Origin of the sequence: Salipiger sp. IMCC34102 (genome assembly GCF_004145405.1) — a bacterium.
In the GTDB taxonomy this organism is placed as follows: domain Bacteria; phylum Pseudomonadota; class Alphaproteobacteria; order Rhodobacterales; family Rhodobacteraceae; genus Loktanella.
Map to the genome: position 1 here is coordinate 1 of NZ_SELQ01000009.1, position 107,162 is coordinate 107,162.

At 65.4% G+C, this 107,162-nt stretch carries 93 protein-coding genes, 1 tRNA gene and 2 pseudogenes; 41 read left to right on the forward strand and 55 right to left on the reverse strand.

Annotated elements, in window-relative coordinates; genetic code table 11:
* Positions 1-424 (forward strand): integrase core domain-containing protein (locus tag EU805_RS15040; RefSeq protein WP_129764807.1); only part of this gene is annotated, 424 nt, incomplete at its 5' end.
* An 877-nt stretch (positions 425-1,301) separates the two neighbouring features.
* Here EU805_RS15040 and EU805_RS17515 read toward each other — a convergent pair.
* From EU805_RS17515 to EU805_RS15055, 4 genes are all read right to left on the reverse strand, one after another.
* On the reverse strand, positions 1,302-2,708 hold the full coding sequence (locus EU805_RS17515) for a site-specific integrase (protein ID WP_165351979.1): 1,407 nt from the start codon (positions 2,706-2,708) through the stop codon (positions 1,302-1,304).
* A 181-nt stretch (positions 2,709-2,889) separates the two neighbouring features.
* A complete protein-coding gene (locus EU805_RS15045; RefSeq protein WP_129764808.1) occupies positions 2,890-4,983 on the reverse strand; it encodes a site-specific integrase in 2,094 nt (697 codons plus the stop codon).
* A gap of 27 nt (positions 4,984-5,010) precedes the next feature.
* On the reverse strand, positions 5,011-5,268 hold the full coding sequence (locus tag EU805_RS15050; protein ID WP_242494194.1) for a helix-turn-helix domain-containing protein: 258 nt from the start codon (positions 5,266-5,268) through the stop codon (positions 5,011-5,013).
* A gap of 211 nt (positions 5,269-5,479) precedes the next feature.
* Positions 5,480-5,920: a very short patch repair endonuclease gene (locus EU805_RS15055; RefSeq protein ID WP_129764809.1), complete on the reverse strand. Its 441-nt coding sequence runs from the start codon at positions 5,918-5,920 to the stop codon at positions 5,480-5,482.
* 86 nt (positions 5,921-6,006) lie between these two features.
* Here EU805_RS15055 and EU805_RS15060 point away from each other — a divergent pair, with 86 nt between their 5' ends.
* Positions 6,007-7,500: a DNA cytosine methyltransferase gene (locus EU805_RS15060; RefSeq protein WP_129764810.1), complete on the forward strand. Its 1,494-nt coding sequence runs from the start codon at positions 6,007-6,009 to the stop codon at positions 7,498-7,500.
* A gap of 27 nt (positions 7,501-7,527) precedes the next feature.
* Here the strand turns inward: EU805_RS15060 and EU805_RS15065 are convergent, their stop codons facing one another.
* Genes EU805_RS15065 through EU805_RS15085 form a run of 5 tightly spaced genes read right to left on the reverse strand, consistent with a single transcriptional unit; the run spans position 7,528 to position 14,674 of the window.
* Entirely contained in the window at positions 7,528-8,325 is a 798-nt protein-coding gene (locus EU805_RS15065) for a hypothetical protein (protein WP_129764811.1), read from the reverse strand.
* Positions 8,322-9,233, reverse strand: a complete 912-nt coding sequence (locus tag EU805_RS15070; RefSeq protein WP_129764812.1) for a hypothetical protein — start codon at positions 9,231-9,233, stop codon at positions 8,322-8,324. Before EU805_RS15070 ends, EU805_RS15065 begins: the two co-directional genes overlap by 4 nt.
* Entirely contained in the window at positions 9,230-11,062 is a 1,833-nt protein-coding gene (locus tag EU805_RS15075) for a hypothetical protein (RefSeq protein ID WP_129764813.1), read from the reverse strand. The genes EU805_RS15070 and EU805_RS15075 overlap by 4 nt, the downstream gene beginning before the upstream one ends.
* The gene (locus tag EU805_RS15080; RefSeq protein WP_165351980.1) at positions 11,059-12,057 is read right to left on the reverse strand and encodes a PD-(D/E)XK motif protein; all 999 of its coding nucleotides are present in this window, start codon (positions 12,055-12,057) and stop codon (positions 11,059-11,061) included. Before EU805_RS15080 ends, EU805_RS15075 begins: the two co-directional genes overlap by 4 nt.
* A complete protein-coding gene (locus EU805_RS15085) occupies positions 12,050-14,674 on the reverse strand; it encodes a Z1 domain-containing protein (RefSeq protein WP_129764815.1) in 2,625 nt (874 codons plus the stop codon). Before EU805_RS15085 ends, EU805_RS15080 begins: the two co-directional genes overlap by 8 nt.
* A gap of 1,245 nt (positions 14,675-15,919) precedes the next feature.
* On the opposite strand from EU805_RS15085, the gene EU805_RS15090 reads away from it, so the two are divergent.
* From EU805_RS15090 to EU805_RS15105, 4 genes are all read left to right on the forward strand, one after another.
* On the forward strand, positions 15,920-16,717 hold the full coding sequence (locus EU805_RS15090) for an enoyl-CoA hydratase (protein WP_129764890.1): 798 nt from the start codon (positions 15,920-15,922) through the stop codon (positions 16,715-16,717).
* Positions 16,714-18,324 carry an AMP-binding protein gene (locus tag EU805_RS15095; RefSeq protein ID WP_129764816.1) on the forward strand — a complete coding sequence of 537 codons (1,611 nt, stop codon included), beginning with the start codon at positions 16,714-16,716 and terminating at the stop codon, positions 18,322-18,324. Before EU805_RS15090 ends, EU805_RS15095 begins: the two co-directional genes overlap by 4 nt.
* Positions 18,325-18,348: 24 nt before the next feature.
* The gene (locus EU805_RS15100) at positions 18,349-19,503 is read left to right on the forward strand and encodes a glycine cleavage T C-terminal barrel domain-containing protein (RefSeq protein WP_129764817.1); all 1,155 of its coding nucleotides are present in this window, start codon (positions 18,349-18,351) and stop codon (positions 19,501-19,503) included.
* Between the two features lie 166 nt (positions 19,504-19,669).
* Positions 19,670-20,755, forward strand: a complete 1,086-nt coding sequence (locus EU805_RS15105; protein ID WP_129764818.1) for a TRAP transporter substrate-binding protein — start codon at positions 19,670-19,672, stop codon at positions 20,753-20,755.
* A 121-nt stretch (positions 20,756-20,876) separates the two neighbouring features.
* Here EU805_RS15105 and EU805_RS15110 read toward each other — a convergent pair whose 3' ends face one another.
* The 3 genes from EU805_RS15110 to EU805_RS15120 form a co-directional block, all read right to left on the reverse strand.
* The gene (locus tag EU805_RS15110; RefSeq protein ID WP_129764819.1) at positions 20,877-22,268 is read right to left on the reverse strand and encodes a TRAP transporter large permease subunit; all 1,392 of its coding nucleotides are present in this window, start codon (positions 22,266-22,268) and stop codon (positions 20,877-20,879) included.
* Positions 22,268-22,852, reverse strand: a complete 585-nt coding sequence (locus EU805_RS15115; RefSeq protein ID WP_129764820.1) for a TRAP transporter small permease subunit — start codon at positions 22,850-22,852, stop codon at positions 22,268-22,270. Before EU805_RS15115 ends, EU805_RS15110 begins: the two co-directional genes overlap by 1 nt.
* Before the next feature lie 223 nt (positions 22,853-23,075).
* Positions 23,076-23,927, reverse strand: coding sequence for an alpha/beta fold hydrolase (locus EU805_RS15120; protein WP_129764821.1), 852 nt, complete (start codon positions 23,925-23,927; stop codon positions 23,076-23,078).
* Between the two features lie 160 nt (positions 23,928-24,087).
* Here EU805_RS15120 and EU805_RS15125 point away from each other — a divergent pair, with 160 nt between their 5' ends.
* The 4 genes from EU805_RS15125 (at position 24,088) to ptsP (ending at position 28,805) form a co-directional block, all read left to right on the forward strand.
* Positions 24,088-24,480, forward strand: a complete 393-nt coding sequence (locus EU805_RS15125) for a DUF1178 family protein (RefSeq protein ID WP_129764822.1) — start codon at positions 24,088-24,090, stop codon at positions 24,478-24,480.
* Positions 24,481-24,507: 27 nt separating this feature from the next.
* Positions 24,508-25,155, forward strand: coding sequence for an SDR family oxidoreductase (locus EU805_RS15130; RefSeq protein WP_129764823.1), 648 nt, complete (start codon positions 24,508-24,510; stop codon positions 25,153-25,155).
* Between the two features lie 69 nt (positions 25,156-25,224).
* A complete protein-coding gene (locus EU805_RS15135; RefSeq protein ID WP_129764824.1) occupies positions 25,225-26,463 on the forward strand; it encodes an aspartate kinase in 1,239 nt (412 codons plus the stop codon).
* Between the two features lie 98 nt (positions 26,464-26,561).
* Positions 26,562-28,805 (forward strand): phosphoenolpyruvate--protein phosphotransferase, encoded by a 2,244-nt coding sequence (ptsP, locus tag EU805_RS15140; protein WP_129764825.1) that lies wholly within the window; start codon positions 26,562-26,564, stop codon positions 28,803-28,805.
* Positions 28,806-28,820: 15 nt separating this feature from the next.
* On the opposite strand, the gene EU805_RS15145 is transcribed toward ptsP, so the two are convergent.
* Both EU805_RS15145 and EU805_RS15150 read right to left on the reverse strand, forming a co-directional pair.
* Positions 28,821-29,609 (reverse strand): EcsC family protein, encoded by a 789-nt coding sequence (locus EU805_RS15145; RefSeq protein ID WP_129764826.1) that lies wholly within the window; start codon positions 29,607-29,609, stop codon positions 28,821-28,823.
* 28 nt (positions 29,610-29,637) lie between these two features.
* Positions 29,638-30,159 (reverse strand): GNAT family N-acetyltransferase, encoded by a 522-nt coding sequence (locus EU805_RS15150; protein WP_129764891.1) that lies wholly within the window; start codon positions 30,157-30,159, stop codon positions 29,638-29,640.
* Between the two features lie 65 nt (positions 30,160-30,224).
* Between EU805_RS15150 and EU805_RS15155 the strand changes: the two genes are divergently transcribed.
* Positions 30,225-30,830, forward strand: coding sequence for a flavin reductase family protein (locus EU805_RS15155; protein WP_129764827.1), 606 nt, complete (start codon positions 30,225-30,227; stop codon positions 30,828-30,830).
* 61 nt (positions 30,831-30,891) lie between these two features.
* Here EU805_RS15155 and EU805_RS15160 read toward each other — a convergent pair whose 3' ends face one another.
* Positions 30,892-32,514, reverse strand: a complete 1,623-nt coding sequence (locus EU805_RS15160) for a SulP family inorganic anion transporter (RefSeq protein WP_129764828.1) — start codon at positions 32,512-32,514, stop codon at positions 30,892-30,894.
* Between the two features lie 202 nt (positions 32,515-32,716).
* Between EU805_RS15160 and EU805_RS15165 the strand changes: the two genes are divergently transcribed.
* A complete protein-coding gene (locus EU805_RS15165) occupies positions 32,717-33,247 on the forward strand; it encodes an adenine phosphoribosyltransferase (protein WP_129764829.1) in 531 nt (176 codons plus the stop codon).
* Between the two features lie 122 nt (positions 33,248-33,369).
* Here the strand turns inward: EU805_RS15165 and EU805_RS15170 are convergent, their stop codons facing one another.
* The 10 genes from EU805_RS15170 to coxB all read right to left on the reverse strand — a co-directional run bounded on the left by EU805_RS15170 (position 33,370) and on the right by coxB (position 42,352).
* Entirely contained in the window at positions 33,370-34,779 is a 1,410-nt protein-coding gene (locus EU805_RS15170; RefSeq protein WP_129764830.1) for an FAD-binding oxidoreductase, read from the reverse strand.
* A gap of 13 nt (positions 34,780-34,792) precedes the next feature.
* Positions 34,793-35,377, reverse strand: a complete 585-nt coding sequence (locus EU805_RS15175) for a GNAT family N-acetyltransferase (protein ID WP_129764831.1) — start codon at positions 35,375-35,377, stop codon at positions 34,793-34,795.
* Entirely contained in the window at positions 35,377-36,639 is a 1,263-nt protein-coding gene (locus EU805_RS15180; protein WP_129764832.1) for a pitrilysin family protein, read from the reverse strand. Before EU805_RS15180 ends, EU805_RS15175 begins: the two co-directional genes overlap by 1 nt.
* Positions 36,636-38,018, reverse strand: coding sequence for a threonine synthase (thrC, locus tag EU805_RS15185; RefSeq protein ID WP_129764833.1), 1,383 nt, complete (start codon positions 38,016-38,018; stop codon positions 36,636-36,638). The genes EU805_RS15180 and thrC overlap by 4 nt, the downstream gene beginning before the upstream one ends.
* 3 nt (positions 38,019-38,021) lie before the next feature.
* Positions 38,022-38,681, reverse strand: a complete 660-nt coding sequence (locus EU805_RS15190) for an SURF1 family protein (RefSeq protein ID WP_165351981.1) — start codon at positions 38,679-38,681, stop codon at positions 38,022-38,024.
* A 171-nt stretch (positions 38,682-38,852) separates the two neighbouring features.
* On the reverse strand, positions 38,853-39,659 hold the full coding sequence (locus tag EU805_RS15195) for a cytochrome c oxidase subunit 3 (protein ID WP_129764835.1): 807 nt from the start codon (positions 39,657-39,659) through the stop codon (positions 38,853-38,855).
* Between the two features lie 26 nt (positions 39,660-39,685).
* Positions 39,686-40,294: a cytochrome c oxidase assembly protein gene (locus tag EU805_RS15200; RefSeq protein ID WP_129764836.1), complete on the reverse strand. Its 609-nt coding sequence runs from the start codon at positions 40,292-40,294 to the stop codon at positions 39,686-39,688.
* Positions 40,291-40,491 carry a hypothetical protein gene (locus EU805_RS15205; RefSeq protein WP_129764837.1) on the reverse strand — a complete coding sequence of 67 codons (201 nt, stop codon included), beginning with the start codon at positions 40,489-40,491 and terminating at the stop codon, positions 40,291-40,293. The genes EU805_RS15200 and EU805_RS15205 overlap by 4 nt, the downstream gene beginning before the upstream one ends.
* Positions 40,492-41,427: a heme o synthase gene (cyoE, locus tag EU805_RS15210; protein ID WP_129764838.1), complete on the reverse strand. Its 936-nt coding sequence runs from the start codon at positions 41,425-41,427 to the stop codon at positions 40,492-40,494. It abuts the gene before it with no gap.
* A 94-nt stretch (positions 41,428-41,521) separates the two neighbouring features.
* Positions 41,522-42,352 (reverse strand): cytochrome c oxidase subunit II, encoded by an 831-nt coding sequence (coxB, locus tag EU805_RS15215; protein ID WP_129764839.1) that lies wholly within the window; start codon positions 42,350-42,352, stop codon positions 41,522-41,524.
* 171 nt (positions 42,353-42,523) lie between these two features.
* Between coxB and tldD the strand changes: the two genes are divergently transcribed.
* From tldD to EU805_RS15240, 5 genes and pseudogenes are all read left to right on the forward strand, one after another.
* The gene (tldD, locus tag EU805_RS15220; RefSeq protein WP_129764840.1) at positions 42,524-43,942 is read left to right on the forward strand and encodes a metalloprotease TldD; all 1,419 of its coding nucleotides are present in this window, start codon (positions 42,524-42,526) and stop codon (positions 43,940-43,942) included.
* Positions 43,943-44,074: 132 nt separating this feature from the next.
* Positions 44,075-45,259 (forward strand): annotated as a pseudogene (dprA, locus tag EU805_RS15225) (DNA-processing protein DprA).
* 128 nt (positions 45,260-45,387) lie between these two features.
* Positions 45,388-48,087, forward strand: a complete 2,700-nt coding sequence (topA, locus tag EU805_RS15230) for a type I DNA topoisomerase (protein WP_129764841.1) — start codon at positions 45,388-45,390, stop codon at positions 48,085-48,087.
* An 83-nt stretch (positions 48,088-48,170) separates the two neighbouring features.
* Positions 48,171-48,875 (forward strand): CoA transferase subunit A, encoded by a 705-nt coding sequence (locus tag EU805_RS15235; protein ID WP_129764842.1) that lies wholly within the window; start codon positions 48,171-48,173, stop codon positions 48,873-48,875.
* Entirely contained in the window at positions 48,875-49,501 is a 627-nt protein-coding gene (locus tag EU805_RS15240) for a 3-oxoacid CoA-transferase subunit B (protein WP_129764843.1), read from the forward strand. The genes EU805_RS15235 and EU805_RS15240 overlap by 1 nt, the downstream gene beginning before the upstream one ends.
* Positions 49,502-49,534: 33 nt before the next feature.
* Here EU805_RS15240 and EU805_RS15245 read toward each other — a convergent pair whose 3' ends face one another.
* Entirely contained in the window at positions 49,535-50,371 is an 837-nt protein-coding gene (locus EU805_RS15245; protein WP_129764844.1) for a lytic transglycosylase domain-containing protein, read from the reverse strand.
* A 348-nt stretch (positions 50,372-50,719) separates the two neighbouring features.
* Between EU805_RS15245 and EU805_RS15250 the strand changes: the two genes are divergently transcribed.
* The 15 genes from EU805_RS15250 to pdeM all read left to right on the forward strand — a co-directional run bounded on the left by EU805_RS15250 (position 50,720) and on the right by pdeM (position 66,115).
* Positions 50,720-50,917, forward strand: a complete 198-nt coding sequence (locus tag EU805_RS15250) for a hypothetical protein (protein WP_129764845.1) — start codon at positions 50,720-50,722, stop codon at positions 50,915-50,917.
* A 98-nt stretch (positions 50,918-51,015) separates the two neighbouring features.
* On the forward strand, positions 51,016-51,207 hold the full coding sequence (locus EU805_RS15255) for a hypothetical protein (protein WP_129764846.1): 192 nt from the start codon (positions 51,016-51,018) through the stop codon (positions 51,205-51,207).
* Positions 51,208-51,517: 310 nt separating this feature from the next.
* Positions 51,518-52,390, forward strand: coding sequence for a Flp pilus assembly protein CpaB (gene cpaB, locus EU805_RS15260; RefSeq protein WP_129764847.1), 873 nt, complete (start codon positions 51,518-51,520; stop codon positions 52,388-52,390).
* A gap of 244 nt (positions 52,391-52,634) precedes the next feature.
* Complete coding sequence (locus EU805_RS15265) at positions 52,635-54,059, forward strand: type II and III secretion system protein family protein (protein WP_129764848.1); 1,425 nt, start codon at positions 52,635-52,637, stop codon at positions 54,057-54,059.
* Positions 54,060-54,073: 14 nt separating this feature from the next.
* Entirely contained in the window at positions 54,074-54,721 is a 648-nt protein-coding gene (locus EU805_RS15270) for an OmpA family protein (protein WP_165351982.1), read from the forward strand.
* Between the two features lie 224 nt (positions 54,722-54,945).
* On the forward strand, positions 54,946-56,202 hold the full coding sequence (locus tag EU805_RS15275) for an AAA family ATPase (RefSeq protein ID WP_129764849.1): 1,257 nt from the start codon (positions 54,946-54,948) through the stop codon (positions 56,200-56,202).
* Positions 56,203-56,214: 12 nt separating this feature from the next.
* Positions 56,215-57,675 carry a CpaF family protein gene (locus EU805_RS15280; protein WP_129764850.1) on the forward strand — a complete coding sequence of 487 codons (1,461 nt, stop codon included), beginning with the start codon at positions 56,215-56,217 and terminating at the stop codon, positions 57,673-57,675.
* Positions 57,676-57,679: 4 nt separating this feature from the next.
* Entirely contained in the window at positions 57,680-58,648 is a 969-nt protein-coding gene (locus EU805_RS15285; protein ID WP_129764851.1) for a type II secretion system F family protein, read from the forward strand.
* Between the two features lie 11 nt (positions 58,649-58,659).
* Entirely contained in the window at positions 58,660-59,625 is a 966-nt protein-coding gene (locus tag EU805_RS15290) for a type II secretion system F family protein (RefSeq protein WP_129764852.1), read from the forward strand.
* 19 nt (positions 59,626-59,644) lie between these two features.
* Entirely contained in the window at positions 59,645-60,187 is a 543-nt protein-coding gene (locus EU805_RS15295; RefSeq protein ID WP_129764853.1) for a tetratricopeptide repeat protein, read from the forward strand.
* A gap of 26 nt (positions 60,188-60,213) precedes the next feature.
* On the forward strand, positions 60,214-61,053 hold the full coding sequence (locus tag EU805_RS15300; protein WP_129764854.1) for a lipopolysaccharide assembly protein LapB: 840 nt from the start codon (positions 60,214-60,216) through the stop codon (positions 61,051-61,053).
* Between the two features lie 4 nt (positions 61,054-61,057).
* Positions 61,058-61,549: a prepilin peptidase gene (locus EU805_RS15305; RefSeq protein WP_242494195.1), complete on the forward strand. Its 492-nt coding sequence runs from the start codon at positions 61,058-61,060 to the stop codon at positions 61,547-61,549.
* Between the two features lie 85 nt (positions 61,550-61,634).
* Positions 61,635-62,945 carry an ATPase gene (locus EU805_RS15310; protein ID WP_129764855.1) on the forward strand — a complete coding sequence of 437 codons (1,311 nt, stop codon included), beginning with the start codon at positions 61,635-61,637 and terminating at the stop codon, positions 62,943-62,945.
* Positions 62,946-62,981: 36 nt separating this feature from the next.
* On the forward strand, positions 62,982-65,381 hold the full coding sequence (locus EU805_RS15315) for a ligase-associated DNA damage response DEXH box helicase (RefSeq protein WP_129764856.1): 2,400 nt from the start codon (positions 62,982-62,984) through the stop codon (positions 65,379-65,381).
* Positions 65,382-65,419: 38 nt separating this feature from the next.
* Positions 65,420-66,115 (forward strand): ligase-associated DNA damage response endonuclease PdeM, encoded by a 696-nt coding sequence (gene pdeM / locus EU805_RS15320; protein WP_129764857.1) that lies wholly within the window; start codon positions 65,420-65,422, stop codon positions 66,113-66,115.
* Here the strand turns inward: pdeM and folD are convergent.
* The 15 genes from folD to ruvC all read right to left on the reverse strand — a co-directional run bounded on the left by folD (position 66,060) and on the right by ruvC (position 80,183).
* A complete protein-coding gene (folD, locus tag EU805_RS15325) occupies positions 66,060-66,938 on the reverse strand; it encodes a bifunctional methylenetetrahydrofolate dehydrogenase/methenyltetrahydrofolate cyclohydrolase FolD (RefSeq protein WP_129764858.1) in 879 nt (292 codons plus the stop codon). The genes pdeM and folD overlap by 56 nt on opposite strands.
* Positions 66,939-67,541: 603 nt before the next feature.
* Positions 67,542-68,123 carry an MOSC domain-containing protein gene (locus EU805_RS15330; protein WP_129764859.1) on the reverse strand — a complete coding sequence of 194 codons (582 nt, stop codon included), beginning with the start codon at positions 68,121-68,123 and terminating at the stop codon, positions 67,542-67,544.
* Between the two features lie 57 nt (positions 68,124-68,180).
* Positions 68,181-70,088 (reverse strand): ATP-dependent zinc metalloprotease FtsH, encoded by a 1,908-nt coding sequence (gene ftsH, locus EU805_RS15335; protein WP_129764860.1) that lies wholly within the window; start codon positions 70,086-70,088, stop codon positions 68,181-68,183.
* A gap of 81 nt (positions 70,089-70,169) precedes the next feature.
* Positions 70,170-71,408, reverse strand: coding sequence for a tRNA lysidine(34) synthetase TilS (gene tilS / locus EU805_RS15340; RefSeq protein WP_129764861.1), 1,239 nt, complete (start codon positions 71,406-71,408; stop codon positions 70,170-70,172).
* On the reverse strand, positions 71,399-72,205 hold the full coding sequence (locus EU805_RS15345) for a tetratricopeptide repeat protein (protein ID WP_129764862.1): 807 nt from the start codon (positions 72,203-72,205) through the stop codon (positions 71,399-71,401). The genes tilS and EU805_RS15345 overlap by 10 nt, the downstream gene beginning before the upstream one ends.
* Complete coding sequence (pal, locus tag EU805_RS15350; RefSeq protein WP_129764863.1) at positions 72,205-72,732, reverse strand: peptidoglycan-associated lipoprotein Pal; 528 nt, start codon at positions 72,730-72,732, stop codon at positions 72,205-72,207. Before pal ends, EU805_RS15345 begins: the two co-directional genes overlap by 1 nt.
* Before the next feature lie 63 nt (positions 72,733-72,795).
* Positions 72,796-74,124: a Tol-Pal system beta propeller repeat protein TolB gene (tolB, locus tag EU805_RS15355; protein ID WP_129764864.1), complete on the reverse strand. Its 1,329-nt coding sequence runs from the start codon at positions 74,122-74,124 to the stop codon at positions 72,796-72,798.
* A gap of 101 nt (positions 74,125-74,225) precedes the next feature.
* Entirely contained in the window at positions 74,226-75,404 is a 1,179-nt protein-coding gene (locus EU805_RS15360) for a hypothetical protein (RefSeq protein ID WP_129764865.1), read from the reverse strand.
* Between the two features lie 4 nt (positions 75,405-75,408).
* Positions 75,409-75,882 (reverse strand): protein TolR, encoded by a 474-nt coding sequence (gene tolR, locus EU805_RS15365; RefSeq protein WP_129764866.1) that lies wholly within the window; start codon positions 75,880-75,882, stop codon positions 75,409-75,411.
* 1 nt (position 75,883) lies between these two features.
* Positions 75,884-76,558 carry a protein TolQ gene (gene tolQ / locus EU805_RS15370; RefSeq protein WP_207208124.1) on the reverse strand — a complete coding sequence of 225 codons (675 nt, stop codon included), beginning with the start codon at positions 76,556-76,558 and terminating at the stop codon, positions 75,884-75,886.
* A 403-nt stretch (positions 76,559-76,961) separates the two neighbouring features.
* The gene (gene ybgC, locus EU805_RS15375; protein ID WP_129764867.1) at positions 76,962-77,339 is read right to left on the reverse strand and encodes a tol-pal system-associated acyl-CoA thioesterase; all 378 of its coding nucleotides are present in this window, start codon (positions 77,337-77,339) and stop codon (positions 76,962-76,964) included.
* Entirely contained in the window at positions 77,336-77,953 is a 618-nt protein-coding gene (locus tag EU805_RS15380) for a hypothetical protein (protein WP_129764868.1), read from the reverse strand. The genes ybgC and EU805_RS15380 overlap by 4 nt, the downstream gene beginning before the upstream one ends.
* Before the next feature lie 50 nt (positions 77,954-78,003).
* The gene (ruvB, locus tag EU805_RS15385) at positions 78,004-79,017 is read right to left on the reverse strand and encodes a Holliday junction branch migration DNA helicase RuvB (protein WP_129764869.1); all 1,014 of its coding nucleotides are present in this window, start codon (positions 79,015-79,017) and stop codon (positions 78,004-78,006) included.
* Positions 79,018-79,026: 9 nt separating this feature from the next.
* Positions 79,027-79,680: a Holliday junction branch migration protein RuvA gene (ruvA, locus tag EU805_RS15390; RefSeq protein WP_129764870.1), complete on the reverse strand. Its 654-nt coding sequence runs from the start codon at positions 79,678-79,680 to the stop codon at positions 79,027-79,029.
* A complete protein-coding gene (ruvC, locus tag EU805_RS15395; RefSeq protein ID WP_129764871.1) occupies positions 79,677-80,183 on the reverse strand; it encodes a crossover junction endodeoxyribonuclease RuvC in 507 nt (168 codons plus the stop codon). Before ruvC ends, ruvA begins: the two co-directional genes overlap by 4 nt.
* Before the next feature lie 265 nt (positions 80,184-80,448).
* Here ruvC and EU805_RS15400 point away from each other — a divergent pair, with 265 nt between their 5' ends.
* Positions 80,449-80,652, forward strand: a complete 204-nt coding sequence (locus EU805_RS15400; RefSeq protein WP_370318222.1) for a DUF1127 domain-containing protein — start codon at positions 80,449-80,451, stop codon at positions 80,650-80,652.
* Between the two features lie 34 nt (positions 80,653-80,686).
* On the opposite strand, the gene EU805_RS15405 is transcribed toward EU805_RS15400, so the two are convergent.
* From EU805_RS15405 to EU805_RS15420, 4 genes are all read right to left on the reverse strand, one after another.
* Entirely contained in the window at positions 80,687-80,962 is a 276-nt protein-coding gene (locus EU805_RS15405; RefSeq protein WP_129764872.1) for a hypothetical protein, read from the reverse strand.
* Between the two features lie 120 nt (positions 80,963-81,082).
* A complete protein-coding gene (locus tag EU805_RS15410; RefSeq protein WP_129764873.1) occupies positions 81,083-81,952 on the reverse strand; it encodes a 50S ribosomal protein L11 methyltransferase in 870 nt (289 codons plus the stop codon).
* A 94-nt stretch (positions 81,953-82,046) separates the two neighbouring features.
* Positions 82,047-82,694 (reverse strand): peptide-methionine (S)-S-oxide reductase MsrA, encoded by a 648-nt coding sequence (msrA, locus tag EU805_RS15415; protein WP_129764874.1) that lies wholly within the window; start codon positions 82,692-82,694, stop codon positions 82,047-82,049.
* Between the two features lie 54 nt (positions 82,695-82,748).
* Positions 82,749-83,972, reverse strand: coding sequence for an MFS transporter (locus EU805_RS15420; RefSeq protein ID WP_129764875.1), 1,224 nt, complete (start codon positions 83,970-83,972; stop codon positions 82,749-82,751).
* A 170-nt stretch (positions 83,973-84,142) separates the two neighbouring features.
* Here EU805_RS15420 and EU805_RS15425 point away from each other — a divergent pair, with 170 nt between their 5' ends.
* On the forward strand, positions 84,143-84,757 hold the full coding sequence (locus EU805_RS15425) for a hypothetical protein (RefSeq protein WP_129764876.1): 615 nt from the start codon (positions 84,143-84,145) through the stop codon (positions 84,755-84,757).
* Between the two features lie 98 nt (positions 84,758-84,855).
* On the opposite strand, the gene EU805_RS15430 is transcribed toward EU805_RS15425, so the two are convergent.
* Positions 84,856-87,048 carry a primosomal protein N' gene (locus EU805_RS15430; RefSeq protein WP_129764877.1) on the reverse strand — a complete coding sequence of 731 codons (2,193 nt, stop codon included), beginning with the start codon at positions 87,046-87,048 and terminating at the stop codon, positions 84,856-84,858.
* Between the two features lie 482 nt (positions 87,049-87,530).
* Here EU805_RS15430 and EU805_RS15435 point away from each other — a divergent pair, with 482 nt between their 5' ends.
* The 4 genes from EU805_RS15435 to EU805_RS15450 all read left to right on the forward strand — a co-directional run bounded on the left by EU805_RS15435 (position 87,531) and on the right by EU805_RS15450 (position 90,422).
* Positions 87,531-88,250, forward strand: coding sequence for a DUF484 family protein (locus tag EU805_RS15435; RefSeq protein WP_129764878.1), 720 nt, complete (start codon positions 87,531-87,533; stop codon positions 88,248-88,250).
* Positions 88,247-89,161, forward strand: a complete 915-nt coding sequence (locus EU805_RS15440) for a tyrosine recombinase XerC (RefSeq protein ID WP_129764879.1) — start codon at positions 88,247-88,249, stop codon at positions 89,159-89,161. Before EU805_RS15435 ends, EU805_RS15440 begins: the two co-directional genes overlap by 4 nt.
* Positions 89,162-89,244: 83 nt before the next feature.
* Positions 89,245-89,940: a phosphatidylcholine/phosphatidylserine synthase gene (locus EU805_RS15445; protein WP_129764880.1), complete on the forward strand. Its 696-nt coding sequence runs from the start codon at positions 89,245-89,247 to the stop codon at positions 89,938-89,940.
* Positions 89,941-90,332: 392 nt separating this feature from the next.
* Positions 90,333-90,422: transfer RNA gene (locus EU805_RS15450), tRNA-Ser, on the forward strand.
* Between the two features lie 264 nt (positions 90,423-90,686).
* Here the strand turns inward: EU805_RS15450 and katG are convergent.
* Positions 90,687-92,885: a catalase/peroxidase HPI gene (gene katG / locus EU805_RS15455; protein ID WP_129764896.1), complete on the reverse strand. Its 2,199-nt coding sequence runs from the start codon at positions 92,883-92,885 to the stop codon at positions 90,687-90,689.
* 126 nt (positions 92,886-93,011) lie between these two features.
* Between katG and EU805_RS15460 the strand changes: the two genes are divergently transcribed.
* Both EU805_RS15460 and EU805_RS15465 read left to right on the forward strand, forming a co-directional pair.
* Positions 93,012-93,968, forward strand: coding sequence for a hydrogen peroxide-inducible genes activator (locus EU805_RS15460; protein ID WP_129764881.1), 957 nt, complete (start codon positions 93,012-93,014; stop codon positions 93,966-93,968).
* A gap of 236 nt (positions 93,969-94,204) precedes the next feature.
* Positions 94,205-95,512: a mechanosensitive ion channel family protein gene (locus EU805_RS15465; RefSeq protein WP_129764882.1), complete on the forward strand. Its 1,308-nt coding sequence runs from the start codon at positions 94,205-94,207 to the stop codon at positions 95,510-95,512.
* Positions 95,513-95,574: 62 nt separating this feature from the next.
* Here EU805_RS15465 and EU805_RS15470 read toward each other — a convergent pair whose 3' ends face one another.
* The 6 genes from EU805_RS15470 to EU805_RS15495 form a co-directional block, all read right to left on the reverse strand.
* Positions 95,575-97,341: a histidine kinase N-terminal 7TM domain-containing protein gene (locus EU805_RS15470; RefSeq protein WP_129764883.1), complete on the reverse strand. Its 1,767-nt coding sequence runs from the start codon at positions 97,339-97,341 to the stop codon at positions 95,575-95,577.
* 240 nt (positions 97,342-97,581) lie between these two features.
* Positions 97,582-98,883: a TRAP transporter large permease gene (locus EU805_RS15475; protein WP_129764884.1), complete on the reverse strand. Its 1,302-nt coding sequence runs from the start codon at positions 98,881-98,883 to the stop codon at positions 97,582-97,584.
* Positions 98,876-99,346, reverse strand: a complete 471-nt coding sequence (locus tag EU805_RS15480; RefSeq protein WP_207208125.1) for a TRAP transporter small permease — start codon at positions 99,344-99,346, stop codon at positions 98,876-98,878. Before EU805_RS15480 ends, EU805_RS15475 begins: the two co-directional genes overlap by 8 nt.
* Before the next feature lie 60 nt (positions 99,347-99,406).
* A complete protein-coding gene (locus EU805_RS15485) occupies positions 99,407-100,435 on the reverse strand; it encodes a TRAP transporter substrate-binding protein (protein WP_129764885.1) in 1,029 nt (342 codons plus the stop codon).
* Positions 100,436-100,788: 353 nt separating this feature from the next.
* The gene (locus EU805_RS15490) at positions 100,789-101,712 is read right to left on the reverse strand and encodes a glycosyltransferase family 2 protein (RefSeq protein WP_129764886.1); all 924 of its coding nucleotides are present in this window, start codon (positions 101,710-101,712) and stop codon (positions 100,789-100,791) included.
* A 4-nt stretch (positions 101,713-101,716) separates the two neighbouring features.
* On the reverse strand, positions 101,717-102,952 hold the full coding sequence (locus EU805_RS15495) for an oligosaccharide flippase family protein (protein WP_129764887.1): 1,236 nt from the start codon (positions 102,950-102,952) through the stop codon (positions 101,717-101,719).
* Between the two features lie 200 nt (positions 102,953-103,152).
* Between EU805_RS15495 and EU805_RS15500 the strand changes: the two genes are divergently transcribed.
* On the forward strand, positions 103,153-104,382 hold the full coding sequence (locus EU805_RS15500) for a polysaccharide biosynthesis/export family protein (protein WP_129764888.1): 1,230 nt from the start codon (positions 103,153-103,155) through the stop codon (positions 104,380-104,382).
* Here EU805_RS15500 and EU805_RS15505 read toward each other — a convergent pair.
* Complete coding sequence (locus tag EU805_RS15505; RefSeq protein ID WP_242494196.1) at positions 104,372-107,014, reverse strand: PAS domain-containing hybrid sensor histidine kinase/response regulator; 2,643 nt, start codon at positions 107,012-107,014, stop codon at positions 104,372-104,374. The genes EU805_RS15500 and EU805_RS15505 overlap by 11 nt on opposite strands.
* 21 nt (positions 107,015-107,035) lie before the next feature.
* Positions 107,036-107,162: pseudogene (locus tag EU805_RS17770) on the reverse strand (oxidoreductase); the annotation flags it as partial.

Consider the following 107,162-nt stretch of genomic DNA (forward strand, 5'->3'; position numbering starts at 1 on the left):
GATCGAGCGCCGCGGCAAGCCCGGCATGATTGTCAGCGATAATGGGACGGAGCTGACCAGTAACGCGATCCTGCGGTGGTGTTCCGAGCACCGGGTCGAATGGCACTACATCGCGCCGGGCAAGCCGGTGCAGAACGGTTTCGTCGAAAGCTTCAACGGCCGGATGCGCGACGAGCTGCTCAACGAGACCATGTTCCGCAATCTGGCCCATGCGCGGATCGTGATCGCAGCCTGGGCTACGGACTACAACACCGAGCGCCCCCATTCGGCCTTGGATTACCAGACCCCGGCTGCCTACGCGCGGACCCTGACCACCGCAATCGCCCGCCCCGCTGCGCGAGATGAAAGCTCCGCGCGCCGGGCGATTGCTCAACCTGCGCCAACCGGCGTAAACACTAACCGGGCTCCGGTCGTGGCTGGATGAAAGTTCAGTGGCAGGTCACGGGGAGCGCGGCCAACGGAATGACGGCGCCCATTCCCTCACTTCACCCTCGGCTGGACGGTTCCGGGCCTGAAATTGTAGAATTGGCAATCTCGGTCCGGATGTTGCGGCACGTTGCGGCAGAAGACGGAAAAAATTGAGAAGGGGCCCTTCCTACCCCGTGCGGGTGAAAGGGACCCGTTTTCAATTAAACCGGAAAAATGCAGATATTACGGTATTCTGCGGCGGTGAGCGGCAGCCCTGCTACAACCGCCGGTCAGGGACCGGCATCATCATGTCCGCATGTCGATGGCCACTCAGTAGCTCCGATCGAGGCGGCATTCATGGCGTCTTCGACCCTCGAAATTGCCGCGAGGCGTTGGTGGCCGGAGAGCACGCGCCCTGCGCCACGAAGGAATATCGAACGGACATCCCGCCCTTCCGGCTTCAGAGTCCATCCCAATGCTTGCAGGGCTTTTTCGGCCGTCGCCCGCAGTTTTCGGCGTGTCTCACGCTCCGCAACGTGCGGCAATACATATGCGATCTCATGGTCCTCGCAGCCATGATGCCGCTGGATCTCGAGGCGGACGAGACTTCCGGGAGCGCGGGCCTCAAGCCATATGGCAACGTCGCGGGCGTCCGTTTCGAGCCGCCTCGCCGCCGCGCGGGTCCTCTCCATGGCAGCAAGAGTTTCGGGAGACCTGGTAGGGTAGTCGTGCATGGGTTCCTTCCGATCGTTCATGTCTGGTGCCAGGTGTCCGATCTGCCGAGGTGGGCACCGGCAGCACTCGCCGTCCGCCTCGATGTCCATGCCAGGCTCTCCCTTGCCGGCGGCACTTTCGGCGTCTCGTTAACAGACCGCCCTGCGGACCAACTGAGGCTACACGCGCAAGGTCGTGGGAGATGACCTCAGGCCGGCAATGCGTGCCCCATGATCGCGTGCGGCCCTCATCCCTTGGGCGTGATCGTAGCTGTCCATGGTCGTGGCGGCGCTCTTGTTGCCGATGAGCGCTGGCGCCAGGTATCCGCCGCTCTGAATTTCTTCTGAGGCCTCGGTCGCGGCATTGTCCCTGACCCGATGAATGCTCACGCGCACGCCGAGGTGCTTGCAGGTGAGATCGCCGACCAGACGGCCAAGTTGCGCCGAGGTGATGGCCGCGCCCATATCGATCACGCTCGGAAAGAGCGCCGGCCCGTCATCGAAGAGTGGCCGGAAACCCCGCTGGTAGTCGTCAAGAGCCGACCACAGCACGGGGTTGATCAAGACTTTGTCATAGCCGGCGAACCGCTTCTTCGCCTCACGCATTTTCAGCACGCGCCCGGGCAGCACGACATGGACGTGGGGCTTTTCGAGGAGAAATACGGTCGTCCCCATAGCCAGGTGCGACAGTGCCCTTGCCCGCTGCGGCAGGGCCGCAGCAAAGGACAGCAGCAGGCCGTTACGGAAGTCACGTGCGACATGCAGACCTCGAAGGCCATTCTCCCGTGCCGCGGCCATGAGATCGACGCCGAGATCGAAAATCGTCGATGCGCCGACGATCTGCGCGCCGGTCTTCGTCGGCCGGCCCGCGACCTTGGCGAGGGCATCATGTCGCGCGATGACATGATCGCATCCTGCGCTCTGGAAGCCGGGATCCGCCACGACGCGAAAGCCGGAGAGGATGCGCGACAGATAGTCGGAGACGCTCCGATCCGAGACACCGTCGGCCCTCAGGTCCGTCGCGTAGACGTTGAACGAGGTACCCGAGGGGGGCACCTCTCGACCGAAAATGGCCGACGCGCGACGCCATCGCGTCAGGGCATGCGCCACGGCCTGAACATGGTTCGCGCTCCATTTCTCGGAATGAGGTCCAGGCTCACTGATCAGTTTCGCTATGAGCTTGCCCTGCCACTCCTCTGGGAGTGACGAGATTGCTGACCGAGCGCGCTCGTCGATCGACTTTGCCCCCACCTTCGGAGTGCACCGGCTCTGGCGCAGGACCTGGCCAATCATGCCCGCGACCGGGACGCCCCACAGGACGGGCGCACCGAGTTGCACGTATGCGAGCTCGGAAGCAGCATATTCTGTCCCGAGGCGCGCGGAGAGCGCACCGAGATAGCCGGATATTTCCGTGCGGTCCGGCACGGGCATGGGCCAGCGCACATCGCCGCGCCACTCCGAAAAGCCACGCACCGAGCGGAGAACGGGCCCGGGATCGACGCCTGGTCGATCCCGGCCGAAGGCCTCGCGGAATTCCTCTGAGGAGCACAGTGCGGCCCGCCCGGACTGAGATTTCGTGACCCGCATCAGGAGATCTCCCGCCTTTTTGCATTGGCCGGTCGTTCCGATCGCGTCGCCTGATGGGCTTGGCAGGTGCACCCGGGTCCCGGCTCAGGGTCGACGACGAGACGGGAATGTTGGTCGAAGATCGCGTCCACGCGGGTGCGGAGCAGCTTTCCGTGATCCGATCGCTTCTGAAGTGGGGTCTTCATCCTCTGTTCCTTTTCTTCTTTGTTTTTTCGGGCTTCCGGGACTTCTGATCGGCGAGGTATTTGCTCCACCTGTCGAGGGCGAGGTCCTCGTCGATCTCGGCATAGTGCGCGAGCGTCGTCTCCAGTCGCTTGTGACCGAGCAGACGCTGGACATCGGGCAGCCGATCCGGGTCTTCCCTGAGCCAGAGCCAGCCAAGGAAATGCCGGTAGAGATGCGGGTTCATCTTGAACCCCACGATCCGTTTCGTGTGCCGGACGAGACGCTCGAGCAAGCCGGCATAGGGTTGCCCCGGTTCGCCCCCTTCCCCCTGTGACGGGAAAAGGAATGGATTTTCGTCGTCTCCTGCTCGCAGAGCCTTCGGCCGGACCTTCTCGACAAACAGCTTCAACCGGGCTGAAGCATGCTCATCAAGCGGTATATGCAGGTCCGGATCGTCGCTGTCGCGCCCTTTCACCTGCACATTCGGAACGACGATACGTGCCGTATTTCCGATCCACGAAATCCAGGACATGCGGATGCCAGTGATGTTGGCCCGCCGTGGTGCCCGCGCCAGTAGAATGTCGCTGGCGATGGCGCACATGATGTCCCGGGCCTCTTCAGGTCCGAGCAGGTCCATCCTGGTCTTGCCGCGGCACTTCCGTTTCCGATTGTCGATGATCGAGTTGACCTCGTCGGTCAGGATGTCGCTCAGATCGATCAGCCGCTGCTGGCGATCACCGATGATCTGCCGCAGCCGTGCCTTGTTACGACGCGAGATGCCAGTCTCGCCGATCGCATGTTCGTTGATATGCCCGGCGATGGCATTCACGTCGTCGGCGCTTCGACCGATGTAGTCCCGCGCCAGCTTCTTCAGCGTCTTCCCGACCGACTCGGCATAACTGCTGGGAAACTCGTCGTCGGAGTTTCCGGAACTCAGAACGTCGAGGACGCTCTCGATGACATCCGGATCAGTATATTCTGTCAGGTCCTCAATAAGATATCCTGTCGAGGCGTAGAGCGCCTTCGCTCCCGCGATCAGCTGGTAGCGCCGGTTTTCGAGAGTCCTCTCGCTCCATGTCTGTCCGGGCAGGAGGAAACCAGCCGACTGCCGCTCTTCCTCGGTGCGCTTTCGGCCCCCGTTCTTCTTTTTCAGAAGGGCTTTCTTCGGGTTCACCGGGAGCGTGGACTCGTCGGCGTCCAACTGCGCGAGGAACGCTTCTTCCGACAGCCCATCACGAGATGCCTCGCCCCTCAGCCACCGGCTGACAGGCCCGTCGAACTCGGAGAGCAACTCGGAAAAGACCGAGGCATCGACGCCATACTTGTTCCTCCCGTCCGGGAACGGGTGCTCCACCACGCTGAACCCATAGGAGCTGAAGTCTGCATCGGCCGCGAGGCGTGTGCAGAGCGCCGAGATGCGCTGCACGTGCTTCTTGCAAGTCGCCTCACCCTTCGGGCTGACCGCGAGCCGGTGCAGATAGTATTCGTGCAGGACCTCTGTGGAGATTTCACAAGGTGAAATTTTCCGCTGGTAGAGGAAATGGAAGAACGTCCCCGAGATCAGCTTCAGGTCATCTGGGCAATCGGACTCCGACAGCACATCGTGGATTTCGCGATAGATGCCAGCCACGTCCCGAATTCCGGACGGCCGGTTTCGACCGCCATGAGAGTGAATAGCCGCCAGGATGTCGGATTTGTAGGTGGCGAAGCTGTTTTCCGTAAGGTCGAGGGTTGCAGCCGACCAACTCGACAATTTCTCGATCGCGCGCCGGCGATCCACGATTTCGATCTCGGCCACCCAACCCGCGGCCTTCAGAAATGCCTTGAGACGGGAGATGAGCACACGGTTGCGGCTGTCGGATTTCTCATCCCCTGTCGGGCGGGCCAGGTCGCTCATCAGGCGCGAATAGGTCATCTGACCCGCCGGCATCGGCAAGTGGATACCCATAACCTCGCCGAGCGCATCGAGCGTTTTCCTGTCCGACCGGATGCCGGGGATCTCGAGAATATCCTGCACAGCCCGCGGGTTCAGACCCGCCTGCAGGGCGAGCGCTCGCTTGCTGCTCCCGGACGCCCCGAGATAATCCCGAATTTGATCTTGAACCGTCATGTCTTCACTCCCGTGCTTGGCTGGCGCTCACTCGAGATCGAGAGCCGCCCTCCGTACGGGGCGGATCCGATGCTCGAAGAGCGCCAGCCAATCGGGGTGCACGAGCCAGCTCTTGCCAGGCTTTGTCCCGTCCAGGAACACCCTGCCCCTTTCGGTCACGGTCCCTTTCACGATCCAGTCGCGGATCGTCCGAGGGTGTCGCCGCAGTTTCTTGGCGACGTCTGCTGTTGTCAGGTATCCGGCGTGGTTTTCATCTTCGGTGGTCTGCGTTTTATCCTCGGACATCTTGGTCTCCTCTTTGCTACAAGAGGGACCTACGCCCCGGCGGGGCGGCTCCAAAACGCGGGCGCAATCTTTTTTGGAGGCTCGGCGAAAACCCGGCGATGAGCGGCGAACAGGGATCTGCTAATTTTGCGATTTCCGCCGCAGGTTAGCCCGATTAGCAGCAATAACCATGCGTCGGTGCGTGCGCTTGGCGAGCACCGTTCAATGGCTTTCAACCGAACTCGCGATGCCGACTGCCACTTCGAATGAAATCGATGACTTCTTCGATCAATGCTTGGTCCGCTTGCTTTCCGATTGCGCATTCCCAGACGATCGCAGTTCTCCAGCCCAATTGGTGAAGCTCCTCCAGAGCACGAGCATCCCGAGCCACATTCGCGGAGAACTTCCCCCTCCAAAACTCCACATTGCTGGAAGGCATCGTGGCTTTGGGGCATCCTGCATGTCTATGCCAGTAGCATCCATGTACCTGAACCGCGACATTCCACTTGCGGAGAACTATGTCCGGCGACCCCGGCAATGATCGAACGTTCACACGATAGCGATATCCGGCGGCATGGAGCGCCTTCCTGAGAAGCATCTCGGGCTTGGTGTTCTTGCCGCGGATGCCAGACATCATCCGCGAGCGCGTCTTCTTGTCGACGATGTCTGTCATGACAATGATTTGGCTCCAACTGGCAGATTTTCGACCTGGTTCCTGACGGCAAACCTAGTAGAACACCTCGAATCCGGAGGTGTGGTTTGGCGAAGGAATATGCAATCATCGACCTTTTTGCCGGGCCTGGCGGGCTGGGAGAAGGCTTTTCGCGCGCTGGCCAGGAAGCCGAGGCGAAAGCGCGCATCCACTTGTCGGTCGAGATGGAGCCCCATGCGGTCCAGACGTTGCGCCTTCGGTCGTTCCTTCGCAGTTTCGAGAATTTCCCTCGAGAGTATCATGATGCGCTCAATGCGGGTCGTGGTCTGCCCGACTGGACAGAGCTGTATCCGTCAAACTGGCAGCAAGCCAACGCTGAGGTGAGACAACGGGTGCTCGGCCAAGAGGGCGTTTTCGAGGAGCTTGCCGTCGAGTTGGACAGAGCGCGCGAGATCCATCACGGCGATACGATCCTGATCGGAGGACCCCCATGCCAAGCCTATTCCCTCGCCGGGCGTTCCAGAAACAAGGGCAAGCAGGGTTACGTGCCGGAAGATGATGACCGGCACTATCTCTATCGTGAATACGTGCGGATCCTGAACCGCCTCGAACCAAGCGTGTTCATCATGGAGAACGTCAAGGGAATGCTGTCGTCCAGGGTCGATGGCGGCGGCATCTTCAGTCGCGTGCTCGATGATCTCGAAGCCGCCGGCGAACATGGGTATCGCCTTCTGCCTCTTGCAACGACGCCGCCTGCCGACGGTGAAAGAGCGGATGGCCGCGATTTCCTGATCCGGGCAGAGCAACATGGCGTCCCGCAGGCTCGGCATCGCGTGATCGTGCTTGGGATCCGCAATGACATTCCGATTCCCGCAATCGATGCTCCACTGCTCGGGGAACCCCAGCCCTCTGTCACTGTTTCGGAAGCGATCGATGACCTCTGGCGCCTTCGCAGCGGCCTGAGTCGCAAGGACAGCGCGTCGGCCTGGCACGAGGCTGTGCGCGAACAAGCCGAGCGGATCGCGCGCGACAAGGGCATAGAGCCTGATGTCCGCCACATCGCGCGTGATGTCGCAAAGGCAAACTCCCGGCCTGAGCTTCGGACAGCGCGCATGAGAGGTAACGGCGAATTCCTTCCGAACCACCTTCGCGACTGGCTACTGGACGACACGCTCGCCGTGTCGCTTCACCACGAGACCCGGGGGCACATCCCCGCGGACTTGGGCCGATATCTGTTCTCGGCGGCGTACTCCCGCGTCCATGACCAGGCGCCGAAGCTCTCGCAGTTTCCAGAATTTCTGCAGCCCGAGCATCGAAACCGCGGCTCGGGAGACTTCGCGGACCGCTTCCGGACCCAGGTCGCTACGCGTCCATCGACGACGGTGACGAGCCATATATCCAAGGACGGACACTATTTCATCCATCCTGACCCTAACCAATGCCGCTCTCTCACCGTGCGAGAGGCTGCTCGGCTTCAGACCTTTCCCGACAACTACTTCTTCTGCGGTCCGAGGACCATGCAGTATCATCAGGTTGGAAATGCGGTTCCCCCCTACCTTGCCTATCAGATCGCGAAGGCAGTCCTGCGGCTTGTCGGTTGAACCCTCCGCTACGCTTTAGGTTGCGGCTCAGCTTTCCGCGGTTGCGAACGGGCGCGACGCGGGAAGGTCGTCCGTGACGCCTGCCACGCGAAAGAAGATCTTCTCGATCTCCCGTGTCAGGACCGACTGCTCCAACTCCCCGAGATCGATGATCTCGTTGCGCAGCCTGACCATCTTCGTGGCGGCACGCATCACTTCCTCCATGCGCCCGCGGCCGATACGCCCGGATGTCACCATCCAGGCGGACGCAATGGCCCGGGCCAGCTTGCGGTCCCCTGCAAGTGATGCGCGCTCGAAGATCTGAACCATCGCGTCTTCACTCAGGGCGTGCACCAACTGCCACCTGTCGACCGAGCCGGGGCCGAGATCGAGGGTGACCCCACGGATCCAGAGTCTCTGGAACGCATTGCGCACGCCGCCCCGAAAGCGCTCCAGATTGCGATCCGGGAACCGCCACGAGACGACATCGGCCAAAAGCGCCGACGACAGGAATGCCCAGACGTCGTCCCTCAAGGCCTCGCCCGTCGAAAGGATGTCCTGATCGCCGAGCCAAGTGGTCACTTCCGCGTCGAATGCAGAGCGCGACTTCTGGTCCGAGCTTTCCGGAAACCCGTGCCTTTCCGCGATCTGCCTGATCTCCCGGGCGATATCGACAGCGGATTCGGCACTGACCGATCCCCCGCTGGGGGCGAACCAGAGGAAGGAGGAATGCTCGTCGAGGATGTCGAGCACTTCCTTCACGGTCGGCACCTCGCTCCCGACGTCGTCGATGATCTGCATCACGCCCAGCTCGTTCAGGCGAGGCAACAGCAGGACACGTGTCATTCGCCTTCTCCGACCTGTGCAGCAGCCATGATTGTTGCGCGGAAACGTCCCGGAGCGCCGGCCATCTCCGCCCTGATTTTGTTGAGGGATTGCCCGGGGAACGCCATGTCCAGCCAGTTCCTGACCTGATCCCCCACCGAGCCCTCGACACAGTCAGCGAGCGCCTCGTCGCAATCGGGCATGGCGACAACGTTCTCGATCATCTGGGACATCACATCCCCCAGCACCGCCTGGACCGTCGCCGGATCACCCGCGACGAAGCGCTCGCAGAGTTCGGTGTTGTCGGCGTTCACGTAGACCCGCACGGCACCGCCGAAGTCGGCGTCAAGCAAGCCGCTGCGCCAATGCACATACCAAGGTGCCGAGGCATGCGGCTGGCCGGTGAATGCCGACGCGAAACTGATGGTCTCGAGTGGGAAGCGTGCTGCTCCGCCATCCTCGAGCAGGATGTCCTTGCGGTCTGTCCAGAGTCTGGCGCCCGTCATTGCCGGCGAAAGCACACCGGGACTGACAGGCTCTGCATCCAGCACGATCCCTGCCTCCAGCAGAAGGCGCCCGGACAAGCGCGATCCCGTCACGACAGCACGGGCCTCGAATTCGGGGGCGGAAGGCACAAGCTTTCTCGTCTGGATTCGGTCCATTCTTCTGGGCATCTTCCCTGAGCCGGTTCCGGCTTTCAGGACAAGGGCCATCGAAAGCTGGTCGAGCGGAATGTCGAGCTGCGCCGCCGCCCGCTCGAAATCGATCTCGAAACCGACACTGACCTCCAGGTCCCGTTCATAATCCCAGCCTTCGAAGATATCGGTGGCCGGCACCAGCGGTTCACCCGGATCGCCGAGCCGCCACCCCATGAACCCCACTGAGGCCGGATCAAGACGACTGAAGGGAAATGCAACACGCTGATTCATGTGCCCGCCTCCTCAAGCGACAGCCGCAACCCGATGGCCGCCTCTTCGGGCACGGGCACCCTGCAGACGACCCTGCCCGCCATGGTGCCGATTGCCATGCTCTCGCCCGGCTCCGTAGCGTCCGCGACGGTGAGGTCGAGGACCTGCCCGGTAAAGCCGACGTCCACATCATCCGGAGATGCGATACCCCCGTCCATGACCAGGTGCGGCACGGCCTTCAGGACAAGGTCTGTTGATCGTCCATCGTTCGACAGATCCGCTTCGAAGACGGCGATCTTCCGCCCGGCATCGATTTCCAGATGTGAGAAGCGGGGCGAAGACACTCTTGTCCGTTTCGTCGTTCCACCTCCGCCGCCTCCGGTTCGGCGGCCGGGGCCCTTGGCCGATCCCCCCTCCAGCAACCGGCCCATGAGCGTCGCTGTGGCCGCGAGGGACTGTCCCTTTTCTTCCGACTGTCCTGAAGCGGACAGCGGATTGGCGAAGGTGCGCGCGGCCTCGTTGATCCGCTTCAGTCCGACATTCACGAAGGTCTTCGAGCGTCCTTTGGGAAGGTTGTCAGGAATCCAGTCGTCGTGCGCCGGTGGTTCGGCGTCGGCGAATGCCGCTTCGACCTCGTCGTCATCCGAGCAGACGAAAACGCCCCCCCATTCGAACCGTGCATCCGAGAACGCCTCGCCTTCGACATACTTGACGACCAGCTCGACCGGCCGCATCAGCGCGATGTGGCTGGCCTGTTTCGGGAACGGGCTATGGGCACGCAGTGCGGCCGGATTCCGATCGGAGCGCAACCCCTTGACCATGGCAATCCGGCCCAGATCCATGGCCGGACGCTGGCTGCGGACGATCTGGCCGCCACCTGACCTGATGTCCGAAAGCGCCCGGGCGAAATGATCGAGCGGCGGATAGTCTTCCGGATCGGGAACGTGGATATTCTGTCCCTCCACGTCGATGGACACCGAGAGCTTCCGATGACCCGGCGTGTCCCTGCACATCCTCGGCCAGAAATTCCAAAGGACGGTCTCGAGCAGATGCGGACCGACTGGGAGCCGCTCATCCTCTTCGTCTTCCTCATCGAGGCGGGGCGAGACGATCATGATCGTCGTCCCTGTCGCTTCGGCGCTTCGTTCGGGCAGACCGAGCAAGCCTGCCAGACGAATAGCCTCATCCCCTGAGAACGGCTCCACTCCGCTCGTACCGTCGAGACTTCCCCACCAGTGTCGCCCAGTAAATCGCTTCCGCACATCACCTTCGATCGCCGCGAAGGTTCCGCCAAGGCGGCATGCCATGAGCCTGCGAACCGGAAGGCCGTCGCAGGTCGTCTGGCTGTCGACGAGAATTGTCGAGTGGCGGCTCAACGCATAAAGCGACGTCTTTCCGTAACCATATGTTCCACCGCCATGATGGGTGTCGCGGGCGGCGCCGACATTCCGCATGAAATTCACGAAATCCGGATCTTCCGGCCCATCTGCCACAAGGTCCGCTCGGGTTGGCCCCGAAAGCCCGCTTGTCCCGAAATCAGCGATCTCGAAGACTTCGAGGCTTTCTCCCATCAGCTCCTCCTGAAGAAGAGCAGCGTCGGCGTCCTTCGGAATTTCCGCGAACACGCGACCGCGGAGCGCAGCGAATTCCTCGCCCCGAAGAACCCGGCTTCGCAGCATAACCTTCGGTCCTTGGTCCGGCAGCGTGGCGTCCATCGAGTTCTGCAACGCTTCGCGGATAACCGTCTGCAGAAGGCCGAGCGCCGGCCGCCCGAGAAGGCGTCTGAAGCCCTCGCCGGTAATATTTCCCGTCGTGGCGAAAGGTTCGCTGTAGAGCTCCATCGACTTCATTCCGCAAATCCTTTCAACACGCTTTCCATATCCTCGTGGGGAACAAGAAAGTCGCGAGCATGCGAAAGATCAATTTCATAGGAAAGCCTCGCGACACCTGCCGGCAAGACACCGGCCGAGAAATCACCGGGCGTCAGTCGCGGAAACCCCGGCTCTACGCGATAGATGTCCAAGCCTTCGAAAGAGAAACGCGTACGGTTCCACCTGTCGTCATCAGGCGCGTCGCACCCCAGCTTGCCCAGAGCCTCGGTCAGACGGTGGGAGTCGGCACCAGCCTCGATGATCGACTTGCACAGACCGGATACAGACAGGTTACCCTCCTCAGCCCTTTCCAGGCGAACGTGCGTCAGAAGAAGTGTGCCCCCCCCCGGCGGATCGAGCTGCAGTATCCCATTGATGCCCAGACGCCCGGCATCCGCACGTCCCGACGTCTTCACCTCCAGCGCACGGTCACCGCTCCGGAAGTCGTGTCGCTGGCCGAAGGGCCCGGTCCACGATGAAATGGCGCCAGGCTTCAGATCCACAATCCGTTTCAGGATCAGCAACTCGCCGACCAACCCCATGACCTCTGCCGACGACGGATCCTTGCGGCCACGGCCCATCAGAAGTGCCCTGAAATCCGATATCGTTCCCGACACGGCCTTGGCAGGCGCCTGCCCGTCGCGAAGTCTGATCAGGATTTCACCTGCCAGCTCCGCAAAGACGTTGTCGAGCTTTCGGTCGGAAACCATCACGTCGATGAAGGACACAGAGCTTCCGTCCATAGTGAACGTGCTAACGTCGGCGAACAGGTTCGGCCCTGATCCCAGATCCTTCGGCGGTGATCTTCTGCCGAAAGGAACAAGCAAGCGCGGCTCGCCCTCCGGCCCCACGGCATACAGGGCCGGACCGTATCCCGTCTCGACGCGGCTGTTCAGGGTCGGCACCTCGAGCCGTCCGTCACCTCCACCGGTCGACCTCAAACGGCTCCAGAACTCCCGTGCGCCGTCAGGCATCCTGAGGCTCCCGTGGTTCGCCGATTTCCTCCAACTCGTCCTCTTCGAACTGATCCGCGGCCGGTGCATCCAGTTCCACAGCGAAGTAGCCGCCCGAGCGATCCTTCTGCCCCGGAAAGACGATACCGAACCCCATGACATCCTCGACTGCGTCGAGAGGAACACGCGTCTTCGTTGGCCCCTTTGGTGGAGATTTGCCATCGATCGGGTAAAGCAGCAGTAAGGGCACCTTGGGCCGAAGGGATTTCAGGTTCGTCCAGTCTTCCTTTCCGTCGAATTCGGCTATGCGTTCGGGCTCTGCATCGACAAGAATGTCCCGTTTGGACATAAGCGCCTTGATGTCCGCATAGTGATCGGGCGACGCCTCCAGCCGCGAACGGCGTATCGTCCGGACCTGTCCAAGTTCACCGAGTTCCCGCGTTGAGCTCGTGTCGCTCCGCGGTTGCATGACGGCGACGTTCCAAGGTCCGAATGTCTCTCCCATCTCGTCAAGATATCCGAGAAGATGCGGCTTCTTCAGATCCATGTGCTCATTGCAGATGTCGGTTGCCACGATGAAGCTTCGGATCGCTTCGAAAGGCACCTGTCTGAAAAGCACGTGGCTCCCCTCGTCCGCTCTCGTCGCGGCCACCTCGGCGCACGCGTCGACGAGGTTTGCTGCAGCGCGCCAGTTGCCCCGCAGAATATCCGCTTTCCGGTGATCAAAGCGGATCGTCTGAACATGCTGGCCGTCGTAGCTCATGCTGGTCCGATGAACGTGTTTCATCTTTGCGGCCGACGTGATGGCCATGCCGGGAATCGACCGGACCTTAACGGCGAACTGCATCGGCGTCAGATTGCGGGTGTTGTATTCGGCGATGTCGTCCCTGATCTCCTCTTCAATTCGCGCCAAGGCCCGAAAATTCGCGATCAGGTCCGCAGTGGTCCACAGCCGCGGAAGGTCGTCGTAACCAGGCCGGTATCCGAACCAGCGCCCCATCTGGAGAAGCGTATCGTATTGCTTCGAGGTCCTCAGGAAATAGGACACTGTCAGACCCTCGAGAGTCAGGCCGCGCGCCAGGACCGTGCCTCCGACCACGATGCAAGTGACGGGACCGTTCTCGTAGTCGAGCCGCCGATCGCTTTTTCCGTTTTCGACCGGGAAGGTCAGCGCGGCCAGAACATCCGGCAGATAGTCACGGACGGTCTCGAGACTCTCCGGAATCCGGTCCGCGCCCGGAGGCGCCGTGCGCTCGACCTCGTCAAGGAAAAGCGCGTCGAACCGTGCGCCCGTCTCTCCGGAACCGGAAACGATGTCGGGGCCATGCGTTTCGATCCAGTTTCTGATCAGGTCGGACATGTAATCGTGCTGGGCAACATACTGCGACGAGTGAACCAGCATCGACATGTGCTTGTCCTGATGCCCACGTGACCGCCGGATCGCGCAACTGGCGAGGAACCACATGATCGCATTCTCGAGGCTTGCCGTCATGATCGGACGGAAGCTTTCCTTCTCGTCGTTTCTGGTTGGTCGGATCAGGTCCGGGTCTTCCTTGGCAAGCAGCCGCACCATGTCGCGACCGTCGTCTTCCTCTTCGGCCGAGTCGCTTCCGAATACTTCTGCCGCCCCGAAGTAACCGATCGGTTTCTCGAGCGCCGTGATAAAGTCGGCAGGATACAGATCATCCAGATCCTCCTGATTGAACGGGAACGGATCGATGAAAACATTCGCGAACGGTGTCGCGGTATACCCGACATACGAGACTGCCGGTAGCTCGGCCAAGACTTGCCGGATCGCCTCGTTGATCCGGGTCATGTCGAAATCCCCCCTCGATGAATTGACGGATGCCTGATCGCATTCGTCATCGATCAGCAGAACCTTTAGCTTGTCCATGACGATCTTCGGGGTCTTCCTGATCGTCTTACGTAGGGCACGGAGGCGGCTGACCTCTTTCTTCATCACGATGAGCTGCGCATGACCCTCATGCGGCATCGTGAAGGCGCCGTTGGCAGGATGGCTGAAGTCACCATTTTCGTCGCTGGTGGTATACAGCTCCCACAGGTGCCTGTGCCTTCCGACAACGTCCTTGGCAAAGCGATCCTGGGTCTGCTTCCTGAGCTTGTTCGTCACGCCGCCCAGTACGATGATCAGGTTGTAGCCAGCATCGACGGCCTTCGCTATCACGGCCGTCATGTTGGCCGTCTTTCCGGATTGGACATAGCCAACGACAAGCCCACGGCATCGAAACTGATCCTTCGCGGGGTTGTCGAGGAGTGAAACCACTTCATTGGACGCTTCATCCAGCGACCGGATCGTCTCTTCGGCCCAGCCTTTCGTGTTCAGAAGATAGGCGTGAAGTGCAGGCCAATGACGATCGTTGCCTCGAGGACCGTCATACCACTTTTCCCGATCCGCGATTATGGAGTTCTTCCGGAGGATCACGACATCCTGCTCCGTTGCTCGCACCCGCTGCACTGCCTCATCGAGGTCCGAGATCATTTGCTCGGTGAAACTCATGCCCCAGCTCTCGAGGTTCTCTCTCACTGCCGCTGCAACCTGTTCCAAGTTGTCGTAGTTCGACTTGCGGTCTCGAATTTCCTTTTCGAACTTGAGAACCTGTGGTGACGCGTTTGTCATGATACTGCCCTTCTCAAATCTTTTTTTAATTACTTCTGCTTGATCCCCGCGGACGAATCAAGCGACGGGGATTGCCAGTCCTGATTTCATCCCAGTGATGTGCCGATAATGAAGCCGAATTGGCCGAGTTCTATTAAAGACGTTATATCCTTTGTATCCTGCTCTGACGATCAAGCTCATGCAACCGTAGCTGCCCCGCCCGCCTGATAAGGAAAGCATCGAAGAAGCGCTGTTGTATCGACGACTACACCATTCCAATTCCACCGCATGCAAGTTCCGAATGACCTCGCCCCTGAAGTCGACGAGGCGGCGGTTTTGGGTAAACATGTTCGCGTGTCCGGCTCGCCCCATCTCGGCGATCAGTGACAGGGCCTCTGCCGAGCGGGCGTGATCGAAGGTCTCCTGGATGTCATCGGTCAGGAAGGCCGCGAAGCAACAGACAGAGGCACTGCTTGCCCACGCTGCGGCCGTTCTCGTCGGCCAGCGAGCCCTGCCTCTGCCCCCTCTACGCACTTGGTGTCACCACGAGGTACTTGCCCGGGCGACTCTTCTGTGGCACTCCTCCGAACATACGCAGAGAAGTCGCTCTCCAACACGTTGATTTCGTTAATGGTCTCCCGCCCCTACCGCCGGAGCCAAATTTCCCTCGATTGACTGTCTATCGGATCGAGCATCTGGTACGTAAAAGTCATGGGGCCGCCCTAACCGCAAGCTGCGCCTTGCGCCCCGGCCAAGGCGGCACGTTCGGGTGGTGATCTCGATCGAAAAGCAAGCGCGTCATGCCCCGCGGGTGGTGTCATGGATATCGGCCTTGCGAGACCCGTAAACCTGATGCTCCGGAAAACTGAGCGAAGCGGCACTGGCGGTCTAGCCTTCCGGAGATTTCACCGTGGTCCTGCGACAAGATGACTTGCGCGCAAGGCTAAAAACGTGATCGACGCGGCCCGTTGCGCCTTGCACCATGTGCGCAACGCCGTGAGCGGCGGGATCGGGCTCCGAAATACTGGACAGGCGTGCGCCATGTATGCTCCACCGGGTATCAGAGCTTGATCGAATCTCGAGATGGGCGACATTTTCGCAAGGGAGGGGTGCGATGATGGGTCTTGCGCAAGGCGAGCCGGACGATGCGCTTGCTGCCGTGGTCAATCCAGACCTCAAGAAACCTGCTTCTGCCTTCGGGAACTGCTCAACGGGCGGCTCTATCAGACGTCGGAGGAAGACACGATGACACCTGACGCCACCGCGATGACGGATGACCTCCTCCAGCGGCACGATACGGGCGGCGTCTGCGTTCTGACCTTGAACGCGCCCGGCTCGATTAATGCTCTGTCCGAGGCCATGCTGTCCGCCCTGTCCGCGGCATTCGACGCCATCGCCGCCGATGCCGACGTCAAGGCCGTCGTCCTGCGCTCGGGCGGCAGGCATTTCTGCGCGGGCCACAATCTCAAGGAGATGACCGCAAGGCGCTCGGACCCCGACGGGGGCTACCAGTATTTCCAGGATCTCTTCGCGCTCTGCTCGGCGATGATGCTGCGGGTTGTGCGCCTGCCGCAGCCCGTGATCGCGGAGGTGCGCGGGATCGCGACCGCCGCCGGCTGCCAACTGGTCGCCTCCTGCGATCTTGCCGTGGCGGCCGAGGACGCGACCTTTGCCACCTCGGGTGTGAACATCGGCCTGTTCTGCTCCACCCCCATGGTGGCGCTGGGACGCAACGTGGCCGCCAAGCACGCGATGGAGATGCTGCTTCTAGGCGACTTCCTGCCCGCCGCCCGCGTGGCCGAGATGGGCCTGGTGAACCGCGTGGTCCCGCTGGCCGAGCTCGAGGACACCGCGATGGAACTGGCCCGCAGGATCGCCGAGAAGTCCCCCGCCGCCGTCAAGATCGGCAAGCGTGCCTTCTACGAACAGCGCGAGATGCCGCTGGAGGACGCCTATGCCTACGCCGGCCGTGTCATGGCCGAGAACATGATGGCCCGGGACGCCGAGGCGGGGATCGGTGCCTTCACCCGCAAGGAGCCCATGCCCGACTGGACGGGCGAATGATCTTCGACGGACCCGAACTGGCGCGCACCGACGCCAACCATACCGCCCTGTCACCGGTATCGATCCTGAAACGGGTCGAACGGGTCCATCCCGAACTGCCCGCTCAGATCCACGGAAGGATCCGCCGCACCTGGGGCGAGGTTGCCGTGCGGTGCAAGCGGCTGGCCTCGGCCCTCGCCGCGCGCGGCGTGGGCAAGGGCGACACCGTGGCGCTGCTCGCACCGAACATCCCCGAAGCGCTGGAATGCGCGCTGGCCGTGCCGATGCTGGGCGCGGTGCTGAACGCCAACAATACCCGGCTCGACGCGGGCACCATCGCCTACATCCTGTCGCACGGCGAGGCGAAGGTGCTTCTGGTCGACACCGAACTGTCAGGCCTGGCGCGCGATGCCATCGCCGCGTCCGGTCGCGATCTTCTGGTCATCGACATCGAGGACAGCGAAGGCCCCGGAGGAGAGCGCATCGGCGCGCTCACCTACGCGGCGCTGCTGGACGAAGGCGATCCCGATTTCGGCTACACCCTGCCGGACGACGAATGGGACGCGATCGCGCTCAACTACACGTCGGGCACGACGGGCCGGCCCAAGGGGGTCGTCTATTCCCACCGTGGGGCCTGGACCAACGCGGTCAACAATGTCGTCACCTGGGAGATGCCGCATCATCCCGTCTATTTGTGGACGCTGCCGCTGTTCCACTGCAACGGGTGGTGCTTTCCCTGGACGATCACGCTTCTGGCCGGCTGCCACGTCTTCCTGCGCGCGCCCCGCGCCGAGGCGATCTACGACGCCTTCGCCGACCACAATGTCACGCATCTATGCGGTGCACCCATCATCATGTCGATGATCGCGGGTGCCGCCGAGAAGCGCGCGTTTTCCCAGAAGGTCAAGATGATGACGGCCGCGTCACCGCCCCCGGCCTCGGTCATCGGCAAGATGGAGGAGATGGGTATCTCGATCACCCATGTCTACGGGCTGACGGAAGTCTACGGCCCCGCCGTCGTCTGTGCCGAAAAACCGGCGTGGTCGGACCGGCCCATGGGCGAACGCGCCCTCTTGAAATCGCGGCAAGGCGTGGCCTACGAGCTGGAGGAAGACGTGCTCGTGCTGAACCCCGAGACCGGTCTGCCGGTGCCCTGGGACGGCGAAACCCAGGGCGAGATCGTGTTCCGCGGCAACATCGTGATGAAAGGCTACCTCAAGGCCCCCGAGGAAACCGCCAAGGCGTTCAAGGACGGCTGGTTCTGGTCGGGCGACATCGCGGTGCAGCACGCCGACGGCTACATCGAGATCCGCGACCGCGCGAAGGACATCATCATCTCGGGCGGCGAGAACATCTCCTCGATCGAGGTGGAGAAGGCGCTCTATTCCCACCCCGCCGTAGGCCTCGTCGCCGTCGTCGCCATGCCCGACGAGACCTGGGGGGAAGTGCCCTGCGCCTTCGTCGAGCTGGCCGGTGCCGCCACCGAGACGGAGCTTCTCGATCATGCGCGGGAGAGGCTGGCGGGATACCAGCGCCCCAAGAAGATCGTTTTCGGCGATCTTCCGAAGACCACGACCGGAAAGATCAAGAAGAACGAACTGCGGGATCGGCTTCGCCCATCCGGCTAACACCCCTCAAGATGGAGAGAGACCATGGCGCACGAACTCGAATTTGCCCAGTTCAGCTTCGGCACGCAGGTGCGCAAGTCCCCCTATTCCGACGCGGCCCTGCGATGGGGGGCGAAGGGCTTTTCCGTCTACAACCACATGTACATTCCGCGCGACTTCGGCGATCCGGCGCAGAACTTCTGGAACCTCGTGAACGAGGCGATCCTGTGCGACGTGTCCGTCGAACGGCAGGTCGAGATCACGGGACCGGACGCGGCGCGCTTTGCCCAGTTCATGAGCTGCCGCGATCTGTCGAAGACGCAGATCGGCCAGTGCAAGTACGTCCTGCTGACCGACCAGCATGGCGGGATCATCAACGATCCGATCATGCTAAAACTGGCCGAGGATCGCTTCTGGTTCTCCATCGCCGACAGTGACGTGATCCTGTGGGCGCGTGGCCTTGCGGTGCATTCCGGCATGGACGTGCAGATCTCGGAACCCGATGTCTCGCCCTTGCAGCTTCAGGGTCCGAAATCACGCGAGATCCTGCGCGCGGCCTTCGGCGACGCCCCGTCCGAGCTGAAATACTACCGTTTCATGGAACACGACTGGGACGGCGTCCCGCTCATCATCTCTCGCACCGGCTGGTCGAGCGAACTGGGCTACGAGATCTTCCTGCGGGACGGGTCCGCGGGCGACCGTCTGTGGGAACATCTGATGGCCGTGGGCGAACCGCTGGGACTGCATCCCGGCCATACCTCCAGCATTCGGCGGATCGAGGCGGGTATGCTGTCCTACCATGCGGACATGACCCTTGCGAACAATCCCTACGAACTGGGCCTGGGCCGACTCGTCGATCTGGACATGTCGGCCGATTTCGTGAGCAAGGACGCCCTGACCCGGATCCACGCGCAAGGCGTCTCGCAGAAACTCGTCGGCGTCGAGGTGGAGGGGGATCCATTCGTCGGGTCCAACGACTACTTCTGGCCCGTCCTCAAGGATGGCGCGCAGGTCGGAACGGTGACTTCGGCCATCTACTCCCCGCGCCTCGAGAAGAATATCGCCCTTGCCATGATCGCCTCCGCCCATGCCGAGATCGGCACGCGGCTCGAGGTGAACAAGCTGAGCGAGACCCGCGCCTGCGTGGTGGTGCCCATCCCGTTTTTCGACCCCAAGAAATCGCTTGCCGCGCAAAGCTGAACCCTGGCGGCGTTCACGGCCCGCCCTTCGGGCGCAATGGCACGACCGCCGTCCGTCCGGCACTGCAAGAACGCGGTGGACATTTAGCCCGCGTATCGGTTCGATGCCCGCACCACGCCGACCTCGACCGTCGGTTGCCACGTTCCATGTAACAGGAGGATACATGATGGATCGTCGTTCATTCGTGCGCGCAGGCGTACTCGGTGCCACAGCGACGGCGCTCGCCGCACCGGCCGTCGCACAGGGCAATATCACCTGGCGCATGGTCACCACCTGGCCCAAAAACTTCCCCGGTCTGGGCGTCGGCGCGCAGCGCCTGGCCGATCGCATCACGGCCGCCTCGGGCGGACGCCTGACGGTGCAGGTCTTCTCCGCCGGTGAACTGGTCCCGCCGCTGCAATCGCTCGACGCCGTGATCGACGGCACCGCCGAGATGAGCCACGGCGCCGCCTACTACTGGCAGAACAAGTCCCCGGCCCTGGCGTTCTTCACCGGCGTGCCCTACGGCATGACGGCTCAGGAATTGGGCGCTTGGGTCCGCTTCATGGGCGGTCAGGAGATCTGGGACGAGGTCTACGACCAGTTCGGCGTCCAGGGCTTCCTGTCCGGCAACACCGGCACCCAGGCGGGCGGCTGGTTCAAGAACGAGCTGATGGGCGTCGAAGACGTTAGCGGCCTGCGCTTCCGCACCCCCGGCCTGGGCGGCCAGGTCTGGGAGAAACTGGGCGCGACGGTCACCAACATGGCCGCGGGCGAAATCTTCCAGGCGCTGCAATCCGGCACGCTGGACGCCGCCGAATTCGTGGGGCCCTACAACGACCTCGCCTTGGGCTTCTACCAGGTCTGCAAGAACTACTACTTCCCCAGCTTCGTGGAGCCGGGCCTCGCGACCGAGCTGGTCGTCGACAAGGCCAAGTACCAGGAACTGCCAGAAGACCTTCAGGCAATCGTCCGCGACTGCTCCCAGGCGGAATACGACATGGTCTCGGCCGACTTCGCGGCCAACGATCCCCGCGCGCTGCAGACCCTCATCAACGATCACGAGGTGAACGTGCTGCAATTCCCCGAGAGCATTCTCGAAGCGGGGGCGGAAGCGTCGATGGAGGTTCTGACCGAACTGCGCGACAGCGGCGATGCGCTTGTCCAGAGAACGGCCGAAAGCTTCGTCGAGTCGCTCAACGTGCTGCGGTCCCGGACCCAGGACATCGACAGCCCCTTCGTTCAGGCGCGCCAGAAGTACCTGACGCTCTGATCCGGCGGATCGCCCAAGACGAAAGGCCCGGACAGCAGTGTCCGGGCCTTTTCGCGTTCGGGGCGCAGCACCTGCCGCCTTGCCATTTTGCTCGACGGGGTCCGCTGGCGGGACAGCGCCCCTACCCTGCGATCAATCTCGGCAACCAGGTCACGATACCCGGAAATGCGAAGAGCAGCGCGATCGCGACGACCTGCAGGATCACGAAGGGGATGATCCCCTTGTAGATCGCCGAGGTCGGCATCTCGGCCGGGGCCACGCCGCGCAGGTAGAAAAGCGCAAAGCCGAAGGGCGGCGTCAAGAAGGACGTCTGCAGGTTCACCCCCACCAGCACGCCCAGCCAGACCGGGTCCACGTCCAGCGCCAGCAGAACGGGGGCGGTGATCGGGATCACGATGAAGATGATCTCGAACGTGTCCAGGATGAAGCCCAGCAGGAACATGATGCCCATGACCACCGCGACCGCGGCCAGCGTGCCGCCCGGCAGGTTCGACAGGAACTCGTGCACCAGGTTGTCGCCGCCCATCAGGCGGAACACGACCGAGAACACCGACGCCCCCAGCAGGATGATGAAGACCATCGACGTGATCGTGGCCGTGCTGATCACGGTCTGCCGCAGGATCGAGAACGACAGCCGCCAGCGCAGGGCGGCCAGGATCATCGCGCCCACGGCCCCGACCGAGGCCGCCTCCGTCGGGGTGGCGATACCGCCCAGGATCGAGCCCAGGACCGCCATGATCAGCAGCAGGGGCGGTACCAATGCCACCATGATGTCGCGTCCCAGCGTCGCCCGCTCCGCCGGATCCAGCGGGGTCGCGGGCATGGCCTCGGGGTCGGTGATCGCCTTGAAGATCGTGTAGGCCAGATACAGCCCGACCAGCAGAAGCCCCGGCAGAAGCGCACCCGCGAAGAGGTCCCCGACCGAAACCGGCACCGGTGCGAAGTTGCCCTGCGCCATCTGCACCTGGCTGTTGATGCCCGACAGCATGTCGCCCATGAAGATCAGCACGGTCGAGGGCGGAATGATCTGCCCCAACGTGCCCGAAGCGCAGATCACGCCCGTGGATATCTTCGGATCATAGCCCGCCCGCAGCATCGCGGGCAGCGAGATCAATCCCATCGTCACCACCGTCGCCCCCACCACACCGGTGGAGGCCGCGAGCATCGCACCCACGATGATGACCGACATGCCAAGGCCGCCGCGGAGGTTGCCGAACAGCTTGCCCATGGTCAGCAGAAGCTGCTCGGCGATCTGGGATCGTTCCAGCATCACGCCCATGAAGATGAAGAGCGGCACCGCCACCAGCACCTCGTTGGTCATGAAGCCGATGTAGCGGTTGGGCAGCGAGCCGAAGTTCGACGGATCGAACACGCCCAGCGCCCAGCCCAGCGCCCCGAAGCCAAGGCTGACCCCCGCCAGCGAGAAGGCGACGGGAAATCCCAGCAGAAGAAAGCCGATGATCCCGAAGAACATCAGGCCCGAAAGCAGCTCGCCCAGCGTGACCGGATCCATCAGTGAAGTCCCTCGATTGCAGCCGCTTCGGCATCCTGCGTGCCGACCGGGTAGGCCATGAGCGCCGGCACCAGATCGCGGCGGTTCGCCAGCACCAGGATAGAGCGGCAGATCATCGCGACCCCCTGCAGCGCCAGCAGTGCCGCGAAGCCGATGATGAACGTCTTGAGGATATAGAGGCCCGGCATCCCGCCGACATTGGCGGAGGCCTCCTGGTAGGACCAGGACCGCTGCACGAAGGGCAGCGAATAGACGGCGACGATATAGCAAAACGGCAGCAGGAACAGCAGCACCCCGACCAGATCGACCGCGGCCCGGGTCTTCAGCCGGGCCGGACGATAGAAGATGTCGACGCGCACGTGATCGTCCCGCAGCAGCGCGAAGCCCGCCACGGCCATGAACATCGCACCGTTGAGCCAGATGTAGAGATCCTGCAGCCACAGGTAGCTGGTGGAGAAGACGTAGCGCAGCACCACGACGGTAAAGCAGACGAGGACGATCCCCAGCGACAGCCAGGAGAATGTCTGACCGACGATCCAGTTCAACCGGCTGATCGCCGCCGCCAGATAACCAAGAAGTCTCAAATCATCCTCCCCCGAAGTGGCAGACCGCGTTTGCCCGATCGAAATGGCGGGAATTACGGATGCGCCTTCATCCGCCGAGGGGCACAATCCGTCAACCTCGGCTTGCGTGATTTTGGAGCGTGCGCGGCTGAAACACCCGCAGAAGCAGCCGCAGAGAGGTATCGAGGGGCCCTGGGCCCGGTCTCGTCAGCGAATGATGACATGACGTGCGGCGCGTCCCGCGTCAGGCCAGGAAGTCCTCTATGGCGGCAGTGTAGATCTCGGGCCATTCGATCTGGGGCGCGTGGCCGCACCGCTCGACCACGTGCAGGCGGCAGTTCGGCATCAGTTTCCGCAAGTTCCCGGAATGGGCGAAAGGCGAGAAATTGTCCTGCCGCCCCCAGATCGCCAGAGTCGGCGTTTCGATCCGCGGCAGCTTGGCGAGCAATGCGCGGCGCGGACCGGGCAGGAAGCCGTGCCTGCCGACGAGGCTTTCAAGCTGGCCGAGAAACCCCTGCCGGGCGCCGCCATCCTTCAGCAGGTAGAGACGCCGGGCCGCGAACCGCAGCAGCCGATCTCCGTTCCCGTTGCGCAGCGCGTTGCCCATGATCCGTAGCCCCGACGCGCTCGGTCGCAAGAGAGCCTGGCCCAGAACGACCGAAAAGGGGGCATCGAGATCGAGGAACGTGTCCGGCCCAAGGCCCGCGGGCGCGGTCAGCACCAGGCGGCGCACCCGGTCCGGTGCCGCATGGGCCACGTCCAGCGCGATGCGACCCCCGAGGCTCCACCCGTCGAGATCGACGACGTCGAGCGAAAGTGCGTCGATGACGCCTATGACATGATCGCGCATGAGGTCGGGCGCGTAGCTGCACTCCGGGGGCTTGTCGGTCTTCCCGCTACCCAGAAGATCGAGCGCGATGACGCGACGTGCCCGGGACAAGGCTGCAACCGTCTCGGACCAATCCTCCAGCGTGCCACTCAATCCGTGCAGCAGGATCAGCGGGACGCCCCCCTCCCCCGCGCTGCGATAGCGCGTCCGGATGCCGTTGGCGGTGACGTATCGATCCTCGGACCAGGGCACGGCGGGGCCTTCCATTGCAGGTGTCCTGCATCGCACCGCACGGGCGGCATTGCAAATCGGGCGTCGTTCCGGGCGGCGCTCGCGCGTTCATGTGACGCAAGCCTAGCGTGCCTTTGCAGTGGCAATGGAGGGCATGAGACCCTAGATCAGGCCGGACACCGCAGGGACCCACCACGTGATCCGTTACACCCTCCAATGCGACAAAGGCCACCGGTTCGACAGCTGGTTCGCAAGCTCCGACGCCTTCGACACGCTGCGCCGCGCGGGACACCTGTCCTGCGAGACATGCGGCTCGACCCGGGTGGACAAGTCCCTGATGGCACCGCGTATCGCCACAGAGGAGCCCTCCGCAGAGCCCGCCCCGCTGGAGAAACTGCGCCGTCACGTGGAATCCACAGCGACCTACGTGGGCGGATCCTTCGCCGAGGAGGCCCGCGACCAGCACGACGGAACCGCCCCCGCCCGACCGATCTACGGAGAAGCCACGGGTGCGCAGGTCCGCGCGCTGCTGCGCGATGAAGTCCCCGTCCTGCCGCTGCCCTTCCGGCCCAAGTCCAAGACCAACTGACACGTTCGACCTGAAAGGGAGATATCCATGACCACACTGATCACCGGTGCCAACCGCGGCGTGGGCCGCGCGATGTTCGACCTTCTGGCCGAGACCGGCGACGAGGTCATCGGCACCCACCGTGCAGCACCCGAGGGCCATTTCCTGCGGCTCGACGTGACCGACCCCGGCAGCATTCGTGCGATGGCCAGCGATTTCGGCGACCGCCCGCTGGACCTACTGGTCTGCAACGCGGGCATCTTCGAGGATCGCGGCATGGCGTTGGAGAACGAGTATCCCGCCGACCTCTGGGCGCGGCAGTTCGCGGTCAACGTGACCGGCGTGTTCCTTTGCGTTCAGGCACTGCTGCCAAATCTGCGCGCGGCGAAGGGCAAGGTCGCGATCATCTCCTCGCAGATGGGCTCGAGCGAGATCGCCTCCGGCGGGTCCTACATCTACCGCGCCTCCAAGGCGGCGGCGGTGAACCTCGGGCGCAACCTTGCGGTCGATCTGAAGGAAGACGGGATCGCGGTCGGTATCTACCATCCGGGCTGGGTCCAGACCGACATGGGCGGTGCCCGGGCGGCGATCACGCCGGACACCTCGGCGGCAGGTCTGATCGCGCGGTTCGGGGAACTTTCGGTCGACACCACGGGCGCATTTTGCACCTTCGACGGCACCCCGCACCCCTTCTAGGCACCTGCCGGATTGCCCTCGGGCGCGGGGTCGGCTAAAGGCCCCCTCGGATGACTTCGGGGGGACTTCATGCCCACACTCGTGATGAAATTCGGCGGCACCTCCGTCGCCAACCTCGACCGGATCGCGCGGGCCTCCAAGCGGGTCGCGCGCGAAGTGGCGAACGGCTACAATGTGATCGTCGTCGTCTCTGCCATGTCGGGCAAGACCAACGAGCTGGTGGGCTGGGTGAACGAGACCTCAGAGCTCTTCGACGCGCGCGAATACGACGCCGTCGTTAGCAGCGGAGAGAATGTGACCGCGGGCCTGATGGCCCTGCGCCTGCAGGAAATGGACGTGCCCGCGCGCAGCTGGCAAGGCTGGCAGGTGCCGGTGCAGACGACGAGCGCCCACGCCAATGCCCGGATCGAGGCGATCCCCACCGAGAACATCGCGGCGAAGTTCGCCGACGGGATGCGCGTGGCCGTCGTCGCGGGCTTCCAGGGGATCAGCCCCGAGGGCCGGATCACCACGCTGGGACGCGGCGGCTCTGACACCACCGCGGTGGCGTTCGCCGCCGCCTTCGACGCCGAGCGCTGCGACATCTACACGGATGTCGACGGGGTCTATACGACCGACCCGCGCATCGCCTCGAAGGCGCGCAAGCTCGACCGGATCGCTTTCGAGGAAATGCTGGAACTGGCCTCGCTCGGGGCCAAGGTGCTGCAGACCCGGTCGGTGGAACTGGCGATGCGCTATCGCGTGAAACTGCGCGTCCTGTCCAGTTTCGAGGAACCGTCAGAAGACGCAGGAACGCTGGTCTGCGCCGAGGAGGATATCATGGAAAGCAATGTCGTGGCCGGAGTGGCCTATTCGCGCGACGAGGCGAAGATGACGCTGATCTCGGTCGCGGACCGTCCCGGCATCGCCGCCGCGATCTTCGGCCCTCTGGCCGAGGCCGGGGTGAACGTCGACATGATCGTTCAGAACATCTCGGAGGAAGGTCGCACGGACATGACCTTCTCCTGTCCCGTGGACCAGGTCCGCCGCGCGCAGGATGCGATGGAGAAGGCCAAGCAGGCCGGATCGATCAACTTCCACGACCTTGTCGCGGACGAGGCGGTGGCCAAGATCAGCATCGTGGGCATCGGCATGCGGTCCCACGCGGGCGTCGCCGCCAAGATGTTCGCCACGCTGCGCGACGAGGGCATCAACATCAAGGTCATTACCACCTCCGAGATCAAGGTCAGCGTGCTGATCGACCGCAAGTACATGGAACTGGCCGTCCAGGCGCTGCACGACGCCTTCGAGCTGGAAAAGGCGGACTGATCCCGAAGACGCTGGACGGCCAAGTGTTTCTTTAGGCGATCCGGGTCTCTATAGTGCAGCCTGCGCCCGGTTCGGGCCTGCCTTTGGAAACGTCCCCTATGCCCGACCCGATCGAAAGCGAAAGCCGAAAACTGCTGGGCCGACTGCGTCAGGCGATGGCGGGCGATTCGGCAGGCCAGGAACGTCTGGACAAGATCGTCGGGCTGATCGCCTCCTCCATGCAGACCGAGGTCTGCTCGATCTACCTGTTCCGCGATGCCGACACGCTGGAGCTTTGCGCGACCGAAGGCCTGGCGGAGGAATCCGTGCACAAGACCCGGATGCGGCTGGGCGAAGGCCTCGTCGGGCGCGTCGCCCGCACGCGACGGGTCATCAATGCCGCCGACGCGCCCAGCGCCCGGGGCTTTCGCTACATGCCGGAGACGGGCGAGGAGCGCTATTCCTCCTTCTGCGGCGTGCCGATCCAGCGGCTGGGCGACGCGCTGGGCGTGCTGGTCGTCCAGTCCCGTGACGCGCGCGAATACAGCGCCGACGAGGTCTACGCGCTGGAAGTCGTGGCGATGGTCCTGGCGGAAATGACCGAGCTTGGCGCCTTCGTCGGCGAAGGCGCGGCCCTGTCGGCGCGTCACCAGCACCCGGTGATGTTCCGCGGCACCATAGCACAGGAAGGGGCCGCCGAGGGACGTGTATTCCTGCACGATCCCCGCGTGGTGGTGACCAACCCGATCTCGGACGATCCCGCCCACGAAATGGAGCGCCTGCGCACCGCCGTCGAGGAGTTGCGCACCTCCGTTGACGCGCTTTTGTCGGGCAACCGCTCGATGACCAATGAACAGGTCGAGATCTTCGAGGCCTACCGCATGTTCGCCAATTCCCGCAGCTGGATGCGCCGGATGGAGGCCGACATCGACACCGGCCTGACGGCCGAGGCCGCGGTCGAGAAGGAACAATCGCTGGCCCGCACCCGGCTGACGCAGGGCGGCGACACCTACATGCGCGAGCGGCTCAATGACCTCGACGATTTGTCCAACCGCTTGCTGCGCATCCTGACCGGCCAGGGCCGCGATACCGGCGCCGAGATGCCGGAGAACCCGATCCTGATCGCCCGCACCATCGGTCCGGGCGAACTGCTGGACTACGGCAAGAAGCTGCGCGGCATCGTGCTGGAGGATGGCTCCGTCGGAAGCCACGCCACCGTCGTCGCGCGGGCCTGGGCGATTCCGCTCATCATCAACGCCAAGGGCATCACGACCGAGGCGCTGAACGGCGACGCGATCCTCGTGGACGGCGATCAGGGTGTCGCCCACCTGCGCCCCGACGAGGCGGTGCAATCCGCCTTTCGCGACAAGCTGGCGATGCAGACCCGCGCGCAGGAACGCTATGCCTCGATCCGCGACGAGCCGGCGACGACGCTTTGCGGGACGACCATCGGGCTCTACATGAACGCGGGCCTGCTGGCCGATCTGCCATCGCTGGAAAATTCCGGCGCGCTGGGGGTGGGGCTGTTCCGCACCGAGTTGCAGTTCCTGATCCGCAGCCAGATGCCCAAACGTTCCGAGCTGTCGGCGCTCTACCGGCGGGTCATGGATGCCTCTGCCGGCAAGCCGGTGGCATTCAGAACGCTCGACATCGGGTCCGACAAGGTGCTGCCCTACATGAAGCCCAACGACGAGCCGAACCCGGCGATGGGTTGGCGCGCGATCCGGGTGGGCCTCGACAAGCCGGGGATCCTGCGGATGCAACTGCAGGCGCTGGTGCGCGCCGCGTCCGGTGGACCGCTGACGGTCATGTTCCCCTTCATCACGCTGCTGTCGGAATACCGGGCGGCCCGGGCGGAGCTTGACAAGGTGCTGGCGCGCGAACGTCGACTGGGCAATCCGCTGCCAGCGTCGCTCAGCGTGGGCGCCATGCTCGAGACGCCGTCGCTGGCCTTCGCCCCCGACGCCTTCTTCGAGGAGGTCGATTTCATCTCGGTGGGCGGCAACGACCTCAAGCAGTTCTTCTACGCCGCCGACCGCGAGAACGAGCGCGTCCGGCGGCGCTACGACACGCTCAACCACAGCTTTCTGTCGCTGATCGAACTGATCGTGAGCCGGTGCCGCGCGGCAGGCACGCCGATCTCGTTCTGCGGAGAGGACGCGGGCCGCCCGATCGAGGCGATCTGTTTTGCCGCCTGCGGGTTCGACTCGCTGTCGATGCGCCCCACCTCGGTCGGTCCGGTCAAGCACCTGCTGCGCCGGGTCCATTTGGGCGAGGTGCGCGACGTCATGGCCCAGGCCCGCCATAGCGGAGAGCTGACGGTACGCGAAGCTGTCAGCGCCTACCTCAAGGGGCACATGTAGCGGCCCGTCCTTGGCTCAGCCTTGGCGCACCACCGGGGCGGCGGTACCGTTCAGCGCCGCGTGGAACTGGTCCAGCACCTTTTCCTCGCCATGCTGGCGGGCCAGTTTGCGCAGGCCGAAATGCACATGCGCCATCTCGACGTAGTACTGGGTGAAGGCGTAGTTCGTCCCCGCCCCGGCCGCCGCCCCGATCAGCGGCAAGGCCTGGGTCGCCAGCTTCTGCGTCAGCACGGCCGCGAACTTCGGTGCCACCCGCGCGATCAGCCCGTGCACCGCCGCCCCCGTGAGCCCCAGCCGTGCGCCGATGAAGGCGGTGTCGACACCCATGTCACCCGCCACGTCGCCCGCGCCGAAGACGCCCAGACACGCCAACCGCGTCTCGGGCGAGAGCGGGTCCTCTCCATAGCTTTCGGCAACGCCCTGGACCGCGCGGAAGATCATCGTGGTGGCGACCGGAAGTTCCGCCAGAGCGGTCGGCAGCCCCCCGACGCCCCCCAGCGCGCCGGACAGCGTGGCCAGCGCCTTGTGCGCCGCGTCGGTACGAACCGCCTGCCCCGCAAAACCCTCGCGCGAGCGCGCCGCCACGTCGAAGCTGCGCTGCAACGCATGCCGCGCCGCGGAGTCGATCTGGCCGCGTGCGCCCTTGGGCAACAGCTTGAGCGTATCGTCCACCTGACCGCCCACGAAGTTGATCGCGCGCATCAGCACGCCGTTGGCCCTTTGCTGCCTGCGGGCCAGCGCCTGAACGTCCGTCTGCACCTCCTGCGTCAGGGGCTCGTAATCATCTGCGTCGATGGGTGTCATGGCAGCCTCCGAGGGATCGAGGGAGAACCTATGTCGTCTGCGCCGCATTGCAATCGCGGGCGGGCGCGACCTCGCCCTCGACACCGTCCCATCCGCCGCGCCGCAGGGCGATGCCCAGGACGCGGTCGGGGTTGGTCGGCGGCGGCATGACCACGCCCTCAAGCTTTCGGAACCCGAAACGGCCGTAATAGGGCGCATCCCCCACCAGCATCATCCGCGGATGGCCCGCCTTGGCCGCCCGTTCGAGGCACCGCCAGATCAGCAGGGCGGCGATCCCCTCGCCCTGGTGGGTCGGGTGGACCGCGACGGGTCCCAGCAGGATCGCCCGCTTCATGCCCACCTGGACCGGCCAGTGCCGGATCGCGCCCGCCACCTGGCCATCGCCGTCCCGCGCCACGAGGCAGAGTTCCGGCACCGGGTCCACGCCATCCCGCAGGCGGTAGGAGGACAACGCCGTGCGCCCGGGCGCGAAGCACAGGTCGAACAGGGCCTCGACCTCCCACCAATCGTCGGGTCGTTCGGGTGCGGTGATGATCGAAGAGCTGTGCATCATTCCGTCTGGCCAGTGCTGCCTGACAGGCTAACTTGCCGCGCAACCGGATGAAAGAGAGACCGATGTTCTATCGCCCCAAGGACGGCCACGGGCTGCCGCACAACCCCTTCAACGCCATCGTGTCGCCCCGGCCCATCGGCTGGATCTCGACCCGCGGGTCGGACGGACGGGACAACTTGGCCCCCTATTCCTTCTTCAACGCCGTGGCCTATACGCCGCCGCAGGTCATGTTCGCATCGATCGGCAACAAGCCGGACCGAGACGGCGCCAAGGACAGCCTCGCGCACATCCGCGAAACCGGCGTCTTCGCCTGCAACGTGGTGTCGTTGGCGCTCGCCAAGCAGATGAACGACAGTTCGGGCAGCTGGACCGCCGACACCGACGAGTTCGAGTTGACGGGTTTGGAAAAGGGCCAGTGCGACACCATCGACTGCCCCTATGTCGTGGCAGCGCCCGCCGTGCTGGAATGCGAGTTACGCCAGATCGTGCCGCTCGAAGGCACCTACAACACCGCCGTCTTCGGAGAGGTCGTGGGCGTGCGCATCGACGAGGCCTGCCTGCGCGACGGTCAGTTCGACGTGACGACCTTCAACCCGGTCAGCCGCCTGGGGTATCGCGATTTCGCCGCGGTGACCGAGCTTTTCTCGATGGACCGTCCCGGGGAGTGACAGCGTTCCGAGCTAAGCCTGTCCGGCGCGCGATGATCGCGCACGCCGGACAGGTTTTGTGTCAGTGGCCGCCGCCCAGAACGCCCGTGCGCACCGAGTAATCGACGGCGAGCGCGTAATCGGGGTCATCGTCGCTGTCGACCATCAGGTGCCCCGCCTTCGACAGCAGCCGGTGGCAATCGCGCGACAGGTGCCGCAGTTGCAATTGCTTGCCCGCGGCCTCGTATTTGGCGGCGACGGCCTCGATCGCCTGCAGGGCGGATTGGTCGACGACGCGGCTGTTCTGGAAGTCCACGATCACCAGGCCCGGATCCTCCTGCGGGCGGAACATCTCGTTGAAGCCCTCGGCGGAGCCGAAGAAGAGCGGCCCCTGAACCTGGTAGACCTTTGCCCCTTCGGGCGTGGTATAAGTGTTGGCAAAGATCCGGCTGGCGTTGCCCCAGGCGTAGACCAGCGCGCTGACCACGACGCCGACGAGCACCGCGGTGGCAAGGTCGGTCATCACCGTGACGACCGTGACCAGAACGATGACGAAGGCATCGGACTTCGGCACCTTGCGCATGATTGAGAAGCTGTTCCAGGCAAACGTCCCGATCACGACCATGAACATCACGCCTACGAGGGCGGCCAGCGGGATCTGAGCGATCAGACCGCTTGCGAAGAGGATGAACGCCAGCAGGAACAGCGCCGCCGCGATCCCCGCCACCCGCGTACGCCCACCGGATTTCACGTTGATCATCGACTGCCCGATCATGGCGCAGCCCCCCATGCCGCCGAAGAAGCCGGTGATCGTGTTGGCCGCACCTTGCGCGATGCACTCCTGGCTGGCGCCGCCGCGCTGGTTGGTCATCTCTCCCACCAGGTTGAGCGTCAGCAGGCTTTCGATCAGGCCGATGGCCGCGAGGATCAGCGCGTAGGGCAGGATGATGCCCAGCGTCTCGAATGTCAGCGGAACGGCGGGGATATGGAAAGGCGGCAAGCCGCCCTCGATGGAGGCGAGATCCCCCACCACCGGCACGTCGATGCCGAAGAGAATCACGATCGCCGCCACGATCCCGATGCCCGCCAGCGGCGCGGGGACGAAGTTGGTGAGCTTGGGCATCAGCCAGATGATCGCCATGGTCAGCGCCGTCAGCGCCAGCATGGCATAGAGCGGCGGTCCGGACAGCCAGTCGCCGCCGGCCATGCCGTGGCCCGTCGCCTCTGCGGTGCCGGGCACCTGGAACTGCGTGAGCTGTGCCAGGAAGATCACGATGGCCAGACCGTTGACGAAGCCCAGCATCACCGGGTGCGGTACCAGACGGATGAACTTGCCCCAACGCATGATCCCCACCACAAGCTGGATCAGCCCCATCAGCACCACGGTCGCAAAGAGGTATTCCACCCCGTGCACCGCGACGAGGCTGACCATCACCACCGCCAGCGCGCCCGTCGCGCCCGAGATCATGCCAGGACGTCCGCCGATCAGCGCCGTCACGAGCCCCACGATGAAGGCCGCATAAAGCCCGACGAGGGGTTCGACGCCCGCCACGAAGGCGAAGGCCACGGCCTCGGGCACCAGGGCCAGGGCGACGGTCAGGCCCGAAAGGACCTCGATCCGCAACCGGCCCGCGGTCAGCGGCGCACTGGGGTCGGTCAAGGCAATGGAATCGGCGAAGTTCGCCAAGAGCGCGCGGCGGGCCATGCGGGGAATCCTGTCGTTTCGTGATGTCGGGGTGCCTGTAAGCCGCCGACGCGCGGTTGTCACCCCTGGCTGCGGGATAAGTGGTTGCGCGACCCGCGGGCAGGCCTCACAAACGAAGCCGGACCTGCCGGAGCGGTTCCTTGCGCGGCTGTCGCCGCACCTCGATGCGGTCACGGGCCGCGTTCTGACCCGAAGGACACCCATGAAGACCGTCGAAGACTATATCCGCACGATCCCCGATTTCCCCCACGCGGGGATCATGTTCCGCGATGTCACCACGCTGTTCGCCGATCCGCGCGGCTTTCGCATCGCCATCGACCAGCTTCTGCACCCCTACGCGGGCATGCAGATCGACCGCGTCGTAGGATTGGAGGCGCGGGGATTCATCCTGGGCGGCGCGCTTGCGCATCAACTGTCCAAGGGGTTCGTGCCAATCCGCAAGAAAGGCAAGCTGCCGGCCGCGACGATCGAACAGGCCTATACCCTCGAATACGGCGAGGCGGTGGTCGAGATCCACGACGACGCCCTGCAACCGGGCGAGCGCGTCCTGATCGTGGATGACCTTCTGGCAACCGGTGGCACGGCGGAAGCCGGGATCAAACTGTGCGAGCGGCTGGGAGCAGAGGTCGTCGGCTGCGCCTTCATCATCGACCTGCCGGACCTGGGCGGCCGCGCGAAACTCGAGGCGATGGGGATGGATGTCCACGCCTTGTGCGCCTACGCCGGCGCGTGACCTGCACCCCGCTGCGCCGGTTTTCCGACCTGGCCCGTTCGAGGCCCGCAGCGGAGGCAGTGTCCACACACGCAACGGCTTTGCCGCAGGCCTGAAATTGCGTGATTCCGATTAAGAAAGGGTTAACGCGCCCGCAGCACCGCGCCGGGATTGAGAATCCCGTTGGGGTCCAGCGCGTCCTTGATGCCGCGCATCATCGCAAGCTTCGCCGGATCACCATAGGTCTCCAGATCCCCGACCTTCAGCCGACCGATCCCGTGTTCCGCACTGACCGATCCGCCAAGCGCGTGGGCCAGGTCGTGGACGCAGGCCTTCACCGCCGTCCGTTTGTCCTCGTAGTCGGACCTGTCCCGGCCCGCCGCGGGGAAGACGTTGTAATGCAGGTTGCCGTCGCCCAGGTGGCCGAAGCAGTTGATCCGCATGTCCCCGATCCGCGCCAGCGCCGTGCCGCCGCGTTCGATGAACTCCGGCACCGCCGAAAGCGGGACGGAGATGTCGTGCGAACTGACCGAGCCGATCCGGCGGTTCGCCTCGGGGATCTGCTCGCGAATATCCCAGAACGCCTGACGGTCCGCGAGCGATTGCGCGATGACGCCATCGGTTACTAGGTCGCGCTCGAAAGCCGCCTCGAAAAGCGCCTCCAACGCCGCGTCGGGGGCCAGCCCCGCAGGCAGGCCCAGGTCGATCAGCACCATCCAGTCAGGCCGCGCGGCGAAGGGGGCCTTCACCTGCGGCCCCACTTCGTCCAGAAAATCGAGGCCTTGGCGGTGGATGATCTCGAAAGCGGAAATGCCGTCCCCCAGCCGCTCCTGCGCCAGACCGAGCAGATCGAGCGCCGCCTGCGGCGACGGCACGGCCAACAGCGCCGCCCCGATCCCCACAGGCCGCGGGACGAGACGCAGGGCCGCCGCCGTGATGATCCCCAACGTGCCTTCCGCGCCGATGAACAGGTCGCGCAGGTCGTAGCCGGTGTTGTCCTTGCGCAGGCGGCTGAGCCCGTGCCAGACCGATCCGTCGGCGCGCACGACCTCCAGCCCCAGGCATTGCGCGCGCGCGTTGCCGTAGCGCAGCACGTTGACGCCGCCCGCGTTGGTGGACAAGAGCCCACCGATCCGCGCCGATCCTTCCGAGGCGAGCGAGAGCGGGAACAGGCGGCCCATGGCCTCGGCCTCGGCCTGCACATCGGCGAGGATCGCGCCCGCCTCGACCACCAGCACGTTCTCGGACAAGAACCGGTCGCGGATCGCCGTCATCCGTTCCAGCGACAGGATCAGCGGCGCGCCCTCCCCCGTCAGTTGGCCGCCGACCAGCCCCGTGCCACCGCCGTAGGGGACGACCGCGATCCGGTGCGCATTGCAGTAGGCCAGCACGGTCGAGACCTCTTCGGTCGTGCCCGGCGCCACCACAAGCCCGCGGCCCCGGTAGCGGCCACGCGGTTCGGTGAGATACGCGTCGGAGACGTCGCGGAACGCCTTGGCAGGCAACCGGGCGCGCAGGTCGGCGAGCGTGTCATCATCGGCAGAGGTGAACATCCCGATCCCCGTCTCAGCCCGTTTCGGTCTTGCCGCGCCGGTCGTGCCGCAAGTTGGCGTAGAGCACGTGATTGCGCCAGCGCCCGTCGATTTGCAGGTAACTTTGCGCGACCCCTTCGTACTTGTAGCCAGTCTGTTCCAGAAGACGGCGCGAGGCGGTGTTCTCTGGCAGGCATCCGGCCTCGATCCGGCTCAGGTCGAGGGTGGTGAAGGCATAATGCACGAGCCCCGCGATGGCCTCGCGCATGTAGCCCTGCCGGGCGAAGGGCGCGCCGATCCAGTAGCCCGTGGTGCCCGCCTGGGCCGGACCACGGCGGATATTGTCGAGCGTGATCGCCCCCAGCAGCATGTCGTCGGACCGCCGGATCAGGAACAGCGGCAGGGCGGTCCCTTGCTGGATCGATCTTTGGGACCAGTAGACGCGGTTGGTGAAGCTCTTGCGCGAAAAGTGGTCCGACGCCCAGGTCGGCTCCCAGCGCTGAAGGAAGTCCTGGCTGTCGCGGCGCAGGGCGGTCCAGGCGCGGAAGTCGGCATGGACCGGCGCGCGCAGGGTCATGCGTTCGGTTTCGAGCCGGACCTTGCGGCCGCGCCCCAGCATCAGGCGACGAGCCGCGCCCGCAGCGCATCCAGCATGGGCGCGTCATGGGCGGGACCGTAGAGCGTCAGGGCAGAGCCGGAGGTCAGCATGCCTTCGGCAAAGGCGCGCACGTCGCCGGTCGTCACGGAATCGATCCGTTCGATGGTTTCGGCCAGCGGCGGGATCCGATTCCAGATCGCAAGCAGGCGCGCCAGTCGTTCGGCCCGGTGGCCGGGGGATTCGAGCCCCATCAGCAGACCGGCCTTCATCTGGGCGCGGGCGCGGGCGACCTCGGGGGCGGCGATGTCGCCTGCCGCACGCTTGAGCTCGTCCATGGTCACGGTCGCGAGTTGGCCGATATCCTCCGCCGAGGTGCCGGCGTAAAGCGTCGTCAGCCCCGTATCCTCGTAGGCGCCGGCCTGCGCGAAAAGCGTGTAGCACAGCCCGCGATTTTCGCGGATCTCCTGGAACAGGCGCGAGGACATGCCGCCGCCCATCAGCGTGGCGTAGATCTGCGCGGTATAGATCTCGGGGTCGCGGTAGGTCGGTCCCTCGAAGGCCATGGCGAAATGGACCTGCTCCAGCGCCTTGTTCTCGCGCCGCTCGCCGCCGACGAAGCGGGCAGGCTCGATCACGCTGGGCTGGGGCGAGCGCGGCAGGTGCCCGAAGAGGCGTTCGGCCTGTGTGACCAGTGCATCGTGGTCCACGGCCCCCGCCGCGGCGAGGATCATCTGGTCGGGGCCGTAGTGCTGGCTGACGAAGCCTTTCAGATCGTTGCGCGTAAAGGTCGAGACACGCTCTTCGAGACCCAGGATCGTGCGCCCCAGAGCCTGGTCGGGATACGCCGTCTCCTGCAGCCAGTCGAAGATGATGTCGTCGGGCGTATCCACCGCCTGGCCGATCTCCTGCAGGATGACGCCGCGCTCGACCTCGATCTCTCGGTCCTCGAACAAGGGATTCAGTAGGATGTCGGCGATCACGTCGAGGCCGAGGGCCACGTCCGATTCCAGCACCCGCGCGTAATAGGCCGTCACCTCGCGGCTGGTATAGGCGTTGATGTAGCCGCCCACGTCCTCGATCGCCTCCGCGATCTGGAGCGACGTGCGCTTGTGCGTCCCCTTGAAGGCCATGTGTTCCAGAAAATGCGCGATGCCGTTCTGGGTCGGTGTCTCGTGCCGTCCCCCGGCGTTCACCCAGATCCCGACCGAGGCAGAGGCCAGGCCGGGCATGGTTTCGGTGACGATGCGGAACCCGTTGGACAGCGTGTGCAGCTCGATGGTCAAGACGCGATCCGATCCGTGATGATGGACTTCACGGCGTCAAGGTCCTTGGCCCGCGTGATCCGTTCGGGGCGGTCATACAGGTCCCCCATGCGGGGGGGCAAGGGCGGATGGAGGCCGGTCGCGGCCTCGACCGCGTCGGGGAATTTCGCGGGATGTGCCGTGGCGAGGGTGACCATCGGAACGGTGCCCAAGTGCGCCTCCGCCACGTGGGTGCCGACGGCGGTATGCGGGCAAAGCAGTTCCCCGTGACGGGCGTGGTAGCGCGTGATCGCGGCCCGGGTTTCGTTTTCGGAGGCGCGACCGGACAGGTAGGTGTCGCGCAGGGCGTCGATAGCCCCCTGGCTGACCGTGAAACCGCCGGACTTCAGATCCTCCATCTGGGCCTTCACCGCCCCGCCGTCCTGGCCGTAGGCGTAGAACAGCGCCCGTTCGAAGTTGGAACTGACCTGGATGTCCATCGAGGGGCTGATCGTGGGCGTCACGCTTTCCTTGGTATAGGCGCCGGTTTCCAGCGTGCGGTGCAGGATGTCGTTGGTGTTGGTCGCCACCACCAGATCCGCGATCGGCAGCCCCATGCGCTTTGCGACATAGCCCGCGAAGACGTCCCCGAAGTTGCCCGTGGGCACCGTGAAGCTGACCTTTCGCTGCGGCGTGCCGAGGCTGACGGCGGCGGTGAAGTAATAGACGACCTGGGCCAGCACCCTGCCCCAGTTGATCGAGTTCACCCCCGCCAGTCGAACGCTGTCGCGGAAATCGAAGTCGTTGAACATGTCCTTGACCATTGCCTGGCAGGTATCGAAATCCCCGTCGACGGCGATGGCGTGGACGTTGTCCTCGGACGGCGTGGTCATCTGGCGACGCTGCACCTCCGACACCCGGCCGTGGGGGTAGAGGATGAAGACATCTACCGCCTCCAACCCCCGGAACGCCTCGATCGCGGCAGACCCGGTGTCGCCGGAGGTCGCGCCCACGATGGTGACGCGGCTGTTCGAGCGGGTCAGCGCCGCTTCGAACATCTGGCCGATCAGCTGCATGGCAAAATCCTTGAAGGCCAGCGTCGGCCCGTGGAACAGCTCCAGCAGGAAATGGTTCGGCGCAAGCTGCACCAATGGCGCGCGGGCGGCGTGACCGAAGCCTGCGTAGGCGCGCGCGATCAAATCGCGGAATTCGACATCGGTGAAGGTCTCTCCGACGAAGGGGCGCATGACGGTATAGGCGACCTCCTCGTAGCTTTGCCCCGCCATCGCGGCGATGGTCTGCGCATCCAGCGTCGGGATCTCCTCCGGCACGTAGAGGCCCCCGTCGCGGGCGAGGCCGGTCAGCATCGCCTCCTCGAAGCTGAGGGTCGGCGCGTCACCGCGGGTCGAGATGTAGCGCATGGATCAAGTCTCCTTCGGGTGTCGCGAGCGGGCGATGAACAGGCCGGACATGGCCAGCCAACCGGCGGCCAGCAGGAACCACGTGACCGCGTAGGATGCGTGGTCGTTGGGAATGCCCGCCGTTCCCACTGGCATCGGACGGGTCGGCCCCGGCAGGTCGCGGGCGACCAGCAAAACGGGATCGGTCCCCAGCGCCGCTGCCATGGCGGGCAGGTCGCGGGCGAACCACAAGCCATCCTCGGGCTCTGGCGTGAAGCGATCGACTTCGTCCGGCCAGAGCAGGTTGCCGGTGACGGTGATCTTCCCTTCGGGCAAAGACGTGCCGCGGGCATCCAGCCCGACGAAGCCCGCGTCCACGAGGATCAGGCGGTCGGGCGTTCGGAACCCGCTGATCGTGCGGTAGCCGGCGCCTGTTTCCTCGGTGCTGACGAGGACGTGCAAAATATCACCGGTGAAGGCCCCCGTCGCGGTGACGGGAAGGTATTCGTCGTCACTCTCGGTCGGATCGGTAGGAATCGCGACCGGGTCGGCCGCGATCTCGGCCTCGATCCGGGTCAGGATATCGGTTTTCCACGACAGCCGCTGCAACTGCCAGACGCCAAGGGCGATCAGCACCCCGGCCCCGGCGATTGCCAACAGGATCGGAAAGACGAGTTTTCGCACGAAGTGCCTCAAGTTGCGGTGACAGCGGCTTAACGCACATCTCGCAAGGGGTGAAGGGAGGAAAGGCACGACCCGAGGGAAGCGGACGCCCGGGCTTGCGCCCATTCCTACGAAAAAGGGCGGCCCTTGGGACCGCCCTGATCGCGATGGCTCAATCGGCGACGTCCGCCGTCAGCCGCCCCAGACGTAGACGGCGGCGAAAAGGAACAGCCAGACCACGTCCACGAAGTGCCAGTACCAGGCCGCGGCCTCGAAGCCGACATGCTTCTCGGGCGTGAAGTGGCCCGCGTAAACGCGGAACAGGCACACGAGCAGGAAGATGGTTCCGATGATCACGTGGAAGCCGTGAAAGCCCGTCGCCATGAAGAAGTTCGCGCCATAGACGTTGCCCGACAGGCCGAAGGCGGCGTGGCTGTATTCGTAGGCCTGGAAGACGGTAAAGATCGCACCCAGTGCCACGGCGAGCATCAGGCCGTATTTCACGTCCTGACGGTTGTCCTCGTGGACCAGCGCGTGGTGCGCCCAGGTGGCGGCGGCGCCCGAGCAGAGCAGGATCAGCGTGTTGATGAGCGGCAGGTGCCACGGGTCGAAGGTCTCGATGCCCACGGGCGGCCAGACGCCGTCCACGGCGGGGCTGTCGGGACCCATGGGATAGAGGGCGTTCTTGAAGAACGACCAGAACCAGGCGGCGAAGAACATGACCTCGGACATGATGAACATGATGAAGCCGTAGCGCAGGCCGATGCGGACGACCGGCGTGTGATCGCCGACGTTGCTTTCGGTGACCACGTCGGACCACCACGCGTACATGACGTAGAGCGTCAGCGCGAGGCCCACCAGGAACATCCAGGGACCGCCGCCTTGCTTGGGCATCCAGAGCACCGCGCCGAAGAGCATGATGAAGGCCGCCACGGCGCCGAGGAACGGCCAGACCGAAGGCGGCAGAATGTGGTAGTCATGGTCTTTCTCGTGGGCCATTGGCGGCTGTTCCCCTGCGGCTGTCTTCAGTTGTCGTCTATGGCGGCGCCCGGCGTGGCGGTCAAGGTATCAGTCGCCAGGGCCGCCTGCTGTTCGGGCATGTCGATCTCGTAGAACGTGTAGCCCAGCGTGATCGTATGCACGTATTTCGCGTCGCGATCCTCGACGATGCCGGGGTCGACGAAGAAGCTCACGGGCATCATCACGGTCTCGCCCGGCTGCAGGACCTGCTCGGTGAAGCAGAAGCACTCGATCTTGTCGAAGAACCCGCCGGCCTCGTAGGGGGTGACGTTGTAGGCCGCCTGGCCGGCCACGGGGCGATCGGTCGGGTTGTGCGCCTCGTAGAAGGCAAGGCCCGTCTCGCCGATGCGCAACTCCATCTCGCGCTGGGCGGGGGTAAAGGTCCAGGGCATGTCGCGGTCGAGCGAGGCGTCGAAGCGCACGGTGATGGTCTGGTCGAGAATCGTGTCCGAGCCGGCCTCTGCCACGTTGGTGACACCGCCGAAGCCCGTGACCCGGCAGAACCAGCTGTAGAACGGGACCGAGGCCCAGGCGAGCGCCCCCATCACCACCACGACCGTCACCAGTTGCGCCAGCGTGCGCTGCGCTCCCTTGAGGCGGGGAAACAAGGTCATTCGCTGTCCTCCTGCGGGATGATCTGGGGCCGCGCCACGTGGTCGTAGGTTTCGAATTGCCGGGCGTCACCCAGTTGCAGGACCTTCACCACCGTCAAGCCGAAGACGATCACCAGAAAACCCAGCAGAAGCAGGCCCACGCCGGTGTTGCGACCGCGGCGACGCTGGTGGATTTCATGCTCGACTTTCAGTGCCATCTAAAGGCCTCCCCACCGCAGCGCGGCTTCGATCCAGAGCGCACCGAAATGCGCGAACAGGTAGTAGAGCGAGATCTTGAAGGTGCGGATTTCGACCTTGTAGTTGTCGGCCTCGGCCTGCGCCTCTGTGCGGCGCCAGATCTCGTAACACCCTTTCAGGAACCAGATATTCATCACGACGGCGGTCGCCAAGTAGATCCAGCCGCCGATGGGTGTGACACCCAGTCCCAGGGCGACCACCACGAGCGGGAGGCAATAGGCGAGCACGTGGTTGCGCGTCGCGCGGCGACCGTGCGTTTCCGTCAGCATCGGCACGCCCGCGTCACCGTAGTCGGACTTCACGAAAAGCGCGAGCGCCCAGAAATGCGGTGGTGTCCACATGAAGACGAGCAGGAACATCAGCACCGATTCGACGGAGATCCCCCCCGTCGCCACGGCCCAGCCGATCATCGGGGGGAAGGCACCCGCGGCCCCGCCGATCACGATGTTCTGCGGCGTGGCCCGCTTCAGCCAGATCGAGTAGATCACGACATAAAAGAAGATCGTGAAGGCCAGCAACCCTGCGGCCAGGAAGTTCGTGGCCAGCCCCAAGAGCACGACCGAAAACCCCGAAAGGGCCAGGCCCAGTGCCAAGGCCTCGCCCGCCTCGACCCGGCCGCCGGGAATCGGACGCTTGGCGGTGCGGCGCATGCGGGCGTCGATGTCGGCATCCCACCACATGTTCAGCGCACCCGAGGCCCCGCCACCGACCGCGATGCACAGGATCGCCACGAAACCGATGAACGGATGCACGCTGCCCGGGGCGACGATCATCCCCACCAATGCCGTGAAGACGACGAGCGTCATCACGCGCGGCTTGAGCAAGGCGAAATAGTCGCCCAGTTGCGCTTCGACGGGGGTTTCGGAGACGGTCTCGTGCAGGCTCAAATCGGACATGGGCAGGCGACCTTCGGATGGGCGGACGGCCTTGCCGGTCGGGCAAGGCCGCAATGTTCGACGTGGGCCGGGACGTCAAGGCGCCCCTTGTGGATCAGGCGGGGTTCTGGGCCTGCGCCTCGACCAGCCAGGCGTCGTATTCTTCCTGGCTGACCGCTTTCACCGCGATCGGCATGTAGGCATGATCGACGCCGCACAATTCGGAGCACTGGCCGAAGTAGACACCTTCCTGATCGACCTCAAACCACAGCTGGGCCAGACGACCCGGGACCGCGTCCTGCTTCACGCCGAAGGCGGGGATGGTCCAGGAATGGATCACGTCCGCGCCGGTCAGCTGCATGACCACCGTGGCGCCGACGGGCACCACCACCGGCTGGTCGACGGCCAGCTTGTAGAGGTCTTCGGTATATCCGTACTCTTCGAGCTCGTCGGGCTCCAGCATGAAGGATTCGAACGAGACGCCGTCGTCGACGTATTCGTAGCCCCAGTACCACTGGAAGCCGGTGACCTTGATGGTCACGTCGCCTTCGGGAATTTCCTGCTGGTTGAACAGCACCGGCAGCGAGAAGGCCCCGATGAACACCAGGATCACGATGGGCACGACGGTCCAGGCGATCTCCAGCGGGGAGTTGTGGGTGAAGCGGGCGGGCGTCGGGTTGGCCTTGCTGTTGTACTTCAGCACGACCCAGGCGATCAGGCCGGTCACGAAGAGCGTGATGCCCGCGATGATCGCCAGCAGCAGACCGTCGAGCCAGTGCACGTCGCGCGCGATCGAGGTCGCGGCTTCCTGGAACCCGATGCCACCGGGGGTCGGCGCGCCGATGACCGGCAGATCAGCGGACACGTCCTGCGCCCAGGCGGTGCCGGTGGCCAGCGTCAGGCCCAGCGTGGCCCATCCGGTTTTGGCGATGTTGCTCAGACCCATTGTCGCATCCCTCTGGCTGTGCGCGGCGTGCGCAAGGGACCCCGAGTCCCGTTGTAAGTTGGCCCCCATGTCCCATATCCTGACGGACAACTCAAGAACCCCGGTTGCGGCAATCGGACGCTTGGCGGTCCGGGTTTCCTCGTCCTCTCTCTATCCTGTCAGGAGCCTTCCATGTCCGACGCCCCCTTCCGCCCGTTCGACACCCACTTCGACCGCGACGCGGCCCTCGCCCACCTGCAGGAGGCAACCCGCGGTGCCGATGACGGAGAGCTCTTCGTCGAACGCCGCCGGTCGGAGGCGCTGGTGCTGGACGACGGCCACGTGAAAACGGCGAGCTATGATGCCTCCGAAGGTTTCGGGTTGCGCGCCGTCCGGGGAGAGACGGCAGGCTATGCCCATTCCACGACGCTGGACGAGACCGCCCTGAAGCGCGCTGTGGCCACCGCCCGGTTGGCGGTGGGCGATGGAGGCGGTACCCTGGCCGAGGGGCCGCGCGGCACGAACGAGCGGCTCTACAGCGACGTCGACCCGGTCTCCGAGGCGAGCTTTCCGGCCAAGATAGACCTTCTGCGCCAGATCGACGCCTTCTGCCGCGACCTCGATCCCAGGGTGGTGCAGGTGACGGCGTCGCTCGCGGCGTCCCTGCAGGAGGTCTCGATCCTGCGCCCCGACGGCGCCCTGGTGCAGGATGCCCGCCCGATGAGCCGGATCAACGTGAGCGTCATCGTGGAAGAGAACGGTCGGCGCGAAGCCGGGTCCATGGGCGGCGGCGGGCGTGCGTCGCTTCTGGGACTGATCGCGCCGGAACACTGGCAAGGCGCCGCGCGAGAGGCGCTGCGCATCGCGCTCGTCAATCTGCAGGCGGAACCGGCACCCGCCGGCGTGCTGGACGTGGTCCTCGGACCGGGCTGGCCCGGCATCCTGCTGCACGAGGCGATCGGCCACGGGCTGGAAGGCGATTTCAACCGCAAGGGGGCCAGCGCCTTCGCGGGGCTGATGGGCCAGCAGATCGCCGCAAAGGGGGTGACGGTGCTGGACGACGGCACGATCCCCGACCGCCGGGGGTCGATCACGGTGGACGACGAGGGGACGCCCTCTGCCCGCAACGTGCTGATCGAGGATGGCATCCTCGTGGGTTACATGCAGGACCGCCAGAACGCGCGGCTGATGGGGGTGGAACCCACCGGCAACGGGCGCCGGGAAAGCTACGCCCATGCGCCGATGCCGCGGATGACGAACACCTTCATGCAGCCGGGCGCGGCCGATCCGAAGGACCTCGTCGCCGATCTCGCGGACGGGATCTACGCCGTGGGCTTCGGCGGCGGGCAGGTCGACATCACCAACGGCAAGTTCGTCTTCTCCTGCACCGAGGCCTACCGCGTGAAGGACGGTCGCATCGGGGCGCCGGTCAAGGGCGCCACGCTGATCGGCGACGGTGCGACGGCGTTGCAGAAGATCCGCGGAGTAGGCAATGATCTTGCCCTCGATCCCGGGATCGGAAACTGCGGCAAGGCCGGTCAATGGGTGCCGGTCGGCGTGGGCCAACCCAGCCTTCTGATCGGCGGCCTGACCGTCGGCGGATCGGCCTGAGCGATGGGACCCAGGGCCGATTCACGTTTCATTAATGAAGCTGCCCGTAATCTGGGGAGGTAGCAGACGCGGGCAGATTCGATCTTGGCCAACCTTTCGCAGACTCCCCTGATCCCCCCGCCGGAAGACGTTATTTTCGACTGCCTGCGTCTGCTGCGCTCGCGCCGGGTCGGTCCGACGACCTGGCACCGGCTGATGGCCGATCACGGCAGCGCCGCCGAAAGCCTGAGGGCCTTGCCGGACATCGCGCGCGAGGCAGGCGTCACGGACTACCGCATCTGCCCCCCCGAGGTCATCGAGGCGGAGTTGCGCGCCGCCCGGGCCGCCGGGGCGAAACCGGTCCTGTGGGGCACGCCCGCCTACCCCGCCACACTGACGGACTCGGACGATGCCCCGCCGTTCCTCTGGGCGCTCGGCGATCTGTCGCTCCTCCACAGACCGATGATCGCTCTCGTGGGCGGGCGGGATGCCTCTTCCCTCGGGTTGCGGATGGCACGGAAACTGGCGCACGAACTCTCGCAAGAAAAATACGTCGTCATCTCGGGCCTCGCGCGGGGGGTGGACGCGGCGGGACATGCCGCGGCCCTGGAGGGCGGCACGGTGGCGGTGCAGGCCGGTGGGGTTGATACGATCTACCCGGCGGAAAACACCGATCTGGCTCACGCGATCGCCGATCGCGGGTTGCGGATTTCGGAAGGGGCCATGGGACTGCAACCGCGGGCGCGCCATTTTCCCGCGCGCAACCGCATCATCTCGGGCCTGTCGCGCGCGGTGGTCGTGGTGTAAGCCGCCGCAAGGTCCGGCAGCCTGATCACGGCCCGCAATGCCTTGGACCAGAACCGGGAGGTGTTGGCCGTTCCGGGGCATCCGTTCGACGCGCGTGCCGCGGGTTGCAACCTGTTGATCCGCGACGGCGCGGGCCTGGTGCGCGGCGCGCGGGACGTGATCGAGGCCGTGGGCCCCGCGATAACCGACGACGCCCCCGCCGACAGTGGTCGACCCGCCCGGGCGGCAGGTGAACGGGTACTCGCCGCTCCGCCACCGGCGCGGGGGGGCGCGACATCCAGCGCACCGGACGCGCCCGTGGCGCAGGCGATGTCCGACCTTCCACCCCCGCCCCCGTCGCGCTCCTTGGCCGAGGCGACGGCGCTGCACGCGCGTATCCTCGACCGACTTTCCCCCGCGCCGATCGCGGAAGACCAGCTGATCCGCGATCTGGATGCACGCCCCGGGCACGTCGCCCCCGTGCTGGTCGACCTCGAACTGGACGGCAAGATAGTCCGCCAGCCCGGCGGCATGCTGGCGCTGGTGTCCTGAGCCGATCGGCGGACGCCCCCCCCTTCCAGATCAGATCCCGCCCATGGCCTGGGGGCTTCCATTGACATCCCCAAGCCAACCGCCACATGGTGCGCGGCCAATACCCCAGCCCTGCGAGCAGGATCTTCATGCCAGTCGTCGTCGTCGAATCGCCTGCCAAAGCCAAGACAATCAACAAGTATCTCGGATCCGACTACACGGTTCTCGCCTCCTACGGTCACGTCCGGGACCTGCCGCCCAAGAACGGGTCCGTCGATCCCGACGACGACTTCCGCATGATCTGGGAGGTCGCGAGCGACTCCAAGAAACACATCAAGGCGATCGTGGATGCGCTGAAGGAAGACCCCAATCTGATCCTCGCCACCGACCCTGACCGCGAGGGGGAGGCGATCAGCTGGCACCTTGAGCAGGAGCTTCAGAACAAGCGCGGGTTGAAGATCCAGTCGGCGGAACGGGTGGTCTTCAACGCGATCACCAAGACGGCCGTGACCGAGGCCATGAAGACCCCGCGCCAGGTCGACGCGCCGCTGGTCGAGGCCTACCTCGCCCGCCGCGCGCTCGACTACCTCGTGGGGTTCAACCTCTCTCCCGTGCTGTGGCGCAAGCTGCCGGGGGCGAAGTCGGCGGGGCGCGTGCAATCGGTCTGCCTGCGGCTCATCGTCGAGCGCGAGATGGAGATCGAGGCCTTTCGCCCGCAGGAGTTCTGGACCGTCAAGGCGGTGCTCAAGAATGCGCGGGGCATGACCTACGAGGCGCGGCTGACGACCTTCAAGGGCAAGAAGGTCGAGAAGTTCACGCTGACCGACGCAACCCAGGCCGAGATGGCCGTCGCCGCCGTGGAAAGCCGCGATCTGACCGTGACCGCGGTCGAGGCGAAGCCCGCCTCGCGCAATCCCAGCCCGCCCTTCATGACCTCGACCCTGCAGCAGGAAGCCAGCCGCAAGTTCGGCATGGGCGCCAAGCACTGCATGAGCGTGGCCCAGCGCCTCTATGAAGCCGGGCTCATCACCTACATGCGGACCGACGGCATCGACATGGCCCCCGAAGCAGTCAGCGGTGCGCGCGACGCCATTGCCGCCCGCTACGGTCGCGATTACGTGCCGTCGGAGGCGCGGGTCTACAAGAACAAGGCCAAGAACGCGCAGGAGGCGCACGAATGCGTGCGCCCGACCGATATGTCCGTCAGCGCAGAGGACGCAAAGATCTCGGATGCGGACCAGCGCAAGCTCTATGACCTGATCTGGAAACGCACGCTTGCCAGCCAGATGGCGGCGGCCAGGCTGGAACGGACGACCGTGGACGTGGGCAGCGCCGACGGTCAGGTCGGTTTGCGTGCAACGGGCCAGGTCATGCTCTTCGACGGGTTCCTGCGTGTCTACGAGGAAGGCCGTGACGACACCCCGGACGAGGACGACAAGCGCCTGCCGCAGATCGAGCAGGGCGAGAAGGCACTCAAGGACAGCGTCGACGCCGAGCAGCACTTCACGCAGCCGCCGCCCCGCTACACCGAGGCCACACTGGTCAAGCGGATGGAAGAGCTCGGCATCGGACGGCCCTCGACCTATGCCTCGATCGTGACCACCATCCAGGATCGCGGCTACGTCGAGAAGGATCGCAACCGCTTGATTCCGCAGGACAAGGGCCGGTTGGTGACGGCTTTCCTGTCGAACTATTTCCACCGCTACGTGGAATACGATTTCACCGCCGATCTGGAGGACCAGCTCGATTCCGTCAGCGCGGGAGAGGCGGATTACAAGAAGGTGCTGGAGCGATTCTGGCGCGATTTCTCCGCCGCGATCGCCGAGACGGCGGATCTGCGCATCGGAGAGGTGCTCGACAAGATCAACGAGGTGCTGGAGCCGCACCTCTTCCCGCCGACCGATGACGGCAGCGATCCGCGCCTGTGCCCCAACTGCGGCGAAGGGCGGCTGTCGATGCGTACCGCCCGCGCGGGCGGCGCCTTCATCGGCTGCTCGAACTACCCCGAGTGCCGCTACACCCGCCCCTTCGGTCCGCCGGACCCCGAGGCAGAGGCTTCGGCCATCCCGCCCGACGGCAAGCTTCTGGGGGAAGACCAAGGCGACGAGATCCGCATCTTTAAGGGCCGCTTCGGCCCCTATGCCCAGCGCGGTCCGGTGACGGAGGACAACAAGAAACCGCCACGCCAGTCGGTGCCGAAGGAATGGGAGCCGGAAGCGGTCACGCTGGAAGAGGCCGTGCGCCTGCTCGCCCTGCCCCGGCTGATCGGAGAACACCCCGAGGACGGCGTGAACGTCTGGGCCAACATCGGCCGCTACGGACCCTACATCAAACACGCCGAAACCACGTCCCACAAGGGCGGCACGAACGCGAACCTCGAAGAGCTGGAGGACGTCTGGACGGTCGGCATGAACCGCGCCGTCCAACTGCTGGCCGAAAAGGTCGCAAGCCGCGGCAATCGTGGCAAGGCCGCGACCCCGATCCGCGAGATGGGCGAACACCCGCAAGCCGGCGGACCGGTGAATATCCACGACGGGAAATACGGGCCTTACGTGAAGTGGGAGAAGATCAACGCCACCATCCCCGACACGATCGATCCTGCCGACCTGACGATGGACCAGGCGGTGGAGTTGATCGCGGAGCGGGCCGCAAAGTCCGGCAAGAAGGTCACGAAAAAAGCAGCGCCAAAGAAGACTGCCGCCAAGAAGACGACCAAGGCCACGGCGACCAGGAAAGCTCCCGCCAAGACGACAACGACCAAAAAGCCGGCGGCCAAGAAGCCCGCACCGAAAAAAGCAGCGCCAAAGAAGACAGCTTCAAGCCCGGCGTCCGACGATGTGATCGAATGATACCGCTCGCATGCGGCGCCGCGCGTTGACACTTCTGCGACGTGGCGTCACGTTCGGCCGCAACAATCTTGCGAGGTGAATCCATGAAGAAAATCCATGACAGCGCTGCCTCGGCCCTCGACGGTCTGCTGCGCGACGACATGCTGATCGCCGCCGGGGGCTTCGGCCTGTGCGGCATTCCCGAGTTGCTGCTGCAGGCCATCAAGGATGCGGGCGTGACGAACCTTACCTTCGCCTCGAACAACGCGGGCGTGGACGATTTCGGCATCGGGATCCTGCTGGCAACCAAGCAGGTCAAGAAGATGATGTCGTCCTACGTCGGCGAGAACGCGGAGTTCATGCGCCAGTACCTCGATGGCGAGCTCGAGGTTGAGTTCAACCCGCAAGGCACGCTGGCCGAGCGGATGCGCGCGGGTGGCGCCGGCATTCCCGGCTTCTACACCAAGACCGGCGTCGGCACCCAGATCGCCGAGGGCAAGGACCACAAGGACTTCGACGGCGAGACCTACATCATGGAACGCGGCATCGTCGCGGACCTCGCCATCGTGAAGGCCTGGAAAGCGGACGACACCGGCAACCTGATCTTCCGCAAGACCGCGCGCAACTTCAACGTGCCCGCCGCCATGTGCGGCAAGATCTGCGTCGCCGAGGTCGAGGAGATCGTGCCCCGCGGCTCGCTCGATCCCGACCACATCCACCTGCCCGGCGTCTACGTGCACCGCATCGTGCAGGGAGAGCACGAGAAACGCATCGAACAGCGCACCACGCGCAAGAAGGAGGACGCGTAATGCCCTGGGATCGCAATCAGATGGCCGCACGTGCGGCGGAAGAACTCGAAGACGGCATGTACGTGAACCTCGGTATCGGGATTCCGACGCTGGTGGCGAATTACGTGGGCGACAAGGACATCACCCTGCAGTCCGAGAACGGGATGCTCGGCATGGGCCCCTTTCCCATCGAGGGCGAGGAGGATGCCGACCTGATCAATGCGGGCAAGCAGACGATCACCGAACTGCCGCGGACTGCCTATTTCGATAGCGCGACCTCCTTCGGGATGATCCGCGGCGGCAAGATCGCCTGCGCGATCCTGGGCGCCATGGAAGTGGCCGAGAACGGTGATCTGGCGAACTGGATGATCCCCGGCAAGCTGGTGAAGGGCATGGGCGGGGCCATGGACCTGGTGGCGGGCGTCAAGCGCGTGGTGGTCGTGATGGACCACCAGAACAAGAAGGGCGAGACGAAGCTTCTGAAGTCCTGCACCCTGCCGCTGACCGGCGCGGGCGTCGTGGACCGGATCATCACGAACCTGGGCGTGCTGGACGTGGTCGAGGGCGGCCTGCGAATCGTCGAATGCGCCGATGGTGTGACCGAGGACGAGATCTGCGCCGCCACCGAAGCGACCATCGTCGCGTGATACAAACCGGGCCGGCCCCTTCCCGGGCCGCCCCTATCCCGCGGTGTTCACCGCGAAGACGCACCCATCGCTGACCAGCTCCGGCGGAGTCAGGCACAGGTTGCGCGCCACGGCAAAGGCCGCGAGCACCTTTGGCACGTAGCCGCGGGTTTCGGGATAGGGGGGAACGCCGTTCGCGTCCCGCACCGACCCCTCGCCCGCATTGTAGCCTGCGAGCACCAGGATCGGGTCGTCGTCGAAGTGCCCCATCAGCCAGTCAAGGTAGGCCACGCCCCCCGCGATATTCTGTGCAGGCACCATGCTGTCGACCACCGCGAAACGCGCGGCGGTGTCGGGCATCAGCTGCATCAGCCCCTGCGCCCCCGCCCCGCTGACCGCATCCGCGCGGCCGCTGCTCTCGACCGCGATGAGTGCCAGCACCAGCGCGGGCGAGACGCGGGTGCCGACCGTGGCGCGGATGATGTCGATGCCATGCAGGCGCGCGATCTCGTTGAGCTCCTGAAGGCGCGGCGTGGGGACCGCCTTGCCTTCGGGCGGATCGGCCATGACCCGCAGCGCCTCCTGCAGGCGTCCCGGCCCGCTGGCCGCCCGGTCGGCGGAGACATGGCTCCAGAACCACTCCAGCCCGGACGGCTTGGGAACGACGGCCAGAACCTCGGAAGACGGGGGCGCGGAACGGTCCGCGCGGTCGGGACGCATCGTGGCCGAGGGCGCGGCGGGGTCAATCTGGATCGTCAATCGCCGCGCGCCCTTCTCGGGCAGTCCCACCCGTTTGAAGGTAAAATCGGGCTGCAAGCGGTCCTGCGCGAAGCTCGAAGACGCGCAGAGTGTCGTCGCAAGCGCGATCGCGCGGCAAAGGGAGGTCAGCATCCGAATGTCCTGCTCGACATGTATTTTCCAGCAGTGAAGCAGATCGGGCGGGAAAATTGAACGTGCCTGGCAAAAGCCGGTGCAAACCGATGCCGATTGACCTCATTTCCGCCACATCCGGGGGCAGCTACGTCCGGTAGAGGAAATATTTACGAATTTTATCAGACCGTTGAAAGATTTCCTCGGGCAAGATCGGCACCGCACGAAAATGCGCCACCCCCGTCCAAAAGTTGACGCAAACGACCCGCTATAAAAGCCCCATCCAAGACGGGGGCCAGCCAGCGTGTTCGGACCACCTGCCCCGCAGAGGATCAGTTTTCAATCGAAACCCCTTAGGAGGGATACCAAATGACGAACTTCATCAAGAACTTCCTGACCGACGAAGACGGCGCCGTGACCGTGGACTGGGTCGTGCTGACCGCCGGCATCGTGGTCCTGGGTCTGGCCGTGGGCACCTCCCTGTCGTCGTCGATCACCACTAAAACCACCGAGATCGGGACTCAAATCTCGGGTGCCGGCAGCGACTCCACGGAGACCACTCCCTAATAAGAGAGCCATTTCCCCGTCATTTCGGAAGCGGGCCCAACGGCCCGCCTCCTCGGTTTCCTCGAAGATCGCCTTCAATTTCCGAGCGACCATTCCTCATGAAGAATTTCATTGAAAAATTTGTCACCAATGAAAATTGCGCTCTGACTTTCGACTGGGTCATCCTGACCATAGCTTTCGTGCTCCTCGGCGCGATCATAGGGACCAGTTTCGCCCCCGGTGTCGATACGGTCGCCGCCGACATCTCGAACGAGTTGAGCAGCGCGTCCCGGTCAGATTTGTCCAACTAGATAGATCATCTCGCTCAACAGGGGTGGGGCACATGTCCCACGTCAGAGCGATAGGCGGAATTTTTCGGTCCAACAGATTCCTCGCATCAGAGCGAAATCAGCGCCGCCCGCTGGTCCAAGCCATAAGCAGCGTAAGGCAGATACTCTGCCGGACATGTCAGAACCGCCATAGTTCCGCCATCGTGAGACCATCAACCCCTGGCAGCTTAGAATGAAGTCCGTGGGGCATGGCGGTCAGACCACCATTGCCGTGCGGCACGTCATCGCGCCCGGCCCTTCCTGGGCGCGTCCTAATTAAAGAGGTAATTCGATGCGAACTATCTTCGGACTGGTCCTGATCCTTGGTATCGGAATGGCGGGTTTTGCCGTCTTCATGGTGAAGGACTACATGAGCGCGCAGCAGGCCCAGTTGCAGATCGAGCGCGAGCGCGCCGCTCAGGTGGTCGAGGTCGTCGAGGTCATTGCCGCAGCAAACCCCATGACCTTCGGTGACAGCCTTCGCCCCGAAGACGTCACTACCGTCGTGCACACCAAGGAGTTTCTGCCGGAGGGTGCCTTTGCCACCATGGAAGACCTCTTCCCGGAGGGAGAGAACATCACCCGCAGCATGATCCGCCCGGTCGAGCCGAACGAGGTCATCCTGCTCAGCGACGTGACCGCCCCGGGAGAGATCGCCACGATCGCGCAGCAGCTCGATCCGCGCATGCGCGCCTTCACGTTCCGGGTCGATGTCTCGACCGGGGTCTCGGGTTTTCTGCGTCCCGGCGATTTTGTCGATGTCTACTGGACCGGATCGGTGTCTGGGCGCGGTGGTGGCGATCAAACCTATCTCATCGGCAGTTCGATCCCGCTGATCGCGGTCGATCAAAGCACGGACCGGAACCTCGCCACCACGCAGGTCCCCAGCACGGTGACTGTTCAGGTCAGCCCCGACGACGTCGCTCGCCTTGCGCAGGTCAAGTCGGAGGGTGGCTTGAGCCTGGCACTGGTCGGACGCGATTCCAATGTCGACCCCGTTCCGGCCGGCGAACAGGCGATCTTCCTGCCGGAGCCCCCGGTCGAAGTGGCGGAAGCGCCGGTGGTCGAAGCGCCCGCCCCTGAACCTGCCGCGCCGGAGCGTTGCTATACCACAGTGCGGCGCGGCACCCAGGCGGTGCAGACCGAGATTGCCTGCTCCAACTAAACGCGCAAGCGTCTCGGGCGCGCTTTCCTGCTTGGGACGCAGTGAGGATCGGACTTTGGCGACGGCCTTGGAATCAAAGCCGTCGCCATCCCCAGCCCGACAAAATTTTGGCTCTGTTGCAAGTTTTCGACATCAACTCCCACCGACAAGTCGTTGATTCTTGCAAATTTCAAACCTGCCGGTCATACCTGTCCCAAAGACGGAAAATAACTTCCGCTACCAGTGATCCGAGAGGCAGGTCACGATGAGCTACAAGACGACCCTCAAGGCCGTTGTCGCAAGTGTCGCGCTTGCCGTATCGTCCGTGCCCTCCGTGGCGCAGGCCCAGGGACTGCGCGTCGTGCGTGGGGCCGCGACGGCCCCGTTGGCGGTTCCGATGAACCGGGCGATCGTGGTCGAAAGCGACGAACCCTTCACCGAACTGTCGATCGCGAACCCCGGCATCGCCGATATCCTGTCGCTGTCCGATCGGTCGATCTACCTGCTCGGCAAGGAGCCGGGCCGGACCACCATGACCATCCTCGGCGTCGACGGGCGGCTGATCAGCAACGTCGAGGTGCAGGTCACGCCCGATATCGCGGAGTTCAAGGAACGGCTTCAGCAGATCCTGCCGGGCGAACATATCGAGGTGCGCACAGCCAACAACGGCATCGTGCTGTCGGGCACGGTCAGCTCCATTGCGCGGCTGGACCGGGCGCTGGAACTGGCCGAACGCTACGCGCCGGAACGCGTCTCGAACCTGATGAGCGTCGGCGGCACCCAGCAGGTCATGCTGAAGGTGCGCTTTGCCGAGATGCAGCGCTCGGTCAGCAAGTCGCTCGCCTCTTCCATCGCGGCGCAGGGCACCGGATTCAGCGGCGATCTGGGCGTGACCGGCGGGACAGGCAATCTCGTCGGATCGGGTGCGGTCGCCAACACGTTCTCCGGAAACACGCCCGCCAGCTCGGACGCCAACGGCGCATTCCTCTTCGGCTTCAACGCCGGCGGGCTCGAGGTCGGGATCCTGCTCGAAGCGCTGGAAAGTCGCGGCGTCGTCCGCACCCTGGCAGAGCCGAACCTGACCGCCCTGTCAGGGCAGGAAGCCACCTTCCTCGCGGGCGGCGAATACCCCGTTCCCGTGGCGCAGGAAGGCGGCCAGATCTCGATCGATTTCAAGCCGTTCGGGGTAGAGTTGAATTTCACCCCACGCGTGGTGGACCAGGATATCATCAACCTCGAACTCCTGGCAGCCGTCTCTTCCATCGACCCCAGCAACGGGTTCACGGCCAACGGATTTACTGTGGACGCCTTCCGCCGGCGCGAGACCTCGACCACCGTCGAGATGCGCGATGGTGAAAGTTTCGCCATCGCGGGCCTGCTGTCGGACGACTTCACCGATCTCAACGGCCAAGTGCCCTGGCTCGGCGACATTCCGGTGCTGGGTGCGCTTTTCCGCTCGACCGAATACAGCCGCCGTCAGACCGAACTGGTCATCATCGTGACCCCGCACCTCGTCACGCCGACCCGGGGCGAGGCGCTGGCTCTGCCGACCGACCGGGTGCAGCCGCCGACCGAGCGGGACCTGTTCCTCTTCGGGCGCGTCGCTGCGTCCAACGCACCTTCGGGCGGAGGTGCCGGAGAGGTCGCGCGCCAAGACTTCTCCGGGTCCTACGGCTACGTGATGGATTGATGAGGAAGCGTGCGATGACCATGAAGACGATGCTGGTGCTTTGTGTCGCGACCTTGGCGGGATGTGCGGCCGACGGCCGGTTCGACCGGCCCGTGGCGTCCGAACTGGATGCCAGCGGCTTCGGCAGTGCGACGGCGATGAACCAGGCGGCGATGATGGGCCGCGGCGGGTCGGCGACCGACGTGCTTGCTTTGCGGTTCGCGCGCGAGGTCGAGTCGACCATCAACTTCGCCTTCAACTCCAGCGCCTTGTCGCCGCAGGCGCAGGCCACGTTGCAACGGCAGGCCGATTGGATCCGGCAATTTCCGGAGGTGCGCTTCTCGGTCTATGGACATACCGACCTCGTGGGATCCAATGCATCCAACGAGGCACTGGGGCGCGCCCGCGCGCAAGCCGCGGTCGCTTATCTCGTGGCCCTCGGGGTCGACCGCAGCCGTCTTCGCGCGCTCGTCTCTTTTGGAGAAACGCGCCCGGTGGTCGCCACGCAGGCGCCGGAGCGGGCCAATCGCCGCACGGTAACGGAAGTGTCCGGCTTCGTCGGCGACGGGGGCCGTCCTACGCCGCTGAACGGAAAGTATGCGCAAGTCGTCTTCCGTGAATACATCGTCAGCGCGGTGCCGCCGTCGGAAATCCCCGAAAGCCAATCCACCATCGGGGAGTGATGGGGGCCGCTCTGGGTATCACAAGCATGTGACGGGCCCCCATCGTCGCCAATCAACGCACAATGACGACGAATTTGACCCATTCCTGCCCATATTGCCTGACAATTCTGGCCCAACGAACAAGCATCCCGAGAATCGGGAACTCGTGGGACCGGACGGCGGAAGGACTTCATCGACCTTCCTGACCCCCGGCCACGGCTGTTGAGGTTAGGACGACTGGTTGCATGAATAGTATTGCCATAACACCGCTCGCGTCCCCGGCTCTCGTGGCCTGTACCGTCAGCCGGGACATCCAGCATTTCGATTTCCTGATCGAGGACATGGAGGCCGCCCTGGGCGAACGCTGGGGCGACCTTGGTTTCGCCGATGCCGCGACCTTCATGGTCCAGCCCGATGCCGCGACCATGGAATTCATCGCGATCGCCCTGACCCACGAGGACGAAAGCAGCATCGACGATGTCGTGGGCGTGATCGCCAAGGCGAAGGCCGCGGGGATCAAGGTCATCCTCATCGCCGAAGATCTGGGCCCTGCGATCCTGCATCGGCTGTTGCGCGAAGGCGGCGACGAGTTCGTCCCCTACCCTCTTCCGGAGAACGCCCTGGCCGAAGCCATCGAGCGGGTGATGACCCCCGAGCCCGAAGCGGACGGCGGGGACATAAACCCCGAAACACCGCGCGCGTCCGCGCCGAATGGACAGCGCGAGGGTGTGTTGATCGCGGCCCATGGCATGGCAGGCGGCACCGGGTGCACGACCTTCGCCGTCAATCTTGCGTGGGAACTGGCCAACGTGAACAAGAAGGGCGATCAGCCCCGCGTCTGCCTGATCGACCTCGACCTGCAATTCGGCACGACGTCGACTTACCTCGACCTGCCGCGCAGGGAAGCGGTGTTCGAACTGCTTTCCGACGTGGCCAACATGGACGCCACGTCGTTCATGCAGGCACTCAGCACCTACGATGGCCGTCTGAATGTCCTGACCGCGCCGTCGGACATGATCCCGCTCGACCTGATCGGCCCCGACGAGGTCGCAGCCATCCTGGAGATCGCGCGGACGAACTTCGATTACGTCGTGATCGACATGCCCTCCGTCATGGTCGAATGGTCGCAAACCGTCCTCGAGACCGCGCATGTCTATTTCGCCCTGCTCGAGATGGACATGCGCTGCGCGCAGAACATCCTTCGGCTCAAGCGGACGCTGCAGTCCGAGGACTTGCCCTTCGAAAAGCTGCGCTTCGCGATGAACCGCGCCCCGGGCCTGACCGATCTGACCGGCAAGGCCCGAATCAAGCGATTGGCGGAATCGCTGGGGATCTCGGTCGAACTGATGATGCCGCAAGGCGGCAAGCAGGTTCCGCAGGCCTGCGATTATGGAACACCGCTGGCGGTCAGCGCGCGCAAGAATCCGCTTCGCCGCGAGATCGAGAAGCTCGCGGGCTCCATCCATCAGGTCAACTACGCCGACACCTCCGTGTCGGGCTGAACGAGGTAGACGATGTTCTCGAAGTACAAGAAGACCGCTCCCCAGAAAGCCGTGCCCGCATCCGCGCAGCAAGCCCCGGTCGACGCACAGGACGCCGCCGCCCGTCCGCCCGTCGCGGTTCCGCCCAAGCCCGCGGCGAAGCCGGCCGCAAAAGCCACCCGCCCGGGCGAGGTCGCGCCCGGCGACCGCGAGAAGAAGCGCAAGCAGAAGATGGGCGAGATCAAGCTCGAGCTGCACAAGGCGCTGCTCGACAGTCTCAACCTCGCCGCCCTCGAGACCGCCTCCGAGAGCGATCTGCGCGCCGAGATCAACGCCATCGCAAGCGAGTCCCTCGACGAGATGGGCGTCGTGCTGAACCGCGACGAACGGGCCACGCTCAGCCAGGACCTGTTCTTCGAGGTGACGGGACTCGGTCCACTCGAAACCCTGCTCAAGGACGACACGGTCAACGATATCCTGGTCAACGGACCGCAGCAGATCTTCGTCGAGCGCGATGGCAGGTTGGAGCTGACCGACATCTCGTTCAAGGACGAACGGCACCTTCTGCGGATCATCGACAAGATCGTCTCTGCCGTGGGACGCCGGGTGGACGAATCGAATCCATACGTCGACGCCCGCCTCGCCGATGGATCGCGCTTCAATGCGATGGTCCCGCCAATCGCGGTTGACGGCAGCCTGGTGTCGATCCGGAAGTTCAAGAAGGACAAGCTGGGCATCCGTGACCTGGTGAACTTCGGCGCCTTCTCGGAGGACATGGCCCTCTACCTGGAAGCCGCCGTCGCCACGCGTCTGAACGTGATCGTCTCGGGCGGGACCGGTTCGGGCAAGACCACGACACTGAACGCGCTGTCGTCCTTCATCGACGATTCGGAACGGATCCTGACCATCGAGGATACCGCGGAGCTTCAATTGCAACAGACCCACGTGGGCCGCATGGAAAGCCGCCCGCCCAACGTCGAAGGCCGCGGCGGCGTCAGCCAGCGCGACTGCCTGAAGAACGCGCTGCGGATGCGCCCCGACCGGATCATCGTGGGCGAGACCCGCGGCGAGGAGGTCATCGACATGCTGCAGGCCATGAACACCGGCCACGACGGGTCGATGACCACAATTCACGCCAACAGCGCCCGCGATGGCGTCAGCCGTCTGGAGAACATGATCGCCATGGCCGGCATCGAGATGCCGATCAAGGCGATGCGCAGCCAGATCTCTTCCGCCGTGAACCTGCTGGTGCAGGCGTCGCGCCTGCAGGACGGGTCGCGCCGGATGACCTCGATCACCGAGATCACGGGCATGGAAGGCGACGTCATCTCGATGCAGGAGGTGTTTCGCTACCAGCGCGTGGGGCTGACGCCCGACAACAAGATCATCGGTCATTTCACCGGGACCGGCGTCCGCAGCCACTTCTCGGAGCGGTTCAAGCTTTGGGGATACAATCTGCCGCCTTCGATCTTCGATCCGGTCGCGCCGGAGTGAGCCGATGACCTTCCCCACCGAATTCTTCATCTACGCGATCATCTTCGGGGCGGTCCTCGCGGTCGTCCAGGGCGCCTACCTGGTGCTCTTCGGCAAATCGATCACGATGCACGGCAAGGTCAACCGTCGCCTGCAACTGCTGGAGAAGGGCGGCAACCGCGAGGAAGTGCTCGAGCAGCTCCGCAAGGAGATGACGCAGCATATCTCCTCCCAGCGGATCCCGCTCTACGCGATCCTTGCCCAGCGCGCGCAGAAGGCCAACATCGCCTTTTCCCCACCGCAGCTGATCATGCTGATGGCGGGCGTCAGCGCGATGGCCTTCGCTGCCATGACCGTCATGACCGAAGTGGCCCTGGGCACCCGCATCGCCCTGGGCATCGCGATGGGCGTCGGCGGCGTCTTCATGTGGGTCAACGGCAAGGCCAAGAAACGCATGGCCAAGATGGAGGAACAACTTCCCGAGGCCGTCGAGCTGATGGTCCGGTCGCTGCGGGTGGGACATCCGTTCTCCTCCGCCGTGGCGATCGTCGCGCGGGAAATTCCCGACCCCCTGGGATCGGAGATGGGCGTCATCTCGGACGAGGCCGCCTACGGTCGCGACATCGGCGAATGCCTGAAAGCGATGGCAGAGCGGCTGGACAGCCAGGACATGCGGTTCCTCGCAGTGGCGGTGACGATCCAGCAGACCTCCGGCGGTAACCTGGCCGAGGTCCTGGCGGGCCTTGCCAAGGTCATCCGTGCCCGGTTCCGACTGTTCCGGCAGGTCAAGGCGATCACGTCCGAGGCCAAGATGTCGGGCAACCTGTTGTCGGCTTTCCCGCTGGGCGCATTGGTGCTGATCAACCTTGTCCAGCCCGGCTATTACGACGAAGTCATGAACGAGCCGATCTTCGTGCCCGCAGCCCTGGTCGTCGCGGCCTTCCTGAGCGTGAACCTTTTTGTGATGCGCCAGCTCGTCAACATCAAGGTCTAGGACGCACCGCCATGCAAGCCTTCAATGACACCCTCGTTCAACTGCTCGGCCCGTTCGGCCCTGTCCTGCTCGTCGGCGCATTGGGGTTCGTTCTGATCCTTTGTGCGATCCCCGTGCTCCTGCATCGCAAGCCCGACCCGCTGGACAAGCTCAGGGCGGCCCCGACGAAGGTCGAGGCCACCCCCAAAGCCCAGAGGCTGCGGGAAGCCAAGAAGAAGGACCAGCTGGAGAAATACGCCAACTTCCTGGAACCGCAGGACGCGCAGGAATACAGCGCCATCAAGCTCAAGCTTCTGCAGGCGGGCTACAAGAGCAAGAACGCCGTTCGGAACTACCACTTCGCGCAGTTCGCACTGGGGATCGTCGGGCTGATCCTGGGCTTCATCTACGCGTTGCCCGAAATGGGGACGCCCGCGTCCACGACCCAGTCGATCGCGATGAAGATCCTGATCCCCGGCGGGGCGGGCTACCTGTTGCCGAAATACTGGGTCACCCGTCGCCAGGCCACCCGGATCCAGAACATCGAGGACGGCTTTCCCGACAGCCTCGATCTGATGCTGGTCTGCGTCGAGGCGGGCCAGTCGCTCGACCAGTCGATCCGCCGCGTCGCCAGCGAGCTGAAATCCGGTTTTCCGGACCTCGCCGAGGAATACGAGATCGTCAGCCAGGAGATGAAGGCCGGCAAGGAGCGCGAATTCGTCCTGCGCGACATGGCCGAACGCTGCGGCACCACCGACATCACGAGCTTCACGACCGTGATGATCCAAAGCGCGCAATTCGGCACCTCGATCGCCGATGCGCTGCGGGTCTATGCTGCGGAGATGCGCGAAAAGCGCGTGCTGAAAGCTGAAGAAAAGGCCAACAAGCTGCCTACGAAGATGACCGTCGCCACGATGATGTTGACCGTTCCGCCGCTGCTTCTCATTTTGATCGGACCGTCGGTTCATGGCATGCTGGGCATGATGAACGGCGGCTGAACGACAAGGCGAGGCACGGATGACGCGCGGACGATCGGTCCTTTGGTTCGCCCTGCTTCTGGCGGCTTGCGGGCCGCCCTCATTCGAAACGGATGGCGTCTTCGCCCCCGGCATCGCGGGCGAGGCGACAACCGATGGGCTGGAAACCGGCCACCGGCTGATGGCCTCGGGCAACTACGAACTGGCCTTGCGCGCCTATACCCGCGCCGCCGCCCAGCAAGGCCTGAACGTCGATACGCTCTCGGCGCTTGGTTCGGCCAACCTGCGGCTGGGACGGCTCGGCCAGGCCGAAGAACTGTTACGCCGCGCCGTGCGCGAAGATCCCGGGTTTTCCCCCGCCTGGAACAACCTCGGCGTGCTTTTGATGGAGCGGCGCGAGTACGGCGAGGCAGCAGAGGTGTTCCGTCGCGCATTTGCCACGGACAACGGAAATTCGGACCGGATCCGGGCGAACCTGGCGCTCGCGCTTGCCAAACGCGACGACGCGCTCTTTGTTGATGACCAACAGGACCAGCTCGATCTGGTCGTCATGGGCGCGGGCGAAACCGTGGACCCGCTTTGAGGCAGTCGCAGAAAAGGACGCATTCCATGCGCCACCCGATCCTGATCGCCCTTTCGGGGGTTCTTCTCCTGTCGGCCTGTGCGCGGGATGGCGACGCCGAGGTTCAGCGCGCGCTTCAGGACATGAACATCGCCGAGGAAACGAACCTCAACGACGTGATGATGACCGTCGCCGCGCCCGAGGAGGCGGTGAACTACTTCACCAAGGCGCTCAGCTCCGATCCCGGCCGGATCGATCTGCAACGCGGGCTTGCCGCCTCGTTGGTGCGCGCGGGACGCGCGACCGAAGGAGTGACGGCCTGGACCCGCGTGACGCGGCACACCGCGTCCAACAACGACGACCTCGTGGAACTGGCCGATGCGCAGATCCGTGCGAACGACTGGGACACGGCGGCCATGACGCTGGCGGCCATTCCGCCGACGCATGAAACCTTCAACCGCTACAAGCTCGAGGCGATGATCGCCGACAGCCGACAGCAATGGGACAAGGCCGACGCCTTCTACGAGACGGCGGCGGGATTGACGACCACCCCCGCGGGCGTGATGAACAACTGGGGGTTCTCAAAGCTCACCCGAGGCGATTACCGCGGCGCCGAGCGTCTGTTCACCGACGCCCTGCGCCAGGACAGCAGCCTGTTCACCGCCAAGAACAACCTCGTGATGGCGCGCGGCGCGCAGCGGCAATATACCCTGCCGGTCGTTCCGATGGACCAGACCGAACGGGCGCAGCTTCTCTACACGCTGGCGCTCACGGCGATCAAGCAAAGCGACGTGAGCATCGGCAAGACCCTCCTGACGGAGGCGATCGAGACGCATCCCCGCCACTTCGAGGAAGCCTCCCGCGCGCTGCGCGCACTCGAGGTCTAGGCGGGTGTTCGCGCTCGACCCCCTGGCCGCGTGGTGGTTCCTTCTGCCTGCCGTCCCGGTCTCGCTTTGGGCGGCCTACGCTGATCTGTCCACCATGAAGATACCCAACAAGGCCGTGCTGACCCTTCTGGCAGGCTATGCGGTCTTGGGACTACTCGCCCTGCCGCTGGACGCCTACCTGTGGCGCTACCTCCACCTCGTGCTGGTACTCATCGGCGGCATCGCGCTGAACGTGGTGGGGGGTCTTGGTGCGGGCGACGCGAAATTCATGGCCGCCGCGGCCCCCATGGTGGCCGCCGCCGACGCGGGCCGCGTGTTGATGCTTCTGGGGGTGTGCATGTTGCTGGGCTTTGCGGTGCACCGCATCCTGCGCGCTACCCCCCTGCGCCGCCGCGTGCCACACTGGGCCAGCTGGGACTCCGGCCGCAAGTTCCCCTTGGGGCTGCCGCTGGCGCTGACGCTGCTGATCTACCTCGGACTGGCCGCATTGGGCTGATGCCGCCTGCCGGCGCCGATTTGTCCATCATTCGGCCTTAAAGTGGCGCGATACTGTCCCCGCAACAGGTATCGAAGGTCTGCCCATGAACATGCAAGCCAGCGGCGTCGTGGCACCGCCGCGCCCGAAATCCTTGGCCGAGATGCAGCTGCCGCTGCCGATGATGCGCGACATACTGATCAAGACCATGTTCCGCATGAGCGCCACGCAGGCCTCTGACATCGCGGGGCAGATCTGCCTGCCGATCAACGTCACGCAAGAGCTGATCGACATGGCCCGCGGCCAGCTTTTGCTGGAGGCGACCGGCACGCTGTCGGCCACCGCCGGCAACGAGATGGGGTATCAGCTGACGGAAGCCGGCCGCGCGCGGGCGGCGGATGCGCTCAAGCAATCGGAATACTTCGGCGCCATGCCGGTCCCGCTGGATGTCTACAGCGCGCAGATCAAGCGCCAGTCGATCCGCAACATCCAGGTCTCGCGCGCCCGGCTCGAAGAGGCGATGGGCGATCTGATCCTGCCGCCCGCGCTGATCGGAAGCCTTGGCCCCGCCGTCAGCTCCGGCCGGTCGGTGCTGATGTACGGGCCCCCCGGCAACGGAAAATCCTCGATCTCGAACGGGATCCGCGACGCGCTGGGCGACAAGATCTACGTGCCGCGCGCGATCGAATACTCGGGCCAGGTCATCACGGTCTACGACCCGATCGTCCATTCCCAGGCCGAGGCCGAGGTGCAGGACCCGAATTCGCTGCGCCGCACCACGGGCATGTTCGACACCCGCTACGTCCGTTGCGAACGTCCCACCGTCATCACCGGCGGCGAGCTGTCGCTCGACATGCTGGACCTTGTCTACAATCCCACCGCGCGGACCTATCAGGCCCCGCTGCAACTGAAATCCTCCGGCGGGGTCTTCATCGTCGACGACCTCGGCCGGCAGGCGGAACCACCGCAGAGCCTGGTGAACCGCTGGATCGTTCCGCTGGAGGAAAACAAGGACATCCTCGCGCTTCAATCCGGAGAGAAGTTCGAGGTCCCCTTCGACACGCTGGTGATCTTCTCGACCAACTTCCACCCCAACGCGATCTTCGACCAGGCCGCGTTGCGGCGGATCTTCTTCAAGATCAAGATCGACGGGCCCAGTCAGGAGGATTTCATCAAGATCTTCAGCCTGGTCGCCCGCAAGAAGAACATGCCCCTCGACGAGAGGACGCTCGTGCATCTTCTCAAGGATCTCTACCCGCAGATCGACAACGTCTACGCCAACTACCAGCCGGTGTTCCTCATCGACCAGATGATCGCGATCTGCGATTTCGAGGGGCTGCCCTACCAGATGACGCCGGAACTGATGGACCGGGCCTGGGCCAACATGTTCGTCAAGGAAGAGGAGATCACCCGCTGACTTGACGCCGGCCCCCGCGCGGCCCACTTCGGGGGCATGGACCTGCCCCCGCTCTTTCACGACTGGTTCGCGCAGCGCGGCTGGTCGGTCCACCCGCACCAGCAGGCGATGCTGGACCGCGCCGATGCCCCTGCCCTGCTGCTGATCGCCCCCACCGGTGGCGGCAAGACGCTGGCCGGTTTCCTGCCAACCCTGGCCGAATTGGCCGATGGGGGCCACGCAGGTCTGCATACGCTCTACGTCTCGCCGCTCAAGGCGCTGGCCGCCGATATCAAGCGCAACCTCGGCACCCCGATCGAGGAGATGGGCCTGCCGATCCGGGTCGAGGACCGCACCGGCGACACCAGTGCCACGGCGAAGAAGCGCCAGCGGGCCGACCCGCCGCACATCCTTCTGACGACCCCCGAGAGCCTGGCCTTGCTGACGTCCTACGAGGACGCGCCGCGCATCTTCGCGGGCCTGCAGCGCATCGTGGTGGACGAAATCCACGCGCTTGCGGAAAGCAAACGCGGCGATCAGTTGATGCTCGCCCTGTCGCGTCTGCAGGCGCTCTGTCCCGACCTGCGGCGCGTGGGCCTTTCGGCCACCGTCGAGGATCCCGGTGCCATCGCCCGGGGCCTGGCCTGTCACCCCGACCCGTGCGAGATCCTCTACGCCGATCCCGGTCCGGCCGCCGACATCTCGATGCTTGTGACCGACGAGCGCCCCCCCTGGGCGGGCGGTAATGCGCGATATTCGATCCCGGCGGTCCTGGAACAGGTCAAGCAGCACAAGACCACGCTGATCTTTCACAACACCCGCGCGCAGGCCGAGATCTTCTTTCACAACCTCTGGCTCGCCAACGATACCGATCTGCCCATCGGTATCCACCACGGCAGTCTCGACCGCGACCAGCGCATGAAGGTCGAGGCGGCGATGGTGCGCGGGGATCTGCGTGCGATCGTCTGCACCGGCTCGCTCGATCTCGGCATCGACTGGGGCGACGTGGACCTCGTGATCCAGATCGGCGCGCCCAAGAACGTCAAACGCCTGATCCAGCGCATCGGCCGCGCCAACCACCGCTACAACGCGCCCTCGAAGGCGCTTCTGGTTCCCGCCAATCGCTTCGAGGTGGTCGAATGCGTGGCCGCACTGGAAGCCGCGCGGGAAAACGACCTTGACGGTGATCCCAAGGGGCCCGGCCCGCGCGATGTGCTGTGCCAGCACATCCTGATCCGCGCCTGCGCCGGGCCGTTCGACGCGGACGCCCTGTATGCCGAGGTCCGCACCGTCGGGGCCTACGCCGACCTCACCCGGGCCGAATTCGACGATTGCCTGGAGTTCTGCGCCACGGGTGGCTACGCGCTGCAGGCCTACGATCGTTGGAAGCGCCTTCTTTCGCGGGACGGTCTCTGGCAATTGCGCGATCCCCGCGCCAGCCGCGACATCCGCATGAACATCGGGACGATCCAGGACACCGATACGCTGAAAGTGCGTCTCAAAGGGGCCTACAAACCGCTGGGCGAGATCGAGGAAGGCTTCGCCGCCCAGTTGACGCAAGGCGACACCTTCCTCATCGGTGGAGAGATCGTGCGCTACGAAGGCCTGCGCGAGGTCAGCGTCGAGGTCACGCGCCGGGCCGACAAGCCGCCGAAGATCGCGACCTTCGCGGGCACGAAGTTCGCGACGTCCACGCAGCTGTCGCAACGCATTCTGCGCATGTTCCAGCAGGATCGCTGGCCGGAACTTCCGGCCCATACCGCCGAATGGCTGCACCTGCAGCGCGAGATAAGCCACATGCCACAGGCCGACCGCATCCTGGTCGAGAGCTTTCCCCACGATGGGCGCGCGCATACCTGTTTCTACGGTTTCGCGGGCCGCAACGCGCAGCAGACGCTGGGTCTGCTGCTGACGAAGCGGATGGAGGAAGAGGGGCTCGACCCCTTGGGGTTCGTCTCGACCGACTACGCGACGCTGGTTTGGGGGCTGCAACCCGTGCCCGATCCCGCGCCGCTTTTCGACGAAGCCGCGATGCGCGACGGTTTCGCCGACTGGCTTGCGGGCAACGCGGTCATGAAGCGGACCTTCCGCGCAAGCGCCACCATCGCGGGGCTGATCCAGCGCAACTTGCCGCAGGCACGCAAGTCCGGGCGCCAGGCGACATTTTCGTCCGACATCCTGTATGACACCTTGTCGAAATATGACCCCGACCACCTGATGCTTCAGATCACCCGGGAAGAAGCCCTGCGCGGTCTTGTCGATTTCGGCCGGATCGAGGAGTTGCTGACCCGTACCGCGGGCCGCGTCGATCACGTCACCCTGACCAGGCCGACTCCGCTTGCGGCCCCCTTGCTGCTGGAGGCGGGACGAATCCCCGTCGCCGGGGCAGGCCGCGAACGCCTCATGGAAGAGACGGCGGCACGCCTCATGCAGGATGCCGGAATCGCCGACCTCTGAGCCTTGCAAACGGATCAATTCGGGCGCAGGAACGGAGCATGAACGCCTACGACTTCACCTTTTGCAATCAACGACTCTCCGCTCTCCCCTCCGGCGCATTGTGGTGGCCCGCACGCCGCCTTCTGTGTGTTTCTGACCTGCATCTGTGCAAATCCGACCGCGTCGCACGCCGTTCGGGCCAGATGCTGCCACCCTATGAGACCGCGGAAACCCTCGCGCGACTCTCGGCGGACGTGGCGCGGACTGATCCGGCCACCGTCGTCTGCCTCGGAGACAGTTTCGACGATTTGAATGCCGCCTTGTCGATTTCGGACAAGGACGCGGAAACCATCGCGACCTTGCAGGCGGGCCGCGACTGGATCTGGATCGTGGGGAACCACGATCCGGGCCCCGTCGAATTTGCGGGAAGCCACCTGGGCGAATATTCAGCCCTCGTGCTAACCTTTCGCCACATCGCCGGGGCGGGGCCGGATATCTCGGGTCACTATCATCCCAAGCATGGGATACCCGGCGCGGGCGCGGCCAGACCTTGCTTCATGTTCGACGAAAGCCGACTGATCCTTCCCGCCTATGGCGCATACACTGGCGGGTTGCACGCGACCGACCCGGTCATCGCGCGGCTTTTCGGGCCGAAACCTTGCGCCATCCTCACGGGGCGCAAGGCGATCTGCGTACCGGTCAGACCGTCAGGCCTTCGGGCTCGGTCAGGCCGTTCGCGCGGCAACAGGCCGTGACCGTGTTAGCGAGCAAGCATGCGATGGTCATCGGACCGACCCCGCCCGGCACCGGCGTGATCGCGCCCGCCACCTTCGACGCGCTCGCGTAGTCCACGTCCCCGACAAGCCCGTCCTCGGTGCGGTTGATTCCCACGTCGATCACCGTCGCGCCGGGTTTGATCCAGTCCCCCGTCACCATCTTCGGACGACCGACGGCGGCCACCACGATATCGGCACGGCGCACGACATCGGCGAGGTCCTTGGTTCGCGAATGCGCGATGGTCACGGTGCAGCTATCGCCCAGCAGAAGCTGCGCCATCGGCTTGCCGACGATGTTCGACCGGCCGATCACCACCGCATCCAATCCCGACAAGGACCCGTGGTGAGCGCGCAGCATCATCAGGCAACCGAGAGGCGTGCAGGGCACCATCGCTTTCTGGCCAGTGCCCAGAAGGCCGACGTTCGAAATGTGAAATCCATCGACGTCCTTTTCCGGGTCGATCGCCGCCAAAACCTTCGCTTCGTCCATATGCTTGGGCAAGGGCAGTTGAACCAGGATACCGTGAACCTCCGGATTGGCGTTCAGGTCGGCGACGAGGGTCAGCACCTCTTCCTCGGCGGCGTCCGCATCCAGGCGGTGTTCCAGCGACAGCATGCCGACCGCTTTCGTCATCTTGCCCTTCGATTTCACGTAGACCTGGCTTGCGGGATCCTCGCCCACGAGGACAACGGCCAGCCCCGGCGTGATACCGTGTTCGTCCTTCAGGCGGGTGACGTGGGTCGCGACCTTCTCGCGCACGTTCGCCGCGAAGGCCTTTCCGTCGATTACTGTCGCCGTCATCTGGACACCTTTCGTATGGGACGATGGGCGGGGCGCCATGGCCCACAGAGGGGCAATAGCGCCGAACCACCGGCAGGACAAACCTTCGATCCGCGAAGGCTTCCTCGGCGCAACCCTAGGTTCGCCCATTCGCGTTTTCCCGCGATTTGCGACGTTCCGATCCCGAAAATCGGCCCGTGGCGTAAAAACCCAATGCTGTAGCTCTTCCGCGCTGTTCGCAGGCAGCCCGACCGCTCATGAGGATGTCCCGATCACCAGCAACGACCGTGAGGACTGGACCGATCCGAGGCTTTGCACCCAATCCGGTGTATCCGCGGAGCCGGTGCGAGAAGACGACGAAGGAACCGTCCGCACAGATCGAAAAACGCCTCAGCGACGGCGGCGGCGTCAGCCGTGACGCGTGCATGAACCGCGCAGAAAGCTACGAAGACGACATGTCGCGAGGGAATGCCCGCTTCGACGGCATAAACCGCTAGACCGATGTCACCTTGCCGCGCGAGGACTTCGATGCAGCCCAGGTTGCGCGCATCGATCCTGCGATGGATCGCCTCACCGATCGCAGCACGGCGTGCGGGGGAACATCTGATAGGAAAATGCCAGTGATCAGGGCGCCCAGGCCCTCTGGGTGGGGACATGAAGCGTCACCGTCTCGCCCCGGCGCAATGTACCTGGACGTTCCACCCAAGCGGTTACACCGCGCCGCGCTTTCGCCGCCGCCTTGAACCCTTTCCCGTGCCCCGGGCGGGCCTCCTCGATGGTCTTCGCGACCAAGGTGCAAGGCGCGTTCAGCATATCGACCACCAGCGTCACCCCGTCCGGCCCCTGCAGACGCGCGGATGGCGGCAGATGACTGAAATCGGCAATCCCCTCGACGACCACCGACGCACCGAGCCAGGCGGGATCCACCGTCTCGAGATCGAGAGCAGCGGCGATCTGCGCCAGTTCTTCCGCGCTGACGATCGAGATCTGGCGGACGTTCCGTATTTCCGTGCCGCGCGGATGCTGCCCCAGCACCCGAGAGCAGGACGGCCGTGTCAGGCCGGCATGGACCTCTGCCTCGAACCCGGCGAAGGTGAGCGGCATCTCCTCCAGCGGCTCGCCCACGATCTCCTGACGTTCGCGATGCGGAACGCGCCCCAGCCAGGTGATCTGCGCTTGGTGCCTGGTTTTCTCCAAGGCCGCCATGATCTTGCCTTTCGATGAAGAAACCCCCTGCCGTTTCCGGCAGGGGGTTTTGTCCGATCAGGTGGAGGGTTCTGGTTCCAAGCCACCGTCGGACGACGGTTTCTTGGTCTTCGGCACCGAGGGGATCATGTTCCCGCCCGAGGGCGGAAGATCATCCGCATCGTCGCCACGGTTCAATGTCTCGCCCGCGATCACGCGCGTGATCTCGTTGCCGGTCAGCGTTTCGTATTCCAGCAAGCCCTGCGCGAGCCGTTCCAGATCATCCTTCTTCTCGGTCAGGATCCGCTTCGCGGTCTGGTAGCCGGTGTCGATGATCTCCTTCACCTTGTCGTCGATGACCTTCTGGGTGTCGGCAGAATGGTTCGTTCCCCCGCCGTAGTTGCCAAGATAGCTGTTCTGCTCGTTGGCGTAGTCAACGAAGCCCAGCTCCTCGGCATAGCCGAACTGCGTGACCATAGCGCGGGCGATCTTCGAGACCTGCTGGATGTCCGAGGCCGCGCCCGAGGTCACGTTGTCCTTGCCGAAGATCAACTCCTCGGCCACGCGGCCCCCCATCGCCATGGCGATCTTGGAGGTGTACTTCGTCCAGCTCACGCTCAACTGGTCGCGCTCCGGCAGGCTGAGGACCAGCCCCAGCGCACGCCCGCGCGGGATGATCGTGGCCTTGTGGATCGGATCGTGTTGCGGGACGTTCAGGCCGACGATGGCATGACCGGCCTCGTGGTAGGCGGTCAGCTTCTTCTCGTCCTCGGTCATGACCATCGAGCGCCGCTCGGAGCCCATCATGACCTTGTCCTTCGCATTCTCGAAATCGGTCATGGTCACGAAGCGCCGGCCGACGCGGGCCGCCATGAGGGCGGATTCGTTCACCAAATTCGCCAAGTCAGCGCCGGAGAATCCGGGCGTTCCGCGGGCGATGATGCGCAGGTCGACATCCGGACCGAGCGGCACCTTGCGGGCGTGAACGCCAAGGATCTTCTCACGGCCCTTAATGTCCGGGTTGGGCACCTGCACCTGACGGTCGAACCGGCCCGGGCGCAGCAGCGCGGGGTCGAGCACATCGGGGCGGTTGGTCGCGGCGATGATGATGATGCCCTCATTGGCCTCGAAACCGTCCATTTCGACCAGAAGCTGGTTCAGCGTCTGCTCGCGCTCGTCGTTGCCGCCGCCGTAGCCTGCGCCACGCGACCGACCCACGGCGTCGATCTCGTCGATGAAGACGATGCATGGCGCGTTCTTCTTGGCTTGCTCGAACATGTCGCGCACGCGGGACGCGCCGACACCCACGAACATTTCGACGAAATCGGAGCCCGAGATGGTGAAGAAGGGCACGCCCGCCTCGCCCGCGATGGCGCGCGCCAGAAGCGTCTTACCGGTGCCCGGAGGGCCGACGAGCAACGCGCCCTTGGGGATCTTTCCGCCGAGGCGGCTGAACTTCTGCGGGTTGCGCAGGAATTCGACGATTTCCTCCAGCTCGTCCTTTGCCTCGTCGATGCCGGCGACCTCGTCGAAGGTGACGCGACCGTGCTTTTCGGTCAGCAGCTTCGCCTTCGATTTGCCGAAGCCCATGGCACCACCCTTACCGCCGCCCTGCATACGGTTCATGAAATAGATCCAGACGCCGATCAGCAGCACGAAGGGCAGCAAACCGATCAGGAAAGACGTCAGCCCCGATTGCTCCTGGCTTTGCGCCGTGACGGGAATATCTTCGCTGATGAGCAGGTTGGTCACTTCCGCGTCAGCGGGCATGATGGTGACGTAATCCTGGCCGTCCGTGCCGCGATAGCGGACCTGCTCTCCGTCGAGTGTCACGCTGGCGACCCCGTCGTTTTCGACGGCGCTGACGAATTCCGAGTAACTCTTGGTATTTCCCACGCCCGCCGTCGGACCGCTGAACAGGTTGAACAGCGTCAGCACCAGCAGGAAGAGGACGACCCAGAAGACGATATTACGTGCGTTGCCCAATGTTAGGCTCCTTGACGTCGGAAGATCGGCCCGGTGGTTCGGGCCAGGGTTCCCTCGTAGATAGAGATTTCCGTGCCGTCTTCAATGCACAAGCAAGTCTTGGGGAAAACTTCCGCCCAATCGATCTTTGAGATGGAAAGGCGGCCCGAATTGCAAGGCAGGACAGGCCAGCAGGCGTTCGCCCTCCCAGATGGAGGGCAAACCGGCGAGACACGCACGTGGCGGTGCGTCGTCGGGCCGCGGCCCAAGATGGGTCAATCCCGCCTCCCCCAGCGCGCGAAGGGTCAGGCCGGGGTCGATGGGACCCTCCACGCGCCAGCGGCCATCCCAGCGCAGATCCGCCGAAACGGCACGATCGCAGACGGCCTGCCATTCGCGTGACAGGAAGACGGTATCGCCTTTCGGCACGACGATCACGCCTTGCAGCGTCGCCGTCCCGCCGGAAAGGACGCGGTCGACAAGGTCCGTCAGCGCGCTCAACCGGGGACGATAGACTTGGCCCGATACGGTGCCGATCGCCCCGGCAAGGATCCTCAGCCTGGTTTCCTCCTCCACCGCCGATAGCCCGTCGCGGTCCAGTGCGACGCACCCTTGGATCGTATCGCGCAACAGACCGCGGGCGACCTGCAGGGCCCGGGCCCCAAGGGCTTCGCGGGCACGGGCCATGGCGTGGGTCGTGGCTGCCAACTTCTCGCTCTCCAATCCTTCCTGGCCGATCAATCGGCGCATGCGTACCCGCGCATAGGCCGGATCCTCGTTCGAGGGATCATCCGCGAAAGGAATGTTCAAAACTTTAAGATAGTGCCGCAATTCGGCGCGACCCACGTCCAGCAGGGGCCTCAGGATCCGCCAGTCCTCGATCGATGCAAGCGGCGACATCGCCGCCAGTCCGTCAACACCGGACCCACGGGCCAAGCGCATGAGCAGGGTTTCCGCCTGGTCGTCGCGGGTATGACCCATCAGCACGGTTCGCCCTTGCGCCCAGGTCCCGATCAACGCGCGACGGCCTCGACGGGCGGCGTCCTGCAGGTTTCCGGTCCGGTCCCAAGTCCAGTGCAAGGTCTCGTGCGGCAGGCCCAGGCCCGCGGCCTCGTCGGCGACCAGTTGCGCCTCCGCAGCACTTTCGGGCCGCAGCCCGTGATCCACCGTGACGACCGCCAGTCCGACCCCGTAGACCCGCGCCCAATTCGCGCAAAGGTGCAGCATGGCCATGCTGTCCCCCCCGCCGGACACCGCCAATCCCAGCCTCGAGGGGAACCCGGGGCCTAGGGTTGCCCCCATCGCTTGCGCAAAGCGCTGCGGTAGCGGGGTCAGGGACATCCCAGTTCGGAGCGGCGGTCCTGGGCTTCGCCCACGAAGGGAGAGGACGGGAAACGCAGCCCCACCTCGGCCAGCGTGACACAGCCGTCCGGCACCTGCCCCACTTCCGCCAGAGCGCTACCCAGATGGAAAAGCGCTTCGGGCGCGACATCGCCTTCGGGGGCCGCGGAGAAACTGGCGAGATAGGCCCGCGCCGCGTCGGAATCGCGCCCCAGCCCCGACAGCGCCTGTCCCAGTGCCAGGTTGGCCTGCACTTCGACCGGAGAGCCGGGATAGGTCGTGGCGAAAGCCTGCAGCAGGTCCGCGGCGGTCTGGAAGTCGCCCGCGTCCAGGGCGGCGATCGCGGCCTGGTAATCCTGCTCCTCGGCCAGGGCGAGGTCAGGGGTGGCGGACGGGGCCGCGGGCGCGGGTGCCGGCATCGTCGGGGCGCCGGACCCGCCAAGCGTGGGGGTTTCGCCCAGGTTGGATATGTCGCATCCCGTTTCCAGCTCGCACAGGCGGAATTCCAGATCGCCGATCCGGTTCGTGCCGTCCGCGACGACGCGGCTCAGTCGGAACTCCAGCTCTTCGGTGCGGGACGTCAGGCGCTGCAGCTCCGCCTCGATGGCATTCAACCGATCGAGCGGGGTCGCACCCGCCACGCCTTCGGTCAGGGTGCCCGAGGCGGTCAGCTCGCTGCGCAGGCCGTCGATGCTGCCATAGAGGTTGGCCAGTTCCTGCCGGATGTCCGCCAGGTTCGAGTCCTGCGCCAGCGCCGGCCCCGCGGCCAGCGCCAGGATCACGGCGAGCGCGCGCATCAGCTCAGCGATCCGACCGAGATCACGGTCACGGCCCGGCGGTTCTTGGCATAGCACGCCTCGTTCGAGCAGACCTCGATCGGGCGCTCCTTGCCGTAGCTGACCGTCCGCAGACGCGAGGAGGCGATCCCGCGCGAGAGCAGGTATTCGCGCACCGCGTTGGCCCGGCGCGCGCCGAGGGCGAGGTTGTACTCGCGCGTGCCCTGTTCGTCGGCATGGCCTTCGATGATCGCCAGGTAGTCGGTGTTGGTCTGCAACCAGCGGGCCTGGCCGTCCAGCGTGGCGATCCCTTCGGGTGTCAGGGTGCTGGTATCGACCGCGAAGAGTACCCGGTCGCCGATGGTTTCCTGGAAGTACTGCGGGCTGTTGGGGTTCGCGGCCCCCACGGCGGCACCGGCCCCGGCACCGATGCCCGCATTCGCGCCATTCGCACCCAGCGGATCCATGCCGCCCAGCCGGTCGGGCCGGGTGCAGGCAGTGGAGGCCAGAACGAGGGCCGCCAGGGCCGCCATCTTCATCGTCTGCATCTTAGATTCCTTCATGAACCGCTCTTTTGGCGCGACCCTAGCACGGGCCGCGCAGGTTGTGTATCAGGGTTGCAAGGGGCCCCAGGCCGGATCCGAGGCGCCGCCCTGCAGCGGCACGGCCTTCAGGTTCCGACCCGAGATATCGACCGAGTAAAGCTGGCTGGTGCCGTCGGCACCTTGCGATTCCCGCGTGAACATCAGCACCCGCCCGTTGGGCGACCAAGTCGGCCCCTCGTCGAGGAAGCTGGAGGTCAACAGGCGTTCTTCCGATCCGTCGGTGCGCATCACGCCGATGTGGAACCGGCCCGCGTTCTGCTTGGTGAACGCGACGAGGTCCCCACGCGGCGACCAGACCGGTGTGCCGTAGCGACCCTCGCCGAAGCTGATGCGCTGCGGCTCGCCACCGGAAGCCGGCATGATGTAAAGCTGGCTGCCGCCGGAACGGTCGCTTTCGAAGACGATCCGGCTGCCATCCGGCGAGAAGCTGGGCGCGGTCTCGATCGAGGGGGCGCTGGTCAACCGCGTCGATCCCCCGCTGGCGATGTCCCCCATGTAGAGGTCGGTGTTGCCGCCGTTCGCGATGGAGTAGATCACCCGGCTGCCGTCGGGCGAGAAGCGCGGCGAGAAGGCCATCTCTCCGGGGGCGGTCTGCACTTCACGGCGGTTCACGCTGCCTACGTCGAGGATGTTGATCCGCGGAAAGCCCGATTCGTAGCTGGTGTAGAGCACCCGGTCGCCGTTGGGCGAGAACCGCGGCGCCAAAACCAGCGAGGAACTGTCCGTGAGGAACTGCACGTTCGCGCCGTCGTAATCCATGATCGCGAGGCGCTTCTGGCGGGCATCCTTCGGACCTGCTTCGCTGACGAAGACGACGCGACTGTCGAAATAGCCCGTTTCGCCGGTGATCCGTGCGTAGGCGGCATCGGCCACCTTGTGGGCCATGCGGCGCCAGCCTTGCGCGGTGCCGGCGAACTGCAGCCCCTGCCCCAGCTCGGCCCCGGTGAAGATGTCGTAGAGCCGGAACTTCACGGCGATCTGGTCGCCCTGCACGCTGACGGCACCGGCAATCACCGCCTGGGCGTTGATCGCGCGCCAGTCGGGATAGGCCGGGGGCGTCCCGAAGGGGCCCAACTGGCTGATGTAGGCGCTGGCGGGGATCTCGCGGAAAAGTCCGGTGCCGGTCAGATCCTCCGCCACGAGGCGGCTGATATCCTGTGCCAACTGCTCGGCCCCCGGCGTTTCGGCGGTGAAGGTGGGCACGGCAAAGGGAAGCGGTTCGATCACCCCGTCGGTGATCGTGAGCCGCAGCGGGCCGTCTTGCGCGATTGCGGGTTGCACGCCCAGCGCGGACAGCGCCACCAGCGCGGAAATGGCAAGCGATTTCAGGGTCATCTGTCGTCCTCGACTTCGGGCGTTGATCGCCCCTATCACGTATTGAGCACAGCGTATCAGCGGCGCCTGTTCAAATCCATCACCCGGCGGCGAAAACCCGCCTACCGCAGGCGCATTCCCGAAGGATCAAAGGTGATCTCCACCTCGCGCCATTGGTCGTACTTCTCTTCCGGCAGGTCATAGCCACCCTGCCCCTGGCAGCGCAGGATCGCGCGGCGGGCCGCCTGGTAGGCGATCTCGGTCGCGCCCGCATCGCCCCCCATGGCACCCACTTGGCGCACATCACCTTGCACCCGGCCCGAACGATCGAGTTGGAACGACACCGTCATGGTCACCCGGGCGGCTTGGCTGCCGGGATCCACGTTCCAGCAGGCATTGACGGCCACGCGAAACCCTTCCTGTTCCGATGCGCTCATGGGTGGCCCGGGTGCTGCATCCGGTTGCGGCGCCTCGACCGCCGCCGCCGCGGCAAGGGCTGCCGCGATGGCGTCCTCGTCCACGTCGGGGGCGACCTCCTCGACCACCTGCGTTTCAGGTTCGGGCTCTGGCTCGCTCTCCTGTTCGGGCTCTGGCTCGCTCTCCTGTTCGGGCTCTGGCTCCGGTTCTGGCGCAGGCGTGGGCCGGTTCGGACGGGCCGGAGGGCGCGGAGCCTCGGCCACGCGACCGGAGGGAACCTCGGCCTCGGTGACGATCTGGGTCGCGGCCTCTTCCGGCGCGGTCTGCTCGGGCGATTCCTCCTCGACCACTGGCGCATCGGGCTGGGCCTCCGGCGTCGCCTCCTGGCGAACCTCCGGATCGGGTGTCGCGTCGGGCGGCGGCGGCGCCACGGCGTCCGGCGCCACCCGGGTCGAGGGGCGCGGGATGACATCGGGGCTGTCCGAGATATCGGGCGAGGCCACCACCTCTTCCTGGATGGGCCCCAGTTCCGGCGGCGTGTCGCTGGGCGGAACCGGCAGGGCCTCCGGCGCATCGGGCGGCGGCGCCTCGGCGGGTGGCTGTGGTGGGGGCGCGGGCGGCTCGACCGGGGCGGCGACGGGGTCCTCCGCCGGGACCTCGGGCGACGCGTCGACCTGCGGCGTGACGGGCGCTTCTGGGGCCGCGTCCGCGGGGTCCGGGGTCGTCCGACTGACGAGCGCCGAATATTCCTCTGACGTGACGATGGAGACGTCGCTGACCTCAAACGGAAGGGGATCGCTCGCGAACCCCCAGCCGGCGATCAGCCAGACGACCAGCGCCGTGTGACCCACGGCCGAGACGGTGCTGCCCGGCGTCCACTGCATGGCGCTATCCGTCCGAATCCGACAAGGCCGGACCGCCGACATCCGTCACCAGACCGATATTGTTGAAGCCCGCCGCATTCAGCGCGCCCATGATCTGCGCAACCCGGTTCCAGTCGTTGGCCCCGTCCGCGCGCAGGAAGATCCGGTCACTCGACCGTTCGGCGGCGATGCCCTGCAGGCGCGAGATCAGGTCCGCCCGTTCGACCGGCGTATTCTGGATGGAAAGCTGTCCGCTCGCCTCGATGGTGACCGTCAGCGGTTCCTCGTCGTCGCTGGGCAAGGCATTGGCCTCGGTCTCGGGCAGGTCGACGGGCACGCCCACGGTCATCAGCGGGGCCGCGACCATGAAGATGATCAAAAGAACCAGCATCACGTCCACGAAGGGGGTGATGTTGATTTCGGCCATCGGGACCGCGCGGCCGCGCCTGCGCCCCCTGCCTCCGCCTCCCGCGGCCTTCTTCTGAACGCCAGCACCCATCTCAGCTGTCCAACTGGCGGCTGAGGATGGTACTGAACTCGTCCGCGAAGGCCTCGTAGCCCGCGATGATCCGCTCTGCGTCGGCGCTCAGCTTGTTGTAGAAGATGACGGCCGGGATCGCGGCCAGCAGACCGAGGCCGGTGGCCAGCAGCGCCTCGGCGATGCCGGGGGCCACGACGGCAAGGTTGGTGTTCTGTGCCTCCGCGATCTCGATGAAGGCGTTCATGATCCCGAAGACTGTCCCGAACAGCCCCACGAAGGGCGCCACGGCACCGGTCGTCGCGAGCACGGAAAGGCCCTTCTGAAGCTTCCCGGCTTCCTTCGCGATGGCCACGTCCATGCTGCGGTCGATCCGCGCCTGCGCCCCGGCGATCAGATCGCCGTCCTGGCGATGGGAGCGTCGCCATTCGGTCATGCCGGCGGCGAAGATCACCTCCGCCGAGCCTTGCGGCGCGGCCCCCAGGTCGTCGAAGAGCTGATCCAGCGGCTCGCCCGACCAGAAGAGCGCATCGAAGCGGTCGGCATCGCGCCGCGCCCGGCGATACTGCAGCGTCTTGTCGACGATGATCGCCCAGCACCAGACAGAGGCGGCGATCAGCGCCAGCATCACCAGTTTCACGAGGATCGTGGCGCGCGCGAACAGCGCCCACATCGTATAGTCGGACATCGTTTCCATCGGCCTGCTCTGCTTTGGGGCCGCTCCGGGCGGCTCTGATTTCGGGCAACCATAGCCGAACGCCCCGCCCCTTGCCAAGCAAGCCTGCGCGAGGGTGCGCGGAAGGGCACCGGTCCCGTCTTGACCGACCTGGCCTGCCGTGCCGTGCGGATGGCCAAGAGTGGTGGACTTCGCGCGGAATGTGCAGCGATCGCCGTCCAACTGCCTCACGCAAGTCAGGCGATCTCACGCCCCCCCCCCACCGCAAACCGATAAGGCCGCTTGCGATGGTAGGGGTCGGACGGCCATGACCTGCGCAACCACGTCGCGCAGAAGAGCCGGACAGATTACTGCCTCGAACCCGGCCGCAGTTGCGCCCGTGGCAAATCCTTCCCGACGCCCCTCCGGTCCCCCGGGCCCGCCGTCAGTCTCTCAACTGCGGCGGCAGCCGTGTGGGACGACCGTCGAGCGTCATGCAGGCCGCCGTCACCTCGGCCCGGAACAGCACCTCGTCGCCGCGCCGTACCTCTTGGTCGAAGATCCAGCGGACCGGCCCCTTTGGGCGATGTTCGGTCAGGACCGTCAGCCGATCATCCAGCCGGGCGGAGCCGAGGTAATCCGCCACCACCCGCGTCACCACGAAGACGACGCCCGCCTCGCGCATCTCGAGCTGGTTCATGCCCAGATCCTCGACAAGCTCGGACCGGGCCCGCTCGATGTACTTGAGATAGTTGGCGTAGTAGACGATCCCGCCCATGTCGGTGTCTTCGTAATAGACCCGGACGGCAAGTTCGTGGCTCATTGGACACCCCCCATGCGCGCGCCCAGCCGCAAGGCGTGGCTCGCGTCCCGCGCCACGGCGGGCATCACGGGATCGTAGGCCGCGCGGATCAGCTGCGCCACCTCCGGCCGGATCACCGCAGCGCCGTCGATCAACGCAAGCGGAGAGGTTTCGGTAAACGCCCGGTCCGACCACAACAGGATCGTCTGCACCGCCTGGCTCAGCGCAAGCGTATCGGCCGAGACCGCCTCGAGGTGCACGTCCATCCGCAAGAACACGAAGGCGGCGCGGATCGCGTCCGCGTCGTCGAACCTGAAAATCCGGTACTGATTGGCCTCCACCGACCGCAGCCGTTCGACCAGATCCGACAGTTCCGGCACCAGCTTATCCAGATGCGGCACCTCCAGTAGCTCCGCCCAGTCGCGGCAGAAGAACATCATCAGGTTCGCGCCAAGCTCGGGGTCCGTTTCCGCCATCCGATGCCCGGCCAGGGCCACCACCGCCTCGATCGCCCCCTTGAAGACGGCGAGCGACGGCTCCTCGAGGCCGAAAATCACCGGCACGATCGGCCGCCCCCAGCGCGCACAAAGATATGTCCCATCGCTGCGCGTGAAGTAGGGTGCAACGTCCTCCATCCACAGATCCTCGCTTTTTGAAAATACTTCCGCCGGAGAGTCCCCCGGTCTCACCCAAACAGATCGGTCTGCCCCTTGGGCGCGTCCAGCCCCAGGTGTCGCCAGGCCGCCTGCGCCAGCATCCGGCCCCGGGGCGTGCGTGCGATCAACCCCTTCTGCAGCAGATAAGGCTCGATCACGTCCTCGAGGCTGTCCCGGCTTTCCGACAGCGCCGCCGAAAGCGTCTCGATCCCCACCGGCCCGCCGCCGTAGCTTTCCGCGATCAGGCGCAGGTAGCGTCGGTCGGCGTTGTCGAGCCCCAGGTCGTCGACCCCCATTCGCGTCAGGGCCCGATCCGCGATGCCGCGCTCGACCGTGCCGTCCCCCTCGACCAGCGCGAAATCCACCACCCGGCGCAGAAGACGCCCCGCGATGCGCGGCGTGCCGCGTGCGCGTCGGGCGATCTCGCGCGCGCCGTCCGGTGTGGCGGGGGCGCCCATCAGGCGGGCTCCGCGGGTGACGATCTGGTCCAACTCCTCGACCGAGTAGAACTCCAGCCGGACCGGGATCCCGAAGCGGTCCCGCAAGGGCGTGGTGAGCAAGCCCATCCGCGTGGTGGCCCCGACGAGGGTGAAGGGCTGCAGATCGATCCGGACCGTGCGCGCTGCCGGGCCCTCTCCGATCACCAGATCCAGGGCGAAGTCTTCCAGCGCGGGGTAGAGCACCTCCTCCACCGCCGGGTTGAGCCGGTGTATCTCGTCGATGAAGAGGACGTCCTTCGGCTCCAGGTTCGTCAGGATCGCCGCAAGGTCCCCCGCCTTGGCCAGCACCGGACCGGAGGTCATGCGGAACCCGACCCCCAGCTCGCGGGCCATGATCTGCGCGAGCGTGGTCTTGCCCAGGCCGGGCGGTCCGTGGAACAGCACGTGATCCATCGCCTCGCCGCGGATCTTCGCACTTTCGATGAAGACGGCGAGGTTCGCGCGCGCCTCCGCCTGTCCGATGAACTCGCCCAGCGCCTGCGGTCGCAGGGCGCGGTCCGCGTCTTCTGGCTGTTTCTCGGGCGACAGGATCGGATCGGTCATGAAACCGCCTTACCCCTTCGGGGCCAGAAGCTTCAAGGCGGCGCGGATCACCTCGCCGGTGGCCATCTCGGGGGTGATGACCTCCATCACCGCGCCCGCCGCATCGCCGGGGGCATAGCCGAGGTTCACGAGGGCCGAGAGCGCCTCGGACTGGGCCGGGTTGTCACGCGTCGCACCGGCGCGCGTTGGGGCCGGAGCCGTAGCGTCCGGCTCGATGACGGCGTCGATCTCCGGCGCCGATCCCGCGCCCATCGCCATGACCGTCGGGGCCTTGTCCTTGAGTTCGTTGGCCACGCGCTGTGCCGTCTTGGGCCCCACGCCCTTGGCCTTGGCCAGCGCGCTCCAGTCACCCAACGCGATGGCGCGGCTAACCCCTTCCGCGCCCAGCGCCCCCAGGATCGAAAGGGAGGCCTTGGCGCCGATGCCCTGAACGGAGGTCAGCAGGCGATGCCATTCCTTCTCGACCAGGGTGGTGAAGCCGAAAAGCTGCAGATTGTCCTCACGCACCAGCAGGTCGGTATAGAGCGCGACCGCCTCACCGTTGCCCGGCAGCGCCGTCATGACTCGGTCCGAGACGTAGACGATGTAGCCCACGCCGCGCACGTCGATCAGGACGTGATCGGGTCCGCGGTAGTCGATCCGGCCGGAAATCTTGCCGATCATGACGCGGCCTTCGCGATGGCCCGCTGAAGGTGCGAGGCCGATTGCAGGTGATGCGAATGGGTGATGGCGATGGCCAGCGCGTCGGCGGCGTCCGGACCGGCGAGTTCCACCCCCGGCAGTTGCAGGCGGACCATGTGGTCGATCTGCGCCTTGGCGGCATGACCCACGCCGACCACGGCCTTCTTCACGGCGTTGGGCGCGTATTCGCCCGCCGTCAACCCCGCCTGCGCCACGACGAGCAAGGCGATCCCCCGGGCCTGCCCCAGTTTCAGCGTGCCGACGGCATCCTTGTTGACGAAGGTCTGTTCCACCGCCGCGTGATCGGGTCGGTGAGTGGCAATGACCTCCGTCAGGCCGCTGTGGAGCGCGAGGAGGCGGGTCGCCAGATCCTCCCCCAGCCCATGGCAGACCCCGTTCGCAACATGGGTCAAACGGCTCCCCGCGACATCGACGACGCCCCATCCCATGTTCCGCAAACCCGGATCGATGCCCAAAACCCTCATGCCGCGCTCCTGTCGTCGGTTCTTGTCGTTACGCAGGGCCTAGCACAAAGAGGGAACAGGCACCAAGCCTCTTCGACCCGGACTGCCCACCGTAGCCAAAAGGTACGAAGGATCAGCGGCTTGCAGCGCCCTGATGCTGCAATGCAGAAAACGCATGGGGGGAATGCGGAATTTGGGGGTAGCCGTTCTCATTGCGCCCGAATAGTGGGCAGGCGTAACGAAATCTCGCCGCCGTTGGTGGCACATCATAAACTAGGAGCCAACCGTGGCTGTCATCTCGAACTCCCGCACTTTCGCCCTTCCGCGCACGCCGCGCGCGATGGGATACGTCTTCTCCAGCATCGCGGCCTGGAACGACGCCCGCGTGACCCGCAAGGCACTGTCGAAACTCACGACCCGAGAGTTGGACGACCTGGGCCTGACCCGCGCCGACATCGAAGACGTCGCCCGCGGCCGCATCGTCCGCTGAGCCTTAAAGGCGAGGCAGGCGACTGCCCTCGTCCTCAGGGCCCGAAGTTGACGAGGACATGCGCCAGCTTCACCGTGGCCGCGTCCGGCGTCATCGCCCAGGCGATGACGCGCTCGGGAAAGGTGCCGGCCGAGGCGATCTTGTCGACCTTCACCGCATAGACCCCGGGCCCCAGCAGCAGCATGGCGCTCACCTTCAGCATCACGTAGGTCAGCACGAGGATCGACACGCCCCGCAGCTTGTCGCGCCGGATTCGTCGCCGGAATCGGCTAACCGGCACGCGTCGGGCGGAGCCTGTCTCGGACCTCATGTTCGACGTCTTCTTCCGACTGGAAAAAGCCATTGTGCCTACCTTGTTGCGTGCCCCCGACGCGACTTGGCCCCGGGATTGCGGCATGCCGATGACATGGTTAGCCAATTGCCAAGGCGATCAGTCCTTGCGCAGGCAAAGCGTGGTCCAGTCGCCGATCGTGTCGCGGTGCGAGACGGTGAACCCCTCAGCCTGGTAGACCTTCGCGACCGCCTCGGCCTGCTCGTTGAGGATCCCCGACAGGATTGCCATCCCGTCCGGTGCAGTGCTGCGCGCCATGTCGGGAGCAAGCGCGATCAGCGGACCCTTGAGGATATTGGCGAAGACCAGATCGAAGGGTGCGGCCTGCGCCAGCACGTCCGACGCGAAGCCTGCCGCCACGTGCGAGGTGACGCGCCCGTCGAGCCCGTTGGCGGTAACATTGGCGCGGCTGACCTCGACGGCGGTCGGGTCGATGTCGGTGGCGATGACCGGGTTCGAGCTGATATGGGCCGCAGCCATGGCGAGCACGGCTGTGCCTGCGCCGATATCAACGGCGTTGATCGGGACGAAGCCCGCCTCCACCAGCCGGTCGAAGGCGCGCAGGCAGCCCAGTGTCGTACCGTGGTGACCGGTGCCGAAGGCCATCGCCGCCTCGATCAGCAAGGCGATCCGGCCCGGCGGCACCTTGTCGGCATCGTGGCTGCCGTAGACGAAGAACCGTCCCGCCTCGACCGGCGGCAAGTCGCGCCGGACCTTGGCAACCCAGTCCTCGTCGGGCACCTCGGATATCCGGAACTCCGCCGCCGCCTCGGTCGCCCCCAGCACGGCGAGTTGCACGGGGTCGGGGGCGTCATCGAAATAGCAGGCGACCTCGAACAGGCCGGATCCGTCCTCGACCTCGAAGACGCCGATGCCGGTGGGTTCGGGATCTAAGCCCTCCAACCGAAGCGCAAGGCGGTCGGCGGGCGCGCGGCCCGTCGTGGTGGTGATCGCGGTCCAGGTGGTCATGTCATAACTCCTTTGGCCAGTCCGTTAGCCCGGCTGCGCGCAAAGAAAAACCCCCGCCGGGTCGGGCGGGGGTCGGTGTCTGTCGCGGTGCGGCTCAGGCCGCCGTGCCGATCGGGCATGTCACCCCGGTGCCGCCGATCCCGCAGTAGCCATTGGGGTTCTTGGACAGATACTGCTGGTGGTATCCTTCGGCGAAGTAGAACTCGGGGGCGTCGACGATCTCCGTCGTGATCTGGCCGTAACCCGACTGGGTCAGGCGCGGCTGGAACTCGGCCTTGCTGGCCTCCGCCGCCGCACGCTGGGCGTCGTTCATGACGTAGATGCCAGAGCGGTACTGCGTACCCGCATCGTTGCCCTGGCGCATGCCCTGCGTGGGGTCATGCCCTTCCCAGAACACCTGCAGAAGGCGCTCGTAGCTGACCTTCGCGGGATCATAGACGACGCGCACCACCTCGTTGTGGCCGGTCTTGCCGGAGCAGACCTCTTCGTAGGTGGCATTGGGCGTGTAGCCGTCGGCGTAGCCCACGGCGGTGGAGTGAACGCCGTCGAGCTTCCAGAACATCCGTTCGACGCCCCAGAAGCAGCCCATGCCGAAAATGGCGATCTCCATGCCCTCGGGGACGTCCTTGATGTCGGTGTCCAGCACGTGATGCTGGCGTTCGGTGGGAATGGGCTGATCGCGGCCGGGCAGCGCGTCCTCGGGTTTGACCATTTCGGACTTGGCGCGGGACATGAAGAACATGGGAACACTCCTCTTTGGGGTTGTCCCTGATATAGGATCGCCACCGCGCCGTTTCTAGGCCACCACGGGCGCTGCGCCGAGCCGTGTCTCGTGCCCCGGAACCGGGTGGCGCGGGATCAGAAGCGCCAGGCAGACCGACACCCCCGCCATGCCTGCCGCCAGCCCGAACACCAGCCCGGGCGAGACCAGCCAGAGCAATCCCAGCAGAACAGGCAGGAAGACCGCGGCAATGTGATTGATGGTGAAGGCCACCGCCGCGGTGGGGGCGATGTCGCCGGGGTCGGCGATCTTCTGGAAATAGGTCTTCAACGCCAGCGCAAGGCCGAAGAAGATATGGTCGATCACGTAGAGCGCTGCCGCGACCGCCATGCCCCAGTCGAACAGGTAGACCCCGCCGTAGGCCAGGAACACCAGCATCAGGCCTATGTATTCGAACAACAGCGCGCGCTGCTCCCCGAAGATCGCGACGATCCGCCCCAGGACGGGCGCGATCAGCACGTTTGCGATCAGCGTGACGAGGAAGAGCGATGTGACCTCGTGCACCTCGAAGCCGAAACGTTCGACCATCATGAAGCCCGCGAAGACCACGAAGATCTGCCGCCGCGCGCCCGCCATGAACTGAAGCGCGTAGTAGAGCCAGTAGCGCCGGCGCAGCACGAAGGTCTTGAGTTGCGGATGCGGGGCCTCGAACTGCGGATAGGCCAGCAGTGCGAAGACCGCGATCGCCGCCGTGATCCCGCCGGAGGCGAGATAGACGAAGTTGTAGGACAGATCGAACGTCTCCCAGGTCATGACGATGGCGACGTAGGCCAAGAGTGTGGCCCCCGATCCCGCCGCCATGATCCAGCCCAGCGTCTGCGGCGCGCGGTCCCGGTCGATCCACTGCAGCTGCAGCGACTGGTTGACCGTCTCGAAGTAGTGGAACCCGATCGACGACAGCATCGTGATCGCGAGGATTCCGCCCATCTGGGGAAACCACGCGGTCACCGCCGTCGAGACGCCAAGGAGCAGCAGGGCGACGAGGCCCAGGACCTGCTCTCGAAAGACCATGATCAAGGCGATGACCCCGATCGCAAGGAAACCCGGTATCTCTCGGACCGTGTGCAGCAGGCCGATGTCGGCCCCGTCGAAGCCCGCGACCTCGACCACGAAGTTGTTCAGGAGCGCCGACCACGTGGAGAACGCGATCGGCATCGCCATCGCGACCAGGAACAACAGGGCAATAGGCCTGCGCCAAATAGGCAGGGCGGTCGCTTCGGAGAGTTTGACAATCTTCATGACACGGCTCTACGCCGTGGCGCGGGTTTTGGCGAGTCGCACGTCGATGGCGCAGGACGCGGTCGAGCGTGCTGTTGCCGGGTTGGCCGTGAAGGCGCCCTGCCCCGTTCGCGCACGAACAGCCGCATGCGACGGCTTGACGACGGGACAGGTCTGCGCCCCCATGGGGCATGGACGCCACCCCTCTCGATCCGCGCCTGCAGGTCGCCCTGTTCACCGCTTCGGTGACGGTGATCCTGTGGGGGCTCAAGCAACTGCTGGACGCCGTCGCCGCCTGGCGCGCGCGGCGGCGCAGTCGCGACCAGCTCGTGCGCGCGCTCTACGCCGAGGTCCGGTTCAACGTGGCCGAACTGGCCGACGCCGCCGCCAACGGCGTCAAGATCGAGGATATTCGAGAGGCGATGGAGCGTCGCACGGGTACGATTCCGCATATGACCGACGCGCGGCACGATGCGATCTGGCATTCGCGCCTGGCGGAGCTTCCCTTGCTGGAGGATGCGCTGATCGGGTCCCTCATCCGGTTCTACGGTCGAATGGAGAAGATCCACGTCCAGATCGCCGGGCTGAACCTGCCCAGCTACGCGACGATCTCTACGAACGGAAAGCTGAAGGTGATGGACCGCATCAACACACAGATCGCAGCCGCCCGGGACGACGGGCGCAAGGTTTTGGATCTATTAGAAGAGCACTACCCGACGATCCTGACCGCGCAGGCGGCGCTGCGCGCAGAAAACCGTCTTTCGGACAGTTTCGGATCAGACGACGACGGGGTCGGGACCGGATGACATGGGGGCTACCTTTCATGTGCGTGACGTCAAGATAGGGGGCCGCCTGCCCTCTGGCAAGATTGCACCGGAAGATGACCGAAAGGTAAACCTGCGCGTCAGTAAAAGCTTTGCGGATCGATATCGATCGCCATGCGCATCTCGCCCCGCAACTTGAACTGCCCGGCCCAATCGGCAAGGGCACGTTGCAAGGGCGCGGCCTTGTCGGCCTTCACCAGAAGGCGCACGCGATGGCGCCCCCGGATCCGCGCGATGGGGGCCGGTGCGGGGCCAAAGACCTGCGCCCCGATACGGCGCAGGGGTGCATCCTGACGCGCCATCGCCGTACCCAGATCGAAGACTTCCTGCACGTCGGTCGAGGACAGAACGATCCCCGCCATGCGCCCGTAAGGCGGCACGCCCGCCGCACGACGCTCGGCGGCCTCGGCCTCCCAGAAGGCCTCCTCGTCGCCCGCGATGGTGGCGCGGATCACGGCGTGGTCTGGCTGGTAGGTCTGCAAAAGCGCCTCGCCCGGCTTGTCCGCCCGGCCCGCGCGCCCGGCCACCTGCCGCATCAGCTGGAACGTCCGCTCGGCGGCGCGCAAATCGGAGCCCTGCAGCCCGAGGTCCGCGTCGATCACCCCTACCAGCGTCAGATTCGGAAAGTTGTGCCCCTTTGCCACCAGCTGCGTGCCGATCACGATATCGGCCGCCCCTTCCGCGATCTGCGCGATATGCGCCTTCATCGCGCGGGCGGACCCATAGAGATCGCTCGACAGCACCGCCACGCGGGCCTGCGGGAACAGCTCCGTCACCTCCTCGCCCATCCGTTCGACGCCGGGGCCCACGGCGGAAAGCTTGTCCTCCGCTCCGCAGGACGGACAGACGGTGGGCATCGGTTTCGTCTCGCCGCACTGGTGGCACATTAACCGTTTGAGAAAGCGGTGCTCGACCATGCGCGCGTCGCAGTGATCGCAGCCGATCTGGTGCCCGCAGGCCCGGCACAGCGTCACCGGCGCGTAGCCGCGGCGGTTGAGAAACACGAGGCTCTGCTCGCCGCGGTCGAGCCGGTCCTGCATCGCCGCGCGCAGGGCGGGCGACACCCATCGGCCGCCCGGCAGGTCCTGCTCGCGCATGTCGATCGCGCGCATCTTCGGCAGCACCGCCGCGCCGAACCGCGCGGTGAGCGTCAGGCGGCGGTACTTGCCTGCCTCGACGTTGGCCCAGCTTTCCAGAGACGGCGTGGCGGAGGCCAGCACCACCTGTGCAGACAGGCCCGCCGCGCGCAGCACCGCCATGTCGCGGGCGTTGTAGAGCACGCCATCCTCCTGCTTGTAGGAGGTGTCGTGTTCCTCGTCGACGACGATCAGCCCAAGGTCGCGGTAAGGCAGGAACAGCGCCGAGCGTGCGCCGACCACCATCGGCGCGTCCCCCTGCCCGACCATCCGCCAGACGCGGCGCCGTTCGGTCTGGGTCACGCCGGAATGCCATTCGGCGGGCCGCGCCCCGAACCGCGCCTCGACCCGTTCGATGAACTCGCCTGTCAGCGCGATCTCGGGCAGCAGGACCAGCGCCTGTCGCCCCTGCCGCAGGCATTCGGCAACCGCCTCGAGGTAGACTTCGGTCTTCCCGGAGCCGGTCACGCCCTTGAGCAGCGTGGTGCCGTAGATGCCGTCGCGCAGACCGCCGCGCAGCACCTCGGACGCTTGCGCCTGATCCTCCGTCAGCGCCTTGCCACCGTGATCGGGATCAAGCGCGGGATAGGGCGTGTCGCGCGGGGCGTCCTCTTCGCGGACGGCGCCCTGCTTGGCCAGGCCCTTCACGACCGAGACGCCGACGCCGGCCATGTCCGCAAGTTCCTTGCCCGTGAACGACAGGCCGCCGTAGTCGCGCAGCACATCCAGCACGCGGGCGCGGGCGTCGGTCTGGCGCGTGGGCGCCGTGTCGCCCAGCCGGTAGACCTTGCGGGTGCCGGGCGGATCGCCCAGCCCCGGGGCGCGGGTGGCCAGCCGCAGCATCTGGTCGAGCGGGGTCAGCGTGTAGTCAGCCGCGCGGGCCAAGAAGCTGCGCATCTCGTCGCGCATGGGGGCCACGTCGAGCACGCGGATGACCGAACGGACCTTCGCTGCGTCGTAATCCCCGGCCCCCGCCTGCCAGACGACCCCCAGAACCTTGCGCGGCCCCAGCGGCACTTCGACGAAGGCGCCGAGAAAACAGCCGCCCTCCGGCGCCTTGTAGTCCAGCACCCGGCCCAGCGGCTGGGTCGTCAGCACGCCGACAAGCGTACCTTGGGGGAAATGGGATGGGGTCATGGCGACCTGAGAGTGGGACCGAAGGTGCGAAAGGGTCCCCACGAGGTAATGGCTTGGCAGCCAAAGGCCAAGCCCGCCCGCGGTCCGCAAGCCGGGTCCCGCATTCTTGCGGGAACATCGTCACCGAACAAGACCGGTGCCGCCCAGGTCCAAAGCCATTCCGCAAAAGGAAAAAAAGCGCGCCCCGTTTCCGGGGCGCGCCTTGAGCGTTGATCATCCACTCGATGGGAACACTTAGGTCGCTCCCGTGCCTCCGCCAAGCCGCCCGTTTGTGCAGTGTCGAAAATCCGCCTGCGGGGTTACTTTTCTGCATCAGATAAGGCGCGCATCCACGGTCCGCCCAGGAAACAGGCACGCGCAGAGTTCCGCCGACCGCCTGTCTCCGAGCGGCATCACATCCGCCCGACCTCGGCCCGAGGGCTGTGCGCCCGCGACCGCAGGATGTAGTCTCGCCGAAAACAGTCCAAAGAGACCCAAGCGACATGAGCAGCCAATCCCCCCTCACCGGTCCTCTCCGGGACCAGATCCTGTCCGATCCCGACCTCGTTCTGGACGACAAGGACATCATGCGCGCGCTGGTCGCCGCGAACGAAAACGCGATGGGCGGCAATGTCGTCGACCTGCGCGGCGTCGCGATGGAGCGGCTCGAGACCCGGCTCGACCGGCTGGAGGATACCCACCGCTCGGTCATCGCCGCGGCCTACGAGAATCTCGCCGGCACGAACCAGGTGCATCGCGCCGTGCTGCGCCTGATGGAAGCGCCGCGATTCGAGACCTTCCTTTCGGATCTGGCGGGCGACGTCGCGGATACGCTGCGCGTCGATCGGATGCGCCTCGTCCTTGAATCGCAAGCCAGCCCCGACGATCCCGCGGTGCGCACGCTGGGTTCCGTTCTGAGCGTGGGAGAGCCGGGGTTCTGCGACCGCTACATCACCGGGGGACGCGACATCCCGGTCCGCCCCGTGACGCTGCGGCAGGTGCAGGGCCAGGGCACGCTGATCCCCGGGGACGATGCCGACTTCATCCGCTCCGAGGCCTGCCTGAAGCTGGACCTCGGTCCGGGTCGCCTGCCCGGAATGCTGGTGATGGGCTCCGAGGATCCGCACCTCTTCACCGCGCAGCAGGGGACCGATCTGCTGGGCTTCTTCGGCGGCGTGTTCGAGCGTGTGATGAAACGCTGGCTGGACTCGGGCGCGGCGTGATCTCGCCGCAGCTCTCAGCGGCCCTGACCGGCTGGCTTGCGCATTGTCAGGCTCTGCAAGGGGCCGCGGAGACCACGATCACCGCCTACAGGGCCGACGTGGCGGGGTTCCTGTCCTTCATGCAGATGCACCACGCAGAGCAGGTCGGCCTTGGCCCCATCGCGCGGATCACGACCACCGACATGCGCGCCTGGATGGCCCACGAACGCGCCCGCGGGGTCGGCGCAAGATCGCTGGCGCGCGAACTTTCGGCGGTGAAGAGCTTCTATCGCTGGCTGTCGGACCGCGAGGGGTTCGAGCCCACGGCCGTCCTGTCGATCCGCGCGCCCAAGTTCACCGCGAAACTGCCCCGCCCGCTGGAAGTCGATGCCGCCCGCGCGATCATCGACCGGGTCGAATGCCAGTCCGAGGAGCCTTGGGTCGCCGCCCGCGACGTGGCCGTCGTCACCGTGCTATGGGGCTGTGGGCTGCGCATCTCCGAAGCGCTGGGCCTGACCGGGCGCGCCCTGCCCCTGCCGGAGGTGCTGCGCATCACCGGAAAGGGTGGCAAGGAAAGGGTCGTTCCGGTCGTCCCCGCCGCCCGCGCCGCGGTGGACGCCTACGCCAGGCTCTGCCCGCATGAGTTGACCCGCGACGCGCCGCTATTCCGCGGCATCCGGGGCGGGCCGCTGAACCCGCGCGCGGTGCAGAAGGTCATGGCAGCCTCGCGCATGCAACTGGGCCTGCCGGCCAGCGCCACGCCCCACGCGCTGCGCCACAGCTTCGCAACCCATCTTCTGGCCGCCGGGGGAGATCTGCGCGCGATCCAGGAACTGCTCGGCCACGCGAGCCTCTCCACCACGCAGGCCTACACCTCCGTCGACAGCGCGCGCCTGATGGAGGTCTACGACGCAGCCCACCCGCGCGCCTGAACTCCGCTGGCCTTCTGCCAGTGCATGCTACATCGTGAGAGAAGGCAGCCCCGTCTGCATCCCGTGTCCAAGCAGAGGATCCCATGACCCCAGCCCAGAAAGCCCTCGGCGTCCATCTTCTGACCGCGACCGGCGCTGTCCTCGCGATGCTCGCCATGCTGGAAGCCGTTCAGCACGACTGGTCGATGATGTTCGTCTGGCTGGTCGCGGCACTCTGGGTCGACGGGATCGACGGCCCCCTCGCCCGCCGCTACGACGTCCACACCAACGCGCCCATGTTCGACGGCGTGCTGCTCGACCTGATTATCGACTATCTCACTTACGTGTTCATTCCCGCCTACGCGCTTTACGGATCCGGCCTGATGGACGGCTGGTCCGGCTGGGTGGCGATCATCGTCATCACCTATACATCGGCGCTCTATTTCGCGGACACGCGTATGAAGACCACCGACTACAGCTTCCGCGGCTTTCCGGGCTGCTGGAACATGCTGGTGTTGGTGCTTTTCGCGCTGACCCCGCCGTGGTGGGTCTGTCTTGGCCTCACGATCGTGCTGTCCGTGGCGATGTTCCTGCCGGTGAAATTCGTCCACCCCACCCGCACGAAACGCTGGAGCATGTTGACCCTGCCCATGTCGGTGGCCTGGGTGTTCTTCGCCAGCTGGGCCGCACTCAGCGGGTTCGAGAACATCCCCCTCGTCGACATCGGCCTGATCGTGACGAGCGTCTACCTCACCCTCGCCGGTGCCGCACAGCAACTGCTTTACGGCCCCGAGGGCTGACGCAGTCCGCGCTGCCGGGCAAAAATGCGCTTGAAATTTTAACGATCGCCGGGACGGGCGAAAGGCGGGCGAGCCTTCGACGCGGCGCTGCGAAAGGCGTCTTTCGCGACTTTATACCAGCATCGGAACCGCGGGCGATATTCCTCGGCGGAGTGATATTTTTAAGACTATTGGGCCCCGTTCCGGTCGGATCGTCACGATGAACCGAAGCGGCAAACCCTTCGATACATCCTACCGATGCGCTGCTCAAAACAAGCAACCGGTGCACCAGAGCCTCTTGAGATTGCAGCGTCGGGCGATAGGTCGAACGCCAGTCGGAAACGTCGTTTCATGCCCCGGGTCCACCAATAATTCCCTTGTCCTGCCCAAACGTCGCCGTTAGACGGGTCAGCGGAGACGTGGCCGAGTGGTCGAAGGCGCTCCCCTGCTAAGGGAGTAGGCCCGGAAGGGTCTCGAGGGTTCGAATCCCTTCGTCTCCGCCAGACCACCTCCGTCCGAGGCTTTTCCTAGATTTCCAGTGCGTTGGTAGGGCTTCAGCCCTTGGTCGCGCGCGGTCGCCCGATGCTGACCCTCACTCCGCGACGAGGCGTGGAGCGAACTCGCCTTGGGCGATCGGTGCCATGCTGTAGAAGTGTTCAATCGCGGCGGCTTGCGGTTTTGCGTGATCATGGGAGGAAGGTGGCGCGCCTTGCATGGGAACCGCCCCGCCCCTTTAAAGGGGCGGGGCGGATGGCAATCAACCCAGTTCAGGCTAGGTCGAACCGATCGGCGTTCATGACCTTGGTCCAGGCGGCCACGAAATCCTGGACGAACTTCGAGGCGTTGTCGCTCTGGGCGTAGACCTCTGAGATGGCCCTCAATTGCGAGTTCGAGCCGAAGACCAGGTCGCAGCGCGTTCCGGTCCACCGGGTCTCGCCGGTCTTGCGGTCGCGCCCCGTGTAGGTCGTCGCTCCCTCGCCGTCGGGTTTCCACTCGACTCGCATGTCCAGCAGGTTGACGAAGAAGTCGTTGGTCAATTGACCCGGACGATCCGTCAGGACCCCGTACTGTACGCCGCCCGTGTTCGCATCGAGCGCCCGCAGGCCACCCACCAGCACCGTCATCTCGGGGGCGGTCAGGGTCAGAAGCTGGGCCCGATCGACCAGGAGTTCCTCCGGCGAGGCGGTGTAGCTCTTCAGCTGGTAGTTGCGGAACCCGTCGGATTTCGGCTCCAGCGGCTCGAAGCTTTCCGCGTCGGTCTGCTCTTCGGTGGCGTCGGCCCGGCCGGGGGTGAAAGGCACCGAGACGTCGAAACCCGCGTCCCGCGCGGCCTTCTCGACCGCCGCCGTGCCGCCCAGCACGATCATGTCGGCCAGGGATACCGGCTTGCCGAACTTCGAGCGGATGCCGTCCAGGACCTGCAGGGTGTTCGCCAGGCGTGCGGGATCGTTGACCTCCCAGTCCTTCTGCGGGGCGAGACGGATGCGCGCGCCATTGGCCCCGCCCCGCTTGTCCGACCCGCGGAAGGTCGAGGCCGAGGACCAGGCGGCGTGCACCAGATCGGGCACCGACAGACCGCTGGCAAGGATCTGCTGCGACAGCTCCTTGACGTCGCTGTCTCCGATGACCTCGTGCTCCCAGGCGGGGATCGGGTCCTGCCAGATCAGGTCTTCCTGCGGCACCTCGTCGCCCAGATAGCGCACCTTGGGCCCCATGTCGCGGTGGGTCAGCTTGAACCACGCGCGGGCATAGGCATCGGCAAAGGCTTGGGGATCATTGCGGAACCGCTCGGCGATCTCGCGGTAGACGGGGTCCGCCAGAAGCGCGAGATCCGAGGTGAACATCATCGGCTGGTGCGATTTGCCGGGATTGTGCGCATCCGGCACCGTGCCCGCGCCCGCATCGCCCTTGGGTTTCCACTGGTGCGCACCGGCGGGCGATTTCGTCAGCTCCCATTCGTAGCCGAAGAGCGTCTCGAAGTAGCCGTTATCCCAGGCGGTGGGCTTTTGGGTCCAGGCACCTTCGAGGCCGGAGGTCACGGTGTGTTCGCCGTGGCCGGTCTCGAAAGGATTCTTCCAGCCGAAGCCCATGTCCTCCATGGCGCCGCCCTCGGGCTCCGCGCCCAGGATCGTGGCATCGCCGTTGCCATGCGCCTTGCCGAAGGTATGACCGCCAGCGATCAGGGCGACGGTCTCTTCGTCGCCCATGGCCATGCGGCCGAAGGTGTCGCGGATGTCATGGGCCGAGGCTGCCGGATCGGGATTGCCGTCGGGGCCTTCGGGGTTGACGTAGATCAGGCCCATCTGCACGGCGGCCAGTGGGTTTTCGAGGTAGCGCCCCTCGGCCTGGTCGCCGTAGCGCGCCGCCCCGTCGAGCCAGGTGTCCTCCATCCCCCAGTAGATGTCTTCCTCGGGCTCGTAGATATCTTCGCGACCGCCGCCGAAGCCGAAGGTCTTGAAGCCCATAGTCTCCATCGCGACGTTGCCGGTCAGAATGAACAGGTCTGCCCAGCTGAGCGCGTTGCCGTACTTCTGCTTGATCGGCCACAGCAGGCGGCGGGCCTTGTCGAGGTTGCCGTTGTCCGGCCAAGAGTTCAGCGGGGCGAACCGCTGCGAGCCGGAAGACGACCCGCCGCGCCCGTCGGCCGTGCGGTAGGTGCCGGAGCTGTGCCAGGCCATCCGCACGAAGAACGGACCGTAATGTCCGTAATCGGCGGGCCACCAGTCCTGGCTGTCGGTCATCAACGCGGCCAAGTCGGCCTTCACCGCGGCGAGGTCGAGCGTCTGGAACGCCGCGCGGTAGTCGAAGCCTTCGTCCATCGGCTGGGTTTGCGGCAGGTTCTGGTGCAGGATCTTCAGGTTCAGCTGGTTCGGCCACCATTCCCGGTTCGACCGGCCGCGGTTGGTCGTGTGGGTCGTGGCACCGTGGATAACGGGGCATCCGCCGGAGGTGTCGCTTCCGTCCATCATGAGGCAGGTCCTTCTTCTTCGCATGAGACTGGCCCGGTCTACCGGGCCGGGATGACGTCGGCATAACGCAAAACGATCATCGGTTTAAGTTGCGTCTACGTATGGATGCGATAACTTTGGGTTATGGCAGATCCGACATTGAAACAACTCCGCTACTTCGAAGCGCTCGCCCAACATGGCCACTTCGGTCGCGCGGCCGATCTTTGCGCAATCTCCCAGCCCGCGCTGTCGGTCCAGATACAGGCGCTGGAGGCGATGCTGGGACTGCCGCTCTTCGAACGGGGCCACCGCAGCCTGCACCTGACGGAATTCGGCGAACGGTTCAGACCGCGCGTGCAGGACATCCTGCGCGCCGTCGATGACCTGACCGATCTTGCCCGGGTCGCGCAGGACGGCCTTCGGGGCCTGCTGCGGATCGGTGTGATTCCGACCGTCGCCCCCTACATCCTGCCGTGGCTCCTCAGGCAACTGTCGCAAGACTTCCCGAACCTCCAGGTTCGCATCCGGGAGACGACGACCAAGGCGCTGGTCGATGAGTTGAAGGACGGGCGGATCGACACGGCCATCGTCGCCTTGCCCGTGTCCGAGCCGTCGCTGCAGGAGGCAGCGCTGATCTCGGAATCCTTCGTGCTCGTCCGCCCTGCACGGGACGGCGGCCTTCCACCGCCAGACCGTCACGCCTTGCCTGACATGGGTCTGCTGCTGCTGGAGGAAGGACATTGCTTTCGCGATCAGGCCCTGTCGTTTTGTGGGGTCGGCAGCCCTACGACCGCAAGCGGTCTGGATGCCACGTCCCTGTCGACGCTCGTGCAGATGGTCGGTGCCGAAATGGGTCTGACGCTTTTACCAGAGATGGCCGTGGCTCTCGAAAGCCGCGGTGCCGCGGTCACGGTTTCCCGGTTCGCACCGCCTGCGCCCACGCGGACGATCGGCCTGATCTGGCGAAAGACCTCTCCGCTTGCGGACAGGATGCCTCCTTTGCTCGATTCCATCGCCGCCGCGCTGGCCCGCAAGAGCGCAGGTGATCTCGGCCCCTCGCCAGTCGCTCCTGTCGATAGCGCGGATCGGTCCGGCGCATAGACCGGCGGGGGTCCGGCGCATCGCCGTATGCACCAGGGGTCGGCAACCCGCGACTTGCAATCCTTCGCTCCCATCCTGACAGGGATATCAGCTTCCATCGCGTATCCGACAGCCGTCGCCGTGTTCCGGCGCATCCTGCATCGTGGCGCAGGGACGCGAGCGACACCATCCAGCGAATGCGGCGTCCGCTTGCCGAACCAGATGGATGATCGGCGAGCAAGCGGCTATCAAGAGGCATGAAACGCCTTCTCGTGATCTTGTTCCTCACCCTCCTTGCCGCGCAGGGCCTTGCCCAGGAGGGCGATGCGCCGGGGCCCACCGTCTCGGTCGACGGCGCACCTGCTGACGACGCCATCGCGGCGCGGCTCCGGTCCATCGTGGCGGCCCTCGATTACGCGGGGATCGCAATTTCGGTCGACGCAGGGGTCGTCACCCTGGCGGGCGACATCGCCGATCCGGCCATCGCCGACACCGTCGCAAACATTGCCGAGCGGCTGGAAGGGGTCGTGGCGGTCCAGAGCCAGCTTGCAACCTCGGACGACATCGCCCAGCAGATCAATCCCGCCTTCGATCGGTTCCGTGCGCGCCTGGAGCAGTTCATCGCCCGCTTGCCGCTCTTCTTCGTCGCGGCCATCGCCTTTGCCGCGATCACAGCACTGGGTTTCTTCCTCGCGCGCTTGCGGGTCTGGGACCGGCTAGCCCCGAACGCCTTCATCGCTGGCATCTACCGCCAGGCCTTTCGCGTGGCCTGCGGGATCATGGGGATCGTCATTGCCCTCGACCTCGTCGGGGCGGTGGCGCTTCTGGGAACCATCCTGGGGGCGGCAGGCATCATCGGCCTGGCCATCGGCTTCGCGGTCCGCGACACGGTGGAGAACTTCGTCGCCTCGATCATGCTGAGCGTCCGGCAACCCTTCCTGCCGAACGACCTGATCGAGATCGAGGGGGACGTGGGCCGCGTGATCCGGCTGAACTCCCGCGCGACGATCCTGCTGTCGCTCGACGGCAATCACATCCGCATCCCAAACGCGACGGTCTTCAAGGGCCGTATCGTGAACTACACCCAGAACCCCGCGCGGCGGTTCACCTTCGACATCGGCATCGACCCCGACGCCGACCTCGAAGCGACCCGCCGGCTGGCGCAGGATACGCTGCGGGCCCTGCCCTTCGTGCTCGACGATCCCGAGGAACTGGTCTGGATCGAGACCATCGCGGAGCCAGGTGCCGTCCTGCGTGTCACGGGATGGATCGACCAGACCGTGACCGGCTTCAGCTCCGCCCGCGGGGATGCGATCCGACTGGTCAAGGAAGCGATCGAGGCCGCCGGCGTCGCCATTCCCGACACCACGTACCGCATCCGGCTCGAAGGGTTGCCGGGTGCCGCGGAACCGCCGGCCAAGCCCCCCTCGCCCGCGCGGCCGCCTCAGCCGGAGGTCCCGTCCGAGTCGACCAGCAAATCGGAAGAGCATGCGTTGATCCCCCTCGTCGCGGCAGAACGCCGGGGGGAAGACGACCTGCTCGACCAAGACGTGGAGCGCGAGTAGCCTCCCGCAGGATGTGAGTAAGGCGGTGCCTTGAACGGCCCCCGATCGGCAGATGGCCCGACTTAGGCGCAATACGACGGCACGAGGGGTTGCTCGCCCAGTTGACCCGCCTGGGCGAATTCCAGGTGGAAGGTGGTGCCGAAGCCGACACGACTTTCGTAGAACAGCTTGCCCGACAGCCGCTCGGCCAGACGCTTCGAGATATGCAGGCCAAGGCCCGACCCTTGACCGAAGGCCTGTCCGCCGTTCTCCAACTGTTCGAACCGCCCGAACACCTTGTCTTCCATGCCATCGGGTATCCCGCTGCCGGTATCGCGGATCGACAGCCTGACCCGCCCGTCCACGACCGTGAGCGCGCCCTCGACGATGCCGTGCTCGTTCGAGAACTTGATCGCGTTGGAAATCAGGTTGTCGATGATCTGACGGATGGCGAAGTCGTCGCCGGTGACGATGGCGGATGTCTCCCGGTTCGGCATGACCAGCCGCACGCCCCGGCCCGCGGCATACATCCTGTTTTCGTCGAAGCTGTCTTCCAGAAGCTTGCCGAGGTCGACCGTTGCCGTATCCAGTGAAAGCGCCTCGAGGTCGATCTTCTGGGTCAGCAGGATATTGTCGACGAGCCGGGACAGCCGGATCCCGTTGCGATTGGCGATCTCCAGAGAAGAGCGGATCGGTTTCGTCAATTCTCCCAGATGGCCGCTCAACGCCAGCGTCAGCCCGCCCCTGAGCGAGGTCAGCGGCGTCCGCAACTCGTGGCTGACGACAGAGACGAACTCGTCCTTGGCGCGGCTGGCCGCATCCGCCTTTTTCAGCGCGTCTTCCAGTTGGAAGGTGATCGCGATACGGTCCGTGATGTCGACGAGGGTGATGCTCCACCCCAGCAGACGCCCCACGGGATCAAGCGGATTGCCGACTTCGCGGACACGGGGTTCGTAGATCCGTTCCCCAAGGGACAGGTGGGAATACGCCTTCGGCGTGTCCAGCCTGTCGACACTGGTGCGAAGTGCATCCCGGAACCGGCGGAAGCCGTGCTCCCGCGCCGAGGCCTTTGCCGCCGCGTTCATCAGGACGATCTCGTGATGCTTGTCGACCATCACCACGGGCTCGCTCATGGTGTTGAACAGTACGCTCCGCCCGACGGAAGCCATGTCCATCGTCCTGTTCGTCATTAGCATCCACGTGAACGGCAACAGTCCGAGCGTGAACATGAAGGGGGTTGGATCGGCTCCGTAGACCGTGAAGCCCAGGCCGATGTAGGCAAGGTTCCCGATGACCGGCATCGAGGTGACGAGAACAAGCGCGGCCAGAAGCGGCCAGGCGGATCGCTCTGCCCGGACGAATGCCCGGATCAGGCAGAAGATTGCTGCCGCCGCGAAGGCGTAGAACAGTCCGACGATCGCGTAGAACCCCGGCCCATGCACATAATCGATGTAGGTTTGCCCGGTCGGAATGGCCGTCGCATCGGTATAGAGCAAGTGATGCCAGGCATTCGTGGCCGCGAAGACGAAGACGGCCGTGGGCAAGATCGCGAGCGCAAGCCCGGCCTTCCGCCCATGGGTGTTGTTATCGACATAGGCGAGAACGAAAAAGTACCAGGCCACCGGCACCAGACCGTGGCCGACCCACGCGAGCGTCGCGAAATGGATCTGGCAATCGAAGCCCGGCGAAGACGCTTCGAACCCGACCATCAGCAGGGTCCAGATCATGGCGAGGAAAGCCAGCGCATAGTGGATCTTGCCGTTGAAACTCTGAAAGACAACCGTGCAGATCAGGACGAGAGCGGCAAATGCGCTGATCCCGATCGTGCTCCAGAGTATGGGAGCGATCATCAATTCTTCGAAACATACCGGCATGAAAGTTAATTCGCGTAAATTAAACTCGATTTGGTTTCATCACGAGGTTGTGTCCCAAATTTGACGACCGCGCGAAAAGGGGGTGACGTCTTCGCGCTGCGGTTAAACCCGACACGACAAAGCGACTGCCTTGCAGTAAAACTAACCGCAATCGCGACCAACCTGGATCGCGGTGAGCAAGCGGTGCGGCTGCCCAAGTGGAACGTGAATGCCGTGCTAGAACGCCTGACCGGGCAGCCACAGGATCAGGGCCGGGAATAGAAGCAGTATGGCCAGCCGCAGGATGTCCGCCAGGATGAACGGCAGGATGCCGCGGACCACTGTCCCTTGCGCCACGCCCTGCGACGCGGCCTGCACCACGAACAGGTTCATGCCGATGGGTGGCGTGATCAGCCCGATCTCGGCCACCGTGACGACGATTATGCCGAACCAGATCAGGTCGTAGCCGATCTCCAGCGCGACGGGGGCCAGAAGCGGGACGGTCAGCAGGATCATCGACATCGAATCCATGAAACAGCCCAGCACGATGTAGAAGACCAGGATCAGGACCATCACCGCCAAGGGCCCGAGACCCGCGGCGCGAATCTGTTCGATCAGAAGCTGCGGCAATCCGGTGGTTTCGAGGTAGAAGTTGAACAGCGCGGCCCCCACCAGGATGAAGTAGATCATTCCCGTCAGCGCCGCCGTCTCGAAGACGGACGCCTTCAGCGCGGCCCAGGTCAACTCTCCCGACGCCAACGCCAGGACGAAGGCACCGACCGCCCCGACGGCCGCGGCTTCGGTGGGCGAGAACCAGCCAAGGTATATGCCGCCGATGACGAGCGCGAAAAGCACCACGACCGGCCAGACGCGGCCCAGATGACGCATCCGATCCGGCCAGTCGGTCCGGTCGGACCGGGGGGCGAGGTCGGGGCGCATCCGCACCCGCACCGCGATGGCGCCCGCGTAGAGCAGCGCACCCAGCAGACCCGGCACGAGGGCCGCGATGAACAGCTGGCCGATCGAGCTTTGCGTGAGCAACCCGTAGATCACCAGCAGGACCGAGGGCGGGATCAGCACGCCCAGCGTGCCCCCCGCCGCCACCGTGGCCGTCGACAAGGATGGATCGTAGCCGCGCTGGTCCATCTGCGGCAGGGCCACGCGTCCGATGGTCGCCACGGTCGCCAGCGACGATCCGCAAATCGCCCCGAAGACGGCGCTCGCCCCCACGGTGGTGATCGCAAGCCCCCCGCGACGGTGGCCCACGAAAGAGGCGATCACATCGAAAAGCGCGCGCGACAGCCCCGCGTGCGACGCGAAGACCCCCATCATCACGAAAAGCGGTATGACGGAAAAGGAATAGGGAAAGATCGATTCGAACGGGCTCGACCCCATGACGTAGGCGACGCCGGTCCAGCCGTTGAGATACCAGTACCCCAAGCCCCCGATCACGCCCATCGAGATCGCCACCGGCAGGCCGAGCGCGATCAGGACGAGTGCTGCACCGAACCCCAGAAGTCCCAGAACAGGGTCACTCATCACGCACCAACAACCGTCCGAGGATCGCCACGATCGAGACCGCCAGCCCCACCAGCAGGGGATACCAGAACCACGCGACGGGAATGCCCAGTTGCTGGGAGGTATCGCCGAACATGGTACGGGTCTGGAACGTCAGGTAGCCTTGCCACAGCATCAGCCCCACCAAACCAAGACTCGCAGCCGCCGCCAGCGCGATAAGCGACAGGCGCGGACCACGCGGCAGGCGTTCGATCAGGAAGTCCACGCTGACATGCGCTCCGGTGAAGAAGGCGTAGGGCAACACCAGCCATGCGCCGGCGACGACGAAAAGCTGCACCAGGTCCACGACCCCCAGCACAGGCAGCCCGATCCGCCGCCCAAGGATGTCGACGACCGTCACGACCGCCGCCGCCCCGTAAGAGGCGACGCCCAGCACGGCCAGGGCCTGAACCAGCCACCCGACCATTCCCGCAATCAGCGACACGGCGTCAGCCGCCCCGCCGGGGCAGGTCCGTCGCCAGAACCGGGCCAGCAACGTCGCGCCTCATTCCGCGATGTCTTCCTCGTAAGCTGCGACGCGGTCCTGCATGGCCTTGTAGATCTCGGCCGCGTTCTCGACGCCCGCATCCTCGACCGATTGGACATATGCCTCCATCATCGGCTGCAAGGCCTCCTCCCAGCGGGCGCGTTCCGCGTCGGAAAGTTGCGTGATCTCGTGGTTTGCGGCGATCGCCCCGTCGCGGCCGGGCGCATCCCAGTCGTCCCACCAGTCGGCGAACTTAGCGACCAGCACATCGCCGGAATTGTCGTCGATGCAGGCCCGCGCCGTCTCGCTCAAGCCATCGTAGCTGTCCTGGTTCATGACGAAGAAGAACGACACCGTGTAGGCGCCAAGCTCCAAGTGATAGTTCAGCACCTCGTTCAGGCCGAAGCTAGCGACCGGATCCCAAGGGAACACCGTTCCGTCGATCACGCCGCGTTGCAGGCTCTCGTAGACCTCGCCGGGCGGCAGTCCCTGCGGATCGGCCCCCAGCGCCGAGAGCATCTCGGACACGGCGGGGCTGGGCGTACGGATACGAAGACCGTTCATGTCCTCCATCGTCTCGACCCGCGTGTCGGTGGTATGCACCAATCCGCCGTTGTGGGCGTGCAGCGCGAGAACCTTCAGACCGTCGTATTCCTCGGCCAGGTACTCGGGGAACAGATCCCACAGCGCCTGCGTCGCGGCCCCGGCGTCGTCCGTCAGGAAGGGCATGTCGATAAGCGAGGTGCGCGGAAACCGCCCCCGGGGAATCCCGTGCAGCCCATGCGCGATATCCACGACGCCGGCGAGCACCTGTTCCTGCTGACGCGCCACGTTGCCCAGCTGGGAGCCTGCGGCCGAAACCTCGAACTCCAGCTCGCCGCCAGCGCATTCGGCGACGGTCTCCGTCCAGGGGACGATGAAATCGGTATGGATTCCGTGCACCGAGGGCAGGAAGTGGCTCACCTGCAAGGTCGTTTGCGCTTGTGCGCTGCCGGCAGCGGCCAGCATCAAGGCGCACAGGGCCGTGGCGGTGGTCGTCTTCGTCATGTGGTCATCCTCCCAGATGGTCATTGCGCCACGACGGCGCGGTCTCGTCGGTTCCCCGACCGGCGCATCACCCTCCAATGATGCACCGCCGCGATCCGCGGCAGGGGTCCAGGATGGCTGGCGACACGTCTTCCGACGTCCGCGCCTTCGCAAGTCCCTCCGCCGTCGCCGGACGTGGCGATCCGCGCCGATAGGTCCCATCCAGTAAAGGCCTATCCCAAGGCACCGTCAATGTCGGACCGGCAGGGAAAGGCAACGGCGCGGCGCGACATTGAACGTTGTCCCCGAAGCCCGGTCTGGACGGCAGACGGCACGCGCCGACCGCGCGGTATTGCCGGCGGTCTTCGTCGCCCTCAGCGAGAGAAAAGTTGCGCCGACAGGCCCCGCGGCATGACCAGTGCCGCGCAGACGGCGGCCAGCGTCAGCACCCCGCGCCGCGGGGTCGAGAAGAACGCGGCCGGAGAGAACGCCAGCCCGCGCAGCGCGTAGCGCAGCGCATCGGTGCGCCGTTGACCCAGCCGCAGGGACCGGCGCGCGAGGTAACGCTGGTGGATCGCCTCGGCGGCGCGGTCGGGGGCATGACCGTAGCGCGTGGCGGTCCGCAGCGCGGTCTCGCGACCGGCTGCCATCGCCTCGAGGTCGGAGGACAATCCGCCCGCACTGGTCCGGTACCACGTCTGGCATTTGTCGATGCCGAGGATCATCGCGCCGTCGCCGACCAGGCGAATCAGCCATTCCAGGTCCTCGTTGTGCACGATCGCCGGGTCGAACCCGCCGGTCTTTGCAAAGCTGTCCTGCCGGACGGCGATGTTCGACATGGTGCAGACCGGATTCTCGGCCAGCAGCATCGGGATCGTGAGCGGCCCCTGCGGCACGGTCGAAAAGGTCACCGCATCCGTCGGTGTGTCCCGAAAGAAGGCGATCTGCCCGTAGGCCGCGTCCACCGAGGGGTCGGCGAAGGCGCGCGCAAGTTCTTCCAGCTTGGTCGGTGACCAGATGTCGTCGGCGTCGCAAAACGCGATGACCGTGCCGGGCCCCGCGTGGGAAGCGCCGTGGTTGCGGGCATCCGACGGCCCCTTGCCGCGATTGCGCAGCAGCGTGATCCGCGGGTTGTGCTCGAACATCGCGCGCACGATGGCGACCGTGTCGTCCGTCGATCCGTCATCGACGCAGATCACGGTCCAACCATGATGGGTCTGCTTCTCGATGCTGGCCAGCGTCTCGGGCAAGGTGGTCGCGGCGTTGTAGCAGGGAATGACGATGGTGAAGTGGGACATGGGATCAAACCTCGGAAGGGCGGGAGGAAAAGGCGGCGCGCACGGCCGGTAGCGAGGCGCCGATGAAGATGGTGGTGGTGATGACGGCATAGCCCGTGGCCACCGCCGTCAGGCCGAGCGGGGCCAGCAGCACCGTGTTGGCGACGACCCCGGCGGCGAGCGCGACGGTGACGGCCAGTTCCACCTGCGGGCGATCGTTGGCCCGCAGCCAGACCGAGGCGGCGGTCCACAGGGTCGTGGGGATCGCCACGAGGCAGAGGATCGCCACGATGTCGCCGATCCCGGTCCAGCCCTCGCCGAACAGGACGGGCACGTAGTAGGGGGCGGCCAGGGCCTGCAGGATCACGACCGGACCGATCAGACCGACACCGCTGAGGATGCTGCCACGCAGGGCCGCGTTGCGATCGGCGGTTTGGGTCAGATGCGGGAAAAGGACAGTAGCAAAGGCGATGGTGAAGGCGTTCGACAGGCTGAGACCCGCGTTGAAGGCCATGAAGTAGAGGCCAAGCGCCTCGGATCCCATCAGCAGCCCCACGATCAGCTTGTCGGCCTGCAGGCGCATTGCCTTGACCAGTTCCACGCCAAGGACGGCCCATCCGTAGGTGACGAAGGGACGCAGCGGCGCGAAACCCGCCGCGGCATCGCGGGTCCAGGGGTGCAGACGGCGCACCGCGATCAGCCAGATCGGCGCGGACAGCAGGCGTGGCAGGATCAGCGCCAGCGCGGACGGCCAGACCAGCACCAGGAGGACCGACATCAGGTTGGCCCCCACCACCTGCGCCCCGGCGATGGAGGCCGTGTGGCGCAGCTTGCCCGCGCGCATGGCTAGGGCCACCTGTACCAGTCCCGCCGGCATGAAGAGGTATTCGACCCCCAGAAGCAGGATCAGCAGGGCGAGCGTCGCACTCGCCCCGGTCAGCCAGAAACCCGCCGCGATGGCCGCCTGCAGGGCGAACATCGCGATGCTCCATCCCCAGAAGATGCGATGCGCGGTGGCGCAGGTCGCCTCGAGGTCCTCGTCGCGGGCGGCGATGATGCGCTGTCCGACACCGTTCTCCGTCAGGGACTTGAGGATGTCGCCCGCCGCCATCGCCGTCGCGGCCACACCGATCTGGGTCAGGTCCAACGTCCGGGCCACGGCCATGACGACGATGAGCCGCGACGCCTTCGAGGCCACTTCGGACGCGCCATAGGCCATGAGATTGGCGACGAGCGTGCTTTGGCGCGTGGGTGTTTGCATGCGAGGTGTCTCCCGGGGGGCGGTGTCTGGGTCTGTTCTAGGGGATGGGGGGCGGCCCTGTCGCGCGCGCCTCCGGGGAGGAGAGGCGCGCAAAAGCGCAACAACCTATCCCCCCGGATAGGCCGGGGGCCCGCCGGTGCTTGGCCCGCGTGGGTTGAATGGCCTAGGCTTCACGCAACGTCCCATAGCCGAGGTGCGCCTTGCCCGGATCCTGTCTTCTTCGCTGGGCGCTGCCCTTGCTGGTGCTGGCCTCGGCCTGCACCCGCTACGACCGGCCCGACAACCTCGAGCCGGTGGCCCCGGGCGCGGCCTACCAGGCGCAGTGGCGCGAGCCGACCGTGTCGCGGGCGGGGGCGATGTACCTGCGCTCGGAGGCGCTGAACGCGGCCAGGTGCCTGCCCTTGGGCGGGGTGGACGCCGACGGGACGGGGCTGGGCAAGGGCAGCTCGCTCGCCCAGGCGATCCTGCGCGGCGAGCGTCTGTCGCGCAACGACCTGCTGGACGTGCGCGTGGGCGAGGATCCCACCTTCAGCGGGTCCTACGTGGTCTCGCGCGACGGCACGCTGAAGCTGCCCTTCCTCGACCCGATCCCCGCCCAGGGCCGGTCCACGGCAGAGGTCGAGGCCGACATCCTGCGCGGCCTGCGGGCGCGGGACTTCTACACCCAGGCCCCGCAGCTTTCGGTCCGGGTGACGGATTACGCCTCCGTCTCGGTCGCGGTCTCGGGGGCCGTCTTCGAGCCCCGCGCGGTCGAGATCGGCGGCACCCCGGGGGACGGTCTCGACGTGCTGCGCCAGGCGGCCCTCGGCGCCTCGACCGAGGCGCGCAACCTCTCGGCCGCGCTGCGCGCCGCGGGCGGGGTGCGCCCCGACGCCGACATCTCGGCGGTGGAGGTGCGGCGGGCCGGCGCGCTCTACCGGCTGGACATGCGCGGCGTCTTCGAGGGGCAGAACGCCGTCGACATCATGCTGCTGACCGGGGACGAGATCCGGGTGCCGAGCCGGCGCTGCTTCCAGGGGGACCTGATGCGGCCCAGCCCGATCAGCCCGCCGGGGGTCAGCCTGTTCCTGTCGAACCTGACGCAGCCGGCGACGGACAATGCCTCCTCGGCCATCGGGCAGACCGTGCGGGAGGTGCCCTACGGCACGCGCTACCTGCAGGCGGTGATCGACGCCAACTGCGTCGGTGGGCCGCGCAGCACCAGCGCCGACCGCTCGGCGGTGCTGTTCAGCCGCAACCCGGTGACCGGCGTCTCGGCGGTGATCGAACGCGACATCGAGGATCTGGTGCGCCGCGCCGACCGCGACGACTACGACCCCTACCTGCTGCCCGGCGACGCGCTGGCCTGCTACGACAGCACGGTGACCAACGTGGCCGAGATCGGCCGCATCTTCGGCATCCTCGGCGCCACCACCCTGCTCACCCGCTGAGCGCCGCGCGGGTCCGCGCCCAAAGCGCGTCGAGACCGGCGAGCGACGCGGCGACCGCATCGCGCCCGCCCGCCTTCGCCGCCGCCTCGACCGCCTTCAACCGCTCCCGCAGCGCCACCGCCCCGAAAACCGCCGCGCTGCCGGCGACCTTGTGGGCCCGGGCCGCGATGTCATCGAGTTCGGTATCGGCGGCATCCCGGACCCCCTCGAGCAGGTCATCGACCTCCTTCACGAAGCGCCCCAGGAACTTCTCGTAGCCCGCGGCCCCCATCACGTCGCGGGCTTCGGCGTTGTGGGCGGCATCGAGGACCGGGGCGGTATCATCGGCGGGGGCTGCCGGCGCAGGACCGACATCACTGGCGGGCGTTGGGGAGGCCGCAGGCCGGTCCGGGGCGGCGGGTTCGGCCGAAACCGCGGTAGGGGCCACCGCGGACGCCTGTCCATGGGTGGCCAGAACCTCGGCCAGGGCGGCCTTCGACAAGGGTTTCATCAGGATGCCGTTCATCCCGTCGGTCATGAAGTTTTCCTGCTCCTCGCGCATGGCATTGGCCGTCAGCGCGACGATCGGCGACGCCGACGAAGGCCCGGCGCCCTGCCGGATCGCACGGGTGGCCGTGCGCCCGTCCATCACCGGCATGCTGATATCCATCAGGATCAAATCGAACCGGCGTGTCGCGGCGCAGGCCACGCCGCGCTGTCCGTCGACGGCCAGCGTCACGCGGTGGCCGGACGCCTCGAGCATGTCGCGGGCCACCGTGCGGTTGATCTCGTTGTCCTCGACCACCAGCACATCGAGCGGGCGGACCGGCCCGGGAACGGGGGGGAGCGCGGCCCTCTTTGCGACCGGCTTGGCAGCGGCGGGTTCGGCGGGAACGACGGGCAACTTCACCCAGAATGTGCTGCCCTGGCCCAGCGTGCTGTCCACCCCGATCTCGCCGTCGAGGGCGCGGACGAACCGCTTGGCGATGCTCAGGCCAAGACCGGTGCCGCCGACCTCCCGGTCGTAGGCGGCGTTGCCGGTCACGAAATCGTCGAAGACCCGGGCGGCGAGATCCGGTGCCATCCCTGGTCCGGTATCGGTCACGGCAAAGCACAGCTCGATCCGTTCGCCTGCCGGTTTCGCCTGGACCGTCAGCGTGATCTTGCCGTCCCTCGTGAACTTCACCGCATTGCCCACCAGGTTCATCAGCACGTGCTGCAGACGGTCGTGATCGGACTTGATCCAGTTCTGCGGCTCCCCCTCCCAGCCCCATTCCAGCGCCGTCTTGTTGGCCGCGGCCATGCCGGTCTGACTGTCGACGATGTCCTGCAGCAGGATCGAGAGGTTCATCGGCTCGGACCGGGTGCTCATCTTGCCAGCGTCGTAGCGCGTGATGTCGAGCACATCCGAGATATGGCGCATCAATAGCCGCCCGGAGGTGTCCATGTTGCGCATGAAGCGCGCCTGCTGGGGGCTGAGCTGGGTGTCGCGCAACAGGTCCATGTTGCCCAGAAGACCGTTCAGCGGGGTCCGGATCTCGTGGCTCATGGTGGCCAGGAATTCCGTCTTCAGCTTCTCGTTTGCAAGCGCCGTGTCGCGGGCCGCGACGAGTTCCGCCTCGTCCGCGACGCGGCGCGAGATGTCGCGCAGGAAGGCGATGAAGATCTGGCCCGCATCCGTCACCGAGGACTGGATCGACAGCTCCACCGGGAAGAGATCGCCGTCGGCGCGCATCGCCTCGAGCCGCACGCGTCCCTTGCCCACCACCCGCTTCTCGCCACCCGCCCGCATCCGCGCCATGCCTGCGTCATGGGCGTCGCGCAGGTGCGGCGGCACGATGACCCGGCCAAGGTCGCGGCCGATGACGTCCTCCGCGCGGTATCCGAAAATTGCCTCGGCGGCGGGGCTGAAGGTCACGATCCGGCCCTTCGCATCGCTCACGATCACCCCGTCGAGAGAGGTGCCGAGGATCGCTTTCATGCGGTTCGCCGTCTGCGCCTGCTGGCGTTCGCGGTGCTGGTTCGTCCGGATCAGCCGGACAAGATAGAGCACGGCCAGCGCCAGCATGCCGATCAGGATGGCAAGCGCCACGGCCAGTTCCATCATGGTCGAGGCGACTTCCCTGCGCTGCGTGTCGGACGCCACCGCAAAGAGGTCGAGCCCCGCCGTCGACAGCCCCCGCACGGTCCCGCGGACCACCTCGGCGCGGTCCCTCAGGTCGGGCAGGCCGGATTGCAGATCCGCATCGGAGGCGTCGATGACGGGGACGGTCTCTTCCAGGAATGCCTGGATTTCGCCCAGTTCCGACCGGAAGGTCGCGTCCTTCCGCAGGTCGGCGAAGACATCCGCCTGGCGGAGCGTGGCGATGCGGCTGTAGAAGACGTCGAACTTGCGCCGCAGGTCGCTCAGGTCGGGATCGGTGCGCCCCAGCCGCGTGGCGAACTCGAGGAACTCCACCTCTGTCTGGGCCAGCGACCACTGGACGTTGTCGGAGTTGGCCGACCCCAGCAGGCGCACCTCGCGAGAGACGTTGAAGGTCAGGAAGACGATCGCCGCCACGACCACGAGGCCGGAGACGACCGCGAAACTGCGCCCGACCCGTCGCCGCCTGTGCGGTCCGAAAGCCAGATCCATCCCTCCCGCATCAGCCATGACCCGCGTGTCCCTTCCGGGTTACCCTGCGACTTCGATCCTGTCGAGTTGCCAGATGCTGCGGGAGTAGATGACTTCGGAGCGGTATTCGGGGGTGTCGTCGTAGGGGTAGACGATCCAGAGGGGGCCCTTGTCGCGGACCTGCATC

What these genes read in the sequence shown, in the direction of transcription:
- EU805_RS17515 (WP_165351979.1), bottom strand. Translation starts at nt 2,708, where the DNA reads ATGCGGGTCACGAAATCTCAGTCCGGGCGGGCCGCACTGTGCTCCTCA.
- EU805_RS15045 (WP_129764808.1), bottom strand. Translation starts at nt 4,983, where the DNA reads ATGACGGTTCAAGATCAAATTCGGGATTATCTCGGGGCGTCCGGGAGC.
- EU805_RS15050 (WP_242494194.1), bottom strand. Translation starts at nt 5,268, where the DNA reads ATGTCCGAGGATAAAACGCAGACCACCGAAGATGAAAACCACGCCGGA.
- EU805_RS15055 (WP_129764809.1), bottom strand. Translation starts at nt 5,920, where the DNA reads ATGACAGACATCGTCGACAAGAAGACGCGCTCGCGGATGATGTCTGGC.
- EU805_RS15065 (WP_129764811.1), bottom strand. Translation starts at nt 8,325, where the DNA reads ATGACACGTGTCCTGCTGTTGCCTCGCCTGAACGAGCTGGGCGTGATG.
- EU805_RS15070 (WP_129764812.1), bottom strand. Translation starts at nt 9,233, where the DNA reads ATGAATCAGCGTGTTGCATTTCCCTTCAGTCGTCTTGATCCGGCCTCA.
- EU805_RS15075 (WP_129764813.1), bottom strand. Translation starts at nt 11,062, where the DNA reads ATGAAGTCGATGGAGCTCTACAGCGAACCTTTCGCCACGACGGGAAAT.
- EU805_RS15080 (WP_165351980.1), bottom strand. Translation starts at nt 12,057, where the DNA reads ATGCCTGACGGCGCACGGGAGTTCTGGAGCCGTTTGAGGTCGACCGGT.
- EU805_RS15085 (WP_129764815.1), bottom strand. Translation starts at nt 14,674, where the DNA reads ATGACAAACGCGTCACCACAGGTTCTCAAGTTCGAAAAGGAAATTCGA.
- EU805_RS15090 (WP_129764890.1), top strand. Translation starts at nt 15,920, where the DNA reads ATGACGGATGACCTCCTCCAGCGGCACGATACGGGCGGCGTCTGCGTT.
- EU805_RS15095 (WP_129764816.1), top strand. Translation starts at nt 16,714, where the DNA reads ATGATCTTCGACGGACCCGAACTGGCGCGCACCGACGCCAACCATACC.
- EU805_RS15100 (WP_129764817.1), top strand. Translation starts at nt 18,349, where the DNA reads ATGGCGCACGAACTCGAATTTGCCCAGTTCAGCTTCGGCACGCAGGTG.
- EU805_RS15105 (WP_129764818.1), top strand. Translation starts at nt 19,670, where the DNA reads ATGGATCGTCGTTCATTCGTGCGCGCAGGCGTACTCGGTGCCACAGCG.
- EU805_RS15110 (WP_129764819.1), bottom strand. Translation starts at nt 22,268, where the DNA reads ATGGATCCGGTCACGCTGGGCGAGCTGCTTTCGGGCCTGATGTTCTTC.
- EU805_RS15120 (WP_129764821.1), bottom strand. Translation starts at nt 23,927, where the DNA reads ATGGAAGGCCCCGCCGTGCCCTGGTCCGAGGATCGATACGTCACCGCC.
- EU805_RS15130 (WP_129764823.1), top strand. Translation starts at nt 24,508, where the DNA reads ATGACCACACTGATCACCGGTGCCAACCGCGGCGTGGGCCGCGCGATG.
- EU805_RS15135 (WP_129764824.1), top strand. Translation starts at nt 25,225, where the DNA reads ATGCCCACACTCGTGATGAAATTCGGCGGCACCTCCGTCGCCAACCTC.
- ptsP (WP_129764825.1), top strand. Translation starts at nt 26,562, where the DNA reads ATGCCCGACCCGATCGAAAGCGAAAGCCGAAAACTGCTGGGCCGACTG.
- EU805_RS15145 (WP_129764826.1), bottom strand. Translation starts at nt 29,609, where the DNA reads ATGACACCCATCGACGCAGATGATTACGAGCCCCTGACGCAGGAGGTG.
- EU805_RS15150 (WP_129764891.1), bottom strand. Translation starts at nt 30,159, where the DNA reads ATGCACAGCTCTTCGATCATCACCGCACCCGAACGACCCGACGATTGG.
- EU805_RS15155 (WP_129764827.1), top strand. Translation starts at nt 30,225, where the DNA reads ATGTTCTATCGCCCCAAGGACGGCCACGGGCTGCCGCACAACCCCTTC.
- EU805_RS15160 (WP_129764828.1), bottom strand. Translation starts at nt 32,514, where the DNA reads ATGGCCCGCCGCGCGCTCTTGGCGAACTTCGCCGATTCCATTGCCTTG.
- EU805_RS15165 (WP_129764829.1), top strand. Translation starts at nt 32,717, where the DNA reads ATGAAGACCGTCGAAGACTATATCCGCACGATCCCCGATTTCCCCCAC.
- EU805_RS15170 (WP_129764830.1), bottom strand. Translation starts at nt 34,779, where the DNA reads ATGTTCACCTCTGCCGATGATGACACGCTCGCCGACCTGCGCGCCCGG.
- EU805_RS15175 (WP_129764831.1), bottom strand. Translation starts at nt 35,377, where the DNA reads ATGCTGGGGCGCGGCCGCAAGGTCCGGCTCGAAACCGAACGCATGACC.
- thrC (WP_129764833.1), bottom strand. Translation starts at nt 38,018, where the DNA reads ATGCGCTACATCTCGACCCGCGGTGACGCGCCGACCCTCAGCTTCGAG.
- EU805_RS15195 (WP_129764835.1), bottom strand. Translation starts at nt 39,659, where the DNA reads ATGGCCCACGAGAAAGACCATGACTACCACATTCTGCCGCCTTCGGTC.
- EU805_RS15200 (WP_129764836.1), bottom strand. Translation starts at nt 40,294, where the DNA reads ATGACCTTGTTTCCCCGCCTCAAGGGAGCGCAGCGCACGCTGGCGCAA.
- EU805_RS15205 (WP_129764837.1), bottom strand. Translation starts at nt 40,491, where the DNA reads ATGGCACTGAAAGTCGAGCATGAAATCCACCAGCGTCGCCGCGGTCGC.
- cyoE (WP_129764838.1), bottom strand. Translation starts at nt 41,427, where the DNA reads ATGTCCGATTTGAGCCTGCACGAGACCGTCTCCGAAACCCCCGTCGAA.
- coxB (WP_129764839.1), bottom strand. Translation starts at nt 42,352, where the DNA reads ATGGGTCTGAGCAACATCGCCAAAACCGGATGGGCCACGCTGGGCCTG.
- tldD (WP_129764840.1), top strand. Translation starts at nt 42,524, where the DNA reads ATGTCCGACGCCCCCTTCCGCCCGTTCGACACCCACTTCGACCGCGAC.
- topA (WP_129764841.1), top strand. Translation starts at nt 45,388, where the DNA reads ATGCCAGTCGTCGTCGTCGAATCGCCTGCCAAAGCCAAGACAATCAAC.
- EU805_RS15235 (WP_129764842.1), top strand. Translation starts at nt 48,171, where the DNA reads ATGAAGAAAATCCATGACAGCGCTGCCTCGGCCCTCGACGGTCTGCTG.
- EU805_RS15240 (WP_129764843.1), top strand. Translation starts at nt 48,875, where the DNA reads ATGCCCTGGGATCGCAATCAGATGGCCGCACGTGCGGCGGAAGAACTC.
- EU805_RS15245 (WP_129764844.1), bottom strand. Translation starts at nt 50,371, where the DNA reads ATGCTGACCTCCCTTTGCCGCGCGATCGCGCTTGCGACGACACTCTGC.
- EU805_RS15250 (WP_129764845.1), top strand. Translation starts at nt 50,720, where the DNA reads ATGACGAACTTCATCAAGAACTTCCTGACCGACGAAGACGGCGCCGTG.
- EU805_RS15255 (WP_129764846.1), top strand. Translation starts at nt 51,016, where the DNA reads ATGAAGAATTTCATTGAAAAATTTGTCACCAATGAAAATTGCGCTCTG.
- cpaB (WP_129764847.1), top strand. Translation starts at nt 51,518, where the DNA reads ATGCGAACTATCTTCGGACTGGTCCTGATCCTTGGTATCGGAATGGCG.
- EU805_RS15265 (WP_129764848.1), top strand. Translation starts at nt 52,635, where the DNA reads ATGAGCTACAAGACGACCCTCAAGGCCGTTGTCGCAAGTGTCGCGCTT.
- EU805_RS15270 (WP_165351982.1), top strand. Translation starts at nt 54,074, where the DNA reads ATGACCATGAAGACGATGCTGGTGCTTTGTGTCGCGACCTTGGCGGGA.
- EU805_RS15275 (WP_129764849.1), top strand. Translation starts at nt 54,946, where the DNA reads ATGAATAGTATTGCCATAACACCGCTCGCGTCCCCGGCTCTCGTGGCC.
- EU805_RS15280 (WP_129764850.1), top strand. Translation starts at nt 56,215, where the DNA reads ATGTTCTCGAAGTACAAGAAGACCGCTCCCCAGAAAGCCGTGCCCGCA.
- EU805_RS15285 (WP_129764851.1), top strand. Translation starts at nt 57,680, where the DNA reads ATGACCTTCCCCACCGAATTCTTCATCTACGCGATCATCTTCGGGGCG.
- EU805_RS15290 (WP_129764852.1), top strand. Translation starts at nt 58,660, where the DNA reads ATGCAAGCCTTCAATGACACCCTCGTTCAACTGCTCGGCCCGTTCGGC.
- EU805_RS15295 (WP_129764853.1), top strand. Translation starts at nt 59,645, where the DNA reads ATGACGCGCGGACGATCGGTCCTTTGGTTCGCCCTGCTTCTGGCGGCT.
- EU805_RS15300 (WP_129764854.1), top strand. Translation starts at nt 60,214, where the DNA reads ATGCGCCACCCGATCCTGATCGCCCTTTCGGGGGTTCTTCTCCTGTCG.
- EU805_RS15310 (WP_129764855.1), top strand. Translation starts at nt 61,635, where the DNA reads ATGAACATGCAAGCCAGCGGCGTCGTGGCACCGCCGCGCCCGAAATCC.
- EU805_RS15315 (WP_129764856.1), top strand. Translation starts at nt 62,982, where the DNA reads ATGGACCTGCCCCCGCTCTTTCACGACTGGTTCGCGCAGCGCGGCTGG.
- pdeM (WP_129764857.1), top strand. Translation starts at nt 65,420, where the DNA reads ATGAACGCCTACGACTTCACCTTTTGCAATCAACGACTCTCCGCTCTC.
- folD (WP_129764858.1), bottom strand. Translation starts at nt 66,938, where the DNA reads ATGACGGCGACAGTAATCGACGGAAAGGCCTTCGCGGCGAACGTGCGC.
- EU805_RS15330 (WP_129764859.1), bottom strand. Translation starts at nt 68,123, where the DNA reads ATGGCGGCCTTGGAGAAAACCAGGCACCAAGCGCAGATCACCTGGCTG.
- tilS (WP_129764861.1), bottom strand. Translation starts at nt 71,408, where the DNA reads ATGTCCCTGACCCCGCTACCGCAGCGCTTTGCGCAAGCGATGGGGGCA.
- EU805_RS15345 (WP_129764862.1), bottom strand. Translation starts at nt 72,205, where the DNA reads ATGCGCGCGCTCGCCGTGATCCTGGCGCTGGCCGCGGGGCCGGCGCTG.
- pal (WP_129764863.1), bottom strand. Translation starts at nt 72,732, where the DNA reads ATGCAGACGATGAAGATGGCGGCCCTGGCGGCCCTCGTTCTGGCCTCC.
- tolB (WP_129764864.1), bottom strand. Translation starts at nt 74,124, where the DNA reads ATGACCCTGAAATCGCTTGCCATTTCCGCGCTGGTGGCGCTGTCCGCG.
- EU805_RS15360 (WP_129764865.1), bottom strand. Translation starts at nt 75,404, where the DNA reads ATGCAGTGGACGCCGGGCAGCACCGTCTCGGCCGTGGGTCACACGGCG.
- tolR (WP_129764866.1), bottom strand. Translation starts at nt 75,882, where the DNA reads ATGGGTGCTGGCGTTCAGAAGAAGGCCGCGGGAGGCGGAGGCAGGGGG.
- tolQ (WP_207208124.1), bottom strand. Translation starts at nt 76,558, where the DNA reads ATGGAAACGATGTCCGACTATACGATGTGGGCGCTGTTCGCGCGCGCC.
- ybgC (WP_129764867.1), bottom strand. Translation starts at nt 77,339, where the DNA reads ATGAGCCACGAACTTGCCGTCCGGGTCTATTACGAAGACACCGACATG.
- EU805_RS15380 (WP_129764868.1), bottom strand. Translation starts at nt 77,953, where the DNA reads ATGGAGGACGTTGCACCCTACTTCACGCGCAGCGATGGGACATATCTT.
- ruvB (WP_129764869.1), bottom strand. Translation starts at nt 79,017, where the DNA reads ATGACCGATCCGATCCTGTCGCCCGAGAAACAGCCAGAAGACGCGGAC.
- ruvA (WP_129764870.1), bottom strand. Translation starts at nt 79,680, where the DNA reads ATGATCGGCAAGATTTCCGGCCGGATCGACTACCGCGGACCCGATCAC.
- ruvC (WP_129764871.1), bottom strand. Translation starts at nt 80,183, where the DNA reads ATGAGGGTTTTGGGCATCGATCCGGGTTTGCGGAACATGGGATGGGGC.
- EU805_RS15405 (WP_129764872.1), bottom strand. Translation starts at nt 80,962, where the DNA reads ATGAGGTCCGAGACAGGCTCCGCCCGACGCGTGCCGGTTAGCCGATTC.
- EU805_RS15410 (WP_129764873.1), bottom strand. Translation starts at nt 81,952, where the DNA reads ATGACCACCTGGACCGCGATCACCACCACGACGGGCCGCGCGCCCGCC.
- msrA (WP_129764874.1), bottom strand. Translation starts at nt 82,694, where the DNA reads ATGTTCTTCATGTCCCGCGCCAAGTCCGAAATGGTCAAACCCGAGGAC.
- EU805_RS15420 (WP_129764875.1), bottom strand. Translation starts at nt 83,972, where the DNA reads ATGAAGATTGTCAAACTCTCCGAAGCGACCGCCCTGCCTATTTGGCGC.
- EU805_RS15425 (WP_129764876.1), top strand. Translation starts at nt 84,143, where the DNA reads ATGGACGCCACCCCTCTCGATCCGCGCCTGCAGGTCGCCCTGTTCACC.
- EU805_RS15430 (WP_129764877.1), bottom strand. Translation starts at nt 87,048, where the DNA reads ATGACCCCATCCCATTTCCCCCAAGGTACGCTTGTCGGCGTGCTGACG.
- EU805_RS15435 (WP_129764878.1), top strand. Translation starts at nt 87,531, where the DNA reads ATGAGCAGCCAATCCCCCCTCACCGGTCCTCTCCGGGACCAGATCCTG.
- EU805_RS15445 (WP_129764880.1), top strand. Translation starts at nt 89,245, where the DNA reads ATGACCCCAGCCCAGAAAGCCCTCGGCGTCCATCTTCTGACCGCGACC.
- katG (WP_129764896.1), bottom strand. Translation starts at nt 92,885, where the DNA reads ATGGACGGAAGCGACACCTCCGGCGGATGCCCCGTTATCCACGGTGCC.
- EU805_RS15460 (WP_129764881.1), top strand. Translation starts at nt 93,012, where the DNA reads ATGGCAGATCCGACATTGAAACAACTCCGCTACTTCGAAGCGCTCGCC.
- EU805_RS15465 (WP_129764882.1), top strand. Translation starts at nt 94,205, where the DNA reads ATGAAACGCCTTCTCGTGATCTTGTTCCTCACCCTCCTTGCCGCGCAG.
- EU805_RS15470 (WP_129764883.1), bottom strand. Translation starts at nt 97,341, where the DNA reads ATGATCGCTCCCATACTCTGGAGCACGATCGGGATCAGCGCATTTGCC.
- EU805_RS15475 (WP_129764884.1), bottom strand. Translation starts at nt 98,883, where the DNA reads ATGAGTGACCCTGTTCTGGGACTTCTGGGGTTCGGTGCAGCACTCGTC.
- EU805_RS15485 (WP_129764885.1), bottom strand. Translation starts at nt 100,435, where the DNA reads ATGACGAAGACGACCACCGCCACGGCCCTGTGCGCCTTGATGCTGGCC.
- EU805_RS15490 (WP_129764886.1), bottom strand. Translation starts at nt 101,712, where the DNA reads ATGTCCCACTTCACCATCGTCATTCCCTGCTACAACGCCGCGACCACC.
- EU805_RS15495 (WP_129764887.1), bottom strand. Translation starts at nt 102,952, where the DNA reads ATGCAAACACCCACGCGCCAAAGCACGCTCGTCGCCAATCTCATGGCC.
- EU805_RS15505 (WP_242494196.1), bottom strand. Translation starts at nt 107,014, where the DNA reads ATGGCTGATGCGGGAGGGATGGATCTGGCTTTCGGACCGCACAGGCGG.